Raw genomic sequence first — 115,343 nt, 5'->3', positions numbered from 1 at the left:
ACAGTGCACAGTGCTATCACTGCGTCGGTTCCGGTTTTGAGGTCTTCACCAGAGCCTGACGTCGGCGGAAGCGCAGCGACGAGGACAAGGCGCGGATTGTTGCGGAGCTCGTGACGAGCGTCTACTCGGTCGCGCGCCAGTGCGACGGCACGCATTGTCGTCGACAGCAGCTGTTTGGCTGGCGAGGTCGGTAGAGAAGTGGCCGGCGACGATGCCGAAGCAGACGAAATGCAGCTTGTGCCGGCTGTGTCGGATGCGTGATGCCGCCCTTAGCCCTGAGCGCAAAGGCGAAACGCGTCGAACCCCACACGAGGAGCTTAGCCAGCTTTCAGGCAAGCTCGCAAGCTCTAACGGGCCAACGGTCCCGCTTGAGTGCAAGCGCAGCCCATTCAGGCTGACGCGCGAGGGCACGAGCTCATCAATCTGAGTGATCGGCCAGCCTCTCTCTGAACATTCTCCCCTCGCTGCACTACTTCCAGCGAGCTTCCGTCGAGCGTGCCCCTCCAACCTCCGAAGGGCCGCGGTGAGCTCCGCTACCACGGAGGGCGCATGTTCATGGCGCCACAATCCTTGTTCCCTGCCGTGGTTGCACTGTCGGAGGCGATGCGGCTGGTCCGGCATCGATCGCGAAAGGATCCACTCGTGGACCTCGGCAAGGTCTGTTGCAACCTCCGAAACACTCACGTCATCCTTTGTGTGACGACAGTCGATATATCATGTCCGTTCGGGTTTCTGTAGCGGTCGGCGAGACTTCTGAACAAGTCACTCATCTGATCTGACCGAACAGTAAATTCCCCATAATTAGGATCAAAGAGGGTAGTCGTTCCATTCGATGTCGACGTTGCGATTGTGTGGGCGCCACCTGCGGCGAAACGCAAGCTGACCAAATAGATCGACCCATCGTCAGTGACCTCATTCACGATCTGGTCAATGCGCGAAGATGTACCAAACCTATATCGCGTCTGTTCGGCGAACGGCTCTAGGCCGGCTTCGCGTAATATCGTACTTTTTGCCTGAAGGTTGTGAGAACCTTCTGCCCTATCGCTTCGCAACAGGCTCTTGAGGTCTTCATACCGCTGCTGCCGCATTGCCGCTGAGTTGTTATCTTGAGTCCCCGGGCGCAGCGCCCTCATCCTGGATGAAGGGCTGCTGGGGAGATTGAGGAGCCACTCCGCTACCAATCCAACGCAGATTCCGTTGACATTGGCCTCGGGCAATTCAGCAGTCCTGTATTCGAACAGAGGACGGACAGGCCTCGCTGGAGAGGATGGATTTGAGCTGGAGGACAGAGAGGATGTGCTGGGGCCCGAGGTGCTTGGACTATGAATGATTGCATCTGAGGTATGTGGCTTGCTGCAGCAGAGCCCCATTTTGTCGGACAATTCCCCAGATGGCGGGCTCCCCCGTTGAGCGAAATCCGTCAATGTTTGAGCAAACTCGTAACTGTCCGCCGACCGACTCGGTTCGTCAGCTTGATTAGGGCGTGTGGATTGGCCACTAACTCGATTATACATGCCGGTTCGCCTGTTTCAGCGTACGTTTCCTTAGAGCGAGCGCGGGCTGCTTACGCTCTGCTTGCAAATGATATTGAGGCAAGCTGACGACGAGCTGACAACCAGATAAGTTGGGGAAGCTACCGCCCCCCGACCCCCCGCGCCTAATTGGTGTCTCGACCGTCTCTGCTCACGAGCCCCGCTCCAGATGCGGGGTAGTGGCCGACGAGCTCATGACTCATGACTGTCGCACAGCGACGGCAGGCCGACCTTGTGCAATTCCGGATGCAGTCAGGGTGATGGGGCGACAGCGCCTTCGTCAAACTGAATTCGACCGTCGCGTTGGCCTCGATCTCACCATCATCGCGTTATGCCGCCGGTCGGCACACACTTCTCGCTCCGAAGAGTGCGCAATTCGCGTCGTCGCCCCCCAGTGATTGCCTTGTGATCGGTCGTCGACCCGGCGAGATGTTATTGTTGCTGCCGGGCCGCGTTCAGCACGGCTCCGCGATTCCTACCGGGATCAGTGCACAGTTAGCTGCTCCTAGTTGATAGCGGCTAATCAGACTCAGCCCCCCGCACACGGCAACAGGCAATCGATCCTGACATAGACCCGCTTTTATGCCTCAGTTCGGCGGCGCCGAATCGGTGCTTCTGCAGCCGCTCGGCGTCACCTTCCGCTTCGATATTACTAATTCAGCTCATCCTGGTGTCGCGCTCATCCGCGCGAACAACATTGCCGCGTCTGAGGGCCCTAGTCCAACGATGCCTACAAAGCTCGGCGGCGGCATCGGGATATCCCGATGAGTGGGTCTCCACAGGTGAAGGCAATATCGGCTGTTATTTACATACTGCGAATGTGGCGGATGCAGTTGCATGACGCACTCCTCTTCATCCCAGAACAGGTCTTTGACAAAGCACATCTCTTCCCAGTTCGGACAGCGCCGCGGCGTCGAGACAGCGACATGCTCCCAGCCAGTACGGACAAATCCACTTATCTTTAATTCACACCCGCAAGGCCCCTGCACAAAGAACACGCCGCAAGGGCCTGATCCCGGAACCGTAGCGAACCGGCCGTGTTGCACGCGGCCGGCCTCCAGCTTCTCTATGATCCGCGCTCGCACGCCCGCTCCTTTGCCCCTCGGATGGCCTTGAACTCGACGCAGATGACGTTGTCTCGCAACTCGTCAATCAGCTCGATCCTCGGCTCAGCGCTCCTATACCACTCTTCAGTGCACCATCTGAGTAAGCCGCAGATGTCCATCATCACTCGTTCTCCTGTTATAATCTTCTAACGCTCGCATTGTGGGGCGACGAATGCTCTCAGGGGCCATTGATTGCCTGAGTATGAGCAGTAGCACGATCCGCGCAATGGCGAATCAGTCCACCGATTGCACTCCCCACTCATAATGCAACTCTGTCATCGACCTCTCATGCGAAGCATCTTACTCATCGATGCCAGCCAGTATTGGTGGCACATTGCCGAACAGAGCGCGCGAATCAGCAGCAGTAATGTCCGCCATCGCTCTCTCGCGCTTCAAGCAGCGTCAGTGCCCATTTCATGTCTCATGGCGACCTGCTTGAGCACCAGAAATTGACGTCTCTTGGCCGTCACCTCCTGTTCAATGAATTGGTCGGCATCATGGCATGCTCCCTATAGTGGCCTTTGACATCCACATTCCATGATGACGCGCAAAACCAGTGCTGGCACGAGTTGATGCTTCGCGGCGATATTACTGCTTGGTGAGATTGTACTTGATTATTTCGCGGCCTTCTCGTCGAGTCTGAACAGTGCCAACGCGTCATTTATGTGAACAGGCTTGAATTGCATGCGGCCAAATCGAGCGGGCCTGCACCAGAGCCGCGGACGCCTGGCATGAACTGTTTTCGAGCTGATAACATCCAGCGGATCGCCAGCCATCTCGGTGTCTCCTCGTAAGCTAACGGTCAGAAACAATGATTAGTCGATCTCAATGAGCGCGACCATCGGGCGATCTTCCCACGTCACTACGATCCAACTCCTAACGCATTGTTTCCGATATGGCGCTCGCGAAGCGCTCCCCCTTTCGCTGCTAACGCGGGTGTTGTCTTTCAGACGTCGACGTCGCGAACCCGACCACGGGCAGGGGCTCCGTGTCGCCAACTCGGACAAACGCGCAAAGCGGCGCCGGCACTTCTCAGTCGTGGCATGTAGATTGCTGTGGTGACGGAACGCGACCTCCGTGTACCGACGATGCGCCAGCATATCATCGGCCGGATGCTCGCCGCGCAACAAACAACGGTTCTGATACCCGTGCTTTGAAAGAGGGACTGCGAACTTATGAGTGATACGAGGCATGCAAAGCCTGGCATTTTTCCGTGGACCGGCACGGCGCGTGATGAAATGACACATTGGCGCGCACCAAAGCACCCAACGATCAAGCATTACGGCGCGGATTGTCGCTCCCTCCAGGCGCAAAGGAGGTGGAACCTGTGGCCGCTGGCCGCATTCCTGATAAATGCGCTGCTTTGGGCTGGCATCTGCTGGATCGTCGCAGCGTTCTTCTGAAATACTCTCGCGGATGGCAAAGGCGCGAGGGGCTTTTCGACGGCTCTCGCATGTCGCGGCCGAAACGTATGCGCACATCAATCGGACGTGGAGACCTCTTTCGCAGGGTTAGTTCAAGTCCACGCCTGGCGCGGCTACCTGAATATTAAGTTCCGTCCCTCCGACCGACGCAAACGAAATAGCGAGGCATGACGCAGATGTCTCGAACTGGCAAAACTGACATGCCGCCAGCTTGTCGGCCTGGATTGCAGCCGCGACGAAGTGCCAACACTGACCTGTAACAGCTCAACACTGCCACGCGCGGCCGGGATCCGGCCTTCTACGTTCAGCGCGACGCATTGACTGCAAGTCCAGGTCTAGAGTTCTGCATCCTCATGATAAGAGGATTAGCTTTCGAGAAGCTGACTAAACGAGTAGAGCTGAAGCGGCCGTGGGCAGGCGGCCTGCTCCGCCCTCGACGTACGTGTCGCGATCTGGAGCGCGGCACAGGACCGTCGGGACGCCTCGCCCTACGGTGCCGCCTCAACGTCCCGTGCAAGCGCCAATGACTTGCCTGCTGAGCGACATTTGCCTAGCCGTTGGGTGGGGTAGCGATCAACCGGCTGGGGCGTCTTTATCGAACCGCAGCGACGCTTTACAGATCTTGCTCAGGCCACGTATCGTCCTCGTTTCTGCGCGTCTGCCACACGTGGGCACGCCGAGCCAGCTTGTCATATTCCATGGCAATCTTAAGCAGCCTGTCTCTGGGTTTACCGTCAGCGAGCGCTTCCGCTTTCTTTCGCGTTGCTTCCGCACGGGCTCGCCAGTGGTCGGGCTGGTAGAGTTTACTTTTCGGATTCATGCCAAGAGCATGCAATTCGCAGATCAAAGAAATGCGACACCGGTGCTCCGTATAATCACGTAACAGCGACGCTCTGCCTCGGCTGCCGAAGCGGACGGTCGCCATGCACAGCCGGTATTCTGAAATACCAAAGTGCGCGTTGCAGCCGAGGCTTGTACGAAGAATGCACAGCCACGACATGCTCAGACGAGCGGACGCACGAAGGGGCTTGAATCGCACGTAGCGTTAGATTGTACGATCCTGGACAAGTGGGAAGCACGTCCGACAATCCAGACCGTTCCGGACACGTCATGAGAATTGCGAATGTTTCAAACATCTAAACTCACCTGGCGCGACTTAATCAGGACGATAAGATCCTCCAGGTGCATCCTTCTCCGCGCCTCGTCGGAGCTGTTCCTGTCGCGGCTGGACGAAATCGCGCGTTTCGAGATCTGCACGGCAGGCGCTCCCATCACCGTAGCCTCACCGGAACGGACGCAAGACGGAGGCTCCATCCCAGATACCCCCACCCGCCGTCCTCACAGAAGGTGGAACACAGGCGCGATTACACCAAACATAGCCTCGACGCGCGCCATCATGGTTCGCTCTGCACGATCGCATGCATCATCAACAATCGATTGAGCACACTTGGCTTTTGCCTGCTCTCTCTGCGTCGCGATAGCTGCTGGGCCCCTTCGACCTGACGTCGCAGGCGTGCACCCACCGCGCGATCACCGGAAGCTCCAAAATGATCACTTGCTCGGCCAGTTCAGCCGCCAGTGCTTCCCTTCTTCGTGGGGCTCCGCCACCACGGCAGGTCTCGTTTCTGTCGTGCCGGACAGATGACCAGCACCGTACAGTCACGACCGCAGGCACCGTACGTAAGCAGTTCCGGCCTGTTTCCCGGTTGACAGGCCATGTTGCGCTTCGCGCAGGGAACAACAATACCGCAGATCCACCGACCTGAAGGGATAGCATGACTCAAAATCAACGCACTCAGTTGGCTTCGCGCCTCAAGATCTACCACTGCGCCATCGCTCTTGCCCTCACAATGACAGCTGCAATCCCCGGACCGGTCAACGCGCGCGATCAAACGCCGACCGCAGAAGAGAAAGAGGCTTGCACTCACGACGTGTTCCGCCTTTGTAGCAACCACATACCAGATCGCTCCGCTATCATTGCCTGCCTCAGATCCAAGCAAGCGAGCCTCAGTCAGCAATGTCGCCATGTGATCTCCGTGCGAGACACTGACAAGAGAAGCAGCGAATCGAGGTGAAGGATGTGGCGGCCTGTTTCGCTTGCCGCATGCCCAGACGTGGTCCCAGCCTGACCTGCAGGACGATCACGCGAGGTCAGGTGACGAGCATGGCCGCCCACAATTGACGGACGCTCTGGTTCAATCGCGCTTGTCCGGATAGGCGAATGCACAAATTACCCTTCGATACAGTTCTGATCGCCAATAGGGGTGAGATAGCCGTACGTATCATCAAAACGTTGCACAAGCTTGGACTTCGTTCTGCAATTGCCTACCACGAGGTTGACGCGGGAAGCCCGGCCGTCTCAATGGCCGACTTGGCTATTCCGATCAGCGGCCGCACGCCGATCGCAAGCTATCTGGACATCGCGCAGATCATCGCTGCCGCCCACAAGGCGAACGCCGGCGCGCTACATCCGGGTTATGGAATGCTTTCTGAGAATGCGGAATTCGCCAGGGCAGTGATAAAGGCCGGCATTGCGTTCATCGGACCCGCTCCAGAAACTATCGAGCTAATGGGCGATAAGATCCGCGCCCGTAATTTCGTTCAGGGCAACGGCTTTCCAGTCGCACCCTGCGCCATCGAGGAAGATGATCCGGCGACATTCGTTTCGAGAGCGCGGGCTATTGGAGTTCCTTTGCTCGTGAAGCCATCAGGGGGCGGTGGCGGCAAGGGTATGCGGATTGTACGAGACTTTGCTACGTTGGAGGCGGCCATCGAGCAGGCGAGCAGTGAAGCGCGTCGCTACTTTGGAGATGGACGACTTTATGTTGAACGATATATCGAAAGCCCGCGACATATTGAAGTACAGGTGCTCGGTGACTCCTTCGGTAACCTGGTCCATCTCTTCGAGCGCGAATGTTCGGTACAGCGCCGTTTCCAGAAGATCATCGAGGAAACGCCCTCGCCAGCGCTATCACCAGAATTGCGGACCCGGATTTGCGAGACCGCCGTCGGCATCGCCCGTGCAGCGAACTATCAGAATGCAGGAACGGTCGAGTTCATTTTCAGCGGCGGAGAGTTCTACTTTCTGGAAATGAATACACGCCTTCAGGTCGAACATCCGGTGACCGAAATGATCACCGGCGTTGATCTGATCGCCGAGCAAGTCTATGCGGCAGCGGGTCGCGAACTTGCACTTTCGCAGTCCGACATTGTTTCAAATGGGCACGCAATCGAGCTCAGGCTTTGCGCGGAAGCTCCCGAACGCGGATACGTCCCGACCACAGGCAAAGTACTTCTTCTCGAGTATCCGGATGGCGTACGAATCGACAGCGGCATCATGCAAGGCCAGCACATCACGCCGGCGTTCGATCCCATGCTCGCCAAGATCATCGTGCATTCACCGAGCCGCATGGAGGCTGCTCTGAAAGCCCATCGCGCCGTTCGCGAACTGGTTCTACTTGGGTGCGAGACGAACGCGAACTTGCTCGCCCGGATTCTTTGCGACGAGGTATTTCTCGGCGGCCAGTTCCATACGGGATACCTAGAAGAAAACCCACATCTCGCAGCGGGCCACTTTGCTGCCGGAATGTCTGCGTTCCTGGCATCGGCGGCTCTCCTGACGAGACCGGTCCGCGAAGCGGCCGACGCCGTGCCCGAGCTTCACGCAGCACTCGGCAGCTGGAGAAATTGACGTGTATCACTCATTCGAGGTCGACGGCGTAGATCATGAATTGTGGCTTTCATCCAGCCAGCAAGGCTATCGACTTCATCTGCGAGACCAGGTGATTGCCCCTGTCGCGCTCACCCATCGCAGCGACAGTAGCGGCATCTTGACCATTGCGGGCGAGAATGAATCGGTCAGGTTCGCGATCGAGGGCGAACTCATTCACCTCCACATCCGCGGCAGGACGCGCATTTTGCGCTACAATGACCCGTTGCGGGCGTGCGCTTCCGGGAATAACGAGACTCACGCGCTGGTGGCCCGGGCGCCGATGCCTGGCTTTATTGTTGCGATCACAGTTTCGCCTGGTCAATCGGTCTCGGCGGGAATGGCGCTGATGATGATTGAAAGCATGAAGCTGGAAACGATCATACGCTCACCACAGGATGGCATCGTCGATCGAATTCACGTCAAGGAAGGTGAGAGCTTCGAGCACGACGCTGTGCTGGTCACGCTCTCCAAAGAAGGGCGCTGAAATGCAGCGGATCGGTTCCGTGGCGAACGTGAACTCGCAGGAATTTCGTCGCAACGACCTGCACAACAGACAACTTGCCGCCGAATTGAAGGAGCGCCAGCGCCTTGCCCGCTTCCACCGGCCCGAGCGGGACTTCGAGCGGCTGCGTCGGCAGAATAAACTGTTTGTTCGTGAGCGACTCGCGGCCTTGCTCGATCCGGAAACTCCGTTCCTAGAGCTTTCGACGCTGGCGGCTAACAAGGCATACGACGGCGAGGTGCCCGGCGCCGCCCAGGTCGTCGGCATCGGCATTGTGGCGGGGCGAGAGGTTATTGTTCACGCCGACGATGCCAGCGTGAAGAGCGGCGCATGGTATCCGCTCTCGGTCAAGAAGATCGTGCGGGCACTGGATATAGCCATCGAAAACCGTCTGCCGGTGATTCACCTGTGCGACTGCGCCGGCGGATTCCTGCCTTTGCAGGCGGAATTCTTTGCTGATCGCTACCATGCCGGTCGAATTCTCCGCAATCAATCCGTTCTCTCGAAGATGGGGGTGCCGCAGGTCGCCATCGTCATGGGCCACTGCAGCGCGGCAGGGGCCTACGTCCCGGCGCTTAGTGAATACAACATTATCGTCGAAGGTACTGGGGCGCTTTTTCTGGGCGGCCCTCCGGTCGTGAAGGCTGCCACCGGCGAACAAGTATCCGCCGAAGAACTTGGCGGCGCCCTCATGCACACCAGCGTGTCGGGCACCAGTGATTACTTCGCAAGCTCCGAGATCCATGCAATTGCGATTGCCCGCGACGTCGTTGCTCGCTTCCACCAACCGGCGAAGACTTCGATCGATCGAGTAGCCCCCGAGCCGCCCGCCTATATTGCGTCCGAACTCTACGGGATCATTCCAAAGGACACGCGAGCGCAGTTCGACATGCGAGAGATCATCGCTCGTCTGGTCGATGGCAGCCGATTTCAAGAATACCAGCCACGCTATGCGACATCACTCGTGTGCGGCTTTGCGCGGCTTCATGGATATCAAATCGGGATCCTTGCCAATAATCGCGTGCTGTTCGGCGACAGCGCGCTAAAGGGGGCTCATTTCATTCAGCTGTGCGACAAGAACCGGACGCCCCTGCTCTTCCTACAGAACGTCACGGGCTTTATGGTTGGCCGCGAATATGAACGACGCGGGATCACCAAGGACGGGGCCAAGCTGATCATGGCGGTGTCCGGAGCGTCCGTGCCGAAGTTTACGATCATTTGTAATAGCTCGCACGGCGCAGGAACTTACGCTATGTCGGGACGCGCGTTTGATCCTCGATTCGTGTTCAGCTGGCCGAATTCTCAGATATCCGCGATGGGCGCCGAGCAGGCCGCCGGAGTTCTGACCCACGTCAAGGCGAGACAATTGGCTCGGGCCGGAGGGCGCCTCTCGGACCAGGAATTGGCAGCCATTCGAGCACCGATTCTTGAAGAATATCGCGAGCGGTCAAGTGCCTATTATGCGACCTCGGAAATCTGGGACGACGGCATTCTTGATCCTGTCGATACTAGAACTGCCCTCGCAATCGCATTGAGCGCTTCGCTCAATGCGCCGATCGACGCGCCGCAGTACGGCGTATTCCGACTGTAAGACAGGACCGAACACGGGCGCCTCACCGCCTCACGCGGACGGATCAACGGGACGAGTCCATCGCTCTATGAAGGCTGTCCTGCGCACCTTCATTTGCAATCAGGTCGCGTTATTTTGGAGAGCAAGCGGACATCGGCCCCGACCTACCCAACACCGATAGCCTCGAAGCAGTTAGGGGAAGCCGCTTCAACGCTCCACGATGCCGGCGCCGGAAAGCTAAGGCTTTGAAGGATGCGGTGATCCGGCCGGAACCACGGTAAAGAGGCCGCTGCGGACGCGGCAAGCGGGCGCGAGACAGTGCCATCGGTCCTGGCGTCAAGCAACTGCCGTGTTCTAACTGGCCGACGATCTCCTCTCGACGGCACCACCGAAATGGAGAGCTTGATCCTCACGTAGCGTCAGGTTGTAGCCTCACCAAGGGTGCCCACACTCAACCGACTGCCGCTTCGAGCATCAATGAGGCCATGGCGCGTGCGGATGGGACGGGCAGTTGCATCAAGGCAACCGGTGCCAGGTCTCAACGATGCCTGGTTGAACGGAAGAGCCCTAGGTTTGGACAAGGAACGTGTAAAGTTCGATGGAAGCGCTTAAATCGATCATCGGCAAAGTTGCCACCGGCGCCACTCTGACGCGTGAGGAAACTGCGTCAGCCTTCGACAGCGTGATGTCGGGTTACGCGACTCCCTCGCAAATCGGTGGCTTCTTGATGGGGATGCGGGTCCGGGGCGAGACGGTCGAAGAAGTCACCGGCGCCGCCTCCGCGATGCGAAATAGAATGCCGCGGGTGGAGGCGGCATGCGCCCCCATCGGTATCGCTGGCACGAGCGACGCCCTTATGTATTCGGTCAACGTGTCGACGTGTGCTTCCTTCATTGTCGCCGGGGCCGGCATTCCTGTGGCCAAGCATGCCAATCGCGCTGCGTCTTCGGGTTCAAGCGCCGCGGACGTGTTGGCGCGCCTCGGCGTGAAGGTCGATCTCAAACCTGAAGCCATTGCACGTTGTGTGCAGGAAGCCGACATCGGCTTCATGTTTGCATCAGCCCATTATCCGGCGATGCAGCGCCTCGGCCAGATCCGGAGCGCACTTGGAACCCACACGATCTTTAATCTGATCGAGCCTCTGTGCAATCCGGCCAGGGTCAAGCGGCAGATCGTTGGGGTATTCTCTCCCGAATGGGTCCAGCCTCTGGCGTACGTCCTGAAGAATCTTGGTGCCGAGTCGGTATGGGTTGTTCATGGCTCGGACGGGCTCGACGAAATAACCCTCACCGGTCCAACCTTTGTTGCTGCGCTTGAGACGGGTATAATCCGCACCTTCGAAGTGACGCCGGAAGAAGCCGGGCTCGCCCGCTGCCGTAACGACGCGCTGGAGAGCAGCGATGCCGAGGCTAATGCCGTTGCGCTGCAAAATGTGCTCGATGGCGTACCAGGTCGATTTCGCGACGCCGCGCTTTTGAACGCGGCGGCGGCATTGGTCGTGGCCGGGCGGGCCTCGACCCTGCAGGAAGGCGTAGCACTTGGACAAGAATCACTTGATCGCGGCGCCGCAGCCGCTCGACTGCAGCGCCTGATCGCGGTTTCGAACGCGTGACAGCCGAGCTGGCCGATGTTCCAGTATTCCGACCAAGACTGCTGCTCACGAGCGCGAAAATATTGCAGCCGCGAATGCGCGTCACTTCTGCGGGATTTGCGGGAGCGTGCGCCGCCTGCGCTCGCCCGGACGAAAGCAATTCGCGCTGAGCACGCGGCCCGAGATCCAACTTTTTTAACGAGGAGAGGCTGTTGCACCCGGGTTGCCGAGATGAGGACCCGCGACGAAGCGCGCTGCGCGCCAAAGGAGACAATCGATGATGTCCTGGCAGAAGCTTGAAACACTCGAATCTATTGCAGTGACAGAACGCATCATTCGGAAATTTCGGGAATTGATCGATACAGATAGCTCGATCCCGCCGGAGCTGCGGGGTACGCTGCACGCGACGCTCGATGAGCATCTTCTCGAGGCAAAAAGGCGTGTTCTCCTAAGAGCGCATTAGGTGCGCCGATGCCGTCTACATGCGGAGAGACTCTGGCAGGGCATCATCCCGTCCGCACGGGGCGGCCCAGCGAGGTTCCAGCCCAGCTGGTCGGATCGCGACTACGACTCCATGTGCACTGGCGCGTCGCCGGGCCGCTCAGCGCGGTTCTCTGCTTGAAGAGGGTCCTACTGAAACAAGTGACGGCGGCAATTCTCAGTTCTGCCGCTGCAATCGCCGATCCGGCGTAACGCGGCGAGATATTGCACGTCCGTCCAGTCATGATTGTAGCTGATCCAGAGGACATCGAAGTCATACCCGGTCTCAATCTGAGCTTACTCGTCACGCAATTCCGGCACCAGGTACCTCATTACAGGCCCAACAGCAATCAAAGTCGTCTCTGGGTATGGAGAAACTAGAAGTGGGTACAACTCCAGAGGCAGATCATCAGCCACCAATTCTCTCCTGCGATTCGGGATATGCCGTCTATCCAACCGGCAGAGTTCCGTCAGGTCATGCGAAGTCTGGCGAGCGGTGTCGCCATCGTGACGACCGGAACGGCAGCCGGACGACGAGGACTGACGGTGAGTTCAGAACCCGACCAAACGACGTTTCGGGGTCGAGATCACAGCTCACGTTGCAGACCGACTGCTGCGCACGCACCGGACCTGGTGGCGTCGCGAAACTCTCTGGCGGAAGAGATTCAACGTTGCGCCAACCTACGATTACAGGGACATCGACACAGCTCACCAGAACGTCCGAGTCCAGTACGGCCTCTGCTGCAGAATCCCGTCGAAAACTACCAGCTTTGGTAGCTCAGTTATGATCGACAGGCGCGTAGCGTCCTTGCCGAAGCAAGATCGAGTCCAGAGGCATGACCGGGTCACAACGGTTGGCGCCTCTCTAGATCTTCGGGCTCGATTCTGAGTGAGTACATGGGTGATGTCATCATCTTGCAGAAGCGATGACAATCGAATTCAAAGGCGTCAGATAACTATGTCCAGCAACGGGTTCGAAATCGCCCCGATTCTCAAGGGCATTCGCCGCTGGGTCGTGATCGAATCTCCGACGGAGCGGCCGGATCAGATCAACAAACTGGCTGATGTCGTCGCAGCAGGCTATCGCGACCTGCCGGCCAGCGTCGAGCGCGTTGCGGGGCGCGACGGCTGCGGCGATCATTTGATCACCCGCTCTTCTTGGGGCAGGGCGTACCGGGCATTCTGGTGTTGAGCCATCTCGACACCGTTCATCTAAGGGGATCCATCGAACGGCTCCCATTCAAGATCGAGGGCGACAGTGCGTTCGGCCCCGGCATCTACGACATGAAGGGCGGTGCCTATCTCGCCTATCACGCATTCCGGCAAATCTGCGCCGATGACGCACGCCCGCCGCTCGGCATCACCCAGCTCTACGTCTCGGACGAAGAGATCGGCAGCCCAACCTCGCGCGCTGATCGAGGCCAAGGGCCGGAAGGCCAAATACGTGCTGGTGCTCGAGCCGGCTCGCGACGGCGGCAAGGTCGTCACCGGGCACAAGGGCGTTGCGCGCTTCGACGTATTCGTCAAGGGCGCGCCCGCGCATGCTGGCACGCACCCCGAGGACGGCCGCAGCGCGATCCGGGAACTCGGCCATGTGATCCACACGCTGGCGGCGATGTACGATCTCACACGCGGTATCACCGTCAATGTCGGCGTCGTCCGCGGCGGGACCAGGCCCAACGTGATCGCGGAACTGGCCTATGCGCAAGTCGACATGCGCGTCCCGACCATGGCCCATGCCGACGAGCTGGTGCCGAGGTTTCTCGGCATCAGCTCGCGCACCGAGGGCGTCAGCGTGAAGGTATCAGGCGAATTGAACCGCCCCCATATGAGAAGACCAGCGCCGGTGCCGCGCTTTACGCACACGCCAAAGAGCTCGCCGCCGAGCTTGGCTTCGAGCTGCTCGACGCGTTCAGCGGCGGCGGCTCCGATGGCAATTTCACCGCGCCGCATACCGCGACCCTTGACGGCCTTGGCCTCGACGGCAAGGGCACGCATACGTATTATGAGCAACTCTACATCTCGTCGATTGAACCTCGCGCGCGGCTGCTGCACCGCCTCTATCAGACGCTGCGATAATCCCGGCATCAGGCGAAGTCAGCGACCGCGACGTGCGTTGGATGACGGCCGCCGGCACATTCGCAGGATCCTTCCTCGCCCTCCTCCAAGAGCTACAGGCTACGCGCCCCCAATCAGACCGACCTGATCGAAAACTATCGGTCGGATGCCGCATTTGGCATTGCAGGGTCAGCGTCGGACAGAAGTGACTGAGCTATTCAATGACGGCGCAGCGGAGGTCAGGCACGCAATCGGCTGCAACGGTAGCGAGCACTTGGTCGCAAAGGGGCGAGCGTTTCCGACAATGGGCTCGTCGGCAGCGACCCCGATCTCAAAGGGAGACGAACTTTCTTGACGCCAACCGCAGCGCTGAAAGCGTGCGACACCAGACCGGCCGGCGGCCTTTTTTCCGGCAGCCTGAGGGCTTGCCATGTTCTCACAGGCTGCCAAAAAGAGCTTGAATCGGACGTAACGTTAAGTTGTACGGTTTTGAGGTTGGATCTTGGTCGCCGCGGGGATTGTGAAGGATTGCGAATGTCTCAGCTGGTCAGATCCACGCCCCGATGGTCGGTCATGATCCTGATCCCCGGTGGCGGGTTGGCCGGAAGGGCTATACACCGAGTCCCGATTGCGGCGCGATGGCTCGCACGCAGCTTTGAATGGTTCGGCAGTCAGGAACCGAGACTATCTGGCTGTCTTAGGCCGGGCCACCAGAGAGCCGATGAGGTCAGAATTGATCGACGTGAACCTCCATCCGAAGCCCCTACGGGGGGGCGCTGCCTCCCGAATCTGAAACAAGCCCCTCCTCTGGCGCGACACCGCGCCAAAATCAGTTCGCCGAACCGGCTTTCCGCTCTATTCAAACTACTTTCCCGTGGCTGGCGAGGCATTTCCATCGCGCAAAGGTGCGACAGACGGCGGGCCTCAGAACGGCGTCAGGCTTTCAAAGAGCCTGAGCTGCAAGTGTCGCTCCGCGTGACCAGCGCGGCATCGGAAGATATTGCTTGGCATTATGGAGCAGCAAGTTGAAAGAGCCCGACGGCGTCAAGAAGGTCCTTTTAGTCGACCATATTGAAGGCCAATGCCGTTGCATTATCGGCTTCAAAGATGGAGATGCCAGAGAGGCCTATATGTGCGGCGAGCCTGTATATCAAAGACGCGGCAAGAAACTGTCTTCGTGGTGTGCCTATCACTACGGACAGATGCACACGACCGCCGCCCAGCAGAACAGAGTGAGTGATCAATCGCCTGAGATCCCTCAAGCAATATCCATTGCTCGCAATCCATGACAACCATCAAAAACCGGATCCTACCAAGGCCGTGTGATCATAGCCTGTCCAAGGGCCAACCGAAGCATGTGATCGGGGCCTCGCCAAGCAGTTCCGGGTTGCGGCGGAAGCAACTCGCGACAAACGTACTGTGCGGGTCTGACGTCCATGAATAACGAGTTGGATCTCTGCAGCCTGATCGAGCGAAACGGTGCGTATGTCCCCGACAAAACTGCGATCCATTTCGAAGGGCAGACTCTCAGCTACGTCAGCCTCAACCGACAGACCGAGCGGATCGCTCGCCTCCAGAGCCAGCTCGCCGTCCAGAGGGGAGACCGGATCGCGATCCTCAGCTTCAGCAGGCCGAATTATCTGGGGATGCAATGGTCGATGCGGCGCGAAATCAAGCTTCGCTCAGTGCCTCACCACGGCGCAGCAAGTTCAGCATTGTTGCATCACGATCCTTGTCTGATCGCGTCCAAATGCCCGGAGGTCGCGGATGCCGCGGATTCTGATCATGAATGCCGGTACAGCTCAAATGTCGGGCGCCGCTCTGACACCAGCTCAACTTTCGCTGGCCGCCAACTCGGCATACCGTTCAGCGTGGTTCGCTCATGAGGGTGACCTGATAGTCTCCCCGGTAGTCATCCCGGCGGATCTGCTATCCTTCATTGGCGCGACGCTCGATTTCGCCGCATCAAGTCTCTGCGTGCTTGTACCTCAAGGCGGCAGCCAATCGCCGGTGCTTGATGATTGCACACTCCTGTCCAAGACTGTTGTTGAGCGAATCAACAGACATATTCGTCAGAAATCAACCTGGCGATTGTATCCCTGCTACTCTACTGAAGGCGTCGCACGCCTGGCGGCCATGCTAGGCATACCGCAGACCGGCGACGACTTCGCTCTGCAGCGAGGGCCTGATCTGTTGAACCGCAAGAGCCACTTCCGTCAATTGGCGACAAGCGTCGCACTTCCGCTGCCCAATGGATCTGTCACGACGGACTCAAACGAACTATTCAGAGCGGTCACTTCCCTCAGAACCGAGACCGGCAGCGTCATTGTAAAGCTGGACAATGGAGCCGGTGGAGTCGGAAATGTCATCTTGACCGGCGATGAAAGCGATCCACTACCTGGGGCAAGAGATACCCGGCGAATTTCATGGCCGTCGTTTGATCCTGACGCGCTTTGGTCTGAGATGACAACAGCATCGTGTAAGACGCTGGTCGTGGAATCGTACCACCTGGCCGGGTCTTTGTTCTATCTTGAGTATGAAATCGAGGATGATGGTTCAATCGTTTTCATGAACAGCGGAAACATACGTCTGCGTAAAAGCGCGGATCGATCCGAAAGAGCTCTGATCTGGACAGGACTTGAGCTTCCAAGCGACCTGGGGAACGAGCAATGGTTGACCGCCCAGGCGCATGCCTACCGATTTGTGGCGCTTGCGCGAGACCTGGGATATCGCGGAATGATCAACATTGACGCCATTTTCGCGGATGACGGACGGTTGCTGTTTAATGAAGCAAACGGCCGCTGGGGTGGCGGCTCGGTGTTACACAGCATTGCCGTCCGGCTGCTGGGCTTCGACTATTCCGGTTGCAACGTTATTTTGTCCGTAAGAAATGTTCGATCACGATCTTTCCAAACAGCGCATGATCGTTTCGTCAAGAACGGATTTCTGTTCGACCGCACACGCAAGGAGGGCGTGATCCCGCTTGCCGCCGACGAAGAGGCTGGCACGGTGGAGTGCCTTGTGATTGCGCGCGATAGGCCCGCGGCCCGCCATCTGCAGCACCTGCTACTGAGAATGGTTTGATTCAGATCCCAGCGACGATATCTTCAACCGCTCAATTCATCCGAACTTGCCCCTGCTTTGGCACGCGCTGGAAATCGGTACCTGACGATTGACGTGAATGTCTGCTTCGCCTTGCTCGAGCTCTGTCAGCCCCAATCGCGCCCCCCTTAAGCCGCTCCTGAAGTGCTGGCCGATCGGCGATAAGGTGCCCGAGGTGCAGCGGCTCGTTGTCTGGCCGCTCGCCCTGCGCCAATCGTCCAATCAGCGCTCGCGTTGCGTCTACCACATAGACTCCGCAAGCATGGCCGTTCTGCTGCCGGGCCATGCCGCCAGGTTGCAGACGGGTTCTGCAACGGTTCTGTTGCGAGACCCGGCGGAGTCATAGTGATAGGCAACCGGCGCGGTGGGCACCCGCCGATCAACCAGCAGAAGCGACCAGTGGGCGCCGCCGCCAGTAGCGGCACCATCGTTCACAGGCACGAACAGGAAGTTGGCGGTATCGTTGCCATCCTGATCGTTGACGATCTGCCGGAAGGTTTGTACGCGATCGCTCTGGCTCGGGATCAAGCGCAGCAGCTGCGCTTGCGCGGGTTGAAGGAACCGGGTTTGGGCGGCGAGATCCGGATCGCTCCTCTGCAACTCTTCTTCCATGAGCGCGTAGTCGGCCGTGATATGCTCATCGCCTAGCCATTCCGTGACACCGAGCAGCGGTGCGCTCCGCCCCTGGAGCGGGACCGGAATCTCAGCCGCGATCTGTGCGTCAGGTGGGGTGCCTATTGGGGCAAAGTGGGCATCATCGCGCAACTCCTGCGATAGCAAATTAACCAGAGCCCCCACACGGCTTTCGACATCACAGGACCGAAGCTCGAGAGAGGATGGCGTGGTCGGCAACATGCTCCAATCAAAGTTGGACGAGGTGGGCAGCGACCAGCTTGAGGTCGCCCCAATAGCCGATGCAGCTTGCTCTATCTCCTGCGGCTGATCAGGGTTGATTGACCCGGACCACGGCGGGCGGTCCTCCAACATTCCCCAAAGGACATCCGGATCGTAACTTGCGGGGAGATGCAATGGCCAGTTGACCTCTCCCTGAGGCGCGCTTTGCCGCGCAGCGGCCTCCTCGAGGTGTCTCACGGTCGAGTGCGGTGCTGCTTCGTAATCAAGTCCACTCTGTGTCTGCCATAGTGAGACACCCAGTTGATCGGCTGCAGGCTGCGCTAAAGCGCGGACTTCTGAACTGCTGATCTGGCTTAACTGCTGCTCGATCGGCCCGTCTTGCGGACCATTTTCGATCCTCCTTATTTTGGCTGGCCTCGAGTCCGCTGCGCCGTGCTCAAAAACCTCCTCGCTCCGCAGGAGGTCGCCCCAATCAAGTGCATCGATCGGTTCGTCCGCGGCCGCCCAGTCGTCGTAGTGCCAGTTCGACGGACCTGGGGACACTTCGGGACACTTCGCCTGTTGCTGATTCCAGGCTGGTTGGAGAGACGACGACATTCCGGGTACGTCCAGAGCCGCCAATAGATGCAGGTCGTCCTCTGCCATGGCAAGGTCCACAGGCGAGCTGATAGATCCCGCGGACGCGGGATGCTGCCCAGCAGCGTCAGCAGCGCGCTTGAGTTCTATGGCTCTAACGCCCGCCGGCGACTTCAGAAGATGAGCCAGTGCGGCACCGGTCTTCGCATGGCCGCCAGAGTTCTTGTAGGCCTCGACATCTTTCACCAGCGACCCGTCGGACAGGCGGGCAGCAATGCTTTCTTTGTGGTTTTGACGCAAGTAGTCGCTGAAACCGGTCAGAAAAGGCGCATAGTTCCTGGCAGTAGGCTTAGATTCTGTGGCCTTGTAATCTCTGATCAGGTCAGCATCCTCGGGATAAGGGCTGAGGACAGGTCGGCCCTTCCTCGGCGCTATGCCGGCGGCCGACCGAGAGGCCCGGCGATGAGCCAGCGCCGCAACCACTTGCTGGTCCCCGCCGCTCGCTTTGAATGCCTCCACGTCTTTGTCCAGCGACTCCGCACCGGTCCGACCAGCAATGGCTGGCTTGTTGTTTGCAAACAGCCACTGGCTCAGTTTGCGAATACAACGGCCAGTAGCCTCGGCGCTGGCCTCTTCGTACCTGGCTGCGACAAGTGCCTTTTCCAGCCCGGAAATAAGCCGAGCATCCTCGGAATGGAACGGGGTCACTACCGCTTTGACTCGGCTTGCATTCGGCGCGATTCCGTCTGCCGATTGCGCGGCCCGCAGATGATCTAGAGCGTTGGCCCATCTGACTGAATCGTTGGGGATTCACAAATCAGCGATTTGGTGATTCAAGCTAGTCGCCGGATTGGAGGCCGGCGGGCATGGCAAAACCGCTGTCGATGGATCTTCGTGAACGTGTGCTTGCCTGTATTGGAAGTGGCGTTTCAGGCTGGCGAGCGATTTGGAGTCAGTGCGGCAAGCGTAAGCCGCTGGCGAACTCGTGAGCGGGAGCAAGGTGATGCCCAGCCGAGAGCTCAAGGCGGCCATCGTAAGTCTCACCGGATTGATGCCCATCAGGGAACGATCATGACCCTGCTTGAGGCGGCGCCCGACCTCACCATCGAGGAATTGCGTGATAGCTTGAGCAAACAAGGCCTGTCCTTTGGTTATGGCACGCTCCGCCGCTTTTTCGAGCGCCACAAGATCACGCGTAAAAAAAGACCGCCCATGCCTCGGAACAGGATCGCCCGGATGTCGTGACGCGGCGTGAAGCCTGGCGCGAGAGCCAGAGTAATCTCGACCGGGATCGGCTCGTCTTCATCGATGAGACATGGGCATCGACCAACATGGCGCGAACGCATGGTCGCTGCCGACGCGGCGAGCGCCTGCGGGCCAGCGTTCCTCACGGCCACTGGAAAACGACAACCTGCGTGGCCGCTCTAACCACGCGCGGCATGATCGCGCCCTGGGTGCTCGATGGTCCTATCAACCGCGATGCCTTCGAGACCTATGTTGAAAAGGTGCTGATCCCTGAGCTTCCAGATCGAGCCATCGTCGTCATGGACAATCCCTCCAGCCACAAAGGGCCGCACATACGCGAGCTGATCGAGGCGGCTGGCGCTACGCTCCTGTATCTTCCGCCCTACAGTCCCGACCTCAACCCCTTCGAGAACGCCTTCGCCAAGCTCAAAGCCAACTTGCGAAAGGCCGCGAACGCACCGTCGGCGGCCTTTGGGATGCTGTCGGGCGCATCATCGACACCTACACGCCCGCAGAATCCACAAACTACTTCACTGCCGCAGGCTACTTGCAACCTGATCGGCTAACGCTCTAGGAAAAGGCACTGGTCGCCATCGTGACCCGACGCTCAGTCCCAACTGAGCGCTCCGCCATTCTGATATTCAATCACCCGGGTCTCGAAGAAATTCTTCTCCTTCTTTAGGTCCATCGCCTCCGACATCCACGGGAACGGGTTTTCCACCTCGCCAAAGACAGGCGCGAGCCCAATCTGGGCGCAGCGGCGATTGGCGATGAAGTGCATGTACTGCTCGCACAGCGCCGCATTCAGCCCGAGGAAGCCGCGCGGCATGGTATCGCGGCCATAGGCAGCCTCCAGCTCGGCCGCGTCACGGATCATGCCGCGAATCTCGTCCTGGAATGCTGGCGTCCATAGATGCGGATTCTCGATCTTGATCTGGTTGATCACGTCGATACCGAAGTTCAGATGGATGCTCTCGTCGCGCAGGATGTACTGATACTGCTCGGCGATGCCGACCATCTTGTTGCGGCGGCCGAGCGACAGGATCTGCGCGAAGCCGGTATAGAACCACATTCCTTCGAACACGACGTAGAAGGCGACGAGGTCACGCAGGAAGGCGCGATCATTGTCCGGCCTGCCCGTCTGGAACGACGGATCGTCCAGATGCTGGGTGTGCTTGAGCGCCCAGGCCGCCTTGTCGGTAATCGACGGCACCTCGCGATACATGTTGAACAGCTCGCCCTCATCGAGGCCAAGACTGTCGACGATGTACTGGAAGGTATGGGTGTGGACCGCCTCCTCAAACGCCTGCCGCAGCAGATACTGCCGGCACTCCGGATTAGTCAGGTGGCGATAGATCGCCAGCACGATGTTGTTGGCGACGAGTGACTCCGAAGCAGCGAAAAAGCCGAGATTGCGCTTGATCGCGCGCCGCTCGTCCTCGGTCAGGCCGTCCCGCGACTTCCATAGGGCGATGTCGGCCTGCATCGAAACTTCGGTCGGCATCCAGTGATTGTTGCAGCCGGAGAGATATTTCTCCCACGCCCATTTGTACTTCAGCGGAAGCAGCTGGTTGACGTCGGCACGGCAGTTGATCATCCGCTTCTCGTCGACCGAGACGCGGCCGCCGGCGCGGTCGATCGCCCCCAGGCCGGTCGGATCGACCGGCTCGAGCTTGAGTTGGGTCTGCGGATGCAGCGCCGCGGCGAGGCTTGAGGCGGCCAGAGCGGCCGCCGTGGTTTCGGTATCGGACCAGTCGAGCATCGTCATCTCCTCACTGGCACGCTTCACATTCGGGATCGTCGATCCGGCAAGCCTTGATGCCGTCGAGATCCGGTGCGGCTGCGGTCGGGATCATGATAGGCGCGTGCGACGCGGCCGTAGCAGCGGACACCGCGTTGAGCTTGCCGTCGGTGCCTTTCAACGTCGACTTCTCGACATGGGTGGCGCTACGCGAGCGCAAGTAATAGGTCGTCTTCAACCCGCGTCGCCAGGCTAGCCGATACAGCGTATCGAGCTTCTTGCCGGAGGGGTTGGCGATGTAGAGGTTGAGCGACTGCGACTGATCGATCCACTTCTGCCGGCGCGCGGCCGCCTCGATCAGCCAAGCGCTGTCGATCTCGAAGGCGGTCGCGTAGAGCGCCTTCAAATCATCGGGCACGCGGTCGATTTGACCGACGCTGCCGTCAAAATATTTGAGATCGGAGACCATCACCTCGTCCCACAATCCACTCGCCTTGAGATCGCGCACGAGAAACTCGTTCACGACTGTGAAGTCGCCGGACATGTTCGACTTGACGAACAGGTTCTGGTAGTTCGGCTCGATCGACTGCGAGACGCCGCAGATGTTGGAGATCGTCGCGGTCGGTGCGATCGCCATCACGTTCGAGTTGCGCATACCACCTACGGCCACCTTCTTGCGCAGGCGATCCCAGTCCAGCGTCGAGGAACGGTCGGCATCGAGGCCGCCGCGGGACTCCGCGACGAACTGGATGGAGTCGAGCGGCAGAATGCCCTTCGACCACAATGAACCCTCGAAGCTCGGATAGCGGCCGCGCTCGGCGGCGAGATCCGACGACGCCTCGACGGCGTGGTAGGAAATCGCTTCCATGCTGACATCGGCGAAGGTGACCGCCGCATCGGACGCGATCGGAATGCGCTGGACCTGGAGCGCATCTTGAAAGCCCATCAGGCCGAGGCCTACCGGGCGATGACGCATGTTGGAGCGGCGCGCCTCCGGGATCGTGTAGAAATTGATGTCGATGACGTTGTCGAGCATCCGCACGGCGGTCGTGACGGTCCGCTTCAGCTTGGCGTGATCGAGCCCGTTGGGTCCGACATGGGCGAGCATGTTAATAGACCCGAGATTGCAGACCGCGACCTCGTCTGCCGAGGTGTTCAGCGTGATCTCGGTGCAGAGGTTCGAGGAATGGATCACGCCCATGTGGCGCTGCGGCGAGCGCAGATTGCAGGGATCCTTGAAGGTGATCCAGGGATGGCCGGTCTCGAATAGCATCGTCAGCATGCGGCGCCAGAGATCGGTCGCGCGGACCGTCTTGAACACGCGCATGCCGCCGGCCTTCGCCTTTGCCTCGTAGGCCTCGTAGGCCGACTTGAACGCCTCGCCGTAGAGATCATGCAAGTCCGGCGTCTCGTCCGGCGAGAACAGTGTCCATTCGCTATCGGTGTCGACACGCTGCATGAAGAGGTCCGGCACCCAGTTGGCGGTATTCATGTCGTGGGTACGGCGACGATCGTCGCCGGTGTTCTTGCGCAGATCGAGGAATTCCTCCATGTCGACGTGCCAGGTCTCCAGATAGGCGCACACCGCGCCTTTGCGCTTGCCCCCTTGGTTGACGGCGATCGCGGTGTCGTTGGCGACCTTCAGGAACGGGATGATGCCCTGGCTTTCGCCGTTGGTGCCCTTGATATGGGCGCCGAGGCCGCGGACCGGCGTCCAGTCGTTGCCGAGGCCGCCGGAGTATTTTGCGAGCAGCGCATTGTCTTTGATCGACTTGAAGATGCTGTCGAGATCGTCGGAGACGGTGGTGAGGAAGCAGGAGGACAGCTGCGGGCGCAGCGTACCCGAATTGAACAGTGTCGGAGTCGAGGCCATGAAGTCGAACGACGACAGCAGATCGTAGAACTCGATCGCCTTGGCTTCGCGATCGATCTCGCGGACCGCCAGCCCCATCGCGACGCGCATGAAGAAGGCCTGGGGCAATTCGATGCGCTTTCCGCGCACGTGCATGAAGTAGCGGTCGTAGAGCGTCTGGAGGCCGAGGAACTGGAAGTTCAGGTCGCGCTCCGGCTTGAGCGCGGCGGCGATCCGGCCGAGGTCGAAACGGGCCAAATCAGGATCGAGCAGCTCGGCCGTGATGCCGGTCTTCACATAGGCCGGGAAATACTCGCCATAGCGGGTTGCCATATCCGCCTGCGAGGCGGACGTCGGGGCGCCATGGACATAGGACAGCACTTCGCCGCGAAGCTTGTCGAGCAACAGACGCGCGCTGACATAGGCGTAGTTCGGTTCCTGCTCGACCAGCGTGCGCGCGGCCATGATGGAGGCCAGCGCCAGCTCTTCCTGGCTGATGCCGTCGTAGAGGTTGCGGGTGGTCTCGGCCAGAACGGGGGCGGCAGACACACCATCGAGGCCGGCGCAGGCTTCACCGATGATCAGCGCGAGGCGCCTGCTATCGAGACCAACGCGCGAGCCGTCGGGGAGCGTGACATGGAGTGACGGCGCCGCGGCAGGGGTCGCCTCGGTGGCTGCCTCCTCGGCTCGCTGGCGCGCTCGCTCTTCGCGGTACAGCACATAGGCGCGCGCGACCTTGTGGTGCTCGCTGCGCATCAAGGCGAGCTCGACCTGGTCCTGCACGTCCTCGATATGGAACGTACGCCCCTCGCCGGCCCGCCGCATCAGCGCGCTGACAACTTCAACTGTGAGCTGCTCGACGCTCTCATGGACGCGGCGCGAGGCAACCGCGGTGGTGCCCTCGACCGCGAGGAACGCCTTGGTCATGGCAACCGCGATCTTGGCGGAATCGAACGGCGTGACCTTGCCGTTGCGGCGAATGATCTGCATGGCCGGCTCGCTCGAAGCGGGCGCCAGCGACTGTGGACGCAACTGGATGATGGGTGCGGAGGAAGTTTCCGCGTCGTGAAGGTTCAGTGACATCAATAGGCCCCGTGATGCGCGCGTTGTATTTGAACGGGGCTGATAGGGAAGGACGCTGCAGAAACGCCCGCAGCAAAATGCCGGACGGTGCATGCAAGCGACCGCCGGACACCCCGCCCGTGGACGTTCAGATCGTCACGGCAGGTCTCCTGGCTCGCAGGTCGTCGCTCGCATCCCGTCTTCCCGGCACGAAAGCACCAGTGACGATTGTCGGAGGCAGCTCGCTGCTGACAGTTGCGGGGGCAGCGCCGGAATTCCGCGCCTTCTGGCGCAGTTCACCGGCTTCCCTCTTAGCCACTAAATCTTGCGATCTAGCGGAACCGTGACGCCCACATGTGGTGATATTCGCGAGCGAGTGTCAACGATTCGTTTGAGCTTCCGCTCAGATTGGCTGTGGAATGCGGGAATTTCGGCGGGCGGCTTGGCAAGACCTAAGCCGTGCTGCGCCCGAGCCGCGCGAAGATCGTGCTCGTCAACGCGCCCTGCGGTTCGGTGCCGAGGAGCGTACGAAGTGCTCCTCGATGCACGGCGCAGATCGCGCCGTGCCTCCCTGACGGAAAAGTCCAAAGACGCGATGTCGTCACGCCTCGTCGTTCAAGTCGAGATCGTACGACCACGCCCGAGCGGATTGAGCAGCCGGACAATCTCGCAGACGGCAACGAGGCCGATCAGCCATGCTGCGCTGCGCAGCCCGATCCGCGCCACGATCTTAAATGTAAAGGCGCCCTGGCCACCCAGGAATGCGCTCACGCGCTGGCTCGGCCTGCCCTGGCAGACCGACGAAGCATCGTGCAACTCCAGCGCCGATTACTCCCCTAGCACATATTTGTCATTCCCGAGCTTCTGGGGCGCGCGCGTGCCCGACCAAGTGCTGAGCTCTGCCGCTTTCGAGCGAGCGAGCGCTAACGTCACCGATCCGTTTGATGACCCAAGGGCTGCAACGTCTCCAGCACGCGTTGCTGCGGGAGGACTGGCTGCGCGACGTTCGCGGCCGCACGTATTACGAGCGCATTGACAAGATGGCTCAGCTGTGGGCAACGCTCGGGATGGTCGAACCACGCCAAACGCCGCAGGCACTGCGCGACGTTGGCTTCCCGGAACAGTCCACGTGGAGACTGGCCGCGATCGCGCGAATGCCGGCTCCGAACGAAAAAAAGTTGCCTTGATTACCCGGATCGAGTCGCTGCGGGAGCGGACACCGGAGCCGACTCTGTCCCAAGCGGGCCTCGAAGCGCCGCCCGAACGGACCACGCCGCCCCGCCATCAGTTTCGTCAGGATGAGGTGTGAACGGCGTGGACGACGACCGCGTCTGGGACGTTCTCGTGGTCGGCGCGGGCCCGGCGGCGATCAGCATCGCCGGAGACCTTCCGAAATGCGGTAGCATCGAGTATTCGTGTTACCGCCTCCCTAAGGGGCTGTCCCTCAGGTAAGGATGCGCCGACTTGATGAACGGAGACTTGCATCGGCACGCCGCCACCTGCATTGGCGATCTCCGTCAACTGCTGTTCGAAAGCCGCTGCGTCTGCGGACGGGAAACCGATAAGTTCTCTTGCGGGCCCGCGCTGCCCGACTGCTGGAGCCCCCGCGAGTTGAGGTAAAGTCCATCCGGTCTCACTTTCGAAATACCAAGGACTCGGCTGATGCAGGACCATCGAGCAAAAGATCGAGCGCGATCAGGGGCATCAGAAGAGGCTCCTCTTCTGATGGACACTGCAAAGCCCCAGTTCGCGACATGCCATCCCAAATCACCTGAGCATTCGGCTGTTTTGCACTAAAGCGCGATGGCATTAAGTTCGATACCCTGAATTTCTGAGGTAGTTGGCGCATTCATCGGCGGTGAAGGCATCGAGTGCGTGGCCGATTGCGGCGCAGACCGCGTCGACGGTTCGCGCGGCAGCTTTGCGGACGAGGTGCTTGAGCTTGGCAAAGACCTGTTCGATCGGGTTCAGGTCGGGCGAGTATTTTGGTAGGAAGAAGAGCTTGGCCCCGACTGAACGGATGAGCTGGCGGACGGCTTTGCTCCTGTGACTGCCGAGATTATCCAGGACGACGATGTCGCCGGGCTGAAGGGTCGGCAGGAGAACCTTCTCGACATAGGTGCGGAAGCTCACGCCATCGATTGGCCCCTCGATGAACCATGGCGCATCGATCCGGTCGTGGCGCAGGGCCGCCAGGAAGGTCATGGTCTTCCAGCGGCCGTGGGGGACCTTTGCGTGAAGTCTGCTCCCGCGCGGCGCCCATCCCCGCAAGGGGGCCATATCGGTCCTGGTCCAGGTCTCGTCGATGAAAACCAGCCGTTCAGCTTCGACGCGTCCTTGATACTTTGCCCACTGGGCTCGCCGCCGCGCGACCTCGGCTCGATCGCGTTCGCCAGCCGCCACGCTTTTTTTTGAAGCTGAGCTTCTCGGCATGCACGAAGTCCCACACCGAGTGGTAGTCGACCTTCAGACCGCGACCGGCAAGCTCGGCAACGAGACCGCGTATAGTGAAATCGCCGTCCTTGATCCGCTGCGACAGCCAGACTGCGTGGTCTCCCGACACCGCCTTCGGCTTGTGACCGCCCATCTGGCCAGGCTCAACGCTGCCGGTCTCCTCGACCCGCTGCATCCAGCCGATGGCCGTGCTGATCGCTACCCCAAACTGCTTGGCCGCTCGATTGCGGGACATCCCACCCTCGATCGCAGCCACGACGCGCTTACGAAGATCCAGCGAATAAGGCTTGCCCATCCATGCTGGCCTCCATCCAGCCAGCATGGTGAATCAGAAACGCACTGATTTGGGAATCCCAAATCGATTCAACCAACCCCATCCCGCTTTAGGTCTGGTAGCTGTCGAGAACCTTACCGCAACGGGGCTTCCCCGCGCATCGCGAGGACACCATCGCACACGCGCCGACACGCCTCCCGGTTCGGGGCCGCGACGATGACTTGCCACAACACCCTGCGCAACCTTTGCTCGGATTACGCGTAGTGGCCTTTACAGGCAGCCACCCCACCTCATAGCCCAGCGGTAGAGCTTTCGATGATCCGGCGGTTCGCGCCGCTGCGTTTTGAACAGAAGTAGACCAGCGATCGGCGCTCGCCGGTCAGTACAGGCTTCACCTCATGCCGAAGCTTACATGTGGTCACAAGTACGGCGCCAAATGGCGGTCGGAATACCTGGTGTTCGTACCCGCTTGGATATACCACGAACTCACCCCCCTCGAAGTCTCTCGCGAGCTGCACAATCACCGCGTACTCGAAATCCGGATCGCTCGCAGCATCCAGATGGATGCCAACAAAGGAATCAGGAGGCATCCGATGCATTTGGCATCGGCGAATCACGTAATCTGATGTGGCTCCCAAGATCTTTTTTAGCGCGAAGCTGCGGTCTTTCCTTTCAAGTAGTTCCATGATCTGCCCTGGAGCTGCACCACTCACGTTGCTAGGAGCGCGGCCGGGCGGGTCTACCCTCACGCGTTTGACAAAGACATGGTGCGAGTCGCCGGCATCTCCCTCGCTCACTCGTTCTTCGGGAATCTCAGCCTGCAGCTGATCGATCTTCGCCAAGTCATCTTGGGTGAACAATATCTGAGGGCCGATCACGACCGTCCCCTTCACCAACAGCTCTATGCGGTATTTTGTCAGAGCTTCTTCTGAAAGCAGACGGGATTTATCATTCATTGCGCGCGCCATTCGAGTTCACTCCAGGGTTTGATCTTCGACGCAGGGCTCCAGGTCCTGGTGCATCGAGCGGAATGCTTGTTCCCAATGCTCGCCATCGAACTCGCTTATTCTCATGCGTTCGATGGTCCTGTTATCCAGGCATCGAATATTTACGCTGAATCCGGAGGGGTTCGACCGCGGCCTATAGAATGGCTTTACGCCACAAACCCGGCAAAAGGTGTGCCGAGCGATGTTCTTGTTGAACTGGTACGCAGTAAGGAGTTCTTCGCCGCACTCAATGGTGAGCTTATCGCCAGGTACGAGCAAGTGCAGAAATCCAGACATTTGGCAGATTGAGCAATTGCATCGAACCGCAGAGAGCTCGCGCGGCGCTCGGACGTAGAACTTGACAGAACCGCAATGACAACGACCATGATGTTCGATGTCCGAATGATCATCTCCCTCAAGTGAGACAATTCGGAGCAAATCGCGGCACCACTGTAAGCTAAGCTCATAGGCTCGATCGAATTCATCCAAAAAGCGACCGCTACGGTCAGCCGGGACAAGTTTGCCAATCAGCCGGCTTGTCATTTCGCCGTGATACTTCTCGGCGGGATCTTCTCCGCCGACATGGCTGCGGAAGTACTCAAGATCGTCAGACCGCACCTTAAAGGTTTTGACCAGAGTGGTCCATAGCGACTGGATCATATCCGCTGCATGTAGCTCAAAAGCGACCATGTAGGCGCAACGCACTAAGGGGTCTTTCGATGACAATCCGGCATAGAGAGAATGCAGGTAGCGCTTCGTCGCGGCGCTATAATTGGGCTGTATTGCTCTGCCGAGCAATCGCGAAGCATCCTTTCTAAGCAGGTTTGAGTGGAAGTTTTCAGTCACCAGAATATCGGGTAGCGCCGCCTTGCCGCCCTGGAGAATTTGGCGATAACCACCCGTCTCATCCCAACAGATGAAATTTGCGACCACGCTGGTCAGTTCAATGTCCCTCGCAAGATCTCGATTGCGATGAATTGCATCGAATATGAGATCCCTTTGCGACCCCGCCTGCAGGTATGGGAACGCCTGTGACATCGCCAGGTATTCAGGCAGCAGGCTAGCGACCTGGTCTTCGGACATCTCCGCAGCGAATGGGTGCAGGCCGAACAAGGCTCGCGCCTGCTCAGTCAAGTACTCGCAGCATATCTGCGGAGGCTGATCCGGTGTAAATCGAGGCGCTTGAGATGTCATTTGACCCCTGGCGATGAGGAGAGAACGGTCCTTAACGAGGCAACTTCATGTTCGGGCCAACTATTGGCAGCCGCGCGTTCGTTGGTTTCGATGGGCTTGTGATCGCGTTCACCATCCAGGCGAAATTCCTGGTGGCCACCGTCGCGGTAGCAGACAGCGGCATGCTCAGTCCTGCTCACGCGCATCGAAGGGATCGCGGTCATTAATTGAGTGGCGGCGATCCAGTCGGATTCCGGTCCACGAGCAGTTCGATGCCTCGAATGTTCCGCATGGCCAGCATTCGCTTGCAGATTCATGGTGAGATATTGCGCCGCGCACGCCATCGGGAGGCTAACGTCACACGCGCGAGTGGCGTGTCTGGTCGCCCGGGCGCTTCCAGCTTTCGCGATCTGTCGTGAATGGATCAAGCCCCCGCGGTTGCTGCTCCTGCCAGTTCATCGAACCACTGTGAGCTTGATACAGCATTGCAAGGACTATCCGCATCTATCTGGCTCTTGAGGCCTTGGGCCGCAAGCTGCGCGAAATGCCGGCTGCTGGCCGGCACGAGCTTCTCAAAGAGACCGCCGCTAGGTTTCGCGTTTGCGAGCGCCGCCACGCCGTCTTCTTGAACGTTTACAGCAATCACCGTGCCAACTCGTGCACTCACTCCGCAAATTCCGAACACATTGACAAAATGCTAGCGACCGAATCCTCTTTGCAAGTGTATTGAACCTGACAATCCTTGCACGGCCGTTAGAAACCAAACGGGGAAGAGCCAGCCGCCACTCACAACGGGTATAGGGCTGTTGAATTGCGGAGATTGGTCCCAAGGTGCCATATAGGTGGGCTTCGCGCCCCTGAACAGCGCAACAGCGCTTTGGGCGTTCGGGGCTAGCATAGTGATCGCGGTCGCTGACCGTATACCGTCTTCGCGCGTGACAACCACGCCGAAGCACTGGCCTCAAAGCCGTCGAACACGACCATACAGTGGGATCTGGACGCATGCGCAGCCCTTTGTCGATGCGCCTGACAATCGCGGCCAACTCCTGGCATCGATCGAGGCCATAACGTGGTCTAGGGAACATGTGGTCCCAGGTGATCGCGAGCAATCGAAGAACGCCATGGACCAAAAAACGCAGGTCGCGGGCTGAGATGCCTAGCTACATCTTGCGCGCTCACAAACGCGGGTGCCTCTTGGTGTTGGTACATCCTTGGACCGTTTCGATCTATCGTTGCCAGGACTCTCTAGATCAAGCGTCACGGACAAGTGCCGCAAGATCGGCTTCGAGCTTCGGTTGATGCTTGAAAATAGCGTCTATCAATGCCTGCGCCGGTTGCTCGGCGGCCTCAACCAGCGCCGCCTTCTCAGCCCGCGCAGAGGGAGCGAACACTCGCTTGACGACGGTCGGCGAGCCCTTGAGGCCGCATTTAGAAATGTCTTCGACACCGGCATCGTGCGCGCTCCATTTCACGATTTGGGCACGTGCGGCACGCAAGGCATCCGCCATCGCGCCGCGCCGAATCTGATTCGTTGCCTCCAGCATGGTGATGAGACAAGGCAGCCTGGTGTGCAGCACCTGGACACCACCTTCGGAGCGTCGTTCTGCTTCAATTGTATGGGCGGCAAGATCTAGGGATCTGACCTTCGCAACGTAGGTTAGCTGCAGCACGCCCAGCCGCTTTGCTATGCCGGGCCCAACCTGCGCCGTATCGCCGTCGATGGTCTGCTTTCCCGTAAAAATGAGGTTTGTCGGGCCATATTCCTTACCAATTTTTCGGATCGCTGTTGCAAGTGCATACGTTGTGGCCAGGGTGTCGGAGCCCGCAAAGCAGCGATCGGTGAGTAGGACGGCGCGATCGGCGCCATAAGTTAGCGCCTTTCGCAAGGAATCTTCCGCCGATGGCGGTCCCATTGTAAGCACGGTAATTTCGCCGCCGAACCGATCGCGCAGCTCCAGCGCGGCCTCGAGCGCGAAGAGGTCATATGGGTTGATGATAGTCGGCACTCCCTGACGCATGATTGTATTGGTCACGGGGTGCACGCGGATCTGCGCCGAGTCCGGAACCTGTTTGATGCAGACGACATTGTGCACGGTGTTGCTCCAAAAGTTGCGACAGCTGCGAAGAGGACAGCAAGTGTTGTACCATCGCCGCCCTCTTGAAATCGGCTTGCCATCACAGAGGCTTAGACGAGTGATGCGCCCTCAAGGCCGCTCTTCCTGACGAACGAATGCCGACACAGGTCGGGGCTGCGACAGCGCTATTCCGCAGGGCACGCCAGCTGAGTGACGCGAGGACAGCTTGCGACACATTACCGCCGCTAATCACGAGCGGGCGGCGGACCGGTGATGGTCAATGAGCATTGCCGCTCACTAGTCCGATCTTGATCGACGGATAGGCATGGTAGCGCTGTTAGACGCAACTGACGGTTCGCGCTTGCATGGCCCGCAGGTGACGCTCTGTATGTCATGGCGCGCAGGTCCATCTCTCACCGAACCAGGTGAGCGCCGCCTTGCGACAGCAGCCTCGCAAGCGGGCGGGGTGGTTTCGCTCGTGGCCAAGTCACCGCCGAGGGCGGACCCATTCCCTTCAGATTGCGATGAGATTGCCTATCGGAGATCGTCCTCATATAGCGATTTGGCAGTAGCAGTTCCGACCAATGTCGTCGTTCAGAACCGCTTTATCTCGATTCCATATTTTCTTAGCGCGTAGCCAATCTGGCGCGGCGTTAGTCCGAGCAGGCGCGCTGCTTTTGCCTGCACCCAGCCAGATTTTTCCATGGCCGCAATGACCCGTTCGCGATCGGCCATCTTCGCGCCACTAACGAGAACTGTGCCGGGAGGCCCCAGTGAGGCCAGTTCGCCGCCGACAGACTCCTGGGCCGGCTGGGTCGCTTGAGCTAGCGGAATGGTGGACTTTGCGGGCGCCGATGGCATGGGTGCAGGCTGGTCTGGTCTCTCGTCCGACTTGCCTTTCCACAGCATCGCAGAAAGGCACTGTCCGTGGCAGCATGCAAAGTCACTTCTCACGATCGATGATCCGGCGCACAACGTCGCTGTCCGCTCGATGCAGTTCTCGAGTTCGCGGACATTTCCCGGAAAGCCGCAGTTCATCAGTACATCGATCGCACTCGCCTCCAAGGTCAGCGTACGGCCGTTCTCGTTATTGAAATTTCTGAGGAACTCCCTGGCAAGCAGCGGAATATCACTGCGTCTTTCGCGCAGCGGTGGCAACAGTAATGGAACTACACTGATGCGGTAGTAAAGGTCCGCGCGGAACTCGCTTCTGGCGACAGCCTCTTCAAGGTTCTTGTTGGTCGCAGCTATCACTCGAACATCGACCTTAACGGTTTGGTTGCTGCCGACGCGCTCGAACTCCTGCTCTTGCAGAACGCGCAGCAACTTCGCCTGGAACGGAGCTGAGATCTCGCCGATCTCGTCAAGAAACAGCGTTCCTTTGTCAGCGAGTTCGAAGCGACCCTTGCGCGAGCTGAACGCACCGGTAAAAGCGCCTTTCTCATGACCAAATAATTCAGATTCTAGGACGGTCTCAGGAAGCGCGGCGCAATTCAGCTTAACGAACGGGCGCCTGGCGCGGGACGATGATTCGTGAATGGCCTTGGCTACGAGTTCCTTTCCGGTACCGGATTCGCCACGCAGCAGAACCGTGCTGTTAGATCTGGCTACAACCGCAATCTTCTCGAGCAGCCCGCGCAGCGCCGGACTGTCGCCAATGATCCCATGGGCGTGTAGCTTCTTGCGCTCCCGAGCGGGTTGCCTGAGCTCTAGTACTTGCTTTTGTAGCCGGTCTTTCTCCGCCATCAGTCGTTCGCGATCGCAGGCGAACAAGCGATGTAACTTCACTGTTTGTCCCACCAGGTTGGCGATCATGGCGAGCAGTCGCGCATCGTACTCGAGCCCGAGACTCGACCTATCGTCCCGAATACGGTCGATCGTCAGCGTACCCACGACCTTCGGATCAATACGAATCGGAACCCCGATGAACGACACTGGCACATCATCAGAGGCGCCGAGCACTTCCCGGTCGGCAGCGCTGAATACCGGCTCGGCGGCCACGTTCTCGACGACAAGAGGCCTGTCCGTCGCGATGATCTGCTCGATTGCCTTCCGCGGCAGTCGCATCCGGTAACGTTCGTCGCTGCCTTCGCTCCAGCCGGCGCCCACTGTAATGTCCGGCATGCCGTCGTCATCGACCAGTGAGACGATGCCGTGTCGCATCTGCACAAACGACTGCAGAAGACCAACAACGTTGGCCAACGTGACTTCGAGCCGACAAGGAGCGGTGAGCATTTTCGATATTTCGAAGATGCCAGTCAGCGCGCTCTCACGCAACGGCTCCCCCGAGAGCTTACCCTCCGGCTCAGGTTGCAAGGCAGGTCTTTCACGTGAGGAAGGTATATCCAGCATGAGGCGGGCTCCGTTCTCCTGATCATCCTCCCTGGTACCTTGTCCTGGTTGGCGAGCTTCGTTTTGCATGTCACTCTCGATCTAACGCCAAGTGTTGACGAGATGACATAGAACCGTAGTACCTTTTCATGGCACGACGGTAAACTTACGGTGTGCCTTCATTTCATTTTTTCGGATTGCGTGCGCGTCGTCAGCGGAGAACATAAGTACCGCTGCTGCAGCTCAAGTCAGCTGCGTCGCCAAGGTCGGCCGATTCACAGATGTTGCCCACCATTGATCGGCACCTCGGCCCCCGTGACATAGCTCGCCGCATCCGAGCACAGGAAGAAGATGACCTTGGCCACTTCATCCGGGGTTCCCACTCTGCGAAGAGGGATACTTGGCACGAGACGCGCTTCTGTGTCGGGCGATAACATGTCCGTCCTGATCTCGCCGGGCGCGATCGCATTCACGCGAATGCCATGCGGCGCATAATCGTGGGCCATTTCGCGCGTGAGGCTCGCAAGCGCAGCCTTAGACGTGGCATAGGCACTGCCCGCAAACGGGTGCACCCGCGAGCCCGCAATCGAAGTCACATTCACGATCGACCCTGACGCGGCTCTTAGCTCGTCAAACAAACCCTGCGCCAGCAGGATCGGGGCCACCAGATTGAGATGGAACACCCTCATCCAAGTCTCGATTGACGTCGTCAACGACGTCATCCGATCGCCAGCGGGCGTTTTCGGCGAGACACCGGCATTGTTCACTAGCGCGTGCAGAGGTGCACCGGCCAAGCGTTTCTTGACCTCAGTGATCGCGCGCGGCAGCATTCGATGATTGCTGAGGTCGACCTGGACATGATCCTCGTTTCCTGCCTCCCAGGGGCATCGCTCGCCGTCGAACGGTTGGCGCGCGCAAGAAATGATGCGCCAGCCCGCCTCGGAGAACAGCTTGGCCGTGGCATGACCAATTCCGCGCGATGCCCCGGTCAGCAACATCGCCTTCTGTTCTCCGCGATGAACACGGGCTTTATCGGCGTCAAAGGGGCAACCCAAGTGTGTCTCGGGCACCGGGCCTCTGATCAGATCGTCATTTGGCAGATCGAGACCCACGCCCGCCTCCTCTCCTGTTGCGCCGGCGCACGCGTAGCAGGGTTTGTGCCACTACGATGCACGTAAATCCGCTCCCGTTTTGCGTCCTAATGTCGCGCACGCGGAATGTCTGGCGAGTTCAAGACACGGTCCGTGTGCTTTGTGACAGCAATGGTGCATCACCTACGTAATGTCGCGAGCACACTCGCCTGCGTCAAGACAAAGCTACGAGCCGCGCTCTCTTTCCTCGCACGACTGGAAGAACGAGCGGATGGCCAGCGCCTCTCGTCGACGCAACGCTGGATCAGGATAGCGGCCGCGGCCAGTAGCGGCGTCAACTCGAAAACTGACGTTAGTAGCTTCGTACGTTAGATTCGTCCGCAACTAACGCTGTTTTCATAGCGCCCTGCTCTGCTGTGTCCAGCACTGGCACAGCGCCGGCCGGATTGATTCCGGACCAGAACCTGACGTACTGAATGTTTAGCCCAAAATAGTGGATCTTGAGAGCGCCCGTCGCCACCAACGAATGCCCGACCGCCACGACGGAACTCGCCGGCTGAGCGAAACACCTTTCGACATGTTCATCCGCGATCGACCACCGATTAGCTTCGACTTGCGGATCCGCCCGAGGCGAAAAGACGAAGGCGTATTCCACCTGTTTAACGTGGCGGCAGCACGTTAAGGTCCATTGTTGTCGACGTCGCGCTTCAGCGGAAGGCATTCGGCTGCCGCATCGTTTTCTCCGGTGGAAGTTCGCGGCAAAGCATCGCTTTGGGCAGACAATTGCCGCCCGGAAAACAACTGCCAGTATTGTTGAATGCAAAGAGCGGCAATCAGATCGATCAAGCGGGCTACGACTTTCATGAAGCCGCGAGCTCTTGTGAGGTTTCTTCAATCAGGATCAAGCGGCTCGGCTCGTTCAAATCGAATTCTATAACGCGTGGGGCAAAGAGACGCGCATAGCGCGTGAAGGCGCTCGTCGGGGGAAAACGGATCACGGTGTCGCAGCGCGCGAGGAGATACATTTCGATGAGGGCGGAAAAGCCGCCTTCGGCTCCGAGCGCGGCGTTGTGCAATGGGCCAGCCTGATGCGCCTGGAATCGTTTTGGGATCGCGAAAACATCAGGAAATAAAGTCGACACCTTCTCAAGGACGAGCGCGCTGTCCGTGCACAGGAAAGCCCTCACGGGTTTTGCGTGACGTAAACCACTGGCCTTTTCAATAGCATTACAGACCTGTCGCAAGGCGCGCTCCGGGTCGGCCCAGTAGGGAGCATGCCCCATAATATCCTCGCCGTTGCCATGCCGGACATGAATGCCGATTACGCTGTACGGCTCAAAGTGCTCCTGGTAGATAGCATCAATCCGAGCCTGAATTTCAGGTCGTGGCTTGATGCTCCGAAAGATCTCGCGTTCGGCCTCCTGATCGCAGCGCCACATCAGGCACGCATCACACACAACCGTGTTAGCGTCACTATCTTTCCGACTTTGGAACAGTTGATCGAGTTCGTCGCGCTCCCGGAAAATCTGCTCGTCCGGGCGATAGACGCAATCGATGGATGGCTTGTTCCACCATGTCGGGAAGAATGGTCCCGGAAATGAACACTGATTGATCTTGTCGTCGCAAATCACCCGCACGCCAGCAATGTCTTGAACCGGTTCGAAGAAGACTGGAAAGGCGTTGGTGGATGGCTCATCGAGATAGCAAGATCCCCGCCAATCGATCGCTAGCGTCCGTCCTGTCTGCTTTGCGAAACGCCAGGCAGCCGCCAGTGACCACAGGCAGTCGCCGAACCCCGTACGTCGCCGGGAAACCACGAACCGTTCATTCCTCGAACCGCTAAGCATCTGCATTGCCTCTTCCCGGGCTCCTGGTTGGACAAGAGACGTCGTTGCAGACATCTCACGTATCATCTTGTCCGGCGTCATGGTCTGAAATCGCGGTGCCGGCGAGCTGCGTCGGTAGAACTTCATAGCAGCGCTTTCCGTGATGGGCCGCGTTCTCTCAACACTTTCCGTCTTTCTTCAGCGGTGTTGCGTCGACGTGCCGATTTCAGTCGGATGGCCGATGACCCCTGTGCGTCGGATGGCCTGGCCTCCTCACATGCAGGCATAAGCATGGCCATGCTCTGAGCTCCGGCTATGTTTCGCTTTGCAGTTTATTGCGGCCGCAAGCCGCGCGCGGCGGATGCAGGCGGACGCCCCGCAGCTCCCACACGAGCCGCAATTCCTTCACGAGATCTTCACGCTTGCCCTGGCCCAGCACGGTTGCGTCGAGAAGCGAGCCGAGCGACGCCTCGCCCTCGATCCGCATCAAGATCTCGAAAAGCTCATAAGAGATACGCATACTGTCGCGGCCGGAATGTCCCGTGCGGATCTCGCAGACCGTTTCCTGACGATCTGGCGCCGTGTGGGAGCGAACACGATGAAGGGATGCATACGGCGGCAATGAAACGCCCAGTGCACTCCAATCCTGCAGGGATGCTGCCCGCTTCCTAACGAGGAAAGGCCCAACAACAAGTCCGTCTAGGTCAGTCGTCAAGAACGTGGTGATCGCATCTGAAACGGACTCCACGATCGGCTCCGCGTTGTTGTTAAATGACGTATTCAGAAGAACCGGGATGCCGGTTCGCCTCTTGAACGCATTAATTACATCCCAATAGGTGGGGTTTGTCTTGCGCGATACTGTCTGCAGCCGAGCAGTCCCATCAACGTGCGTGATCGCACCGAGCACGTTACGCTTGGCTTCACGCACACGAACCACGAAGTTCATGAAGGGGAGCTGCCGCCTGCCGTCCGGGAACTCAAAGAACTCGCTCGCATCCTCCTCCAGTACAGATGGCGCAAACGGACGATAGCCCTCACGCTTCTTGACCATCGCGTTGATGCGGTCTTTGTTCTCCGCAGGCCGCGGGTCCGCAAGAATGCTGCGGTTACCAAGCGCACGTGGGCCGAACTCAGACCGGCCCTGAACCCAGCCGATTACAGCGCCATTTGCCATCCAGTCCGCCGCACTGGATGCTATGTCATCACTTCGTTGAATGTCGAGGTGCCCTGACCATGCGTTGAGCTCTTGCTCAACGGCTTGCTCGTTCCCGAGATCGGGCCCCCAATAAACGTCCGGCAGTCGCTCGCGCGGCGCTGGCCTGCCCAGCTCGTTGGACATCATCAATGCAGCGCCGAGAGCGCAACCGGCGTCGTGCGCCGCGGGTTGGACAAAGATGTCGTCAAATAGCCCGGAATAAAGCAGCTTGCCGTTCAGCGTACAATTATGGGCTACACCCCCAGCCAGGCACAAGCGAGTCATGCCCGTCGCTTCGCGATAGTGGCGCAGGATGTGAAACACGATCCGCTCCAGCGCTTCCTGCAGCGAAGCGCTGACATCTCGATGCTGTTGGGTAAACGGCATTCCTTTTCGCCGAACATCGATGTTGCGGACCAGGGCCGGACCGATTCGATCCAGGTGAACGCGATAGCCACCGTTGTCCAACAACTCGTAGAACTGCGCGAAGAGTTCGCGATAGGGAGCGGGATCACCGTATGGGGCAAGCCCCATCACTTTGTACTCGTCGAACAACCCGTAGCCGAGATATCGGATCGTCTCGAGATAGAACAGCCCCAGAGAGTTACTTTCCGGGAAGCTTGCAAGTTGCGCAATTTCGGTGCCAGACCCCACCGCCAATAAGCCCGAGAGAAAATCGCCACCGCCGTCGATCGTAAAAACGAGACTTTGCTCGAACCCAGACATGGCAAACGCGCTCACGGCATGCGCCTCGTGGTGATTCACGAAGGAAAGCCGGGACGGATCGATCTCGGCGCCGAACTCCCGTGCCAGCAACTGCCGCAGCAACAGTTTGGCGTCCAACGGAACGGGCTGAGAAACAGAAAGGCGCTCGAGCATGGTATTGCAGTAGGCTTCGGTCGCGTAGAACGCGATACGGTCGATCTCACCGAGCGAAACCCCTGCGGTGGAAAGGCAGTATCGGATCGACTTGCTCGGGAACTTGTTGGAGTGCTTAACGCGATTGAGGCGCTCCTCTTCGACAGCAGCGATCACGCGGCCATCCCTCACAAGAACCGCAGCGCCATCGTGAAGAAATGTATTCGGCAGCTCCGGCGAGCTTTCATAGATTCGGTCAAGACCGCCACTAACTCCCAGGCACAACATCTCATTCTCCATTCGATGATGACGGGAAGGCCAACTGCCGTTCCATTTATCTAATCTGTACAGTCACGCTCCGTCGGCTGCGCGGGCCAGACGGCACAACCAGTATCTTTCAAAGTCCGTCTCGGCGGCTAGCACAGGCGCTCAGAAAATAACTGTGCTGGCGTCCGCACCAATCGACTGAACAGGTAGACCTGGCTCGATCGCGGCTCTCTTAAGGCCATTCAGCAACTGCTGTGACAGACCAGGTCTTCCCGAGCTACCGCAGAAAGTATCGTGACCCTGCATCGATTTGAGTTTCTCCGTTATCGCTCAACTCACGTCAACGCAGCAGGCGGCGCCGAAACAGTGCTGTCGACACGAAAAAGGGCAATACCGCGTAAACGCAAAGCGCACCGACGTGCAGGGCAATACTGTCGGCGCCGCGCTCAAGCATCGCCGAGCGAATAAGGTCGACCGAATGTGCGAGCGGCAACAAGCCGGCGAAGTGCTGAAATGAGCCGGGCAGTTGGCTCATCGGAAAGACTGCGCCACACAGAAACACCATAGGAGTGAGGACAAGTGTCTGGTAAAACACGAAGTAATCGTAACTTGGCGCAAGAGATATGACGACCATCGCCAGGCTGGCGAAGACAAGGCCAGTAAGGGCGATTGTTGGCATCGCATACAGAATGGATGGCCAGGATGCATAACCCAGCGTGGCAGCGACGATCCCGATCGCTGTTCCCGCCAGAACGGACTTACTGGCCGCCCACACCAGTTCACCCAGAACGATATCGCCAAGCGTGAGCTGAGTAGAGAGGATCGCTTCCCAGGTGCGCTTGGCATCCATGCGCGCAAAGGCTGCATACATGGTTTCAAAGGTCGCAGACGTCATGGCGCTAGTCGCGACCATGCCAGCCGCCAGAAACGCGATGTACGACGTCCCCTCAACGCGCCCCACGATCAGCCCAAGGCCAAAGCCGAGGCCAAGAAGATTGGTTATAGGATCTGCTAGGTTGCCCAGAATCGATGCAAGTGCGGCTTTCTTCCATGCCAGAAAGTTCCGACGCCATACCGCGATCCAGTTGTACGCGTTAGCGGGCATTACCGCCGCATAGCTTTCAGCCATCGCTCACTTCTCCATCTCGCGCCCGGTGAGCCGCAAAAAGACGTCTTCGAGATTCGGCGGGCGCTGCAGAATACGAAGGCCCGCTCGCCCGCGCAGTTTCACGCGTACCTGCTCCGGATATGGCGCATAGCAAAAGAGAGTCTCTCCACTCACTTCGATGTGCCGCGCATACGGCCTGATCAGCTCGCAGAGCTGATGTGGATCCCCCCCATAGATTTCAATGACGTTGCAGCCAATATGCTCATCAATCAAGGCGTCAGGCTTGCCTTCGGCGATCTTGCATCCACTCTCAAGCACGCACAGCCGATCGCACAAGCGTTCGGCCTCTTCCATGAAGTGAGTGGTCAAGAGGATCGTCTTGCCACGTGCAAGCAGAACCCGCAGGCGTTCCCAAATCAGGTGGCGTGCATGAGGATCCAGACCAGTCGTCGGCTCGTCCATCACAAGTAGATGTGGATCATTAATCAGGGCACGCGCCAGCGTCAGCCGCCGCTTCATGCCACCGGACAACTCGGAGACGCGCACGTCCGCCTTGCTTTCGAGGCGCGCAAACTCAAGCAGCGAGGGCGCGACCGCCTCGATCCTGCGAGCGCTCATGCCGAAATAGCGGCCAAACACAAGCAGGTTCTCTCGCACGGTGAACTCGAGTTCAAGGTTATCGAACTGCGGCACCACACCGATGCGCACACGCGCTAAACGAGCGCGGGAAGGCACCGGCTCATTGAGGACCGTAATCTTGCCTCCGTCCGGCGAAATCATGCCGAGGAGCATACGCGCAATCGTACTTTTGCCAGCTCCATTTGGCCCAAGCAGACCAAAGCATTCTCCGCGCGCAACCGAGAACGACAGTTCATTGACGATGACCTTGTCGCCAAATGACTTTTTCACGCCGGCAAGGTCGATCGCTACCGTGGACATGTTCATCTTAGGCTGACAGAAGTCGTTCCGCAGACGATGGCTTCTTAACGACTGTTTTGGTCCAGAGCAGGCCGTCGCACCACACATGCTCGACACGTCCCCACTGGCAGGCCGCCGCAGCATCCGGGAAGAATCCCCGTCCGTGGAGGTTGGCGCTCGTGTTGCAGAGCAGCGGAATGCCCGTGAGTTGCTCAAACTCGACGAGAAGCGCGGCGATTTTGTGCGGAGAGTTACGGGAGATTGTCTGCAGCCGCGCCGAGCCGTCAAGATGGACTACAGCGGGGACCTTGTCGCGCCATTCCGCCCGGGTCTGGTGATCGAACAGCATGTAAGGATCTGGCGTACCTGGGCTGAAGATCTCCGGCGCCCGATCCTCCAGACAGATCGGCGCCACCGGCCGGAAGTGCTCGCGACGCTTAATGTCGTTGAGATGATCTTTCATTGCCGGGGAGGTCGGGGCTGCAAGAATGCTTCTGCCGCCCAACGCGCGTGGCCCAAGCTCGGCGCGCCCGGAAAGAAAGATGATCGGCTTGTTGTCGGCGAGAATCGCCGCAAGTTCACGCAGATTGCAGGAGGCGGCCTCCCAGCCCGACGGAAGCTCGCTGTCCTGCAGGGCCGGACCACTGTAGACTGACCATTCCAATGCCCCGAAGCCATTTTGCGCCGCCATCGCACCGCAAGCGGCGCCGATTGCCGAGCCGCTGTCATTCGGAAACGGCGGCACCCAGACATCATCGAACAATCCTGTCGCACGAAGCGCGCTGTTCCACTTGATATTGAGACCGCAACCTCCGGCGACACATAGATTTCGCGCTCCCGGAAGCGACGAGTGTCGCAGCAGAACCATCGCCATTTCCTTGACGAGAAGACGTTCCACGAACACATGAAACGACGCAAGGACGTTCTCCGCTCGCTTGGCCGTCAGGCGCAATGCGCTTGCCTCGAAGAAGTCGTGCATAGCTGCAAGAGACGATTCGGCATTGTTGATATCAGCGCGGTAGCGACGAGCCTGCTCCGTGTCGGCCGCGAAGCGCTTTTCATAGAGCTCCTGAAACACTGCCACGATGCTTTCGTCGACAGAGCCAAGGGCGATGTAGGCCATCAGCTTGCCGGCGATGCCCAAATCCCAACTGGAGCGGTTCGGCTGTCTATAAGGCCCGAAGTGAAGGCCCGCGGCAGCATAGGCATGGCCAATCATCGGAAACAGGGATCCAATGAGCCGTGCCCCCCGAGGTTCGACATAATAAAGACGTGGAAAGATGCAGCCGTCCCATACCAGACAGAACGCGGGTTTTCCCGCGCTCGCGAAGGGACTGGTGCTATATGCTGACGCGACGTGGCCCGTAACGTGCGGATAGCTCTTATATGGAAACACCTTGCCTCCGAGGATCAGGCCAAAGCCGTCGACGGAATCAAGAAGGCCCTCAGCATGGCGCTCGACATATGGCGCCCCTTTAAGCTCGATCGGCACAGCTCCACTTAGCACCTGGAACTGCGACTCAATCTCCCCATCCCAGCCGTCAATGACGAACTGATCGATATCCCGCGGATCCAGGCCATGCTCCGCCAAGGCGAGCACAACTGCATCGAGATTGTCGACTGATTGATAGCGTGGACTGTTGCCGCGCTTCTCTTGCTCGGTACAAAAGACAAGCCGCCCGTCCTCGACGACAGCAATTGCCCCGTCATGTGTTAACTTGATGCCGCAGATGCGCATACGCCCCCCTGGCCTAGTGACCGACGTTTGATTGTTCTGACGAGTGACCCGGCTTCCGGAACCGGACGATCAAGCAGTCTTCGTTGACCGACTCGGTGTGGCAGTGCAGACGCTCGACCTCCGATAGGCTCTCGTTTAAGAGAGCGATCACCGTTTCGGCACCAGCAGCATGCCCCCAGTGTTGACACGTGGCATCACGTGCGGACCCGAAAATCAGCGCTCCATTTGGCGCAAGCATACTCACCAGGTTGCGGATAGCCGCATGCATCTCGACAATGTCCTTGAGGAAGTAAAGAACCTCGGCCACGACAATCAAATCGAACTGCTCAGTGGTCGAGAACCGCTGAATGTCGCAGGTCACCCACGTAATATGTGACCATTTCCTGGTCCGTAGCCGCGCTCGCTCGATCGCCTGCGGCATGACATCGACCACGGTGAGTCGTTCGCATAACGGGGCCAGCATGTCCGTGAATGCGCCGGCTGCACATCCTACTTCGAGGGCATACGCAACATCTCCGTTGCAACGCGACATCCGGAGCATTTGGGCGTATCGCTCCTGCTCGAACGAACTAGTGTCGAGGCGCCATGGATCGTCGACAGCCAACTCTCGCTCTAATAGCTGATGGTTTGCGTCCCAGGTCATGAGTCAACCACTTATTTGTAGGCAGTCGAACGATCGCGGCCGCAAACACTGTCCGTCGCCGCCAAGCTTGATGGACCGTGCGAAAACCCCGCCTTACGAATTGTACTAGGCCTCCCCCCTACACTTGCAGCACTTCGTCCAGCATTCGGGTGCAGGATGACAGACTTCTTTTCCCCTTCGGCCGGCACATTGGCGACCTTGCGCGATAGCCAATCGCTGTTGCTCAAGGTACAAAGCGCATAGGCCTTCAAAGGAAGTAAGAGAAAGATATTGATCGGTGTGTGGAGCGAGAAGCCGAGAAACCGCAGTTCGCGAGCACGAAGGGCTGCCACACTGCACCGGACCATTGTCATTGCTGCAATCGTCAATCCAGTCCACCAGGGTACAGAGCCGCCGATTACGAGCTGTGCGAGCGCAGCCAGTGATGAAAGGGCGAGAAGCAACGGGCCGAGATTTTGCCCGATAACATCTAGCGTCAGATAGCCATCGAGTTCTGGCAGCAGGCGTAATGCAAGAAACGTGTCCCGAAAGGTACTGCGCGCCCAGCGGAGTTGCTGACGCAGATATGGGCCAAGGCTGTCCGGGACGACTGTCGCTGCGATCGCGTCCGGGACGTATTCGGTTCGAAACCCCACCTTGAGCATGAGGATCGTTAGATGGCGATCCTCGCCGAAATCGCTCGGCTTCCCGCGAAAGAATTGCGTTTCGTATTGATCAAGAAGCAAGGCGAGCGCGGAACGACGATACATGGCACATGGGCCGCAGCAGCACATGACGGCACCGAAACGAGCCTGTGCCGCGCGCTCTTCGTTGCACGCCAACCAGTATTCCATATCGATCAGCCTGGTCAGCCAGTTTTCGCTGCGATTGCTCGCTATCAACTGACCCATGGCCGCACCGACTTCCGGGTCATGCATCTTTAATACAAGCTTCGTGACAACGTCAGCAGCAAGTATCGTATCCGAGTCGACGTTGAGCACCAGGTCCCCGGATGAGCTGCGTATTGCAGCGATCTGCGCCTTGCGCTTTCCAACGTTGTTTGCCAGCAAGATGATGCTGAATCTCGCATCTCTCGCATAGATTTCGTGCACTGGCGCGACAACGTCGCGATTTGCAGATCCGTCGTCGACCACATAGACTTGTAGCTTTCCGGCGTAGTCTTGACTCGCAAGCGACTCCAGACATTCGGCGAGCGTGTTTGGATCTTCGTTGAAGCATGGCACGATGACGTCTACAGAGGGAAGGACTACCTCCGATTGTCCCAGGTTGTCCTGCAGCGATGACTTAATCGTCGGCTGGGCATAAAGCGCTTGCGCGCTCTTGTAGACAGTCGAGAGCAGCGCATAAGACGAAACGGCGACAGCACTGGTTGTAGCGAGCAGGTCCATAGGGTGTCAGTTTTTTGTTTCAGTGAAGTTGAGGGAGTGGACGGATTACAAACCCGCGCCGTTGTAGGGCCGGGATCAGATATGACAGCGCCATCGTCGTCTGATCACGCAGCGTGGCATCAGCGCACAGTCTCTCCTCATCAGGAGGATATCCGTCGTGCAGGAGCACAATTGCACCCGGGCGAACGCTCGCCAGTACCGAATCCACAATTCTATCAACCCCGGGGCGGGACCAATCTCTCGGATCGACCGACCAGTGCACAGCTGTGAGACCAGCTCTCGCTGACATGGCGAGCACCTCTTGTGTCCATATGCCGTAAGGTGCTCGCATGTGCCTGGGCGAGGCCTGCGGGCAAGCCAAACGGATCGCCTCGCTCGCCGTCAGCACTTCATCGTGTACCTCCGCAGGTCCGCATCTGGATAGATCCGGATGCGTCATCGTGTGGTTCGCAACCTCATGTCCTTCCGCAATCATTCGTCGAATGAGTTCAGGTTGGTCGGCCGCGTACGTGCCAATCACGAAGAACGTCGCCGGAACCCGATGTTGCGCCAGCACATCGAGCACCTCTGGCGTGCAAAATGGATTTGGCCCATCGTCAAAGGTCAAATAGACAGGGCGACTTCCGCTCACGTCAGCGTAGTCGCAACGGACAGCAGATAGGGAGAAACGCTCTTTCACAGCTCAGCCCCGTTCCGATCGATGATCGTCCCGGCCGGCCACTCGCTTATCGAGCGCCCGACCGGGAAAACCACCACGATCACGTCTTCGATGCGGGTCGGCGACAAATTGGGATAGACCTCGGCATGCGTGGAGCGGACGCGAATGCCAGACATAAGGGTGGCGAGCCCCTGCCTTTTGACCAGTCGGGTCATATGTTTCTCAAGCGCAGGCCGAACCGTACCGAAGCCGAATGGAACCCCAAGCTCGTGCAGTATCGGATACGTCACGCGCATTGCGTGGCTGATTCCCAGCCCTTCAAGATCAGGACGCACCGCGTATAACCCCAGTTCGGCAACGAGCAGATCGACCCCACCGATCTTGATAAAGCGGCGTAGTAGCCCGACATGAGCAGCTACCCCGCGCGCGTCGTAACCGATAATGCGGACCTCAGGCCTCGCCCCGGCCCAACTTCGGTTGCCCTCAAATGGCTGCGCATTGAACGCGCCGGTCGGCCCGTAACTCTTGCGGAAGAACTCGGCGAGTTCGGCATGATCGGTGAGCTGCAATTCGCTTTCCCAGCGACGGCTCCACTGCACTTGAGCGCGTGCAGAGGGAGCTTCCGCAGTCCGGGATACGGCAATGTTCATGGCGGGCTTCCTTGCGCCAGTGGAATTAAGAGCAGAGATGGTCACGTGAACTCGCTACCCGCCAAAGCGCTGGTCAACACTGAAATGCGCTGCTATGCCCCGTCGGAGCTCGGCACCTCTGGCCTGCACCGCGCCTCGCGCCTTCGCTCGCGATGAAGCGATCGCATGGTTCGCGCTCGTCATCCGGCCAATGCCCTGAGCGCGATATGCCGGACGATGCCGACGCGGCGATTGAACTAACCAGAACTTGTCTGCACCACGGAGCTTTTTCGCCTCGGCCAGCATCGCTGTCGACGTTTTGACGTCTGACGGCATGCCATCGATGCGCGGGGCCTCATCGATGGCGCATCGGAGCGGCATCAGATCGCACTGGTTCTTATACATCTTCGACACGCCCTGAATGCGGTGGACAGGCGAGCCATTTGGAGACTCGCCCGAAATGCTTGGCATCCGCAATCTGCGCCTGCCCCTATTTCGCGACACTAGAATGAGGCTGAACGCGCTCTCAAGTGTACGCGAGTAAACCTCCAATATGGAAACGGATGGAATGCGCATACCAAGGTTTATCGGGATTCGCCGGGCGCCTCGATCGAGCGATCTTCGCACGGATAAGAAGCGAAGCGGCTCACATGTCGCGCCGATAGCCACCCTCGAAACCGATGCGGCGGGTGCTCGCACGTCCAGACGTTTCTCTCTGAGCCCGCGTGAACGACCAGCAGCCATCGTAGTATGCCCGATTACTTTTCCAAACCGATGTTTGCTATCCAACATCCCGCAGTTTGGTAAAATCGATTGTTTCGATAGAACACATCCACACGATGGATAGACTCACAACATGCGGTTCAAGGGACTTGATCTAAATCTTCTCGTTGCGCTCGATGCTCTGATGACGGAACGCAACCTCACAGCGGCGGCGCGCAAAATTAACCTGAGCCAGCCCGCTATGAGCGCTGCGATCGCGCGGCTGCGCACCTATTTCCGCGATGAGCTATTTACCATGAGAGGTCGCGAGCTCGTCCCGACACCTGGCGCGGAGGCGCTTGCAGGTCCAGTTCGCGAGGCCCTGCTGCACATCCAACTCTCGATCATATCACGGGACGCGTTCGACCCGACCCAGTCGAGCCGTCGCTTCAGAATCATTCTGTCCGATTTCATGACAATCGTCTTTTTTCGCAGAATTGTGGACCGTATGGCACAGGAAGCTCCCGCGGTGCGCTTCGAATTGCTGCCATTTTCCGATGAACCCGATGAGCTGCTCCGCCGGGGCGAGGTCGACTTTCTCATTCTGCCGGAACTGTTCATGTCGAGCGCGCACCCTAAGGCGACCCTGTTCGATGAGACCCTCGTATGCGTGGGATGCCGCGCGAACAAGCAGCTATCGCGGCAGCTCACGTCTGAGAAATACATTTCAATGGGGCACGTTGCGGCCAAGTTCGGGCGGGCGCTGAGACCAAACCTCGAAGAATGGTTTTTGCTTGAGCACGGCCTCAAGAGACGAATTGAGGTCGTCGTGCAGGGCTTTAGCCTGATTCCGCCCATATTGTTAGACACGGGCCGTATCGGCACAATGCCCTTACGACTTGCCAGACACTTCGAAAGGCGGATGCCACTGCGAATCGTCGAACCACCGCTCCCTCTGCCCACATTCACAGAGGCTGTGCAGTGGCCTGCGTTCCACAATACCGACCCGGCGAGCATTTGGATGCGGCGGATATTGCTGGAGGAAGCATCCAACATGGCATCTGAGCATCAGGAGCCTCCAACTCGCAGGCGCTGCTAGGCTCACCACAAGCCCCTCTCGGCACGTTCCCACGCTAACAATCCTTCGACGTGCTCGGCCGCTTTCGTCACTTCAACCTCTCTGGGGCGAAGCTGCAGAGACAGCGAACGGTTGGGAAGACTTGCCGAGTGGTGAGCGTCGTGGCCGCGCACGTGACTTGATGCGCTTGCACGGCAAACAGCCGACGCCCGGCACTATCGCGGCAGAACAGGCCTCCTCCGGTACAATAATGTTTGGTTTGCCCGATAAAATCGCTTGAATCGCACACTGCGTCAGGTTGTAGCTTGGCCGCCGTGACTAACGCTGCGCTACGCGGCCGTCGACTGGGTGCTTTGGCGAACTCACGGTGCTGGCGGGACACTGGGTTGATCTGCCATTAACCAACTGACCGGGTCCTGTTTCGTGGCTCGCCGGAAGCGGCGAGACCGATCAGCTTCGGGACTCCTGACGGTTTCCGGCCGGTGCTGGTCGGCCTACCGCCGTGCACTCCATTCTTGCGGTCATTCACGAGCGTCTCTTCGCGATCGCACGATGGAACCGATGTCCATTCGGGCGAGCCGGTAGGACGGCTTCAGACGCACCCGTCGCCGCTCGTTGTATGCGCCTCAATTGCGTTTGTGCCGGATGAAGACATGCGTTTCAAAGGTCTAGATCTAAATCTTCTCGTCGCGCTGGATGCTCTACTGACTGAGCGCAACCTCACCTCAGCGGCACGCAAGATCAACCTTAGTCAGCCGGCCATGAGCGCAGCCGTTGCCCGGCTGCGCTCCTATTTCCATGATGAGCTGTTTGGGATGAGGGGGCGGGAACTTGTCCCGACCTCATGCGCGGAAGGACTCGCAGCTCCCGTGCGCGAGGCTCTGACGCACATCGAGCTCTCAATTATCGCGCGGGACGTGTTCGACCCAGCTCGATCGAGCCGACGATTCAGGATCGGCCTTTCTGATTTTATGACAGTCGTATTCTTTCGAAATGTCGTGGAGCGCGTCGCGCGAGAAGCACCCGCCGTCAGCTTCGAACTGGTGGCACTCACCGATGAGCACGATGAGCTTCTCCGCCGTGGTGAAGTCGATTTTGTTATCTTGCCGGAATTATTCATGTCCGGCGCGCACCCCAGGGCGGCCCTATTCGAGGAGAGACTCGTCTGCGTAGGTTGCTGCACGAACAGCCAACTGCTACGGCGGCTTACATTTGATCGGTATATGTCGATGGGCCACGTTGCGGTTAAGCTCGGAGGTGCGCGCAAGACGCCGGTCGAGGAATCCTTACTCGATCTCGGCCTCAATCGGCGCATCGACATTCTCGTGCAGAGCTTCAGCATGATCCCGCCCCTGCTGGTAGGCACGAACCGCATAGGGACGATGCCATTGGGGTTTGTAAAACATTTTCAAAAAACGATGCCCCTTCGGATTGCCGAACTTCCGCAGCCATTCCCTGCCTTCACTGAGGCGGTCCAATGGCCCGTGCTTCACAATAGCGACCCCGAAAGCCTCTGGATGCGAGAGATATTGTTACAGGAGGCTACCCGCATGGCAACTGCTCAAGAGCCCTCCATTATATGCACTTCGGAACGAGCGGATACTGCCGGAGATTTCGCACAATCTGTCTCGCCGTTGCCGTAAGGACGTTCCGCACAATCTGCGAACCTCATATCCCAACGAATGTCTCAACGTACAAGACCTGGCTCGAACTCATGGCCGCTCTATAAAGATCGTCGCAGTGGACGGCTATCTTGACGACGTCTGTAGGTCTTTCGCCCGTTGGCATTAGGCTCGGAGTGCGAGTGGCGGCTCGGACTGTTGACCTGGTCTTAGAGACAGGGACGTACGTTGCACCGGGCCGCCGGACGCACCTGCCTCGATACAGCAGGTGGGCGCTGAGCTGTCGTCGTCAACTCTCAATCAGTAGTGGCTTCCGATGAGCGGAGACGATGCGGCTTCTTCGAAGTCGTATCTCCACGCACGGTAAGCGTGGTGGACATCGATTGACATGACCACGATCTGTTGCACTGCCGAAGCTAGCGTCGCGCACGCGTGTTGCCCTGTCGCATCACCCTGGAGTACATCGCTTCGCGCCGCGGGTCTGACTTCTTTTGGCCCTACCGCAGCCAAACGTCTTGACGACCTGCGCTGCCATGACGCAATGACACACGAGGAGCTGAACGTTGGAGCAATGCAGCGGGGTGTTCGATCCGGAAGAGCTTTCCGTCCTGGGAAGCCTTTATGATAGTGCGGTCACCGCGCTACCCCCATCGATGCGAAATCCGGAAAATCGCACAGCAATCGCCAAACTCATCCTGGAGCGTACAGCGGCTGGCGAGGCTCAACTGGCATGCCTGACGAACTTGTTGATCACCATTTCCCCTCAGGGTTGATCCCCCGCCATTCTGAGGATAGTCACCACTCTCGCGCTGGAATGGAAGACGATCCAGCTAGAGCTTTGAAATAGCTTGAATCATACGTGACGTCAGGTTGTAGGCTTTGAAATTGAACAACATGAGCAAAGCTACACCACGAAGGCGTCGATGGCGCATTGGCGAACTTGCAGAGGCGACCGGAGTAACGGTACGCACGCTGCATCATTATGAACACACGGGGCTCCTAGCAGCTTCAGAGCGTACTGACGGCGGCCACCGGATGTACGACCGCGAAAGCGTGCAACGGGTTCACCAGATTCGAGCGCTACGTGAGCTTGGCTTCTCCCTTGTCGAGATCCGTAAAGCTATGGAGGGCACGACCTCACTCACCGACCTTCTGCGCAAACATCTAGAGCGGATAGAACTTCAAGTCGCTCGAGCAACTCTGTTGCGAGATCGTTTGCGCAACATGACCATCGACAGTGAGATCCAGGTCAGTGTGGATGAGCTGCCTGCCACCCTCAATGCCATGTCGCGCGTCGAGACGCGTAGTCAGACGTCCCGATGCACCTGCAAGTTAGCTGCAGATCGCGAGGAGCGCTGGCGGCGGATCCGCGACGATCTGCGTGATTGTATGGATCGGGGCGAGCATCCTTGCGGCGAGCGGGCAAAGGCTGTCGCGATTGCAGCACGCTTGCTGATCAGCGAAATCGCCGGCGCCGATTCACGCGTTTCGATGATTCTGAAGGTGCTTGCACGATTAAGCGCCCCCCGCAGTCTGGCTGGTTGGGATCCCTGCCTCATGCAATATCTTGATCTCGCCCTAGGCGGGTTGGAGGATCAGCCCTACTGACGTCCTCAGCCGGCGGCATTGCCGATCGGCCCTGGCAATCTGTAAACGCGATGACGCTTGGTTGATCGGCGGCTCTGATGGGGGCCGACAGTTTTATGGACACAACCGGACAGATCGTCATCACCTCGCCGATCCGCGCTCCCTGACGCATTGATCGAGGCTCCCATTAAGAGGCTTGAACCGCACGTAACGTCAAATTGTAGACTCTACCGTGGTCGCGATCTGCCGATCGTAACGCAAGCTTCGCCTGGCAGGCAACCTCGACCTGAGGCACGTCTGATCACAGCTGCTGACGGGTTCACTTCAGGTGAGCATTGGGAGCTCTACAATGTTCAATGGACGCTACGCTTCTGCTGTGAGTGCAGCGCTTCTCTTCTGGGCTCTCGCTTCGGCTGCGCGCGGCTCGGAGGTCAATATCGCCGTGGTTGGCCCAATGAGCGGAAGCAGCGCCGCGTTCGGCGCGCAAATGCGCGATGGTGCGGCTGCCGCAGTCGAGGCGTTGAACGCTTCGGGCCTACTTCCCGATACCAAGGTGATATTGAGTGTCGCCGACGACGCCTGCGACCCGAAGCAAGCTGTCGCAGTCGCGAATAAGCTCACAACAGAGCGGGTCCGGTTGGTCGTTGGCCATTTTTGTTCTTCTTCGTCGATTCCCGCCTCAGACATCTACGCCGAAGCAGGCATCATTCAGGTATCACCAGGCTCGTCAAATCCTCAGCTAACAGAACGCGGCCTTGAGACCGTCTTTCGGATCTGCGGCCGCGACGACCAACAGGGCACCGTTGCCGCTGAGTACATTCACCGGAACTACCCTAACCATAAGATCGCAGTGCTCGACGACAAGAGCACCGCAGGCAAGGGTATCGCCGACGTGGTTGAGGCACAGCTTCAGAGATTCGGTGAACAGGTCATTCGGCAAAGCTATGTAGCTGGTGAAAAGGATCACAGGGCGCTGGTCTCAAGAATGAAGAAGGATCGGGTGCGCGTCGCCTATATCGGCGGCTATCATACCGAAATCGGATTGTTTGTACGCCAGGCGTCAGAAGCAAGAGCGGGACTCATCGTCATGGCGAGCGATCCGTTGATGACCTCTGAATTCTGGGCCATTACCGGCAGCGCTGGAAATGGCGCGTTGTTTACCTTCATGCCGGACCCCACCAGGAATGCCAATGCGGCCGGCGTGGTGGCCCGACTCAAAGCTTCCAACCTGTCCGCTGAAGGTTACACGCTTTACGCCTATGCAGCGGTGCAAGCATGGGCAGAGGCGGTGAACCGGACCGGTTCTTTCAACGCTGCGCGCGTCGCCAGCACACTTCGTTCACGGCCGATCGATTCCGTGATCGGCCCAGTCCGGTTCGATACAAAGGGAGACAATGCGGCTCCTGGTTTTCTGGTTTATCGCTGGCGCGACGGCCGTGTTGAAACTGTTGAGCAGAAGTGATTGGCATCAACGCCGTGTCCCCAAACCCAAAGTGAGACGGATGATGAGACGCCCTCAGGTCGTTGGAGCAGCGATACTCGCAAGCTCTCTTATACTTGCAGCTTTCGGAGCGTTTGCCGCGTTCGTTGCAGCGCTCGCAGAGCTACCCGATCTCTACCTGGAGGAGACGCTACGTCCGATGATAGACAAATAGTAGCCGTGCCGAGCTGATCTGGCTCGCAGACACAGGAACTCTGAAGCGGCTAACGATGCTTCTGGTCGAGCACATGCTCGGGTGGAGGCGCTTCGCCAGCTCCTATCAAAGTAACGGCCGGACCGGCATTTGCGCACTCGTGATCCACTCACATCGTGCAAGTTCAGATTCACGGACCCAAGAGAAACGCGCTAAGCGGTGACGAACGAGACCTCTATGAGAGCGATGGCATGAAAGCAGCCAAGACTCGCCACCTGGCCCATAATCGGAGATTGATCGAGTGAAGAGTGGCCTTCCTTCAAGACTAACGTGCGGCATTTTCGACCATTTGGATGACGACGGCCGAGATGCCGCACGACAATATGAAGATCGTCTCAGGTTGACCGAGGTCTGCGACTTCCTCGGCTTCTACGCGTATCACCTGGCCGAACACCACTGCACACCTCATGGCAGAGGGCCTTCGCCGAACCTGTTTCTATCAAGCGTCGCGCAGCGCACCCGGCGATTACGCTTTGGTCCGCTCGTCCTGTTGCTCAACCTTTATCATCCATTGCGCGCATTCGAGGAGATCTGCATGCTTGACCAATTGAGCGGCGGCAGGCTCGAGGTCGGGATAGGCCGCGGCTCCCAGCCGATTGAATGGGGCTATTTCGGGATCAGTGCAGACGCCGCACCAAGCCGTTATACGGAAGCCAGTGAAATCCTGTCTATTGCGCTGAAGGGTCATACGCTATCTTATCAGGGACACCACTTTGAGCTAAGCGAAATACCCTTAACCTTGAGGCCTCGACAACGTCCATATCCGCCGACCTGGATTGCGAGCAATCGGGCCGAGGCGGCGCAGTGGGCCGCTGCAAATGGTGCCAATCTGGCGTGCATAGGTCCCGCCTGTGTTGTCCGGAAAGTTACCGATGCCTACCGCTCCCATCGCGCCCACAATTCAACACCACACGGCCGCGAGCCATTTCTCGGGCTGGCCCGCATGGTCGTGATTGCGCAGTCTGACCGGGACGCCCATGCGGCGGCCGAAACTGCGTATCGACGATGGCTGGAGAACTTTAAGTTTCTTTACGAGCTGAATACTATTCCGACGCCGCCCGCCCTTCCGCTGACATTCGATGCAGCACTTGAGAGCGAATTGTGCGTCGTTGGAACGCCAGCTTCCGTCCGACAGATCCTTCTTCACCAGATGGAAGAGGCAGGTGCCAACTACTTGCTTTGCCAGCTTGCATTCGGAAACCTCCCGCTGGAGATTTCCCTGTACACCGCAACCGCAATCAAAGCTCAAATTCTCGACAGCTTTGGCGGATAATGCCCTGGGCGCAAAGGCGATCGTCAGCCTCAATGGCAGCGATCGAGCCGTCAATTTTCCTGACTCCGCTTCTTCTTACTTGGACACATGAAACTCTGCTTTCGAAGGTAATTCTTCGCTGTGAGCGCGATTTACGGAATGAACTTTGTCGGCATGGGCGGAACTGGTGGCGGTGCCGTCTACGTCGGGAACGGCAGGATGGTCGGGGTCGACGTCGGAAACCTTCGCTATAGTGGGACGTACATCGAGCAAGGCGGTCGCATAAAGGGGATTGTCAACCTATAAGCGCCAATCGGCGCTACGCCTGTAACCCGCGCTCAATTCCCTGACGCTCGATTGGGCCTGCCGACTTCTCAGATGGGAAGCCACAGGCGCTCATGGTTGAGGGTAGTCCGGTACACGTCATACTGGAGAAAATCGGCGATATCTGACCGCCTGGCGCTCCTATTTCGGCAACGAGCCTTGGCCTGGGGAGTGTTTGCGAACCGCTTTATCAACTCATCCGCAGCCGAACGCTCTTCGTTCGCTTCGATCTCGCGGGCCTTTTCAAAAGGCCCGCGATTGCTCAGGGTCATCCTGCATTTGCCGGAGGCGGGAACTGGTGGATAGTCGCCGTCGAGATTTCATGGCTTTCTCTTTGGCTTGCGGGGATTGAGGATTTTTGTGGGACCTTCGTGACATCTGGAGTCCAATTTAGAGGTATTCGCCAAGCGGTCACCGGCTGCGACCTTTTTGTCTTCTCAATCATGGCAGGTCAACGAATCAGCAGGCTCGCCTAAATGGCCCTTAAACTCACCGAACCAAGAAGGCCGGAACATCTAATTAACCCGCCTTCGATCTCGGCGATGAGATTACTCGCGTGCGCGATCCACGAACTGAATGCATCCCATCAACACTTTCGATTTTACCAATTTCAGCCAAATACCCCATAAGTCGATCGCCGGTTTCCGGAAAGCACTTCTCACGAATGTCGTGTGACAATGGACCCTTTTTGCTTTCAGCATAGTCGCAGGCCGATCCAAGCCTATCGTGGTGGCCTCCCCGACGACACCCCTCAATCTTTCGAATCGACGCACGTGCGGCGCAAATGCGGTCGGATGGCCAATCGCAACGTCTGGCGGGCAATGTATCGCGCTGTCGCCTCCCCCTTTGCCATCATACTACGGCCCTCCGAGAAGATTGGCTCTCACGCACACTGCTAGGCCGAGGTAAATGCGTGCGCTGCATAGAATTCCGGCAGGCCAACTGCCCTCTCCACCGGTGCGGGCTGGACTTTTCGCCCTGACCAGGCGGGCAGCGTCGACAATCCGCCGCTGTCGCGGCCTTCAAACAAAGCAGTGCGGTCAGCCATCTGACTGCGCCAAGTGCAAGACAGATATTCTCCGGCCAGCACGAGGCACTGATGTCGATCCGTGTGATGAGACCAGCCTCTCGATCTTACTGCCCACCCCCGTACGGCGTGTGATCGTGGATTCTCACGCTGCTCGCGTCCTCAGTCTTCGTCGGCGGGCGGCACCCACACCCACTTCCTACAAACTGACGCCACTCTATCTCATTCTATGCGCTGGCGCTCTTCGATCATACCCTGACGCGGATATCCCATATCCGCAATCCTTACATCACTATCGGAACGAGTGGTGGACGTGCGCGATCTGCCGGTCTTGTATCTCAGCGCGCCCAGCTTCCAGGAGCCCATCCGCACCGTCAGCCTGCCAGGCATCGCCTGTCAGCGAATGCAGAGAGAAACCGCAGACGTATATAGGGGATGTTATTTCTGGGTTGCATGCCATGAGCTGGGACATAATTTTGTGTCATGATGAGGAGACCGGACTGGACCAGCTAACGGCGCATCCTCAGAAACCGCTTCGTCCAGCGCCAAACGCTCTGTATGGATTCTGCTGGCGAGCCCTCCGGTTACGCCTGGATCGCCATGTCAGGCGCAAGCATCCCGCAGCAGTTCGGGCGGCGCTTCTCGGCTTGCCGTCATCAGCGGTGTGTCCCCGCTGGCTGGAGTCACTGCCACTGCTCGACGCGCTGGACCGGCTCGACGGACCAATCAAATGACGGCCTATCTACAACGCTGTTCGCAGTTCTCTACGCTCGATTCCGCCTTTGCGGTTCTTCGCGGCACATGCCTGCCACCCTCTCCCTTCGGCGACTGTGAGTGCGCACCTTGCCTTGTGCAGCAGCCATTCGTTTATCGCCGCATCTGCCGTCTCGCGAACGGGAAGCACGAGCACAACCGTTACTCAGCCTGCTGCCCTGCATTTAACTACTTTGGAGCACGACCGTGGAACTTGACCCTTCCAATTCACGCACAGAGAACCTCGAGGATCGCATCGACCTGCAACTCGACATCGTGGCCGCCCTCATACGCGAAGAAGGCAACGAGCTCGAAGCAATCCGACTGCTGAACGCACTCACAAACCAAATGATTACGGCGGAACTGGAGCTCGGCCAGCTCGGCGACACGAGAACCGGGGGCCGCGCCGGCGACCGGCGAACGACGCGACTGTCGCGAGACCGTGGCGTTTACTACCCCGAAGACCTCCAGGTGTTGGGACGCCTTCTCGACCAGGCAGTGGCGGCATTACCGGCAGTGCTCCGAACTCGCGCCAACCAAATGAAGATCGCCAAACTAATTCTGTCACGTGCGGCAGCGGACTGAGATTTCATTTAGATTTTTCTGCGGTTGATCTTATCGAACGTTCATCGCTGGGCTGACTGCTACGGCCGTACGCACCAGGGATCGACGACTTGGCGTTTATGGGCTCACCGTCCCGTAAGCGCGCCGGTTCCGCTGGCTTTTCCATATCACAACTGTTCGCCGCCATGCTCGAAAGCTGGAGCCCGCACCGAGAGCAGGAGGCTGCGCGGGGTCGAGCAACGGCCGGCGGACACATGTCAGAAAGCAAACAAGCAGTGGCCGGAAAACGCCACACGCTTCCAGAAACGCTTCTTAGCTAGAGACTGCGAAAGGAGCGGAACGATCCATTTTCATCGATGTTCGGCTTGAGTCGTGATTGGCATGGCGCCGATCGTCCGACTGCAGGAAGAAGAACCGCAATTATTGACCGATACCGAGCAACAAGAGCACTTCGGCAACGAACGCGCGCGAACAACGCGAGCTCGTTTCAACCGCTTCAGAATTATTCGAATGCGCCTGGCAATACGACATTCGGGGTCATCGGAACTTCAACAAACATCTATAAATTCATTGAAGCATCGAGAGCAGCTCGATGTCCGAGCGTACTGCGGCTCTGATGTCTTACTTGCTGGGACAAGCCGCAGACTCTCGGTTTGCTTTTGCGAAGGTACTTCCTTGTATCAGGACGTCGTGGAGTGTTGAGATGGATCAGTTTTTATCCGAGCAAGTGCAGATGCAAGATGCTATCGTGAGCGTCGCATTTGATAAAGCCTGGCGCTTTGTTGAGAAGGATCCGTTTCTGGCGCATAATCGCAAGACGGTCCTCCGTAGCCGGTTGTGCACTTTCCTTGAGTCTTCGATAAAGAAGGGCGAACGGAATACTTTGAATCTGGCTAACGAGGCGATACGCAGCTTGCGGGCTGAACTGGCGCCGTCGACCGAGCAATAAGGCGCTTTAACCTCTACTGCCACATGAGTTTGGCTTGTTAAGGCTCTTGGAGACCTTATGCGGCGGGAAAACAACCGGGGCAGAGCGTGGTGGAGCTGACCTTAATCCTCATGTTCAGCCCCGCTGAAGACGAGCACGTTCGCGACGACTGTCGCCTATGCAGCTCTTCTGGTGACCCCAGACCAGTCACCTGGAACCCAGAGCAAGTCGGCGACGAGACGGGACAGCCGCGCCAATATTCGCTGGCGCTAGGAAAAGCCATACTGTTTCCTCTCCTGACCTTTGTCTTTGGCTAGGCACGAGCTTGCGCAAGTTCAAGCAAGAGCCTCGTCAAGCACAGCCACATCTGCTCCTTGACATCCGTCGATCGAGGTCGAGGTAGGAACATCGTGCTACACTTGCGATAGGTCCTGAGCCTAAGCGATCCAGGCCTGTGATCGCTGATCGCCGCATCGCTCACGATTGCAAGCGGCAGCACGACCGTCCTGCCGGAAGAATGAGCTTGAGCGCACGAGAGGCGTCCTCGATCAGCGGTCTTCATTTGTCGAACTCTCTGAATAGCGAGCACGCACGGGACGTGTTGGCGCAGCCTGGCTCGCTTAGTCAGCGACAGAGGGAGCCAAACAGCTCGCAGCACTGCGTCCCGTCACAGGCCATCACGAACGAATCGTGTTCAAAGAAGCATCTGCGCGAAGCGACCAGTGTCATGGCCCCAGCATTTCGGTCGAGGCAGTGAATGGCAAGTTGCGCGCTCCACAATCTGACGCGGCGTACGATTGGACCCACTTCTTTCGAAGACATGTTGTGCGACAGTTACAGCAATTCGCGATCATATTGTTAAACGCACGGCGCCGGGGGGCATCGAAAGGAAACGACACTCGAAATGAAAAAGATTCTGATTCTGACTGCAAGCATCGGCGCACTCGGTGCGGCCGCTCCGGCATTCGGCACGGACTTGGCCGGGCAGCCCGTCAAGGTCAAGGCGCCACCGCTGCCGGTCGCAGCCCCGATTATCGACTGGTCCGGCTACTATATCGGCGTCAATGGCGGTTGGGGAACGAGCCACAATTGCTGGGATTTCAATGGCGTCACTCCTGAGGGCTGCCATAATTCGACTGGCGGGACCATTGGCGGCCAGATTGGCTATCGTTGGCACATCTTCAACATGGTCTACGGCATCGAAGGTCAGGGCAACTGGGCCGACTTCAGCGGCTCCAATGTCAGCACCGCCTTTCCGGCAAACACCGTTGGCACCACGACGGATGCGTTCGGTCTCCTCACGGGGCATATCGGCTACGCGTTCAATGCCGTCCTACTTTACGGGAAGGGTGGTGCTGCGGTGACCAGCAACACCTATCACCTCAACTCGGTCGCTTCTCGCACCGAGCTTGCCAACAGCAATGATGTGCGTTGGGGTGGGGTGCTGGGCGCCGGTGCCGAAGTCAGCCTCACGCCGAACTGGTCAGCTGGCGTCGAGTACAACCACTTGTTCATGCAACGCAGTAACATAAGCTTCCCAGCGGCTCTTGGCGCGGATCGCGTGCACCAGGATGTCGATCTCATCACGGCACGGCTCAATTACAAGTTTGGCTCGCCCTTTGCCAAATAGAGAACTCCACGCGGTTGCGTGAATCGGGAGCCTCCGACTGCGGTCGGGGCTCTTACGTCAGATGCTCCTCTCCCCCGCGGCACCCCCGCCCCAGTTCCGAAGCACCAGTTCCGAGCTCGTCTAAGTAATGGATCCAGAGGCTGGCTGGAGTGTGGCCGAGATGCCGCCAACAGACCGGGGGACCAGGTCAGTCGATCCGACAATTCATCGATCTCATGAAGTCCCACAACCTCACGCAGCGTGAGATAGCGGACTTGCTCAAGGAGCGTCGTACCTGCGAGGTCGCCGAAGGTGCCATGCTCAACATGCCAGAAGCTTACGATTTGGCTGTTAGTGCCCCGTTCTCAAAATTCAAAGAACATTGAGGCGAATAGCAATAGCGACCGCTTGAATTCGGCTGGTTGCACCCAGCTTGCGCATTGCATTCTTGACATGAAAGTTGACTGTATTGTCGCTGATTCCCAGGATCTTCCCAATTTCCCATGACGATTTCCCCTCTGCCACCCACCGCATGCAACTGATCTCTCGCTGCGATAGTGCCACTTTTCTTTCGCAACCATTATCGCAGGGACGAGCGATGTCGCCATAGGCGGTGTGAAACTGCCAGGCCAGCGCGTTGAGATGACCGATGCGGTCCTGAGGATCAGCATCGTCGAACGCGGATGCAAACGACACCACAGATATGCGCCCCAAGGGGCCAAACAACGGTACGCTCATGCCGTGCTTCAGCCCCGCCTCTCTCGCCTCGTCCAGTACGCGTCTTTCGTCCGGTTGAAGCTGATAGTAGTCGGCGAGTTGATCCCACAAAAACGGCCGCGAAAGCATCGGGGTCCGCCGGACCACCGGATCGATAGTATGGTACTTGCGCTTGAAGTATCGGTCGCACCAGTCTGGCGGCCACTTCACAGCCACACTCGGGGCTGGGTACTCCGCCAGCCGAAGTGGCTCAACGAAGTTGAGAGCGCCGTATGCGACTTCACTGAAGCCTTCCTTGGTGGCACAGCCTACAAGAAGCTCGAATAGCGCTCTGAGTGAATGAGTCTGGTTCGCGCATTCGGTGAAGCTAAAGAGGTCCATGATGGGCGCCTCAGTACGACGATCGAGCTCCCCGCCATCGTGTTCGATTGCGCTTGCTTCAGGCGGAGCCAAATTCCATTCCATGACCTGAACTCTTGGGTTTGTTCACGTGAAGTCTGAGCGCTCGCACTCTGCGTCAGAGGCCTTTCCCGAAGCGTTGCCCTGCCGCCAGCTGCGCCGGTATGATCGTCCCGTCAAACAGGCCGAGATGCCGTCACCATCCCTGGTCAGAGGCTGAACGGCACGCCGCAATCGAAGCGCCGTTGCACATACAAAGTGATCGGTCCAGCTCGCCGATGACGCACTTGCCAAATCGGAGATCATCGCGCCGTCATCCGTGTTGATGGTCTGTGCCATCGATGCGGACCCAAGGCTGAATCGCCTTTTTGATGCCGGAAGTGATGGAAGGTCCGAGGGCTGTGGCGGCTCAGCTGGCGACACGGACCAAACAATACTGGCGGCTAGAGGCCCGGCCCTGTTCAGATTGGATGGCGAGAAACCAGCGTCCGGTCCGAACGACGCTTCGCTTTGTCTCAAGGCCGAGCACGAGGAGAAACTGGCCACTGAACTCCGCGATACAGGTAAGATAGAGCACGCCGATGCGCTTGGCGGTGCCGGACTTGACCCGCGCGTTGTCGGCATCGATTCTCTGCTTGCCGACGAAGACATCATGAGCGTCATTTTTCTTCCCTATCTTGCGAATTGCTATCGCTGACCGTCGGCTGATCCTCCGTCCTATGATGGCGGCGGGGACGCGATCGATGAGCAACTCGGAACAGCCGAGGCAGAAGCCATACTCGCATGATTGCCCGGCGTCTCAGCCGGTCCGTCCGGCAGGTCCGGCGCAAACGAACCGAAGGGCCAGAAAATGGCCGCGTCAAAGGCGCAATGGATACGCGTCGTCCCGAGACCTGCTTGATGCAGAGGATACTTTGCATGCGCATCTCCAGAAGGGAGAGGACCCCGGGTCAGACCAGCAAGTGTCGTACCAACTGTATATTTTGCGGAAATCAAGTTGCAACAGAGGTTTGAAACGCGGACGGTTGGTTCCGCAGTAAGTGCATTGAAGCAATCATGACATCGGGAAGAAAGGCGACAGCGTCATTTGTGCGAGCCGCGGCACGAGGACCTAGATCAAGAAAAGTGCAGCTCCTCTCGGCAGCCGCCTCGACTCCAACCGTCAGTGCCGCAAGCGCAGCCCTCTCGCAGCCCAGTCAAGTACCAACCTTGGCAATTGATGGGGACGGCTGGCGTTTTTCTGGTATGCGTTGACAGAGATGCGCCCGCCGGCACTTGCGCTCAACATTGCTGTCGCGACTTTTCTACGTGGCTCTTCAACCGCAACAAAGCCGTACACTGGATAATTCTGCGGCCGCATCTGCTTTCATCGATGCCAAGACGCTTGCCGGTGGCTCTATTGTGCTCGGGAAAGCATTTACAGAATACTGACCGGATCGTCCTTCTTCTGTCGAGCGCCGAGCCGCCGATCGCATTTGCGAAGCTGCGCTCCGGGCGAGCGTTGTGAGGTGGTGAGCTGCATTGGAGCCGGAACGGCACGCCGCCGAACCAAGGCGCCCCGACGCACTTCGCCGGGTTGAAAGTGCGCCGGGTCCGCCCCAACATCATCAGTACATCCGTGATGATGCTTGCGGCAATGAGACAAGCAGCGTGGCGGAATTGAGGCTCATGCATTTTATACTTGAAGTTCAAAAATGTTTTCGTGAGCTGCTCCAAAGGACTTGAATCGCACGTAGCGTCACGTTGTATGATCGCGCACTTGGCGGTCATCATCTAGCTATCAACTTATTTTCCTCGACGCGCCGGCCTTGGACGGAGGCATCCGATTCGTCTCGCATCTGCGGAGAGGTGCTGCGCATACCGAAGGTAAGCTGCGAGACGCCACTCGCCTCCCCGCCAGCCATCGCTCCATGCTTTCGGGTTCTTGGATTCGCCGAAGGATGATACCGGCTGGACGACCGATCGAACCGTTCACCTGCTGGACGACGTCCGCGCCCAGCTCTCTGTTGCCGATCGCCTCAATCGTGTCCTAGGAAACGGCTGGAAGCAGCGCTTCGCGCTCGAGCTCGCGCACTTCGCCCTGGGATTGCTGCTAGCCCTGCTCAGCCTTGCGCTCCAACTCCTCGATCGTTTGGGCCATCAGTTCAACCGTTTGATCCTTCTTGAGCACACCGAAGCGCGTGGCTTCGTCAGCTTCGTGCCTGGCTTTGGCCTTGTGTCGCCGATTGAGACCTGTACGCGCTCTTCGATGCCCAGATCGAGTTCACGTTTCTTCTTCATCAAGGGGCCGGTTGCTTGCGGATTAGCACGGCCTGAGCCTGCTGCGCCTCGGGAAGCTTGGCATTGTTTGACTCCAGTTTTTTGGCGAAGCTCGGCCGCTTCGGCAGTTTGTGCCAGCAGCTCGGCCGCCCCAGCGTCTCGAGCCTCCTTCGCTTCCATGGCGACGAGCTGGCCTCGCTCGGCAGCTAACCGCTCGGCGACCTGGTCCTCGATCTGCTCGCGCTGGGTGGCCCCTTGCTCCTGGCGCAAGGCCTCGGCCTTGCGGGCAACCTCGGCATGCTTGTCCGCCAATTCTTGCTGAAAGCGCCGGCGGGTCGCCTCATTCAGGGAGCCGTAAGACAGTCGGTGAGGTGAATCTCGCGATTGCAGTTCGGGTGGGCTGATGCGCGGCGCCCGCCGCGGGTGTTTTCAGGTTCATGAGCCCTCCTGATAATCGTTCAGGAGCGGCTCGCACTCGGACTAGCGGCCGCTAAGCTGCGTTGGCAGTGACATCGAGAGCAGGACCAGATCTCAGGAGTAGTAGGCGCGTTTGACATAACGCAAAGACACAAGAGAGGGCATCGGCCAGCTTCGTGCTGTTTGAGCATGGGGAAGTTAAGCCTTGCAGTCCTCCCTCCTGAACAAGTATTGCGATGCTCGCCTGCCTTGGTACACCATCTACCCAACCGTAGCAGATTTCTCCGCGGCGGTCGGTCCAAAGACTTTTGAGACATGGTTGAGGCGGCTGCCGCGCGACGAACCCGTATCGCTCTACCTCCACGTTCCATTCTGCCGCTCGATCTGCTGGTATTGCGGATTCCCTACACGCCTCACTCGTAGCGAGCGACCGATCCGCGATTATTTAGCGGCGGTGCAGGATGAGATACGCTTGGTCGCAGAGCAAGCGCCGCCCGCTCTGCCGGTGAGCGACGTGCATTTCGGTGGCGGGACGCCGACCACCATTGCGCCGACCGATTTCCTGGCCTTGATGGAACGCCTGCGCCGCTGCTTCGCGTTCAGCAAATCAGCTACCATCGCCATAGAAATCGACCCGCGTGCGTTCACGGCCGAGATGGTTGAAACGTTACAAGCGGCCGGGGTCAGCCGCGCGAGCATCGGCGTGCAAAGCTTCGACCCCGTGGTTCAAAGGTCGGTCAACCGCGTCCAGAGCGAGGTGCAGACGGCTTCTGTCGTCGAAAGTCTTCGCCAGCATGGAATAAGCCGCATCAATTTCGATCTTCTCTTCGGACTGCCGCGTCAGACGGTGCGGTCCTGCGTGGACTCCGCGCGGACGGCTCTGGCCATGCGGCCCGACCGGCTTGCGGTTTTCGGCTATGCTCACGTCCCCTCCTATATGAAACGTCAGCGCCAGATCGATGAGACGGCGCTGCCGGACAATGTCGCCCGCGCTGAGCAAGCCGCGGCCATTGCCGATACCTTGGTCTCGGCCGGCTACCGCCAGATCGGGCTCGACCATTTCGCGCTGCCCAACGACGAGCTCGCGCTGGCGCAGAAAGTTGGTCGGCTGCGCCGCAACTCGCTGGGTTATTCGGCTGATACCTGCAAAACCGTGATCGGCTTAGGTCCGTCAGCCATCGGCCGCCTGCGTGACGGTTACGTCCAGAACGAGATCGCAACTGCTTCCTATCACCAACACATTCAGGCTGGCCGTCTGGCAACCTCAAAAGGCTACTGTCTGACCGCCGAAGATCGCCTCCGCGCCGCAATCATCGAGCGTCTGATGTGCGATTTGCAGGCCGACGTACCAGGGATTTGTGCTGCTCACGGATTTGATCCGATTCCTCTTCTCGATTCGGCCGACCGCCTGGGAATGCTTGCAGAAGACGGGATAGTGGAGATTGAAGAGGGATTCATTCGAGTCAAGCAGGAGCACCGGTTTGTCATTCGCGCCGTTGCTGCCGCGTTCGACACTTATCTCGACCGCATTCCTATTAACTAAGCCACGCATGTGAGCAGATCCCAACCTCTAAGCTCTTCGCGAGGGAGCGATCCGAGGAAGCGCCTCGGGCAGACAGGCCAGATTTCGAAGATGCAGCGGCGGTGTGATGACACGACCTTTCAGATATGATCTCAAAACTGGCGGGACTGAATAGAAGAGAGCTGATTTAAAGGAAGGCGCAGCGGGTGCCGCCGTTCAGGGCCACGGCTCGATCATGCGGAAAGTGCTCTGCGCCACCTGTCCTGGAGTGCGCTCGATGATAGTGACGGCCTCAGCGACATGCCGCTGGAGACGAGGGCGCCTGCACAAGCTTCGTGTATTTTACGGCCGGAGGCAGCTTTGCGAGGCTACGGTCCACCTCATCGAGCACAGTTGACCACGCCTGCAGCGTCTCAGACCTCAAGGCTCGGCTGTCTTCGGTCCGGCGATCACTGGCGCGCCTCCGACGGAAACAGGCCCCTGTGGTTTGGACCGCCCGAAGCGTTTCCTGGCGACGCTCGAAGCAGCCGGGGCTGGCGACAAAGGTGGCTCGGACGCAGCAGAAGGGACAGGTGTTAAACTCTGCAGCGAATCGATCCGCGAAGTCAGCATGGTGATCTGATCCAGGATCCCTTTGAGGTCATCCCGCTGGGCATTGATCCGGCTGTTGAGTACTGCGATCTCGTCGCCGGTTTTCTGCTGTGCCCAGTTTATCTCAAACAAGGCTGCCCTGTCTTCCAGTGACAGGCTCATCGTTGAGTCCCGGGCTTCCGGCTTCTCGACAAACGCTTCAAGGTTAGCCCAAAGCCAGACGCCAGCAGCACACGAGCTGACGAGGACAAGCGGGAGCACCAAAACCGGGAGAATCCGTCTTGACGGACCGCGCAAGAGCGGCCGCAAGTCTGAAGCGGCCGCTTGATCAATCAAGTCCATTGTCCCTCGCCCAAGATCCCATTTCAGTAGGCTTGTTTGTCGACGCGATAGGCTGCGATGCTCACGCGCTCCAGGAGCTGCCAGCGTCGACAATAATCAATCTTGCCGAGCCCCGATCGGCTGCCCTGCTCCTATGAAACGCTACTTCTTGAGCAACGCAACGCGACAATTTGCGCGCGTTCTCCATGATAGCGTCGCCAGCAAGCAACGGTACTCATCTTAGCCGGCGATGGCGCAGCATTTTTTTACCATTCAGAAGAACCCTGGAGATTTTCTTTCCCACGGCACGAATGCAAATCGTTCACTCATTCCTGCAGTGTGTTCGATGGAGCCCCCTTACGGCGACGAGACCACGGCAATGGTCGATTGGAATGGCAAACACTGTATCTGGTCAACTACCAATTCCGGCAGATTGTTCGAGATGACAGGGACGTGGCAAGCGTGACCAACAAACGCCGCACACGTCAAGGATTCGGATGCAAGACAGGTTTTGCCGCGCTCACGGCAGCCAGCAACTGTTCGCCGATACACGCCAAAGCTGCTCGATGGCTGATTCCTGCGCTCTCCGCGCCGATGGCGTTGGATGTTGCGGTGAGGTTGCCGCGCGGGCAACTTCAAGCCTGGCGATTGTCGCGTGTTTCGCTGACAACCACATCGCTAAAGCGCGTCGTGAATGCAAGCCTCTTGCACGGCGAGCCTTGCTTTCCGGAAGATGCCGTTTAGTTCAGAAAGCCGCCTTCGATGCGGATGCGCGACAGCGCCAGACTCGCTCCACTCACAGTGAGCAGAGCGGAGATTCGCAACGTTCGGTGGCCGGGACAGCAAGCCCCCGCGCGCTCGTCGTGAGCATTTGCCGAGCCAGCCCCTTCCTCTGGCCCTCGGCGCACCGGCGTTATGCACCAGCAGAGTTTCGGACCAGATCATCATCGCGCCGCGAGCTGAGAGGTTCAGCAAGCCTGAGTGACTCTCTTCGGATGGATCGAGTTCTGTCTCGTCGCCCTCGCCCTCGGACGCGAAAACGCCGGGAGCTCACTGTGGGCCAATCAGGCCGCAGTCCAATCTAATCATGGCCGGCAGACATGGACCCGAAGTACGCCATGCGTGATTGCCTTCTTGCGACGAGCTCGCGTCGGACATACTCGGCTGCGGCAGCACTTTCTTTCAATTTCAGACCGCGCGAAAAGCCATCTGGGCTCGTTATCGCATTTTCGCTAGCGGCTTGTCTGGTCGGCAATTCCGTCCTGGCGCAAACCGCGAGCGGACCTGATCCTCGTAACCACCCTGTGGATCAGACCGGCAAGAAAGGAAACACTTCCGATCGGGCCGCAAAGCTCCCGATCGACCTGGTTCATCGGGCAATCCGCCCTCCTGCCCCGGCGCCAGCAGCAAGTCCCGGAGTGCCTTTCGAGAGGCGCGGCAATGCGGGCAGGCGTGCTCAGACGAGACCGCAAAAGACGATCGATCCCTTCGAAAGGTACGACAAGCTGCGTGAAAAAGGGTTGTGGTTCAACATACCTGGCCCTGCGGACACGATTGATCAGGACAAGGACGGCGTTAGATCGGCGCTGGCAGATGTCGGCATCGGTTACGTCGGCTGGACACACAACAGCTTTGTAAACAACCAGCTGCCGAATGCGGCCAGAAGCACTATCGCAAACCAGCTCTATATGGGCCAAAATCCGACCTTCGCGTCGGTAAACCTCATGATCATCACCTACGATCTCAGCCGGTTTGGCATTGCCGACGGACAGATTGTCGTAGGAGCCGAGCAGCAATACTGGACGTGGGATCGCCCGGGACCAGATCGAGTGGGAATCAATACGCTCGCCTACTACCAGACTTTCTTCGACAGGACGCTAGAACTCAAGCTTGGCTACCTCAGAAACCAAAATGAGTTCACCGGCATATTGTTCGGAGGGATTACAGGATCGAACATGTCTGCTTTGTTCCAGGCAGGGATGAGCACCAATGCCGCGCCCACGCCGGCGGTCAACTTGAAGTACAATTTTGACGATCGCTTGTACAACAAGGTCTCTGTCCAGCGCTCAATCAGTCCAGATGGTCCCTATGCCCAGATAACGGAGAATCCCACCGGCTTGAACTGGAGCACGGCCAATGCAGGCATCCTTCTCGTTGAAGAAGCCGGCTACAAGAGCAAGGCTGCCGCCGGCGTATCCGACACGTGGCTGCGGGCGGGCCTTGGTTTCAACAGTAGCCGCTACACGAATTTGGCGGATTCCAAGCAACAAAGGGAGAGCGGGAATAATTTTCACTACATCGCTGCGGACAGGCAGCTCTGGCAGAGTGACGCCCTTGGGTCGCCGTCTCGCGGCATCTACGGCGGCTTCTCCGTCATGGGGGCTCCACCTGACCTCAACAGGATCAGCCGGTATTACGAGCTTCGTCTTTATGCGAAGGGAGCTTTTGATAGTCGGCCAAGTGATCTAATTGCTCTCGTTGCGACCAACACTGCCTGGAGCAAGCTTGCAGTGGATGCTGCTCTGGCTAAAGGCCAGCTTGCGCACCGCGAGACCACAGCAATCACGGGGACATACACCGCGCATCTCGCTCCGGGGATATATGCAAGCGTCGGATTGTCATACATTCATAACCCGACAATCATCACACACACGCGCCAAACGGAACACGCGCTCAATCTGTTGGTATCTACGTTGATATTCTTCTGATCATCGCAAGCGCCCTTCTGTTCCTGCTTCTCGTGACGCATGGGACCTGAGCTTCGCGATCTCTTTGAAGGGATCAGCCTGCATCTCCGCTATACGAGCCCGTCAAGTCTGATGTGACGGGACGCCAGCTGGAAGAGATTACGGAAAAGGATGTCGTTAGTTCTCCAGGGAGGATCGGGGCGGATTGTTGAGGAGAGGCTGGTCCCGAGCGCCGTCATTTCCAGGGTTGGCCATCGCGAATAACTCCCAGTACGGAACCATGGCCAGGTCAGGTTCTCGAAAGCTTGCCCGACTACAGAGACCTGTTCAGGTGATCCTGGAGGTGAGGTTAGCGTGGACCCGCAAGATTTTGACCCATTTGACGTACCAGCTTGGTCGCAGGGGCAGGACGCCGTCTCGGAAGCGCCGCAGACGAGCCCGGCCGCACGAGATCGCTTTGAGCAGCACTTGGCCGAGGCAAGGCAGGCAGATCCCGCTCCCGTCGGCGCTCGCGACCACTATCTTCATCTATCTACAGAAGACCGGGACCTTATCGACAGGGCGATTGCTCAATATGCGGCTCAGAAAAACCTGCAACCGAGCACGGTCAGTTCCTATACTCAGGCACTTCGTCGACTGGCGAATGATCTGCGCGCTCGTGGCCAAACGACTGATTTAGAGGACCACGCGTCCTTGCTTGCTCACGCAAATACTTACTTTCTGAAAGACATGGCCATGAAGACAGGCGTAAGCATTCTTCGTGCGTATCATGAACCCGACCATTTAGTTTCTCGCGGGCGATCGCGCGCGCTCCCATCAGCGAAAAACACATCTAACGATAGCCAGCAATCCCCGGCGATGGATGCACGTGCCAGGAGCAATCTCCTGGCAAGTGAAGAGGTCCTCATCAATCATGAGCATGACATCGCTCAATCGAGAGCAGCGAAGAGACCGAGGACGCTGAACGATCTGGAAGAGGTGGTGCTATACCGGCAGCCAAGCGCAAACGCCGCTTCAGGAGGAAGTAGCGGAGCAACGCGGGTCCCCTCAGCAGGCGTCCGAATCCGGGCGCAGTGGGACAGTCGGCCTCTTTATCCCGAGGATGCTCCCGCTATCCTGAGCCTTGAGGAGGCCCTCATCAAGGGCGGGATGACCGCCACCCCGGCGAAGCAATATGCAAGTTCTCTTCTTGGCTATAGCCGTTGGCTCTTCGCAAAAGGCAAACCAAGCATTGTTGCTCGGGTGGACGGCAAGTCGCTGACCGAGGGCGGTGACTTGCACGAGTTCGGCAAGAGCGACAGACTTCTTAAAGCATTAGAGCATCTGCGGACCTTTCGGTCGACGGGCGTGCCCATCGTGCGTCCGGGGCGCACTCGCGCCAAGCTGAATCCTCGCCCCCAGAAAGTGCCTCCCATCAATCCCGAAAGCGCGTTACTGACGGAACCGATACGCATCGACGGCGCCGCTGCACAGCACCGCGCGTCGCACGAAGCTAATCGGCAAGAGGAGCATCAGGCGGGGCAGGATAATCAACCCGTCCCGTCGGCTCTCCTCGAAGGACAGGTCGCGGTCGATCCAGAGCAGCTTGCTCAGGAGCAGCTTCGGCGCGTAACGGATCATCTTTATGACGAAGCCATCCCTTTGCCAGTTTCCCTCCCGTCAGAGGAGCTTCAGCAGCTGGAAAAGGAATTGCGTGACGAACTCCAAAGGCAATGGGAGGATCCCCCTGGCCCCTCGTTTTCCCTTGATCCAGAGGAGTTTACCATCGAACCAGAGCAGTTCTCTCCAGGGGAGCTTTGGCGACTGCTCGAGGATGAAGACGCACAGGAGCTTGTTGAAGAGCGAGCTGATCAACCCGCCACGTCTGCTTTCGTCGAGGAGCAAGTTGCATTCGATTCGGAGCAGCTCCCTCACGCAGATCTTCGGCGAGTACTGGATCGTCTCGATGATCAACCCGGCCCCTCGCCGGTCTCCGTCGCTCCAGAGGACCTTCAGCAACTGGAAAAGGACTTGCACGACGCGATCCACGGACTAGGGAACGATCACTTCGCCCCTTAAGAATTTAGTTTCGACCCAGAGCAGTTCCCTGCAGGGGAGCTTCGGCGGCTGCTTGATGATGAATAGGCAGAGGAGCTTTAGGACGGGCTAGATGATCAACCCGCCCCGTCCGTTTTCGTGCATCGGCACATCGCATTCGACAGTTCTCAGGAGTGAGCTTTGGCAAGTGCTGCAGGGTAGCAACCGACCACAACCCTGGCTAATTTAGTCGCCATCGCCGCAAGGCCCTCGGCATCCGCCGGTGATGAGAACGCCCGGTTAGCGCTCCGCCTTCCGCTCACGGAAAGGAGCGCGCCATAACCATCAAGCGTCGCACCCGAACAAAGCACACGAAAACACTTCAAGAGCGTTGGCCGAGGAGGCTGCTCGTTTCAAGGAAGCCGGAGCACAGCTGCCGCCCGGCAACCAGCGCGAGCTATATCTCAGGCGAGCCCGGCAGGCGGAAACAGCCTCGCGCATGAATGAGTGGTTGACCTCTCCCGGTCTGCAGCCGCCGACCGTGTTGAATCATATGCTAAGACAGGTCAAGCGGGGTCGAAGCGCCTCGGATTAGGAACCAGTGGTTAGCTGACAGGATTGGCGCTGTCGTGCGAGAGTCGTTTGACAAGTCCTTCACGGTCGTTGAGGCGAAGGGTGAGGAGGGTGGAACGCAGGTTTGGTTCGCGGTAACCAAGCCCAGCCAGGCGCTAACGCTGGTCCTACCCGCCCCGGAAGGATCGACTGCCGAAGTACTGGATGTCGAATTGACGGCTGCGCAGCAGCGAATGTTCGAAGAACTCAACCTCGAACCCGGGGACGTTCATAGGTGGACAAAGACTAAGAAAGCTTCCGCCTTTCGCTTTCAGCCCTATTCGCGGCCTTTAGCTGGTGTCCGATGTGGTCTGAGATGTCGCCGATCTCAGCCTGCAAGTCGGCTTCGGAAATACCCTGCCCTTTGGCGGCCTCGACAAGGCGCTGAGTAAGTTCGGGCACATCCTGCGAAGCGCCGGGAGTCCGATACTGCTCGACAGGGTGAATGCTATTCTCGATCCAGAAATCGACAAACTCGCGCGCCTTGCTCACCGTGCTCCCCTAAGCCAAACCATGGCTACGGTTAACGCTGGTCGGGAAACAGAGCAAGTCCTACATTAGCGGCCGCTTAGGAACTCGTGCCAACCGAGACGCGCGCTACCGTTGAAATAGAAAAAGTCTGTGCGACTCGCTGGCGAAAGTCTCACAGGCATCCCACCCGCACCGGTTGGCACTCACGCGGCGCCCCTAGAAGAGCGCGTATGCGTGCAGCGATCTTCCGCGCCTCCTTCGGCCCGAGATTGGGTTTCACGCTATCGAGAATGTCTACCATTGCCTGAGCCTCCTCGGCATCAAATGTCGCAACTTCGCGATCTGATAGACTCAGAGACTGATCGGCCGCGCGAACCTGATTGGCTGCAAGCACCGCAAGCGCTTGCGACCGCAGGGCCGCGATGTGTCGCTCGAATATATGCATCCGTTGGCCCGTACTGCGCCCATGGATTTGCGCTGTAAACTTGATGGCCAGCGCGTCCTCGAAGACTGTCGTTGGCCACCCTTGCTCCCGAGAGGTCCAAAATTCCCCAAAGGGGCCACCAAGTAGTACGTCCAGAAGTACAGCAGGGCACCTACCAGAATTGGTTGGCAAGCCTGTTCAAATCCTGGGGGGAAAAAATCTCGTGCTCGAACCCGGGCGGCCCAATAGTAGCAGTGTAGTTTACATCCCGAAGAGTGAGGTTCTTCTCCGGCTCAGACACGGTTGGCAGCACGTTGTTTAAACGCTTTCCATCCTTTAGCTCTTCCGGCGCCCATTGGTCTCCGTGCTGCCAGCTCGGAGGGCGCATAAAAGAGACAAACTCGGCAGCGGCTGCTCATTTCGCGGCGACTGTTCACCTTCCAGCATTCGTCGAAGGTCACCTGCAGGGAAATTATAGTCATCTAGATCCAAGAGTGACGACTCGTCCGATTCGCCGTCGCCAAGCAAGGAAAGAAGCTCGCCTGGAGCGAATTGCACGGGATCGAAGTTGAAGCACTCTGGGTCGACGAGCGCCTACGCCCCTGGTTCAACACGAGGCTTGGCGGTACCTCCACCAAACTGCGCATGAGGCCGTCAATTGAGTGGGGTGGCCGTCTAACAGTCGCAGACGTTTTGCTGTAGGGCCGCCCGTGAGCGACGGATTTCGAGTATCTAAGGCAACGCTTGACCGGGGGGCGGACGGACCGTCATGTCGCTGGGCGCTCGCCGCTTCTGCAGACGCACTGAGATGACGGAACCAATTCAAGCAATCCAGCGCCTTAGGCAACCATTGCCCGATTGTGGCCCGCCTTTACGTAGGCGCGCAGCTGAGCGCCATTGCGCCCAGAGATCGATAGCCCCTCAGCCCCGAGACTATTTGTCAAGCGGGCAAGATTATTCGCGTACCGCGCCCCGACTGCAGCGTCCACTTCTCCACTTGCTATCGCAGCAGCCATTGCCCGTTCAATCAAGCTCCGATCTGCACTAGACAATCGCGGATAGCACTGACAGAGATCATCCGGCAAGAAGGGATGCTGCACCTGCTGCTCGAACGCCAGCACCTACTCATGCAAGCCCGTCCTGCATGGCGGAGTGCGGCATATGAGACCAAGCTGTTAAGTTGAAGTCGTCCACCCCCTTTGGAAACGCTCAGAACCCAAAGAGTGACATCGACGAACGATCAGCAACAGGAAAGCAGTGCGGCGCGACTCGGAGCTTACCGACCAGGGGGGCTGATTAAAGTACGGTCCCTGCCGCATCCGCACTGCCGTTGAGTTTAGCGGAAATGTGACTCGGCGCCGACCGTTCTGGTGAGATAGCGCTGTCCCTGCCACATCCCGTTAACCACAACGGCTCTGTATCGGGGCTAGCTTACTGAAAGCTGACGGCGCCGCCTAGCTATCGCATCCTCCTCGGGTACGTCTTTGCGCATATCGGTCGATCCTCGGAAAAGATGGACGCTGATCAGCTACAGCTTGTGCTGGAGGATATCGATTAGGCCGTCGCGGCCCTCGAAGCAGCCGAGGATCGTGCCAATCCTAAAAATGCGAGAAGAGAGCTGCCGAGCGCAGGGCCAATCGCGGTCAGTTGCCGGACTTTGCCACGAACTCTCGTGCGTCGATCGGCTGTCGGTCGATATTGGCGGCCTGATGCGCTTCCTCGGTGGCCCGCATCACGCCGCTGGCGTCTTCAAGCGATGTGCGAACGGTGTTGCCGCGCCGCGCCAGTTAAGCATTGCGCGGCGAATGTCGTCGAGCCAAGCAGCGAACTCGGTCAGTGGGCCCGCCCAATGGCGAATCGTGCCGCTGGTATACTGGTGCTAGCGGCGGCCCAAGCTCTGAAGTCGGAAATGAGCCTCTCGTCTTGCGCGGACGGGCGGCTGCGCGAAAGTCTCCCGGCGATAATTTGCTAACGGTGTTGGCTCATGCCTTTGATGGTCGGATGTCCACGAAGTCGCGCCAATACCTCTTTGGCACTCAAATCAAGATGTCAGCTGAGCGGGCCAAGCTCGCGCGCAAGGAAGCTGACACGCTTGCCTGTGTGGCTGGAACGAGCGCATGCTAGGCTACAAGGGTCCCGCGCAGCCATCGCCGACGATCGGAGATGCGATCAATGGTGGATACCCGTATCTCGAAGTCCGATGTCTTGGCTGCGACACCAATCAAACCGTAGCGCTCGACATCATTCGCCGCCCCAAGACGACGCCGATGCATGAACTCGAACGCTACATGCGTTGCAGGGACTGTTCGCGGCTGCGGGGCTATCCGTATAAGCGAAGCATGCTCGTCGCGCTAAGACCAACAAAGATTTCAGCCAACCACCCGCCCTCGACCTGGTGGCCGGGCGAGCGCTAAGGGGCAATCGTCTTTATGTGCAATCTCTACAGTATCACCACCAATCAGGCCGCCATTCTGGGGCTGTTTCGGGTGGTCAACCGCTACGCCGGCAACCTGCCGGCAATGCCATCTGTTTTCCCAGATTACCCTGCGCCGGTCGTGCGCACCGCGGAAAACGGCGGACGCGAGCTCGCGATGACGCGCTGGGGCATGCCGCCACCACCACGTGTTGGAGGTCCGCCGGTGACGAACATTCGCAACACCTCATCGCCGCACTGGCGCGCTTGGCTCAAGCCGGAGCACCGCTGCTTGGTCCCTGCGAACAGTTTCTCAGAATATGCACCAGAGCCAAATCCGGCTACGGGCAAGAAGGACGTCGTTTGGTTCGCCCTGACTGAGGACCGGCCGCTATTTGCCTTCGCCGGCATTTGGACGACCTTCAATGGTGACCGCGGCACCAAGTCGAAGCCGATCCTGGGGCCGCACCAGGTCTATGGCTTCCTGACAACAACACCGAATGCGGTAGTCGAGGCGTTTCACCCCAAGGCTATGCCGGTCATCCTTACAATGGATGAGGAGCGGGACGTTTGGATGCGCGCACCATGGGACGAAGCAAAGGCGCTACAGCGGCCGTTGCCCGATGAGGCCCTCAAGATAGTGGCGCGTGGGGATTCGAAGGAAGATCAGGCCGCCGTATGAAGCACGTTGAGATTCGCCCGCTTGCCGATCCTGAAGCGGCTGGCCGCAAGCTGCTTGAGTTGGCAAAGAGCGTTGAGGCCGTTCAGGACGGTCTCATCTACATCGAGAAGATCAACGCGCCGTTCCTCTTTACGCTCAAGGGCAGTGCCGGCGAATTCGGTACTGGCCTGAAGTTCGCTATTGAGCGCCGTTGGCTCGAGCTGCACGAGAGCGGAACCTATGTCAGGTTCTTGAAGGCAGAGTCCGCGATTTGACGCGACCTCAAAAGAGGAAGCCCGGTGTGCCTAGGAGGCCGGGCCCATAGCCTCAGCAACGGCTGCACCGTCGTTCGGCTATCAGCCCCTTAAGTGCGAAAGAGAACGATCGTTCCTTCTGGAATTTAGAGCACTTTCCAAATTCAACTTAGGACACCTGGGCTTAAATTACGGACAGGTACCGGTGCGTAAGAACGTTCCGTGAAACGAGAACAAGCGGCCGCAGGCGCCGCCTTGTGACGGTTCCTGCAGCCGGTGCCACGACGTTCCGCACGATCGCCGGGGCACCCCAACTCGCTAGCATAGAGACCGGCCAGCGTGAACCGGCGGGCCTCTCGTCAGTGCCTTAGCTGGAGCTGCTCCAGTCCATCCTCGATCACTCGGAGGTCATCAAGCAAAGCATCCCGAGAGTCAGTCGGATTAACGCTTGATGTGGACTGTAGCTGTTCGAGCAACTGGCGCCGCAGGTCTCGCATATTCTCCAACGCTTGCCGGTTCTTCAGACGTACGTAAGCCGAGACGATCTCTTCAATGCTTGTTGCCAATGGGTAGATCCAAATGTAAAATTCTAAAACAGGTTGTATTGTAACCAATTCGAGATAATCAGCAAGCCGCCGTCACATAGACTTTGGCAACCAATCAGGCCCAGGGGGCCCTTCGGACGGGGCCGTGGGGATAAAGGTACTTACGATGCAGCTTTGATCGCGGCATGCCCGACCTCACCCCCGCCGTACCAAGGACGATGCCCAGCTGACTTCTGCGGCGAGGCAGTCACACACATTCTCGCCGCACACCGCCGGGCTGCCGCGTAGAGCCTCACTGCAGAACGTCCTTTAGCGTTGGAGCATCGGTAGAAGCCGCTGTCGATCTTGCTGACGCTGCCGCTGGTTCTCGCGCATTACTTCCAGTTCGGCCTGCGCGCTGCTGACATCCTGGTGTTGCTGTTTCAGGTCGACGATCATCGCCTCCTGCTCGACCAGCCGCCGCTCAGCTTCAACGACATTGCGCTCCAGCTGTCTCAACTCATCGAAGAGTGCGTCGTTAAACATGAACCAAGCGCGACCAAGGTCAGAAGAAGAACGGCCCCAGCACAACCCTAAATGCCGGGGCCGTCGGAGGTTGCTTGCCTTTGGGGGCAAAGCACAGCCAGCCTAGACCCGCCCGGAATTTTATTATGTCCACTTTTGCACAGAGCCGGTTTGTAAGGCCTGCGGCAGGCGTGGCGCCATCAGCCGGTGGGCCAAAGGAGTAGAAAAGTTGGCGGAGACTGCGTGGCTAGCTCTTTTCGCAACCTTGAAGTTGCCGCACTTCCTGATGATCGCAGGGACCTTGCTAGTAGTCACCGGCTCCATTGGCGTCCTCGTCAGCAGGAGGAAGGCGGAAGAGGTTGATCCCTCTCCCGACCCAACCGATCGATACTTCCCGCCCGCAGATGCCGCCCCTGCCAAAGCTCATCGGTTCCGGGGAAAGAGAAGCAGAAGCGAAGACCCGCCGGCGTGAACCGGCGGGTCTTGAGAGTGCGAGCCGAAGATATCTCTAACGGGAAGCTCTCGCGCGCGCAGCATTCAGGTCTGCTTTTACGCCTGAGATTGCTGCGTCAGCCGGCTGCCGACTTGGGGGCGGTTCATTGAGGTCTCGCGCCCATGGTGCCCCTGATCTAACTGTCGAACCGGAAATGACCCGATCAGAGCTCACGCAAGCAGAGACAAGTAGGACAGGAAGACCGACCAAAACCACCCGCATTATCGCTTGGATGCCCATGCTCGCCTAACCGAGATGCCTCCGAATCGATCCTCCAGATCATCGCCATGAAACCATTTTCCCTGGGCTGCGAAGTCGGCCTGAAACAAACGAGGCCCAGCCTCCTCCCTTCCAGCGCATGTCCCAGAAGGGGAACTATCTCTATGATTAGCCCAACGTGGACTCGCAAAGCACGCAAGCTCGTTGTCGTAAATTTGCTGATCGGCGCAGCCGCTCTGTTAGGATTGGCCGCTCACGAGCCAGTCTCAAGTGCTGCCCTCGGTAGTGAATGGCAATGCAGCAGAGCGGCATTTGTCCTAACGACGTGTCAGCACGTGGCTGCCGAAGTTGTGACGCAGAAAACGACCGCTCTCGATTAGTCGACAGCACGACCATGCGTTACGTGGCATATGCCTGTGGGGCGTCGCTCACGACCTATGAGTTGGAGTGCGGCTGCGACGATGATGCTAAAGCGTCGAGCTGTGAAATTCCTCGAAGCGCCCCCGGTGATAGAGGTCTGGAGCGGTCCTCGGCGGGTCGCAAGATTCACGGTGGATACCACAGGCGGGGCGCCGGGTACGGCGGAAGCCAACCAGCGCCGAAGAACCGGGTAGGACTTTGCTCCCTACCTGATGTCCTCCAAGCAGCGGCCGGTCCGGCCCCCCCCCCGCCCTAACTTTCCTACCATCTTGAAACCAGATCAGGCCTCTCTAAGTCTTGCGCCGGAGGGGGCTCCTCCGACCTTTGAAAGGATTGCTCGTGACCGTCGAGGATGACGATGATGACACTCGAAGAAAAGCTCGCCCGCTTGCGAACCCACCGCAATAACATTCACCGCTACCACCGGCTGCTCAAGACCCGCCTTTCCGATCTGGAGCGCGAGTACATCGAAAGCCGTCTCTCCGAGGAACGAGAGGCGCTGGTAAGCCTCGCGCGCACGCCGTTCCCCATTCCTTTCAAAATGCCACCAGCAGAGCAGCAGCCCCAGACCTTCAAGCCTGAGGTGGCTTGAGCTTGCCGGTGCGCATCAGGAGGTCGCTCCCGTGCGACAGCGGCCCATTAACGGCGTCGAGCCGGAAAGCACCGAGGATGACATTACGCGTGAGTTGCTCGGCCCGCGGGGCGTTCCGGGCGCTCCCGACCCCGCCCGCATGGTCCCGCAGGTCGAGAAGAACACGCCAACGCACATAAGGTGGAGAACCCCAAGCTCCGGCGATGAACCGGCCGCCAGAAACCGGAACCTTGTTGATCCGGTCACGGGCGGAGAGGTGGAACGGGCAGTGACCAACCACAATTCTTCCGCATGGCGGGGCGCCTTTGGTTGCGGTGAAGTGATGCAGAACGCTCAGACGTACATCAACATTGCCGCTCTAATCGCGCTCGCTGGTTGGTGTGGTCTCTGTTTCAAGATGGGCTGGTACTGATCGAACGCGCCCGGCGTAGACCACATCGGCCCCAGCCTGAGGTTTTCGGAGAAAACGAGCTGGGACCGAGCGGTCTGCCGCTGTCTGGTCGGCAAATCCAAAAAATCATCCCCTTGGAATTCAAATTTGTGAATCTGACGCAAAAGCTCCAGCCCGCGGGGGACGAGCTGGAGCCAAGTTTTGGCAATAGGTCTTGCTTCGATGGGCACGCAAGACCGATCATTGAACTGGTGGCGGGGGCGCTCGTTCCTGGGAATCGATGCCGAAACACTACGCCCCTCATCGGCCCAAGCGCCGCTCCACCTTCTTGCGGCTGCTGCCCACCTTCTTGACCGCCTTCTTCACGGCGGAAGCCGAACGGCGAGTCTTCTTCGCCTCATAGCTAACCTCCTAATCCTGTCCGCCCGCCACGCGTGCCCGGTCCTGCTTGCGGCCGCGAGCGGTCTGTTTTTTCGACTTTGCCATGCTAGCTCCTCCATGTTGGCACAACGCAACGCGGCCAAGATTTCGCAGGTTCCGATTCGCCTTCAAGCCAAAGGCTACCTAGATTTGACTCCGGTCAGTGGAGTTCTCGCGTATGGCCTCACCGTCAATCGTCCCGAACGATCGCCTCGACCGCGATATCTACCTGGTGCTGGAGGATTTTGTCGCACGTGCCGGATGCGCCTGGCGCGAGACCGCCTCAGCTGGGCGGCTGAAGCCGTTGGGTCTGCTCCGGCTTTTGGGGGGCTCTTTGGGACGGCCGGAGCAGAGAAGAAATTCGCCAAATTGCCACTTGCTCCCGGCTCGTAAATCGACCCGAAGTTCTTATCTTCGCCCCATGCGTATGGCGTACGAGCTGTGCCTGGCGACAGCCGGCAAGCAGGTCCCCGACGGACCGGATTGGATTCACGAAGTAAAGCACGACGGCTATCGTATGCTGGTCATCCGCGAGAACGAACGCGCGCGCCTCCTCTCGCGCAACGGCAGCGACTGGACCAAGCGTTATCCCTGGATCGCCGAGGCCGCGCTGAAGAACCGCCAGAAGCGTTTCGTCATAGACGGCGAGGCCGTGGTGCTCGGCGTAAATGGAATTTCCGATTTCAACGCGCTGCACTCCCGCAAAACATGAACAAGAAGTCCAGCTTTACGCCTTCGACATTCTGGTGATGGGCGGCGACGACTTGCGCGGTTTGCCTCTGCACCTCCGTAAGACAAACCTAGAGAGGCTATTGGCACGGCGGCCAGACGGGATCACGGTGGCACCGTTCGAGCGCGGCGAGATCGGTCCCGACCTTTTCCGGGCAGCCTGCCGGATGGGCCTAGAGGGCTTGGTCTCCAAACATCGCGATCGGCCGTACCGCGGCGGCCGGCAGAAGCATTGGATCAAGGTAAAGAACCGGAGCCATCCGGCGACGGACGGGAGTTATGAACTCCGTCTGACTGGGATCAGACAGAGAACTCGGGCGCTGCGCGAGTGGTGCGTCGGGCGGCCTCGGTGCATCCGCAAGCCAGCCCCGGGAAGCTCGAGATCGTGTGGCTTTGAGAACGAGGCACATGAAGAAGCTACGCACTGAGGTGGCATTAGTTCACTTGGGACGGAGCTTCTTGGCAAGTGCCTGCAGGTCGTCGGCGGCCCCTTTGGCGACCTGCCGAGCTTCCTTGGTACGATCTAGCAAAACGTCTCGAGGCGGCATTTTTGCTATCGCCTCTTCCAGCTCGACCGCGATAGCTGTGTAGCGCGCAAGCAGCCTCGCGAGCGCATTGCGCTTAAGTTCGCTTGTCGCGGCCTGCTGCATGCGCTCGCATTCTGAAATTTGCCGGCGAAGTAGCTCTAGGTGCGCTTGCATGTCCTTCATGGTCGTTCCTCTCCGGTTTACCGAAAGACAATTACCTCGGAGCACCCTTTCTTTCCGCCTAGCCGAGATACGACACGTCCTTCGCACGGGACGCAAGCTCAGCCTCAATCTTGTCGATCTCGGCTTGATTGCTCGCGATGAACGCGGCGAGCTCGTCGCGTGACATTTCCGAGGGGGACTTTTGCTGAGAGCTCATCTCCTTGCGAGTTGGTGCAATGTGCCCTGCCCGATCCAGCACCTTGATGGAAAGGTCTGCTCGGACCCGGGCATTGACACTTGAGTCCTGAAGCAAGGACTTTGCAACCCGATAGGCCAGCGGCGCCCCCAACCGCTAGGTCAAGCTGGATGGACTCCGAAATCGCAGCAGCGACTGCGGGCAACCGCATGGTCTTATACACCGATTTTGGGTGGTAGCCGGCAAGCTCCGCAGCCTCCTCGGGCCGCCTCCCTTCGTTCACGATGAGGCGCACCAGCGTCCGTTGCTGTTCAGTGAGGTCGTAGGCGGCGATTGAAGGCATCCAAATCTCTCAGTTCTCGCGCGAGGCGTTCGCTGCCGCGATGAGACGGCGCAAGTCGATATTGTATTGAGGCACGTGCGGATTCTTCACCGGCCGCTCGAGGAGGTACGCGGCCACGTTCGGATCGAACCAAGCCATATGAATGATCTCGTCCGCATTTTGCTTGTTCGAAGGCAGCATCTCAAGGAGTAGCTTGAATCGCTTGATCAAACCGCCACCTGCGAGATCCCCCTTGAAGTGTCGAACCGCCAACTGGGCCCAACCGGGAATGTTGATTTTCTCAGCGGTGTCGCTGCCCACAGTCGCTCGCTCTTCTGCCTCCTTGAAGTAGGACAAAATCTTGTGTGCCTGGCGGAGATTGTTCATCTCCTCTGGCGAGAAAGTCTTCGCGAGCAGCGTCTCGTTGTCTTTAAACTCCTTGGCACCGATACGATCCTGTAGCGCTGTCAATGCCTGTTGAGACGAGCGCTTTCTCGGCGCTGTGCCGTAAACTCTGCCGCGCGGGCGGTTAACTGGTCAGGGAGGTCAAGTAGGCCGGTCAGTGTCAAGCCATCGGACTGAAGGAAGGCGCTGAACCTGATCAGATATCGCCCACATGCTAGTGGTGCCGGAGGCATCCTGGCCGGTAGCTGTGGCCGCAGCCCTGAACCCGTCAATGGGGCCCTGGTCCGCCTAGGACGCGCGGCTGCGCTTGGCGAAATCAATGCGGGGCTCTGAAATGGCTGCGCCTGGCGGCGGGCCGCCGATCGACCTTTCGACGCGACCTGGCACAAACGCTTTCGTAACAGAGCTAGGTCCGATCCCCAAGGCTCCGAAGGCGCAGTGTGCATCCCTCGGGTGCGACCTGATCCGAAGTAGCAAGTGCCAGCGTGACTTAATGCGCGACCACACTCCACGCTTTTTGCTGTTCGACGACATCGCAGGCCTCGCTTCCAACGACGAAGTATGGCGCGTGCTGCTGGACAGTCCCTCGTACAAGTCAGGCTGAGACGATCCCGCACTTGATCCACTGAGGCGAACGCGAGGAGGGTCGACGCTGTGGCAAGTGCCCCTGAAGCGGTTGTCTCGCGAATCCCGTTGCGACGGCATCCTCATCGAACCGCCGACGTCAGAGGGCGCCGGATCGTTCCATCCCGCTCTGCGGAGCTCCATCAGAGGAACTGAGTTGCAAGTCGCTTAGCTGGTGCTCAAACCCCTCTTGACCCGTAGGCATGTTGCCGGATTGTTGTCTCACCCGCTGCTGATCTGCAGGCAGCGTACCCTGTTTAGGCTTCCGTGTTGAATGGGTCGCCTGACTCGATCGGGTTAGGCCGCGCTCCCTTGAGAGACTGTCGCTTCGAAACCTTCCGAGCCAGGCTCGGGGCCTCATGTACGGGCAGCGGAGGTTGCCGCTTGAGAAGCTGACCGAGCCAACACCGCCGACGAAATCAGGCGTGTGTTCACGCCCCACCTCTGCAATCTGCATCGATTTGGTGCATGGCCGGCGAAGCGCCGCGTGATCAAACGCCATCGCGCGAGTTGTCCGCCGAGCTTTTGGAATTGCAGCCAACTTGCATCTTCACCGACGTTCGGGATAGACGCGAACGCGCTGGCGTCCTTCGCTTTCCACCAACTCGCCCCTGTAAGGCACTCCGCGGATCTCGAAATAGGTCGGCCGCCCGGGCTGGGGCATGATGCGCTCGCCTTCCAAAACGTCCACGAGGTAAGGCGGCAGGAACCGCTCCTTATGCTCCCAGCCGCCCCGGATAAGATGGCCAAGATCGACCGCACCTTCCACGGTTTGCCTTGCGCTTACGATTGGCGGTGGGCGATGCAGTGGCCGGGATGGCCCGGCTTCGTTGATCCCAGCGGCGCGCGGGTGATGAACCAGGCGAACATCCTTGCGACCGCCCGGTCCAAATGTCGCCGAATAGCGCTCCCCATTGATCGCAAACTGACTTGGTCCGAACTGGTTTGGCAGCAGATTGATGTTGCCCAATACATCAATCAACACGTCTGAAGCCGCCTGGGAGCCGTGGCGCCAGTTGGTGCCAACGATCGCTCCAATATCCCGCAGCTCCGGAGCCGCCCCCGGCGGTCCTGCGAACGAGGAGGCGGCTGCAAATTCAGATGCCGGCGCAGAGCGCGCATCGTCACGCAAGTCGTGGGGGGTGGGTGGATCCAGATCAACGAAGGAGTCCAGACCGGCGTAGATGTTTGAAGATCGGGGCCTCACGGACGACGGTGATGCGGGTTCTTGCATCTGTTGCCCAAGCCAGGCCCAGGCTCCTTGGCTCGGAGTGGCCGGAGTAGCAGGAAGCTCGAGCGGTCGATGAGCTTGCGCAGCCCAGTGCGGCGCTGCCACTGGTGAGGCAGGTTCGTGGATTTGCTCGCCGAGCCAATCCCAGGCTCCCGCGCTCGGCGTCGCCGGCGTTGCGGGAAGCTGCTGCGACGAACCGGCCTGCCAATCGCTGGGCGGCGCTGGCATCGATATCGTGGGCCCGTGGATCTGCTCGCCAAGCCAATCCCAGGCTCCCGCGCTCGGGGTAGCTGGCGTTGCGGGAGGCTGCTGCAGTGAGTGCGGCTGTCGAGCACCCTCCCAAGAAGGCTGACCCGGATCCTCAGGAGGCCGCAAACCAAGCGCCCTGTTCGCCTCCAGGATTTGCTCGTATTGGCGAAGCTTGACCAGATCAGGGTTGATCTTGCTGTCGTCGGTTTCGCGCCTGTACTCCTCGACATCTTGGAGAAACGCGGGGGTGGAAAGTCGGCCGGCCATCGGTGGCCTATCATGCGTCTGCAGCCACTCACTCAGCCTAGACATGCGGCGAGCTTGCCTGTCGATGGTCTTTGGGTCGATCCTGTGTGTCGCGTTTTCCGCCGCCGCCCACATGCGGATGAGGGTTGCGTCCTCAGCATGAGGAGCCAGCCGGCGGACATCGGCTGCCAAGGTGTTTCCGGCACCAACTTCACGAAGCTTCTTCAGGGCCGCCTTGATGCGCCTGCCGCGGTCCTTTGCGTAAGTGTCGACGTCCTCATCGAGCTCAGCTTCCAGCTGGTGGTTTTCCACCTCCGGATTTTCCAACTGCGCGTTTTCCAGTTCCCGCTGAATTCGATCGGCAATTGACGGCCTGCCCGCCTCGCTCAGGCGCGCGCTCAAATGGCGCAGATCGGTTGCCGCATTTTTGATGGTGCCGTCGCTGAGGTTACCCGCCTTGTTTCTGAAGTCTTTAATGAGCGCCTCATCCTCCGCAGAGACCCCGCGCGTCCGGCCCGGCTGCCTGGCGTAATCAATTCGTAAATTCGTCGAAAAGACGTCAGATTGCCCCGCCTCGCGCGACGCCTTTTCGCTGCCGCTCCCGCCAAGGGCCTTGCCGATTCCCGACTTGAAGCGTGACCATAATCCGCGGCTTTTTCCGCTCTTGGCCGACGCGGCAGCCTCTGCGCCCCGAAAGCTGTAGCGTGCGCTGCTAAACAGATCGTCTCGCAAACTAGACTGCGGCACTTGCGCCGAAGCGGGAAGCTGAAAGCTGGGAATGTCTACGCTCCGGCGCGTGCCGCCTAGCGCACTCTCCCTAAAAGCGGAGTGCGGCGGCACCCGCATCGAACCGCCGAAATCGTCCCGCCGGACTGCTCGACCTCCTCCTGCGGGAGCCCGATCAGGCGAAGGTGGCTCCCTTTCATCAGACGGATCGAGATTCAAATCCTCCAGCCGCCTTTCAAAATCACCCTGCTCGCTTGGGCTGCCCGCTCGCTGCCCAGTCCGCCCCTGCAGGGCGGCGTATTCCCGCATCCAGGCTCCTGAATCGAAGAATGGGTCAACCGGATCCATTCTGCTCTCCTCACGTTTGTATAGACCCTGCAGCAATCCGTACGGCCTGGGTTACTGGCCAGGTAGCAGCTCATTCAGCAAGAATCAGATTCTCGATTGTTGTAGCCGCAACCTTTCGAAAAGCTGACGAGATCAGGATATTGCTGCGCGCGAGACCGGCCTCGCATCGGCACCCGCCTGACCACAGGACGGCGTCGCCCCAATTCTGCAGCACCTCTTCGCCGGCCCCGTGTTCGAGCCGACGAAATTCGTCCACCGATATAACAATGGATCGCCTGTCGATCGTGCGCCGAATCCAAGCATCACGGCGGAGCTCAAATAGCCGCTACCAGTCTCCACTGGATCATACGTGACGAGCATCTTGTCGTCCTTGGCATTCAACTTTAGCGCTGAGCTTGTCATCGTTCAGGCGCTCATTGATGACGGACCACCTCTTTTACTTGACGCAGACCGGAAAGCGTTCTCGTGCCTTGGAGTTCCACTTTTGCTTTGACTGCGGTTCTGAGGGACTGAATTGTCTTCGCAGGTCCGCGAGCTATTGCTCGAATGCCGTATCTGAGATCCACGTCGTCCGGGAAACGGCGGACTGCGCCGTAAACCTTCAAAAGGGAGGTTCCGCCCTTCGAAGACGAGATGCTCGCCCGAGCGCGTTCAGGCATCAAACGACCCAAACATTTTTTTCGAGAAGATGTGCAGGCCATCCCGAGTTCGCAGCACTAACGCCGAGCGCCTTTTGGGATAAGATACGTTTAAAGTTTATCCAGCGCGCAGTTCGCTTACGCGCCAAGCCAAATCGGCAATGAAGATCCGGAAGACTTCAATTCGCTCAACAATCGGGCTCAGTCTCTGACTGAGGGACCGCAAGGCTAGTCGTACAGTCTCGGGACCGAGCCGCTCGAGCGCGCGCACGACCTCACCTGCACGACGGCTTGGCCATCGTAAGCTGCCAACGCGGTGCATGCTTGAACTCCACAACTTGCTTGCCAAGATGGAGCTCGCGGAAGCACCCGAAGTCAAGTAGACCTGCCGAACAGTTGGCGGCCTCGTCAAACCGAGCTGGTTGGCTGCGGCAGCGCCTCCGGAACTGATGATTCACCGCTGCGCGCCTTGGTCTCCTCAACAACTATTCGACCGACGGAGATCTCGTCCCGAAGCGGCTTTCGACCGGACGCAGATACGCCCTCGCCTCGCGCGCGGGAATTTTCGTCGCTCGGCAAGATCCAAAGGCCTTGATCGACGGCACCGCGCTTTCCAAGGTGCAAAAGCACCTTGGCAGCGATGGGCGAGGCTTCACGATCGATTTTTACGTATCGCCGCAGAGCAATGATAAATATCTCTGCGGCGGCTTGGGAGCCTCATAGTTCGAGGCCACGCTCTGCGAGCACACGGTGCATGACCTCGCGTTTGATCTCGCCAGCGATCTCGTTTCGGACTTGGGCTCCGAGCACCCGCTCGGCATCCGGATCGCCTAGAAGACCATGCTCGGCCAGTCGCTGATCCAAGCGGGTTTGAAACTCCTCGCCCATGGCCTCGACAAGCCGGTCTTGCATCGCTTCATATTCGTCCGGAGCGATGCGCCTCAGCACCGTCTCCCAGGGTTGCCAGCGGCTGGCCATGTAGTCGGTGAACTGGCTTGCTTCCCGCTCCCGGACCAGGTTGAGCGCCTCCGTCGCATCATCCTCGCTTACGTGAGAGACCGTCAGGAAACGCATGTCAGGGGCGACGTGACTGAGCTCCAGCGGCTCGCGCAACAAATGTTGATAGGCCAGGTAGACTTCGACGTCGTCTATGTTCGGGTCGAGGCTGAGGAGCGAGTTGACCCTGTCGCGCGCGATCTCGTCCAACGCCTCCAAGCGGAAGGCGACACGGCCGCGCTGGATCAGATCGCCAAGCCGATCGTCATATACCCCGGCCTCGACGTCAGCGTTGAGGCGCGCGGTCTGCATACCATTCCAGTGCAAGGTGACACGATCCTCGCAGCTCGCGTTGGCCTCGGAAGCCTGTGTGAAAAATTGCTCGCGCAATGTCGGATTGGCGGCCGCCTGCCGTAGATCATCAGCCACTGCCTGCCGAAACTCGCCATTGCGATAATTCACGGTGCCTCGTAGCCTCTCCAGGAACTGTGCGTAGTCTTGGGCGCCTGGCTCAACCGCAAAGTGCTGCCACTCGGCCAGTGCCGCCGGATCGTCCCCCAGCCAGTGCGCGGCAGCCTCGTACAGAGGCCGCTGCTCAAGATGCGGTGCCGCGAGGTGAGCGCGGATATCGTCCGGGAATGGGTTATCGCCGAACTCGAGGTTCTCCAAATGGGGATAGCTAAAACTCCTCGATAAGAGATCCTCGGGCATGCTGGTCAGCCGGTTACCGCTGAGATTGAGCGATTGAAGCCAGCTCGGAAGGGGCTCGGGGACGTTGGTCAATTGATTGCTGCTGACATCGAATTCAATGAGACCCGATGGGAGGGACTCGGGAAGGTCGGTCAGCTGATTGCCGCTGACCGCAAGCGAGGTGAGCCTGGTCGGGAGAGCGTCCGGCAGGCTGGTTAGCCGGTTGTCGTTTGCGTTCAGGATCTCGAGCCCGGCCGGAAGGTTTGCCGGCAGACTGGTCAGGCTGTTGTCAGCGACCTCCAGCTGAGAGAGGGTCGCCGGAAGATGGTCCGGCAAACTGGTCAAGCGATTATGGCTAATGAGAAGATGCCGGAGCCCAGGTGGGAACATAGCAGGCAGTCTGCTTAGCTCGTTGTGCCTAGCGCGCAGCTCCTGCAACCTTGGCGGGAGGGCGGCGGGCAGAGCGGTCAGCGAGAGCGAGGACAAGTCCAGCGAGTGCGAGCCTGTGTTATCCGAGTTCCTGATTCTTCTGCGCCCCTGTGGCCTATTCTCGGCTTCGCCCTGCCCCTCTTCGGCAACCCAATTGTCCAGGATCTGCGCGCGCGCGGAGGCTGGGGTCCGATACCCTGTCAAGGTTTCGACCAAATTCGCGACGGCACGATTGAAGCCGCCGAGGTAGCTTTCCTGGTCCGCGTCTTCAGAAGGCGCCGAGGAAGAATCTGCACTCCGCTGTGCCTGTCCCGTGTTCATCAATTTCTCCATCGCCAGAACAAGAATACCACCGCTTCTCAAGCTCGCGAAGCAGGTGGTTGCGCAGCACAATGATCATTCGGCCGCTGGTGCACGTGCTCTGCGGCTCTCGCCCGACTTAAGTGGGTACAGCTTCACACGACCCCGACCGCGGCAAATGGATCGATACTGCTGCGAGCTTGCTGCCTTTCGTTGACCAGATAAGTCCGGTAGGGCAGTCAACGGGGTAGCGTTTTTCCGCCGTTAGCAGGCCTACCTGTCGATCAGCTGACGAGTGTCGCTGGAGAACGTCAGAGCTGCTCAGTTTGCCAACGATGAGCGAAGCAACCCAGCTCGCGAGTGAACCGGTCAAGCTTCGCAAAAACCAGCTCGACACCGACTGCCTAGGGCCTCTGAGAGGGGCGCCGTGAACCTGGCCGTTCGGACCCCCTGCAGCCCGTCGTTTCCACCTACTCGGCCGAAAGGCTCCGCTGGCCACCGTTGAGATAAAGCACCATCGCGGCTCTGGGGCTCTATACTGAGGCCGCTGCCGCCTTTGGTATCCGCAGAAACGTGCTTGCTGGAGATAACTACCCTCGGCCGAGATCGAGTCACTGTTCTAAGATCGCTGTACCGACAGTCATGCCGGCTTCGATGCCATGGTTGCCACCTTACATTGATAGTCTGTCAGCTTATCGAAAGCTAAGTGTCTTAGGTCCTGGAGCATGTCACCATGGACTGAGTCTGCTCAGTCTCGTAAGGAGGGCGAGATGGATCCTTTTGAGGCAGGACAGATTCAGCGCGGCGGTGGCATCCCTTCGGCATCTTCCGGACAAGAGCGCGGGCAAAACGAAGCGGCGGCGCAGTGGAACGCGGTCGTGACAGGCCAAGGAGCAAACTCCGGAGATTCTGCCCACACAGAGGACGATGAAGGCGAGGTGCTTGAGAATTGGGCTGCTGAACCGGAGGTAGGCCCGCTCGAGGATCGGGAAGAAGCGGTGCGCCGAGTGACTGCTATCGGTGAGGCCATTACACTGGATCTTGAATCGCTGTCCCTTACAAGCCTGCCTAGACTTCCGAGCGCTATCGTCGTGCTCGATGTACCCTTCAATCGGCTGACCACTCTGCCCGATAGCCTCCCTGCTTCGCTCCAGCGGCTTGACATTAGGGGCAATCAGCTGACAAGCCTGCCCGCGCTTCCGACCGAGCTCAGAGGCCTCGACGCGAGCTCCAACCGGCTGAGGAGCTTGCCTGAGGTCCTACCTGCTGCGCTGGAGTTTCTCGACCTCAGCCACAATCAGTTGCTAGATCTGCCCGAGGTCCTCCCTGCTTCGCTCCAGTTTCTCTACGCCAGCCACAATCAGTTGACGAATCTGCCGGAGGTCCTTCCTGCCACGCTCCAGTTTCTCGACGTCAGCGAAAACCAACTAACGCGTTTGCCGGAGGCCCTCCCTGCTTCACTGGAGTTTCTCGACGCCAGCCAAAACCAGTTGACGAGTTTGCCAGAGGACCTGCTGACGCAGTTGGGCGCTGATGGCAGGATAGTTCTGACTGAAAATCCGCTGTCCGAGCAGGTGCTGACGAACCTGGATACAGTCCTAAGCGCCGATGACTATGTCGGTCCGACCGTCCACCTTTCGCGCGATGACGAAAGTGAATTGTCCGGTGAATTGTCCGGGACAGACGATGGACAGGCCGATACTCTCATTGAAAGGGTCGCAGACTGGCTCAGGAGCAATCCACAGGAGGGCGATCGAGAGGTGCTGGCAGCTTGGCAGAGCGCTGCTGAAGAGCCGGGCGCCCGGGAATACGCGCTCTTTCTTGGCGAACTGTTCGACTCCGTGAACTCTGGGACTGAAGAATTCCGGCAGTCGGTGGCCAATGATCTGCGGCAGGCGGCGAAAACCCCGCAATTGTGCACGCGCTACTTCCAACTGGCGCTGGACGCCAACCAGAGCTGCGAGGATCGCAGAACTTTGACCTGGAACGGCATGCAGACCGCACGCCTCATCGCAGACGTCGAGAACGGCGCCTATAACAGCAAGGCCCGGCTTCCCGATCTCATCGATCTGGGGCGGGTCATGTTCCGGCTGGACGCGCTGGAGAGAATTGCGCGCGAGAAAGTTCACGCGCTAGGCGCGGGCAACAACGTCGAAGACGTCGACGCCATTGAGGTCTTTCTTGCTTATCAAAATAAGCTCCGCGAGCGGCTGGGACTGCAACACGTCGCGCCGGACATGCGCTTCTTTGAAGTCTCCGGCGTCACCGACGCTGACGTTGATAGCGCAGAGACATCCGTGCGGAACAGGGAGGCGGCGGAATTCGCCGACTATTTGGCGGTGGACTGGCAACCTTGGGACGACGTCGTGCGTCACATCGCACCCGAAGACCACGCCACGGCGCACGACCAGCTCATTGCTGCAATGGGGACGGAGTTCGACAGCCGGCTGCAGCAACAGCTCACCGACAAAGGTTTGATCGGGATCGAAGCTGACCTTGTCGAGGATGCCAAGCGAGAGTTGGGTGCTGCAGTTCGCAAAGAGATCGCCCGTGAGATCAAGGGGGCTCTCAGAGATAAGGTGCTCAATGAGCACGGCCTCACCCTATGAAGCGGCCTTTGCCGTTTAGAGCAGCCTCCGGCCCGGTCACTCCTAGGTCGTTCTCAACCCGGATCGTTGTCTCAGCTCGCCGGTGTATGCCAGGCGGGCAGCTCTGATCGTCTCGGATATTGTCGAGACCAACCTTCAGTGAAGGAAGCCCTTCTCTCTTCTGGGCCGACGAGACTCTGGACTACGAAATCCGCAACCGAGGCTGGATCGGAAGGATTGCCAATCCGGATGGGGAATCTGGGAAAGTTTGTCATGCTCGCGATCCGTCGCTCGGCTCCCAACGCTTCCTAGCGGTGCTCGCGAAGCTGCCGCTCCAGACCAATGGCTTGATCGGCATTGTGAGCGCGCTTCAGCAAGGCGCTGCGTTCATCACCTGAAGGCTTTCGCTCACCCTTGTAGGTGGAAGGCGAGCCGAGCTGATGGCGAGCTGAACGCATTCCGGCAGGTACGCTTTCTTTCGATCGAAGCCGCTGGAGCCATCAGACGCACAGTAACAGATGTCGCCTCACCAACGTTCGGAGCTGCCGCGAACGTTTTGCCGCCCCGTTTAGCTTTGACTTCGACCTGACGAAAAGCGGCAATCATCCCATTCGCAGGTGCGCCTTTTTCAAGCAAAGTGGCGCTTTGCACGAGTTGGAGTACCTATTGTCGGCAGCTGCTGATCTCAGGCCCCTATCGGGCTCTTGTGCGTCAGTCGCGCCGCCCAAGACGTCGGCGTGGAAAATACATCCGATCAAGATAAAGGGACATCACGCACTCGAGCAGAGCTTCTTCAGGAGAGTCAAAGCTTTGTCAAGCCGCCGCTACGGTGGCCAGGAATCTCTGCACTTCCAGCTTCAGACGGTTGCTAACTCAGCCAGGGACGTGGCAGCGGCAAGCACCTGCGTTGACGTGGTGCCGGTCTGGTCCGCACTTCGATTGACTTCGCCCATATCTATAGCGACCTGGGTCGCACCAATTGCCGCCTGCTGCACATTCCGAGCAATCTCCTGGTTTGCAGCGCCTTGCCAAGCACCTCCTACGATCCCGGCTGCCCTGCCAGCGCTACCATCCACCCGCTCCAACAGCGAATCGTTCGAGACTTTGCTGGGTAGGCTGGTGAGCAGGGCACTTCGTCAGCGGCGGGCAGACGCTGTGACTTGCGTTGATCCGTGAACGAGCGGCTCCGAATGCCTTTCAAATCGACAATGCCTTCTGTTTCGCTACGCAAGACGGAAGATTTTCCAAGCTTCGAAAGAAGATTCAGAAGACGTCGCTCGCCTTCGTCGTTGCGCAGATTACCGCCGAGCAGTGCCTTCGCTTGGCTTTTGAGAGTACTCACCCGGTGCCATTCAAGACCTCCATGTGCAGAACCCGACAGCAAATTTCGATTGAGTCGATCTGAAATCTCAAAGAGATGATGGTCTGAATCAACTTCGCGAGTCCTGGCATGTCAATTGCTGGGAAGTGCCCGCTACATCATGCCACTAACTAGACGCAAAGGCCGAGTCAGACCCGACTTGCCGTCCAAACCAAGTCTCTAGCATAGAAGCGGCTCTGTTAACTGCCGCTCCGCCAACGGAGCCAGGTCATGTTGATCGACACATCCGAAATCTTCGACTCCATTCGCATCAATAAGCAGGAAGCGCAGGAGCGCCAGCCCGCGGCGCTATGCGAATGGCCTGGCTGCCAGAACAAGGCTACCCATCCCGCGCCCAAGGGCCGCGACAATGCGCGGGCCTATTGGCACTTCTGCATCGACCATGTTCGCCAATACAATCAGTCCTACAATTTCTTCTCGGGAATGGACGCGGAAGCGGTGGCGCGCTACCAGAGGGACGCGCTGACCGGCCATCGTCCGACTTGGAAGATGGGCGAGAGCATCAGCGCACACAAAATGACCGGCAGCACTGCCAATTTCGAGGACGACTGGTATGCCCTCTGCACGCTCGTCGAGCTGAACGGACGCGCCAGTACCCGCCACCGCGCGAAGGCCAAGCCTGAGGCGCGCAAGATTTTCAATGTCAAGGGCAACGCGTTGCGGGTGATGGGCCTGAATGCCAATGCGACGCTCGGCGAGATCAAGGCGAAGTACAAGACGTTGGTCAAGCAGCACCATCCCGACGCCAATGGCGGCGACCGCTCCACGGAGGATCGCCTGGTCGAGATCATCAAGGCCTACCAGCACCTGAAGACTGTGGTGCGCTAGAGCTAACCCGAACATATCAGCGGGCGGCGCATCGGAAGTGGAGAACGGAACCATCCAGAGCTTTGCTCTGGCTACGCGGGCAGTTTGCCTTCCTGGCTAACGCTTTCGGCGATCATGGCGGACAATCGACACGATGACCGGTTCGTTTCGTTTCGCGCAGCGGTCAGCAAGAAGGGCCGGAAAAAGGGATGCGGCAAGATCCTGCGCACGTGGCGGCTGTATCGGCCCAGCGGTGAGTTCGTGGAGATGCCAAACGGCTCCTCCCACTCCTGACGGCTGAGTCGCTACTACCGCCGGTTCCACCTTCGAAGCTTCAACAGGAGTTGCGCACGATCGATCCCTCCGTTGTTCGAGAGGCAACACGAAAGTACAAACCCTTTCCGGGAACACTCGTTGGCTGTATGGAAAGGGCTGAAGCGACCCGTCCGGCCTATTCGCTCGGTGGCGCCGGATCAACGATCGATCACGAGAGCCCGATGGGTCGCGGGGTTCAGGGCCGGTTCTGACATAGCCAGGGGCTGTAGCGCCCGGCGCCACCCACCTATCTCCAGGGCTCTGCCGATCGCCGCGAGGCACGGCAGGCATCGTGAACTCGATCGCGCTTCACGCCGTGCATCGCGTTCATCAAGCACGGGGCTATCGCACGCAGTTGCGCGTTTCGCTGTTCGTGAGTAACCGTCTGGTGAGGCTTTCGATTACCCACAAATATGGTGCCCAGCGCGATATCGGTGGCAGCCCACGCCGCCGTGATATCCGCACTCCCCCTCATTCATCCGACGATCGCTGTCGTCTCGTCACCGTTGCTTTGCCTTCCATCGATATGGTTCACTTGGCAGCCAATCTGTGGCGCCTCCGAAGAACACGCTCAGCGACCATCTGGCAGCTTCGCGATCTGTCAGTTGATGGGAGTGAGGCTCGCGGGCTGAGGGGTTGGCCCCGACGCCGAAGGATCTGTATTCAGCATAATAGCTTGTCCTCAACGTATCGGTCTTGCCGGGTGTCCATTCGCGCCACCCTTCCGCGATCACGGGGGCATCTATCTTCGCCGCCAGGAAGACCACTGTGGCGTAGGGGCGCCAAGGGCGGCCAAGTGCGATATAGCCTGCAGCAGGGTCGGCAGTTAGCCTGCAATGATCAAAAACATAGCCACTGTCCTCATCCGGCGCTGCCTTGCTCTGAGCCGTATAGATGACCGCTTGATTTGCGATGCCGTGCAACTCACATTGCCGGAACCAGGCCTTGGCGTTGCCAAATATGAAATCGACATGCCCTTCGATGTAGCAGTTCGAGAAGTATTGTCGTGACATTCTGCCGTTTGGTCCCTTGCCGGCAAACAGCGTGTCCTGGGCACCGAGCAGGCGGACCCGCGTAACGACGTCCCTGTCTCCGGTAATGGACAGCGCTACTGCCTGCGAGGGTGGATTGGCCGGATTGAGGGCGTAGTCGTTCTGGATGGTCAGATTCTCGAGCCGGAAGTCATCGCCGGCGGCATCCAGCGTCGCCGAACGGGCGGTTTCTCCTACATTGATCGCGCCGTCGCCATACACAATGACCGTATCCTCCGGCTTCCTGCCAGTCCCTTCGATGCGAATACCGGATTTGGAGATTTTGATCTTCTCTCGATAGATGCCCGGCGCGATCCGGACACTTCCCCCTTCCGCCGGCAACGCCTCGACGGCTTGCTGCACGGAGTGATAGTCCGCATTTCCGGCATGCGACACGAATAGTGGCTCAGCGTACGCTGCCGAGATGAAGAAACATCCGGCCAGAAGCGCAGACGGCACCAAAACTCGCATGTGATCTCACTCTTCGTGGAGTTCGTGGCACGTTCGACGCAGCCGATATAAGATACCGTCGCGGGATAGCCGCCGCGCATGGTCAACACATTTCTCGCGTCGAATCAGACCCTGCACGTCACCCTCGCATTCGCGGCCCTGCAAACCATCGAACGATTTGCAACCAACTCGGGGCATGAGGCTGTCCTTCGTCAGCACCGGCCATCTTGCGCCAGATGCGGAACTCAGCACCCGAGTTCGGCACCGGGTGTAGTGCTTACCGATTACCGTCGCGGAATGCCCTGGAACATACCTCCGATCCGCGCAGCAGCGGTTCTGCAGCTCGTCCGGGCAGCGGCGGTGATATGTCAGAATGTTTTGCGGTGACGTTCGCATGTTCAACTTGCCAAGTCGCGGAATTGGCAAATCGGACATCTTCGAGTGTCACGTCAAGTGCATGCCCCTCGTCCAGGCCGCGCATCAGCAACACACCAGTGTCGCCATGCACATGACGGAGAACGATTTGCCGATAGACCGGAATCCTCGTGCCTTGTGCGCGCGGATCATATTTTGTATCGAAAGCCACCGGCCACCTGTTGCCCCGCATGCACACGTACTCATAAGTCACGCTCTCGACTACACCGCCTCGGCTGACATCGCTCTTGATCCGCAGGCCAGACGTCGTACCATCCAGCGTCAGATCACGCACCAATATGTCTCTGGCCCCGGAATTCACCTCACTGCCGATCGACATGCCATGCCCCCAGCCAAAATAATTATCAATGATCGAGATATGGCTGCTTGAGCCATTATCGCCCGCCTTGATTGCGACGTTGTCGTCACCCGTACGGATCAAGCTGTGGGTGATGGTCACATCCTGACTCGCGCCAAGATCGATGCCATCGGTGTTGCGGGCATCCGCCGGTGAATCGATCGTGAGGCCCCAAAACGTGGCACCTTCGACCCGGCTCATCGCGACATGAAAATTGGGAGCGTTGCGCAAGGTGACACCAGAGAACGTGATATCCTGCGCATGATCGATCTGGATCAAGCGCGGGGCGTTCTGGTTGCCGCCCTGGGCTTGGGCGCGGCGGGCTAGCTGCCACCAGCTTTCCGCGCCGCCGCCAATAATTGCCCCGCCCTGACCATCGATGATGCCCTCTCCGTAGACGCCGCCGCCGCGCGTTTTAGAAAAGCTGATGAATGGCCGGCAACCGTCGCCCTTTTCTGCGATGCGACCACATTGTCCTAGGCCCTTATCGTAAGCAGCAGGTTCGGGAATGGCGATCAGCGTCGCACCGCGTCCGACCCATAAGGTCACGCCCGATTTCATCTCGAGTGGACCTGAGTGAAACTCGCCGCGCCCGAGATAAACTGCAGCGCCAGCGGAGCAATGTTCAATGGCGTCCTGTAGGCTAACTGTATCGTTCTTGCCGGAAGGCACAGGGCGATCGCAGACCGTATGAGGTGCAACAGGTTCAGTGATAGTCCGGCGGTCTTGCGCCTTTGCGGCGGGGCAGACAATCATGGAGGTGAGTGTGGACAATAGGGCCCAGTTGCGAAAGCGCTTTATCATCGACCTGCTCGTGCTTTGTCGCACGCATCCTTGTCGCGTGCCTTGTCTAGTATTGAGCTCTGGCTCGATCGAGCCGTCGCGCGCGTCACTGGCCCGCGCAAGATGACATTTATAAGACGCAGCAGAGGTCTCGACGGTGCGATCGCGCCGTAGCACCTTGCCTATGCGCGAAACCGACGAAGCGTTGTGCGATCGTCTAAAGTCCAAACAGCTTCTCAGCGTTCTCACAGTGTTTAAGCGCCGACCGGTCCCGGATTTGCGGCATCTCAACTGTGCGTCAATCCGTACGCTCCGTCGCATCGACGTTCGATAAAAGACCCGCACTACAAGAACTGACAGCAGCGCCCAGGGTCACCCGACACCGGAGCTTCCGTTCAGCCTGGAAGGCGCGCCGCAAGATCTGTAGCGACACGTCGTTGGACAAACGCGGAGCCGGATCGCTTTCACCGCGGCAAGATCGAGATCGAGCGCCCGCGGGGTTAGGGACATGGACTGTTCATCGCCGCTGCCGCTAAACTTTGTCCAAGGCGATCCGCTTCGCTTCGATTGAGCCCCGAGTCCATGCCAGCCTCCCGTCCAGGGTCACTGGGTTAGTCCGTATTCGGAGAAGCTTTCGAGAAGCTGACGAGGTTACGGCCGGCACTGGAGCGCATTCGCACCGGGAAACTTTCTTCCTGGGTTCTCACGAACTTAGGTGACTGCCGTTACCTGTCCTCTTTCGGGTGTATTGTGATGATTTGCGGACATAGTCAGCAAGTTCTCGTCATCCTCCATGCAATGCCGGACGAGGCATGGTCGGCTTCCGCGGTCAGCACCACCCGTAACTCGCATGCCTTGCCCACGGCCATAGCGAACCATCGCGTCATTGAACGCGCCCCTCGCGTCCCCCTCCAGACAGGTCTACCGGCAATTTGAGCGCCCTGAAGACACCAAAACGAGCGAACTGGCTGGCTCAAGGTGGAGAGCTCTTTGACATTCGATTCAGGACATCTACGTGAGCAGCCCGCGAAACAGGGCAACTCTAGCCAAAGACGCCGGCGATACGTCCCGTATTTGGTGCTACTCTGCGCGCATCCCCTGCACCGCGATCAACCAAAAGCCGAGCCTATCGGCAGTGCCGCACCCAGTTGTCGAGTTCGCCCGCCGGGCTCGCAACACCATGCGTCTCGAGATCTTCGCCAAGTCCGTGACAAAACCTTTCGCCGTTAACGTGCGCGGCGGCAGCTTTCAGCGGTCCCATGATCGACTCGAAAACGCCACGGCAGCATCCTGGTCAACAGGATCATCGACGCTTCGCGATTGGGGCGGTCGTGCGTTACGTATCGAATTGTTTGCCGCAGAGTTGCGCTGGCGTTTATCGATCGACGATGAGACCGCTCGACGCTCAAGCCTTCGCTCCAGATCCGCCAATCCTGCCTTACATTCGGCGACAACCGATTGGGCGCGAAGCAGCTTGACCTTGAGCTCGTCCTGTTGCCTGAGTATTTTCTCAGGATCCCAATCGTCCTGCATCAGCTCATTGCCCATCTGCAAAGCACCGATTTAAGGCCGCCGCTTAGCTTCACGAACCCAGGCTCGATATCTCGCAGATGCCCGGCGCTTGAGCCACCGGCCTAAACTGACGCAAACAACGTCCTGAGGTATAACGCCTTTGCCCTGGTGTGCACCCTCTTGTTGAGGACCGCCATTCGTCCCGAGCCCTTTACAAGACGATCGGATCGGCCCGGCAAACCGGAGCGCGATCCGAGATGGCAGAGTTCGCGACGCAGGCGCACGGTTTGGAAAGCGCATCAGGAGACCTCTTCCATCGATCAAGCGGGCAGGTTCATCTGAATACCTCAACCGGATGCTGAACGAGCATCATGGTCACAAGTGGTTTCGTCACATATTCAAGCAACCGGCATGCCAATGCCGCTCGAGCGTTTTTATGAAGAAACGACGTCGGCTTTCCCGCAGCACCTCGTGGGAGGCGGTGCTGTTGGAAACAAACGACGTCTTGAACGAGACAGCTAAAGTCGCAACCATGACGGTAATAGCAGCGCTCACGATGGCAGCGGTCAATATAGAGAGAAGATTTTGCGGACGTCGGCCAGAATGCTCTCACCATTTTTGAGCGCTGCATTGTTCTGTGAGAACATGCTATCGCTGGCCATGGCGCCGATGATGCGAACACGACCGCAGCGATAAGATTGTGTCAGCGAGGGCAGAAGGATAGCTGAAGCGAGCAATCCGGGGCAGCGTGTTCATGAGGAAGACAGCAGAACAAAAGCCCGCATCGCGGCCTCATCGGCTGGCGAAATGGGTAGCTGGCCGTCAACTCACCGACGAACTCGCCGCAACTGCAACACTCGCCACCCCGATCGCGCTCGCGCAGCTCGGACAGATCGCGAATGATGGCGACGGATCTAGCCTAGAGCGGTAGCCCATCAGGCTGAATCGTTGGGGATTCCCAAATCAGCTGTTTAATGATTCAAGCTGCTTGCCGGGACCGGAGGCCGGCGCGCATAGCGAAACCACTGTCGATGGACCTACGTAAGCGTGTTCTTGGCTGTATCGAGGGTGGCGTTTCGGGCCGGCAGGCCGCGGAGCGGTTTGGTGTGAGCCCAGCGAGCGTAAGCCGGTGGCGAACACGCGAGCTGGAGCAAGGCGATGCGCTGCCAAAGGCTCAAGGCGGCGACCGCAAGTCTCACCGGATCAATGCCCATCGGGCCAAGATCATGGCTCTGCTCGAGGCCTCGCCCGATATCACTATCGAGGAACTGCGGCACAGTTTGAACAGAGAAGGCCTATCCTTTGGCTATGGCACGATCCGCCGCTTCTTCGAGCGTCACAAGATCACGCGTAAAAAAAGACGGCCCATGCCGCAGAACAGGACCGTCCGGATGTTTTGAAGAGCCGCGAAGCTTGGCGCGAGAGCCAGGACAAACTCGACCGAGATCGCCTCGTCTTCATTGATGAGACCTGGGCATCCACCAACATGGCGCGAACACACGGCCGCTGCAGGCGCGGCGAACGCCTTCGGGCCAGCATCCCTCATGGCCACTGGAAAACGACCACCTGCGTAGCCGCTCTCACCACGCACGGCATCATCGCTCCCTGGGTGCTCGACGGTCCCATCAACCGCGACGCCTTCGAGACCTATGTCGAAAAGGTGCTCGTCCCTGAGTTGCCGGAGCACGCCATTGTCATCATGGACAACCTGTCCAGCCACAAAGGCCCACGCATCCGCAAGATGATTGAGGCCGCCGGCGCTACGCTCCTCTACCTCCCGCCCTACAGCCCCGACCTCAATCCGATCGAGAACGCCTTCGCCAAGCTCAAGGCACACTTGCGAAAGGCCGCCGAACGAACCGTCGGCGGCCTTTGGGATGCAATCGGGCGCATCGTCTATACCTACACGCCCACAGAATCTAAAAACTACTTCGCTGCCGCCGGCTATTTGCAATCTGATCGGCTAACGCTCTAGATCGGCCATATCGGCACTGAGGCAATGGCGGCAGCCGCGCTTGCCGGCATGATGCTGTCGGTCGGCGTGACCTTCGCAGCCGGTGTAATCTCGGCGGTGGGTCCGCTCGCGACCCAAGCATGTGGTGCGGCGGACGGAGCTCTGGTACGGGCTCGGTGCGCATGGGGCTATGGGTTGCAATCGTTCTGTGGGCGCCGATCATGGTTTTGTCGCTGCAGGGCGAGCAAATTGTGCTTGCGCTCGGCCACGAACCAGCCATCGCGCGGCTAGCTCAACAATATCTGTTCGGGCTGGCCTGGGGCATCTTGCCGGCATTGTGGTTCCTGGCGATCCGCAATTTCATGGCGGCAGTCGGACAACATCAAGTGTCGATCGGCCACGCGATCACATCGCCGCGCGTTTATGGAGACGGCACCAACATGAGTGGTCTTTTCGGTGATTGTCGACAAACCGTCGACCGACGCTTTCGTAGTCGAATCAACGGACTAACACCCGGTATGAGGTTCCCATTCTTCACTTCTGCAGGCGAGAGGCGGGTGCTCCGGGGGATATTATACTTGCCGTACCCAGCCTGCGGAGCTACCATGAGTAGCGCCGGGAAAGAGTCGCGCCCGGTAGCAATTGGCGCGGGCGACGACCTATGCTTAGAGTTTCATTGCCGTATGTTTTTGAACTGGCAGAGCAGCTTGACGGGCTATCACGTCTCCTCGATGAGGACACGCCGCTCAATGATGTTTACATCCCTTTGGTTGTTGCATCAGGAGCGATCCAGGGTCTGGCTGGTTAGCGTTTATGCGCCCTATTTGCGCTCTTCGTATCTGCTTTCGCAGAAATTGCTGACGGCAATTAATGCGGAAACTGCCAAGACCTTGGCCGATACAATCAACCGTTGGGCGCTTTGGGGAATCCGAGACCTCGCTGGGAAGTACAAGAAAGTATTGTTCTACACCGCAACCCCTTGATCCATCCTGAAGTCGTATTAACAACAGAGGAATCGATAGCCACGCTTGGGATAGCAAGAAGCGTCATTACCGCGATGCTTGCCGTATTGCCGATCGAACCGCCAACTACGACAACGGCTACCGCTGTTTCGGCGGCTCCTTAGCTTTAGCTATCTTTCGAAACGTGGTCTCGAAAGCTTCGCCGCTTTCATCAACGCCAAGCTCACGAGCGGTTTGCATGAACCGCTCGGATTGCTCTTTGTCACTTAGCTTCGGTTTCGGCTTTGCCTTTTTTCCCTTTGGGGGAGCGGCGGCTTTTGCCATATGGCGCCTCTTGGCTAATTAGTCGTTCGATAGGTGAGTCGCTTTCCAGCGGCTCCCTTCAATGCACGCTCTGCACGGTCAGTATCGTTCACGCCAAGCGCAACACGATTGCTATAGCGGAAATCGAACTCGTTCAAATATCGGTGCAGATGGTTCTCTTTGCAATGCTGATAAGTGCCCTTCATGCCGCGCTTGAACACGGAATAGTAGCCCTCAACTGTGTTGGTTGAGATCATCTTGTCGCCCTCGCGGCGAACGTATTCGTCCTTGCTGTGAACGACAGTGTCATGGTTGAGAACATCGACTTCCGCGATGTACTTGTAGGAGTTGGCTTCATCGGTCATCAACTGAGCGTCGCGGCTCATGTTGGCCCGGAGGATAGGCTGAATATCGGCAACGCGCACGCCGTCAATGTGGAAGCTACGGGCAGAGGCGCCGCATTCTACAAGGGTGAGGACAACGTTCTTATTGGCCCATGCACTGCGGCCCTTCTTAGGAGCGCCCTCAACGCGGCCGTAGAAGGTCTCATCGACTTCCACCACGCCGCCGTTGCCGCCCATAGGGCTGGAGTCGGTCGATCGCATAGCCTCGCGAATGCGGTGCGACAGGAACCACGCAGTCTTGAGTGTGCAGCCAAGGGTGCGGTGGAGCTGGTTGCTCGAAATGCCCTTCTTGCTGGATGCCATCAGGAAGATGGCTTGCAGCCAGTGGCGCATGGGGATGTGGCTGGACTCAAAGATGGTCCCAACCTTCACGGTGAATGGCTTGCGGCACTGGTAGCACTTGTAGGCGCCGATGCGGGTGGATTTGCCACCCATCTTGGAAATGCGCTCCACGCCGCCGCAATGCGGGCAGATGGGGCCATTCGGCCACAAGCGAGCCTCAACGAAAGCATAGGCGTCTTCTTCGTTGTGGAAGTGCTTGGCGGACAGAACGGACTTCATGGCGCATCTCCGTGTTGATCCCAAACCTACAGGATCAACGTGGGTACGTAAAGTATATCGTATTTCGCTTTTTCGTAAATCTAATGATGCCGCCCGTCACGGCCGTGGATTTGGGCGTTCTTTCGAATGTCCTCAACAAGCATATCGATCTTATCGAGGTCATACAGTTTCACATGATGTTCGAACATCATTTCCTGTACGGCACCGCGAAACGACTCGTCCGTTGATGAAAAATCGCCAACGACAACGAGTTGTCTCAAATGGCCACCGGCCCTTGAAAACTGCCAAAGCCATTGCCCCTTAACCGCTCGCTCACTTGCTTGCGCCAGCGGGTCAATGCCGTCGCCATTGAGGCGCACCGGGTCAATCATATTATAGACGCCGTTCTGATACGCGTATGGGACTTCAACGGTTACCCCTTGAGGTAACCTAATCGGCTCAGGCTTCTCCAAGAATAGGTCCACGCCAGCGCGCGTAAGCTTTTCCTTTAGTTCAACCGTCACTTTTTTCCGCCGCGTGACTACTTCGTCATCTCCAACAAGCTCATTGAAAAGCTCATCAATCTCGATTCGCGGATCGCGCTCAATGAGAATGGGGTTTATCCCGGCAATACGAATTTTGTTCACGCGCGAGTTGGCGAACTGAGCCAATCGCTCGTAGTTAGCCTCTTTGAATTGACTTAGGCGCGACACAAAGTCCGTTTTCAGAAGATTGAAAAAACCGTGAGGCTGCCTTCCGAAAAGCCTCTCGACTCTTCGCAAGCCGCTACTGAAGCGAACCAACACCTCTTTCTGACTTGGCACAAAGAGCGCCACGCCAATGTTGATGTACTCCAATCTTTCGGGCGCATCACTGTACTGCAGGAGCGCGTAATAGCCCTGTCGTTCAAACATACTGCGCCTCCCTACAGTGCCAAACCTGGATCATTCAGTAGCTTTGCTGGCAGATACCCTGCCACCTTTTGTGCGCGGACAATAATGACATTCGCCCATGACGCTTTCGCGCCATCTGATATCTGCCATTCAGCGGGGATTGAAGCCACAATTTCGTTCGCCATCGCCGGAGTAACTTGGTTCAGGCGGTCAACGGCCGCCGACACGGCAGAGAACTTAATTAGGCCAGCAAATTCAGGGAAATAGCCATATATCCCTTCGTCTGCTAGCACGTATGGATCGGACAGGCTTCCTTCAAGACCGTTCTCGACAAAGGCATGCGAATGGTCGAGGGCGGTGAGCTGGAACCTTGATCCTAACCGGGTAAAGAACAGGTTATCGTAGTTGGGTGGGTAGCCCGATTCTGCTGGTGCGCAGCGATCCCCATTGCGAACCCACGTATCGAACACGACCAGCCTCGAAACGTCGTCCGGATTAGTGAGTCTGCTTAGACCGCCGGGCCCGCTAAACCCATCCACCTCCTTCGAGATGAAGGCTGGCCCCTGTTGGAACTGCCCCCCGTCAATCATTGGGATTTGCAGGTCTCCCGTGAGGTGGACTTTCGCAAACGATGGGATGGGCAGCCCTAACCAATGAGCCAGTTCCGCCGCCACCAACTCGGCGGCCAAGCTCATATGCCCAGCCGGGTTGCCCAGCCCCTTGAGAAAGCCATTGCCAGCGTCCGTCGCCACCCGCGCTATCCGCGTACTGGTTTGAAAGGTCTCTATGACCCTCCTGATCGTCGCCGGCTGCCAATGCGCGCCGCAAAATAACATCCCCGACCCCAAAATATCGGAGGTTGTAGCTCACCACTTCTGATAAGGCGAGTCGGCGGGTACGGCAAGTACAATATGCCCGCTTCGCGGCGTTGTCGCCATGGTGCCAATAGGATTATCGAAGCACGGCAAGGAGCCGCCCTACTCGTGGCGTTCGCTCTGTGGAACACAGGTGTTGTTCAGCAAAGGCCGACGGAGATCGTCGACCGAGGAAGCTCATCCGGATCGACACCGCGTTGATCCGCGCGCATTTTCTAGTCTAATGAATCTCTGGCAGGACTGGATCGAGTTCTTCCTGCTCGAGCGTCTTGGCTCCATCTTCCGCCAGGTACGCTGCCAAAACGGCGATACCGGAGTCCGGTGGACACCGAGCGGGTGCCGATTTTTTGAACGGCACTCGCCCCAAGCGCTCGGCAACTTCGACGCTCATGAGGTGGGGACGGATCGGTCGATCGACGGCGCGCTCGATGGTGTGGAAGATCCAGGTGCCGTCTGGATCGATGTCCGACCAATGAAAGATCGGCGTCTGTTCGGATACCAATCCTGCGATCGTCCGGAGCGCCTGCTGGGTGGCAAGCGAGGGGTACCCGCCGACATACATAGTCGTTCCTAATCGGCCGGGGTCCGCCTCGGCGATGTGCCGGTTGAAGCTTGCGAAGTTTTCGATCGTCAGAACGTAGGCCGGCGGCTCCCGGAAGCGGACGCGATCTGCTTCCTTGGGAGGAATTCCGAGATAGTGCGGAGATATGCTGGAAAGATCGGCTCCGTCGAGGTCGATCTTGCCCGCGATCAGCAGCGGCGGCGCGAAGCGCTCCAGTCCGATCGCTCGCAGTGCCTCGCGGGGACGGGCGCCAGGTGGAAAGTCCATTATCCCGCTCAAAAGCCGGACCACGGCACCCTCGATGCGCTCGAGTATCTTGCTGTGCCCCACCGTACGTCGCGAGAAAGTTTTGTAGTCGACGTCCAGATGCTTGTTATCGAGGATCGCTTGCGCGAGAACGAATGCGTGGCGCAGCGTGTCGACGTCGGACGAACCGAATCCGTGCCACGTCTTGCCCCGCGCCCACACCTCTGCGATTTGAGAGCCGCTGTTCTTCAGGGAGTCGTGCAGCGCCACTCCGGCTAATAGCCGCGCGGCGGCGTCCTCCGCGATGCGTGACGCCGGGGTGCGGCCGAGATGTCGGTATAAGATCTCCGCCGAGGCCAACCGCACGTGTGCCACTTGGTCTCGCTTGGCGCCGCGCCCCCAGCCAATGGACACCGCGCCGGCACTTTCGGCTTTCCTTATCTGCTTCAGAAAAGCGTCCGCCGCGACGACCGACGAGAAAGCGACAAAGTCCGGGTGGGCGATCGGACTTGCGGCCCCGGCCTCGAAGCGATCGAGCAGGTCGTTAAGCAGGCCGATCGCGTCCGTGAAACGTCGCGCCATGGCTACTCGGCGGCCAGACGGGTGGCCAGCTCATCTTCGGACATCAGGTCCGGATCGATGGCCATCAGTTCGCGCTTGGCCTTCTCTTTCAGTTCCACCACGGTGGCCCTGGACTGCTCGCCGATCCGGTCCACCTCTACGATGGTGTCCATGTGCTCGAGCACGGCGACCCGCTTCTCGAACGGCGCCGCGATCACGAACTGGAGCCCCAGGTTTTTGTAGAAGCTCATCATCTGCCGCTGGTTCTTGCCGTCCATCTTGGAGAAGGCCTCGTCGAACATGGCCAGGGCGAAACCGGCGGGCTTGCCGCCACGACGCTCCGCGCTACCGTAGACGGCAGCCAGCGAAGCGCCGATGGCAACGTAGATAGGCACCTGCTGTTCGGCGCCAGACCCGGTGCCGCGCCGCTGCTCCCAGCGGGTCGAGCGGCCGGTGGCGACATCCTCCATGTGGATCTCGAAGGTGTAGAAGTTGCGGTAGTCCTCGAACTGGGTGAAGTCCTTATCGGGATCCTCGAGCAATGCCTCGAGCGCAAGGATCGTATCCTTGTGCGGGAAGTCATCGGGCACGTCGCCCCGGAACAGCATATCGAGCGCCTCCGGAGAGGTTTTGGCGATCTCAATGATCTTCAGGATGGGCTGGAATTCCACCATCTGAGTGCGGTGGAATGAATATCGCTCGTTATGAAAGGGATGTGCGTAGAGGCTGCGGTTCAACGATTGCAGCTCCCGCTCCATCTTTCCGATCCGGGCCGTGAGCGCGTTGATGAACTCGCCGCGCAGCAGGGTAGAGGCCTTTTCCGCCGCTTCCCGCGCCTGCCGTTCGTACTGGCGCAGCTCATTGGATTCGATATCCGAGATGAGCTGTTCCATCCAGGGCTTCACCTCCCGCAGCGGCTCGCTCTCTGCGCCGACTTGCGAGCTCATCCCGAACTGGTCGAAGTAATCGTAGAGGAGCTCGCGGACCCGCCGCTCGATGCGGGCGCGCTCTGCGTCCGAGGCGTCCGCATCCTTCACCGCCCTGTCCGCGATGGCGCGGTGCTTCTCGGCGAAGCCCTTCTGGGCTGCGGCATTGAGGCGCTCGCGATACACGATCCTGCCCTTCGCGGCGGAGTAGAGCGGGAAGGTCTTGCGATAGATCGACCGGGCCACCCGCAGGTTGAGCTCGGAGCCGGGCACGTTTTCGCCCTCTCCGAGCCTCCTCTCTGCCGATCTGACCTCACCGTCATGCTCGCCGAACGCCTTCTGCTGGATCTTTCGCTCGTCGAGCCTCTTCTCCTTCAGCTTCTGCTGCGCTCGTTTCTTGTCGCGAAGTCCGCCGTCGCCCGCCCCCTCAAGCGCTTCGAGCCTCGCCTGGGCTTCGGCGATCTCGGTCTGCGCGGCTGCGAAGGCAGCGGCGCTAGCCTTCAGATCGTCACGTTCCTCGCAGATGTTCTTCAGAGCGGCAACGGCCTGCTCTGCCGCCTGGGCCTGCTTGCTCTTTTCCGTTTGGAGCCGATCCAGCTCCTCGGCCTGATCCTGCAGGGAGCGCAGGGCGTTCGCCTGGGCCGCCTTTCCAATCTTGTGCTGCGAGGCTTCGAGCCAGCGATGGGTCCTTACGAGTCCGTCGTCGTAGAGGCCGTCCTTCATGATAGCCCGGCCGGGCCTGTTGAATTGGTCGAGCGTATCCGCGAGTCGGACCGTGCCGTAGCGGCGCATGATGAAGGCCATCGCGTCCGGATCCTGGCTCCGGAAGATCGAGGGGAAAGTACCGCGCTCCGGCTTGGCCCTGAACTGTTCGAGCTTATTTAGGCTCACTAGCGATGCATGGCGAAACTCGCGGCGACCTTCCTTGAAGATTGACGTGGCGGCGCTGATATCCGCTCTGTCCACGAACACGGCTTCCCGGTCGCGGCCGAGGAGCGCCTCGGCGGCTCCTACCCACTCGGGTTCGGCGACTTCGATGATGTCGCAGAGCACGCGCGGGACCATTCCCCTCTGCCGCAGCCTGCGGCAGAGGAGTTCAGTGTCGTCGCCGAGATAGGCGCGCGCCCCTCCAGTGGCGTGCTGTCGGATCCGTTCGAGCACCTCGTCGCGCCGGCCTCGGAGCCCGGAAAGCTCCGCGATGATCGTTTGACGCGCTTCGTCGATCTTCGGCAGCCATTTCGCGCCGCTTGCCGCGAAGGACTTCTCGGCCGCGGAGAGCTCGTCGGAGACGCGCCCGATGTCGGCCTCGGCGGTGGCGGTCAGAAGACGCTCAAGCGCAGGAACGAAGTCCTCGAAACCGTCCGCGCACATCGCGCGGAGCGGCGCCAGGCGACGGATGTTCTCCATGCGAGCCTTGAAGTCCGCCGAGGCGCGGTGCGCCGCCTGCCCGGCCACATCGGCGGTCTGCTGCAGGGACTTTCTGCCGGTCTTGGCATCGTGCTCGGCGATCGCGGCCGTGAGGCGTTCGATCTCGTTATCGATGGCCTTGACGTCGTCGTCGATGAATTCGAGTTCTTTTGCTGCGGCGTCCCGGCGTGCCATCTCGGTACGCCGCTTGGTCTTGAAGTCCAGGTTTGTCGCGCGCGCCGCGAGCCAAGTCGCGCGTTTTGCGATCCACTCCTCCCTGAACTTGGTCTCGAGCACTTCTTCAAGGGTGCCGAGGACGACCCGAAGCGCCCTCAGGGCTTCGAGCCTGAGGCGCATCTTTCGGATGGTTTCGCTGATGTTGCGGTATGTCTGGATCGACTCGCGCAGCTCCTTGATGCCGATCGGGCTGTCTTCGAGGATGTAGTTCCGCACGAACTGCGTGGCCGTCTGGTTGTGGTCGAGCGTCATCGCGTTGACGATTGATTTCTGCAGGGCGCTGGCGTTCTGCTCGCCATAGGGCGAATGCGGCAGAAGGTGGCGCATGTACTCGCGGACGTAGTCGCTTGCTCGGTCGCGATGATTGACGAAGTTGCCTTCGCCGACCGCAGCGACGATCCGGGCCCGCACGTCTTCCCACTGCGCCGGGAATTGCGACTTTCCTCGCTGCTCGATGAAGTCCTTGGATCTCAGAACGGTCCCGACGGCGACGAACAGTGCCAGCACGGTCTCCCTGCTGTCGGACTTGCGCGCCTCAAGCGCCATGCCGATCGTGACCGGCGGTCGATCGCCTTCCTTGTCTTCGAACCCTAGCGCCACGTAGGTGCGCGCCTCGTCGCGCCGGCGCTGGTCTTCGCCGAGCGTCCCAAGGCAGTAATCCACGACGCTGCGCTTCGAGCCGCTGCGCGATTTTCCGCTGTCGCCGGCGACCGCGTTCAGGCGCAAGAACCGCCGGCTCCCGCCGGTGAGAACGACCTGTGCCATGTCGAGGATTGTCGATTTTCCGGACCGGTTCTCGCCCAGGACCCCGACATGTCCTGTCACGTCGATGTCGGCGACGTCGAACAGGTGCCAGTTCACCATCGTCAGGTGGCGTAGCTCCATCATGCCTCGTCTCCTGCGGGCTGCGGAGACCGCGCCTCCTCGCTACGGACGTAGCGCTCGAGCCGTTGGAGGGCATCACCGCCACTGATCAGCTTGATCATCGGGCGGATCCTGATCTCGCAGTCCTGCTGCTCGTCGTCAAAATCACCGATCTCGACCAAACTGCGTTGGGCGGCCTCGCGCAGGATGTCCCGGAAGCGGGCGGCCGAGATCGCGCCTCCGCCGCCGTGTTGCGCCATCTCGCGGTAGCGATCGAATAGGTCGTTCAAAGTGGCCACTACGACGGCCCGGTCCTCGACCGCTCCGACGTTCACCTCCTGCTGCCAGTATGCCGCCAGCACCAGGACAACAATGGTTTCGTCGAGCTTCATTCGAGGCAGCGGCACGTCCTCGTCCATGGCGATGATGCCGGCCCACTGCGCCTCCGGATCGCGATGGACGCGGTATCCGCAACTATCGAAGAAGCCGTCGACCACGTCGCGGAAGCGGCCATCCATGATCGTGTTGTAGACTGTCCCAGTCCGGGGATCTCCCGCGAACACGAACTGCCGCCGTAGCAGGAAGTGCAGCGCTTTGCGGAGGTCGGCTGCCTTTTCCGCGCCGAAGGTTCGCTCGACGTTTTCTAACTCACTGAGCATGAGCTGCCTCTGCATTCCGGAAGTGGCCGGATCGCCTAACCACGAAGTTCGCACACCGAAGCCATTCGCTGTCGTGGGGCGGCGTGTCTGGGCGCGGCTCCAGATCGAACCTGGCCGCGACCTGCGCCGGAACCTCGCCCGTCAACGCATATCGGCGGGCGCAATCGAAGGCGAGAAAGTCGTCCACGGTATCGATTTCCATGAAGCGGGCTTCCCTGGTCGCGACTGGCGGCACCTGGCGCTCGAGGAATCGTCTGACGTCCTCGGGGCGGGGCGCGATGCGAGCGATGTACTCGAGGCGGAGCTTCTTCCGCAGTTCGTACAGCGGGTCCGATGGCGGCTCGGCGAGCTCCCTTGCTTCGACGGGACGGCGTGGCTGCCTGGCCGGCGCCTGATGGTGCTCCGACCAGGGGGACCGCAGGGGCTCGATGCTCCATTCGATAGTCGCCTTGTGGTGTCTGCCATCCCGCAGTAGGGCATCCAGGCGCCGCACCAGGTCGCCGGCCCGGCCGACGAGTCCCTGCCCGCCCCGCTCCGCGTACTTAATGGTGTTGCGGACCCGGGCTTCGAGCTGCCTGCGGAAGGCCTCGATCCTATCGAACATTTCCCCGATCTGATCGAAGATGCTTTCGATGGCCAGCAGGTCGTCGGCCGCGGCCATTCGACCGTCCTCGATGTCGGCTGCCATGCTGGAAGCTGTGTACTCCTCGGCGAGGACCTGCATGGTTTCCGGGGTGTAGGAGATCCTCCGCGCGAGATCGACGATGGCGTCACGGAAGCGGTACGGATGGTTGACGGTGAGGATGGACTCGAAATCTTTCAGCAGGAGCTGGTCGACGAACTCCTCGAAAAAGGCTTCCAGCCGGGTAGCGACTGTTTTCGACTCCATGACCGTCCGTCGGACGCGCTTCAGGTCGGCGAGAATGGCCCGCAGGCTCCTAGTGAACTGGTCGGCCTGATTGCGCGCCTCGCGGACGGCGAGCGCGGCTTCGCGCTGCTTGCGGTCGGTGATCTCGGGCCTCAATTTTTCGACGGCCTCCAGGTTGAGGCGGATTTGCACGATCAAGCCACCGAATCGCTGCGAGAGATCCTTGTTGAGGCTCGCGAGCCGCTGGATCACGAGCAGCGGTCCCATAGCCATATCCACGGTAACGCGAAGCCCGTATTCCTCCTCTTCAAGCCATCCCCAGGCGAGCAGCCGGGCGTACAGTTGTCGGGCAAGACCGAGCGCCTTGTCGCCCTTCTCGGAAGCGAGCGCGACGTCGGCCTTCCGGATCCGGCGGCGACCCGCAGAGATTATTTCCGGCAGGCTGCCGAAATCATCGCCCTCGTTCCAGAGGGCGCGGTTGTCGCGCATGACGTCGTAGATGGCATGGACCACCTGCTGCGGGGTCGGAAACGACGGCGCGCCCGAAAAGAAGCGTTCATGGAGGTCGAGCAGACAGGCCGCGTACAGGTGCTTGTGATCGCGCGAGAAGGCTAAAAACGCATCGTCGTGCAAATGGCGGAAGAGGGACAATGGGAACGGCTCCTTGGGCCCGAGGTCATCCCGAGAAGTCGGCCCGAACTCATGATATGGGGGAGAATATTGTAGTTGAGAGTGGATTCGAAAGGGTACAACCGCAGGAATAGTTCTCAATATGTTCTAATGTAGTGTTCCGAATCTGTTTTGTCGAGGACCGCGCGGAGAAACTTATTGTTACCATTTCGCCAAAATGGACACAGTCGGCTTGTTACCGCTCGGCAAAATGGATAGAAAAAGCGTTGTTACCACTTCGCCAAAATGGTAACAAATGTCCATGAAGCACTTTTCAAACATCGACCAAGTCATGTTTTCCGACTTGGTTCAGAAGGCGACTGACGCGGACTTCGACGAGAACTTCCCGGAAAACGGGACCTTTCTCAAACAGAAGCGCGCCAATCGCGAGTATTACTACTACAAGGCCTATGAGCCATCCGGCCGCGACGGACCGACGAAGACGGCCCTCAAATACGTCGGACCAGCGGACGATCCGGAGATCGCCAAACGTGCCGAGACGTTTCAGCGCACGAAAATCGGCTATCGCGCGCGGCGCGAGCTGGCGGCAAAGTTGAGGCGAGCGGGCTACCCTGCTCCTCCTCACATGGAAGGCCTCGTCGTCAACGAACTCGCGCGCGCGGGACTTTTCCGGCTTCGCGCCACGCTCGTCGGTTCGATGGCCTATCAGACGTACAGCGGTGTCCTCGGCGTCAGGCTTCCCGACGAACTCGTCACGACCGAGGATATGGACATCGCAAAATTCTACGGCATCTCGATCTCGATCGACGAAAGCATGCCGGACATCGAAAGCATCTTGAAAAAGGTGGATGCGACCTTCGCGCCCTCGTTCTCGCCCGACGAAACGAAGCTATTCAGCGGATTCGCCAACGCGACCGGCTTCAAGGTCGAATTCCTTACGCCGAACCGAGGAGACGAGGACTACTCCTCCAGGCTGACACCGATGCCGTCGTTGGGGCCTTCGGTAGGTGCTCAGGTGTTGCGCTTCCTGGATTTTCTGATTCATGAACCGATCCGCTCCGTGGTTCTCCACGATGCAGGCGTACCGGTCCTTGTGCCGGCGCCGGAGCGCTACGCGGTTCACAAGTTGATCGTCGCCACCAAGCGGAATGTCTTCTTTGCCGACAAAGCGAAGAAGGACATCAACCAAGCAGGCGCACTCATTCAGGCTTTCGATGCCGTCAAGCGCAGCAGCGACCTGGGTTTCTCATGGATGGAGGCATGGGAACGCGGAGCCAGATGGCGACGCCGCCTTGGCGTCGGCGCGCTGCGTCTTTCCGACGACACTTTCGAAATGCTCTCGAAGGGCGTAGCCGAAGCGGCCAAACTCGACGGCAAGCCGGCAGAGGAGTACGGCCTTACGGGAGGCAAGGAAGGCCTTCTTGCGCGCGTCTCGATAGCAAAACCGACGGCGTCGCCGACGCCGTGATAGCCAGCTCGACATGTCGACGAGGCTCTCGCATGCCGGTACTGCTGCTGATCATAGGCGGCGTCGGCATACCGAATCAGAGTGCTTGGCATGCTGATCATTTCGCTGCCGATGCAGGCTGATCATGCCGGTGATGTTGCCGCTCACTCGGCATCATGCCCTTCGCGATCAGACTGATCGTGCCCGCCCGAACCGCCCTGTCGCGGGATGGCGCGAAAAGCCAATCTCCGCGATGATGCGGGAGAACCAGTAATCTTGAACTGCGGCGACACTTGTTTGTTCTGGAGGGTGGCGCCACGTGTCGTCGGTAAGACCATCAATCAGCGTTGCGTTCGCCTTGCGTCAGGCAGAATGCCTCGTTCTGGACGGCGCCAGGCAAGCGCTCGCCATCGGCCTTGATGATGTGGGTCGATGGCGCGCCGTCGATCGGTATGTACAGGGTGTCGCCATCCAGAGCGACGGCGAGCTTCATCTGCACACCGGCAAGCGACATCGACACGCCATTTTCGCCGACGAGGAAGGGCTTGTGGGGGAGCTCATTGAGGATGCGCTCGAGCGAGGCCTTGTCGGGGATCTCTCGCCATTTGCCAGCGATCAGCCCGGTGCCAGGTTGTCCGACGGAGAGCGCGCCGGCGGTGTCGCGGCCCATCTCGGCAAGAAGACCGATGACATCGGCCGGCGACTTGCCGAGCATATGACCCACGGTCCCCAGAGTTGCGTTCTCCGGCAGCAGATTTGCCGCCCATGGCAGAATTGACGAGGCATCGTGCGACGCCCGCGAGAGCGGCATGGTGAGCGACACAGGGAAGGCGCCGGTCAACCCGCGCCAGGATTCGGCATAGGTGAAGGCTGATGCTTCGTCTGCTGCCGTGATCCAGCCGACCTCTCGCGTCTCAAAGTAGACCGGAAGACGGTCCATGAGGCTCCTCCTCGTCGCTGTCGGGAATGTCCGGTGTCTCGGAAGTGTTCGCCCGGCGGGCTTGGGCATCCTTGAGAACATCCTCGATGCGCAGTCCGAGCACGTTTGCCACGTGCAGGCTGCGCCCGAGCTGACAGGTGCTTTTTCCGGCCTCGAGGTCGACGATGAAGCGCTTTCCTGTCCCGCTCACCATGGCCAGCTCGTCCTGCCGGAGGCCCTGGCGTTTGCGTTCTTCCAGGATGAGGCGACCGAATGCTGCAGCGAACTCGGCGGCTTGGCGGCCGACACCGGTCTCGCCAGGAGCCTCGCTTCCGCCCGAGGGGGGAGTGCCCTTTGGAGGCGTGTTCATAGCTCTCGTCCTAAAGTTACCGATCGGGAACTTTTAGTGCGATTCCGATTGAAGGAGGTGAAAAGTTACCGAGCGGGAACATTTGCTCAAAAACGAGCTTGAGCAGCCCAGAAAGTTACCGATCGGGAAACCTGCTCCCAATATCAACTGGGTTCATTGAAGAGGAGATCGACGATGACCGGCAGGGTAATCCCCTAATCCCCGTCGAGCGAAGCAGGTCCTTAGCGCCCGCTCGGCGTCGAGCGGCGCTGCGGCCTCAGAACGATCCCGGCGATCCTGTGCGGCTCGCGAACCGGCAGCGGATGGGCGATATGAGGACGATCTCGCGCGAAACCGCGTCAAAACATGAGGCTAGTTGATCGGGCGTGCCCCCGATTGCCAGCTGAACCAAATCGCGGAGCCTCCTCCTTGTCCGCGCGCGAATTCGACTTTGCACTGACAACGAGCAGCATCGACAGCGCAGCTGCGGCCAACAACTCCTTCCAATGATAGTCCACTTCGTCCTCGAGGCCGGCACAGTAATCAGACGCCTTGAAGTCGAAGCAGCAGAGGGATTATGTTAGACAAATTCCATTTTTGTTCAACAAACGGGTAAAGTTTCTATGGCAAAAAGATCGGCTAGCAAGCCCACGCCCCTCCGGGCGAAACGGAGAAGAGCTGCATCCAAGGGTGGCTCGGTACTGATACAAACCTTTAAGCGTGAGCTGGCGACCAGCGGGCTTGTCGCGAGCAAGGCACGATTTGAAGCGGTCATGCTGGCGGCGGAACGATCCGGCCTTTTGAGTGAAAAAGGCAGCCGCATCGGTGGCCGGGTGAGTCCTGCCTTGGTCCGGCAGGCCAAGCACCAGACGGGCATCGAGGCGGATACGGAGTTGATCGAGTTTGCGTTGGCGACGGTCGCACTCGAGGACAACTTCGCAGAAGCGTTCAAGAAGTCTCGGGGCAAGGTCGACCCAGCGTTAAAGCTCGGTTTCTAACGTGGCGGGATTCGACTTTGACGCGGCGCGACGTTGGGCGCGGTTCGATCCGGAAAACACGCTGGCACGGCGCAGCGACGATGACCTTCCGTTCGTCAGCGTCGGCCTGACCGCCGGACAGGGGCTACTGCTCGATACCTGCGTCTATATTGATCAAATGCAAGATCGTTCGCCTCCGATCCTGGACGACCTGATCACGCAGCGACAAGTCAATCATTCGACTGTCGCGATCCAGGAGTTGATGCACACGGTCGGCGCGCTCAATCCTTTCGACGCGCGAACCGCTTCTGTCGTCGATGTGATCGGGAAGCAGATCAAAGCGATGCCGCCGCATCGGATCTTTGCGCCGGACATAGACGTGCTGGGACGAGCCGCGCTGCTATCAGGGATCCTCTGCCGCCTCCAGGGATATGAAAAGGACGGCAAGTTGCGCGCGCTTCAGGATTGCGTGCTGTTCCTGCAGGGCCAAAAGCTCGGCCTGGTCGTCCTGACTGCGAATGTCGGGGACTATGATATTCTCCTCCAGCTGATACCAACCGGACGCGTGCTGTTCTATCGTTCGAAATGATCTCCATTAATGTTTGAGAAAGATGTTGACGACCTTCGCTTACCGACACCTCCAAGCTTTGGTTGACCGAGGGTTCAGCATGAACTTTCCAAATCAGTGGTGTCCCTGGCTGGACCGGCCCGTCGTTGACGATTTCGCATGCACGGCTGCGCCAGCCGCGATCGATGCGCACAGAACCCTCCAGCATTTGGGGTAGCAGCACCGCGGTCTCGACGGGTTCAAACAGTCTGTTGTGTTCAGCCGGATAAGCATGGACCTCCATTTCGGGACCTCATCAACAAGCTGGACAACGAACTGGTGAGATCCTTACCCAAAAACTCTCCGTCTGCGCTGAGTTGCCCGCGACAAGAAGGAACGCGGAATCACCCTTGATGCCAGCCGATCGCGTTGCAGAGGTAAGGTACGTTGCGCCGAGATTGGGCCGGAACATGGCTTGCGCAAGGAATTCAGCGAAGATCTCTGTGCGCTAATCATAGGCGAAGCCTGCGAGCTCGAAGCGATGATCATAGACGAGAAGGCTGGTCTCCTGAGGGTCCGCATCTACACGCTCGCTCCAGCGAGAAGCTGTCACCATCATGCGACCTTAAAGCATCTTGAGTTCTACAGCTCGCCGCGCCGCGATCGCGTTCTTCTTCACCTACTCGACGCCATTCTCCCTCTTCCCCTTCGTGGGCGCCCGCTACTGCGCGCAGGTGCAAGACGAAAGCCCCAGTGCTTCGCGAACGCGATGAGCTCGTCTTAAACTGAAGCGACCGGCTCACCGCGTCGTCGCGCACCACGAGCGCGCGTGGATTGTCCATCAGCACTTCCTCCGGTACGCCGCCGAATGTCCGCAACGCTACCGGCCAGTGGTCTGAACTGTTTGAGGACAATAGTAGCGCCCGAGGGGCAAGACCAGACGCAACAATTGGCCGTTTTTCTTTCAACCAGGGGCGAAGCCCGTCAGCTTCTCGCAAAAGCTTGCCGGAGTACGGTGCCGTCCTGGTCTGCGTTCGAGCGCAGACAGGAATTGCCGCCCGTCTTGCGTATTTCCCGGCCAAGAGCATCGCCAAACACAAAGTCCGCCGGGATCCGGCCCCTGTTCTGCCAACCGCTTCATGAGCTCGAGGCGTGCGCGACGTGCACTTCCCGGCTGTTCACGAGCGTACGGCTCGACGTGGCTAGCTGGCCGAAATATGTTGCCACAGCGGCACGGCGACCTGGCTG

The 115,343-nt window shown here is 59.0% G+C and carries 85 protein-coding genes, 6 pseudogenes and 1 riboswitch; of the genes and pseudogenes, 42 read left to right on the top strand and 49 right to left on the bottom strand.

Annotated features, from left to right (window positions below):
• Positions 1-680: 680 nt before the first annotated feature.
• Together ACVIIV_RS16555 and ACVIIV_RS16550 are read right to left on the bottom strand one after the other, a co-directional pair.
• The gene (locus ACVIIV_RS16555; protein ID WP_456748745.1) at positions 681-1,370 is read right to left on the bottom strand and encodes a YopT-type cysteine protease domain-containing protein; all 690 of its coding nucleotides are present in this window, start codon (positions 1,368-1,370) and stop codon (positions 681-683) included.
• Positions 1,371-2,194: 824 nt separating this feature from the next.
• Positions 2,195-2,521, bottom strand: a complete 327-nt coding sequence (locus ACVIIV_RS16550) for a DUF7694 domain-containing protein (RefSeq protein WP_456748744.1) — start codon at positions 2,519-2,521, stop codon at positions 2,195-2,197.
• A gap of 3,762 nt (positions 2,522-6,283) precedes the next feature.
• Between ACVIIV_RS16550 and ACVIIV_RS16545 the strand changes: the two genes are divergently transcribed.
• The 9 genes and pseudogenes from ACVIIV_RS16545 to ACVIIV_RS16505 all read left to right on the top strand — a co-directional run bounded on the left by ACVIIV_RS16545 (position 6,284) and on the right by ACVIIV_RS16505 (position 17,059).
• On the top strand, positions 6,284-7,753 hold the full coding sequence (locus ACVIIV_RS16545) for an acetyl-CoA carboxylase biotin carboxylase subunit (protein WP_456745103.1): 1,470 nt from the start codon (positions 6,284-6,286) through the stop codon (positions 7,751-7,753).
• Position 7,754: 1 nt separating this feature from the next.
• Entirely contained in the window at positions 7,755-8,258 is a 504-nt protein-coding gene (locus ACVIIV_RS16540; RefSeq protein WP_456745102.1) for an acetyl-CoA carboxylase biotin carboxyl carrier protein subunit, read from the top strand.
• Position 8,259: 1 nt separating this feature from the next.
• A complete protein-coding gene (locus ACVIIV_RS16535; protein ID WP_456745101.1) occupies positions 8,260-9,867 on the top strand; it encodes an acyl-CoA carboxylase subunit beta in 1,608 nt (535 codons plus the stop codon).
• Positions 9,868-10,444: 577 nt separating this feature from the next.
• Positions 10,445-11,458, top strand: coding sequence for an anthranilate phosphoribosyltransferase (gene trpD / locus ACVIIV_RS16530; RefSeq protein WP_456745100.1), 1,014 nt, complete (start codon positions 10,445-10,447; stop codon positions 11,456-11,458).
• A gap of 256 nt (positions 11,459-11,714) precedes the next feature.
• Positions 11,715-11,900, top strand: coding sequence for a hypothetical protein (locus tag ACVIIV_RS16525; RefSeq protein WP_456745099.1), 186 nt, complete (start codon positions 11,715-11,717; stop codon positions 11,898-11,900).
• 975 nt (positions 11,901-12,875) lie between these two features.
• Positions 12,876-13,996: pseudogene (locus ACVIIV_RS16520) on the top strand (M20 family metallopeptidase).
• 1,004 nt (positions 13,997-15,000) lie between these two features.
• Complete coding sequence (locus tag ACVIIV_RS16515; protein ID WP_456745098.1) at positions 15,001-15,264, top strand: hypothetical protein; 264 nt, start codon at positions 15,001-15,003, stop codon at positions 15,262-15,264.
• A 147-nt stretch (positions 15,265-15,411) separates the two neighbouring features.
• Positions 15,412-15,861 (top strand): AMP-binding protein, encoded by a 450-nt coding sequence (locus tag ACVIIV_RS16510; RefSeq protein WP_456745097.1) that lies wholly within the window; start codon positions 15,412-15,414, stop codon positions 15,859-15,861.
• Positions 15,743-17,059 carry a preATP grasp domain-containing protein gene (locus ACVIIV_RS16505; protein ID WP_456745096.1) on the top strand — a complete coding sequence of 439 codons (1,317 nt, stop codon included), beginning with the start codon at positions 15,743-15,745 and terminating at the stop codon, positions 17,057-17,059. Before ACVIIV_RS16510 ends, ACVIIV_RS16505 begins: the two co-directional genes overlap by 119 nt.
• A gap of 258 nt (positions 17,060-17,317) precedes the next feature.
• Here ACVIIV_RS16505 and ACVIIV_RS16500 read toward each other — a convergent pair whose 3' ends face one another.
• Positions 17,318-19,216 (bottom strand): Ulp1 family isopeptidase, encoded by a 1,899-nt coding sequence (locus ACVIIV_RS16500; protein ID WP_456745095.1) that lies wholly within the window; start codon positions 19,214-19,216, stop codon positions 17,318-17,320.
• 158 nt (positions 19,217-19,374) lie between these two features.
• On the opposite strand from ACVIIV_RS16500, the pseudogene ACVIIV_RS16495 reads away from it, so the two are divergent.
• Positions 19,375-20,327: pseudogene (locus tag ACVIIV_RS16495) on the top strand (IS630 family transposase).
• Between the two features lie 33 nt (positions 20,328-20,360).
• On the opposite strand, the gene ACVIIV_RS16490 reads toward ACVIIV_RS16495, so the two are convergent.
• From ACVIIV_RS16490 to ACVIIV_RS16480, 3 genes are all read right to left on the bottom strand, one after another.
• Entirely contained in the window at positions 20,361-21,515 is a 1,155-nt protein-coding gene (locus ACVIIV_RS16490) for a ribonucleotide-diphosphate reductase subunit beta (protein WP_456745094.1), read from the bottom strand.
• A 10-nt stretch (positions 21,516-21,525) separates the two neighbouring features.
• Positions 21,526-24,429: a ribonucleoside-diphosphate reductase subunit alpha gene (locus tag ACVIIV_RS16485; RefSeq protein ID WP_456745093.1), complete on the bottom strand. Its 2,904-nt coding sequence runs from the start codon at positions 24,427-24,429 to the stop codon at positions 21,526-21,528.
• Positions 24,430-24,551: 122 nt separating this feature from the next.
• A riboswitch (cobalamin riboswitch) is annotated at positions 24,552-24,769 on the bottom strand.
• Between the two features lie 254 nt (positions 24,770-25,023).
• Complete coding sequence (locus ACVIIV_RS16480; RefSeq protein WP_456748933.1) at positions 25,024-25,179, bottom strand: hypothetical protein; 156 nt, start codon at positions 25,177-25,179, stop codon at positions 25,024-25,026.
• 173 nt (positions 25,180-25,352) lie between these two features.
• On the opposite strand from ACVIIV_RS16480, the gene ACVIIV_RS16475 reads away from it, so the two are divergent.
• Complete coding sequence (locus ACVIIV_RS16475) at positions 25,353-25,595, top strand: hypothetical protein (protein ID WP_456745092.1); 243 nt, start codon at positions 25,353-25,355, stop codon at positions 25,593-25,595.
• 622 nt (positions 25,596-26,217) lie between these two features.
• Here ACVIIV_RS16475 and ACVIIV_RS16470 read toward each other — a convergent pair.
• The 3 genes from ACVIIV_RS16470 to ACVIIV_RS16460 all read right to left on the bottom strand — a co-directional run bounded on the left by ACVIIV_RS16470 (position 26,218) and on the right by ACVIIV_RS16460 (position 29,235).
• Positions 26,218-27,157, bottom strand: a protein-coding gene (locus tag ACVIIV_RS16470) for an IS630 family transposase (RefSeq protein ID WP_456745091.1) whose coding sequence is annotated in 2 segments (ribosomal slippage) — positions 26,218-26,820 and positions 26,822-27,157 — 939 coding nt in all. Because the reading frame shifts where the segments join, the coding sequence is not laid out codon by codon here.
• Positions 27,158-27,426: 269 nt separating this feature from the next.
• Positions 27,427-28,104, bottom strand: coding sequence for a 2OG-Fe(II) oxygenase (locus ACVIIV_RS16465; RefSeq protein ID WP_456745090.1), 678 nt, complete (start codon positions 28,102-28,104; stop codon positions 27,427-27,429).
• A 6-nt stretch (positions 28,105-28,110) separates the two neighbouring features.
• Positions 28,111-29,235, bottom strand: coding sequence for a GFA family protein (locus ACVIIV_RS16460; protein WP_456745089.1), 1,125 nt, complete (start codon positions 29,233-29,235; stop codon positions 28,111-28,113).
• Positions 29,236-29,363: 128 nt separating this feature from the next.
• Here ACVIIV_RS16460 and ACVIIV_RS16455 point away from each other — a divergent pair, with 128 nt between their 5' ends.
• Complete coding sequence (locus ACVIIV_RS16455) at positions 29,364-29,522, top strand: hypothetical protein (protein ID WP_456745088.1); 159 nt, start codon at positions 29,364-29,366, stop codon at positions 29,520-29,522.
• Between the two features lie 1,023 nt (positions 29,523-30,545).
• Here the strand turns inward: ACVIIV_RS16455 and ACVIIV_RS16450 are convergent.
• The 14 genes from ACVIIV_RS16450 to ACVIIV_RS16385 all read right to left on the bottom strand — a co-directional run bounded on the left by ACVIIV_RS16450 (position 30,546) and on the right by ACVIIV_RS16385 (position 46,491).
• Positions 30,546-31,388, bottom strand: a complete 843-nt coding sequence (locus ACVIIV_RS16450) for an electron transfer flavoprotein subunit beta/FixA family protein (protein ID WP_456745087.1) — start codon at positions 31,386-31,388, stop codon at positions 30,546-30,548.
• 576 nt (positions 31,389-31,964) lie between these two features.
• Positions 31,965-33,791: a nif-specific transcriptional activator NifA gene (nifA, locus tag ACVIIV_RS16445; RefSeq protein WP_456745086.1), complete on the bottom strand. Its 1,827-nt coding sequence runs from the start codon at positions 33,789-33,791 to the stop codon at positions 31,965-31,967.
• Between the two features lie 185 nt (positions 33,792-33,976).
• Positions 33,977-34,813 carry an SDR family NAD(P)-dependent oxidoreductase gene (locus ACVIIV_RS16440; RefSeq protein ID WP_456745085.1) on the bottom strand — a complete coding sequence of 279 codons (837 nt, stop codon included), beginning with the start codon at positions 34,811-34,813 and terminating at the stop codon, positions 33,977-33,979.
• Between the two features lie 657 nt (positions 34,814-35,470).
• The gene (locus ACVIIV_RS16435) at positions 35,471-35,656 is read right to left on the bottom strand and encodes a hypothetical protein (RefSeq protein WP_456745084.1); all 186 of its coding nucleotides are present in this window, start codon (positions 35,654-35,656) and stop codon (positions 35,471-35,473) included.
• A complete protein-coding gene (locus tag ACVIIV_RS16430; RefSeq protein WP_456745083.1) occupies positions 35,653-36,765 on the bottom strand; it encodes a nodulation protein NodZ in 1,113 nt (370 codons plus the stop codon). The genes ACVIIV_RS16435 and ACVIIV_RS16430 overlap by 4 nt, the downstream gene beginning before the upstream one ends.
• 166 nt (positions 36,766-36,931) lie before the next feature.
• Complete coding sequence (locus ACVIIV_RS16425; protein WP_456745082.1) at positions 36,932-38,959, bottom strand: carbamoyltransferase family protein; 2,028 nt, start codon at positions 38,957-38,959, stop codon at positions 36,932-36,934.
• Between the two features lie 319 nt (positions 38,960-39,278).
• Complete coding sequence (locus tag ACVIIV_RS16420) at positions 39,279-40,067, bottom strand: ABC transporter permease (protein WP_456745081.1); 789 nt, start codon at positions 40,065-40,067, stop codon at positions 39,279-39,281.
• 3 nt (positions 40,068-40,070) lie between these two features.
• A complete protein-coding gene (gene nodI / locus ACVIIV_RS16415) occupies positions 40,071-40,991 on the bottom strand; it encodes a nodulation factor ABC transporter ATP-binding protein NodI (protein WP_456745080.1) in 921 nt (306 codons plus the stop codon).
• A gap of 1 nt (position 40,992) precedes the next feature.
• Entirely contained in the window at positions 40,993-42,702 is a 1,710-nt protein-coding gene (gene nodU, locus ACVIIV_RS16410; protein WP_456745079.1) for a nodulation protein NodU, read from the bottom strand.
• A gap of 13 nt (positions 42,703-42,715) precedes the next feature.
• Positions 42,716-43,345 (bottom strand): nodulation methyltransferase NodS, encoded by a 630-nt coding sequence (gene nodS, locus ACVIIV_RS16405; RefSeq protein WP_456745078.1) that lies wholly within the window; start codon positions 43,343-43,345, stop codon positions 42,716-42,718.
• 11 nt (positions 43,346-43,356) lie between these two features.
• Positions 43,357-44,733, bottom strand: a complete 1,377-nt coding sequence (gene nodC, locus ACVIIV_RS16400) for a chitooligosaccharide synthase NodC (protein WP_456745077.1) — start codon at positions 44,731-44,733, stop codon at positions 43,357-43,359.
• 19 nt (positions 44,734-44,752) lie between these two features.
• On the bottom strand, positions 44,753-45,412 hold the full coding sequence (gene nodB, locus ACVIIV_RS16395; protein WP_456745076.1) for a chitooligosaccharide deacetylase NodB: 660 nt from the start codon (positions 45,410-45,412) through the stop codon (positions 44,753-44,755).
• The gene (locus ACVIIV_RS16390) at positions 45,409-46,041 is read right to left on the bottom strand and encodes a NodA family N-acyltransferase (protein WP_456745075.1); all 633 of its coding nucleotides are present in this window, start codon (positions 46,039-46,041) and stop codon (positions 45,409-45,411) included. Before ACVIIV_RS16390 ends, nodB begins: the two co-directional genes overlap by 4 nt.
• A 54-nt stretch (positions 46,042-46,095) precedes the next feature.
• Complete coding sequence (locus tag ACVIIV_RS16385) at positions 46,096-46,491, bottom strand: hypothetical protein (protein ID WP_456745074.1); 396 nt, start codon at positions 46,489-46,491, stop codon at positions 46,096-46,098.
• Positions 46,492-46,876: 385 nt separating this feature from the next.
• Here ACVIIV_RS16385 and nodD1 point away from each other — a divergent pair, with 385 nt between their 5' ends.
• From nodD1 to ACVIIV_RS16345, 8 genes are all read left to right on the top strand, one after another.
• Entirely contained in the window at positions 46,877-47,821 is a 945-nt protein-coding gene (nodD1, locus tag ACVIIV_RS16380) for a transcriptional regulator NodD1 (protein WP_456745073.1), read from the top strand.
• 632 nt (positions 47,822-48,453) lie between these two features.
• On the top strand, positions 48,454-49,443 hold the full coding sequence (gene nodD2 / locus ACVIIV_RS16375) for a transcriptional regulator NodD2 (RefSeq protein ID WP_456745072.1): 990 nt from the start codon (positions 48,454-48,456) through the stop codon (positions 49,441-49,443).
• Between the two features lie 873 nt (positions 49,444-50,316).
• Positions 50,317-51,030, top strand: a complete 714-nt coding sequence (locus ACVIIV_RS16370; RefSeq protein WP_456748743.1) for a MerR family transcriptional regulator — start codon at positions 50,317-50,319, stop codon at positions 51,028-51,030.
• Between the two features lie 328 nt (positions 51,031-51,358).
• On the top strand, positions 51,359-52,471 hold the full coding sequence (locus ACVIIV_RS16365; RefSeq protein WP_456745071.1) for a branched-chain amino acid ABC transporter substrate-binding protein: 1,113 nt from the start codon (positions 51,359-51,361) through the stop codon (positions 52,469-52,471).
• A 473-nt stretch (positions 52,472-52,944) separates the two neighbouring features.
• Positions 52,945-53,976, top strand: coding sequence for an LLM class flavin-dependent oxidoreductase (locus ACVIIV_RS16360; RefSeq protein ID WP_456745070.1), 1,032 nt, complete (start codon positions 52,945-52,947; stop codon positions 53,974-53,976).
• Between the two features lie 2,290 nt (positions 53,977-56,266).
• A complete protein-coding gene (locus ACVIIV_RS16355; RefSeq protein ID WP_456745069.1) occupies positions 56,267-56,644 on the top strand; it encodes a NolY in 378 nt (125 codons plus the stop codon).
• 682 nt (positions 56,645-57,326) lie between these two features.
• Complete coding sequence (locus tag ACVIIV_RS16350) at positions 57,327-57,572, top strand: hypothetical protein (RefSeq protein WP_456745068.1); 246 nt, start codon at positions 57,327-57,329, stop codon at positions 57,570-57,572.
• A gap of 883 nt (positions 57,573-58,455) precedes the next feature.
• Positions 58,456-59,181 (top strand): outer membrane protein, encoded by a 726-nt coding sequence (locus ACVIIV_RS16345; protein WP_456745067.1) that lies wholly within the window; start codon positions 58,456-58,458, stop codon positions 59,179-59,181.
• 351 nt (positions 59,182-59,532) lie between these two features.
• On the opposite strand, the gene ACVIIV_RS16340 is transcribed toward ACVIIV_RS16345, so the two are convergent.
• Positions 59,533-60,258: a LuxR family transcriptional regulator gene (locus ACVIIV_RS16340; RefSeq protein WP_456748742.1), complete on the bottom strand. Its 726-nt coding sequence runs from the start codon at positions 60,256-60,258 to the stop codon at positions 59,533-59,535.
• A gap of 484 nt (positions 60,259-60,742) precedes the next feature.
• Here ACVIIV_RS16340 and ACVIIV_RS16335 point away from each other — a divergent pair, with 484 nt between their 5' ends.
• Entirely contained in the window at positions 60,743-60,973 is a 231-nt protein-coding gene (locus tag ACVIIV_RS16335; RefSeq protein ID WP_456745066.1) for a hypothetical protein, read from the top strand.
• 584 nt (positions 60,974-61,557) lie between these two features.
• On the opposite strand, the gene ACVIIV_RS16330 is transcribed toward ACVIIV_RS16335, so the two are convergent.
• Both ACVIIV_RS16330 and ACVIIV_RS16325 read right to left on the bottom strand, forming a co-directional pair.
• On the bottom strand, positions 61,558-62,049 hold the full coding sequence (locus ACVIIV_RS16330; protein WP_456745065.1) for a hypothetical protein: 492 nt from the start codon (positions 62,047-62,049) through the stop codon (positions 61,558-61,560).
• Between the two features lie 366 nt (positions 62,050-62,415).
• Complete coding sequence (locus ACVIIV_RS16325) at positions 62,416-62,847, bottom strand: hypothetical protein (protein ID WP_456745064.1); 432 nt, start codon at positions 62,845-62,847, stop codon at positions 62,416-62,418.
• 310 nt (positions 62,848-63,157) lie between these two features.
• Here ACVIIV_RS16325 and hemN point away from each other — a divergent pair, with 310 nt between their 5' ends.
• Positions 63,158-64,495: an oxygen-independent coproporphyrinogen III oxidase gene (gene hemN / locus ACVIIV_RS16320; RefSeq protein WP_456745063.1), complete on the top strand. Its 1,338-nt coding sequence runs from the start codon at positions 63,158-63,160 to the stop codon at positions 64,493-64,495.
• Positions 64,496-64,894: 399 nt separating this feature from the next.
• Here hemN and ACVIIV_RS16315 read toward each other — a convergent pair whose 3' ends face one another.
• The gene (locus tag ACVIIV_RS16315; protein WP_456745062.1) at positions 64,895-65,227 is read right to left on the bottom strand and encodes a hypothetical protein; all 333 of its coding nucleotides are present in this window, start codon (positions 65,225-65,227) and stop codon (positions 64,895-64,897) included.
• Between the two features lie 621 nt (positions 65,228-65,848).
• On the opposite strand from ACVIIV_RS16315, the gene ACVIIV_RS16310 reads away from it, so the two are divergent.
• The 3 genes from ACVIIV_RS16310 (at position 65,849) to ACVIIV_RS16300 (ending at position 70,131) form a co-directional block, all read left to right on the top strand.
• On the top strand, positions 65,849-66,130 hold the full coding sequence (locus ACVIIV_RS16310; protein WP_456745061.1) for a hypothetical protein: 282 nt from the start codon (positions 65,849-65,851) through the stop codon (positions 66,128-66,130).
• A gap of 356 nt (positions 66,131-66,486) precedes the next feature.
• Positions 66,487-68,094, top strand: a complete 1,608-nt coding sequence (locus tag ACVIIV_RS16305; RefSeq protein WP_456745060.1) for a carbohydrate porin — start codon at positions 66,487-66,489, stop codon at positions 68,092-68,094.
• A 333-nt stretch (positions 68,095-68,427) separates the two neighbouring features.
• Positions 68,428-70,131 (top strand): hypothetical protein, encoded by a 1,704-nt coding sequence (locus ACVIIV_RS16300; RefSeq protein WP_456745059.1) that lies wholly within the window; start codon positions 68,428-68,430, stop codon positions 70,129-70,131.
• Positions 70,132-70,947: 816 nt separating this feature from the next.
• On the opposite strand, the gene ACVIIV_RS16295 is transcribed toward ACVIIV_RS16300, so the two are convergent.
• A complete protein-coding gene (locus tag ACVIIV_RS16295) occupies positions 70,948-71,193 on the bottom strand; it encodes a hypothetical protein (protein WP_456745058.1) in 246 nt (81 codons plus the stop codon).
• A 1,889-nt stretch (positions 71,194-73,082) separates the two neighbouring features.
• Here ACVIIV_RS16295 and ACVIIV_RS16290 point away from each other — a divergent pair.
• The 4 genes and pseudogenes from ACVIIV_RS16290 to ACVIIV_RS16275 form a co-directional block, all read left to right on the top strand.
• Positions 73,083-73,252 (top strand): annotated as a pseudogene (locus ACVIIV_RS16290) (IS66 family transposase); the annotation flags it as partial.
• A gap of 345 nt (positions 73,253-73,597) precedes the next feature.
• A pseudogene (locus ACVIIV_RS16285) lies at positions 73,598-74,010 on the top strand (hypothetical protein).
• A gap of 15 nt (positions 74,011-74,025) precedes the next feature.
• Entirely contained in the window at positions 74,026-74,691 is a 666-nt protein-coding gene (locus tag ACVIIV_RS16280; protein WP_456745057.1) for an SOS response-associated peptidase, read from the top strand.
• The gene (locus tag ACVIIV_RS16275; RefSeq protein WP_456745056.1) at positions 74,688-74,945 is read left to right on the top strand and encodes a hypothetical protein; all 258 of its coding nucleotides are present in this window, start codon (positions 74,688-74,690) and stop codon (positions 74,943-74,945) included. Before ACVIIV_RS16280 ends, ACVIIV_RS16275 begins: the two co-directional genes overlap by 4 nt.
• An 833-nt stretch (positions 74,946-75,778) precedes the next feature.
• Here the strand turns inward: ACVIIV_RS16275 and ACVIIV_RS16270 are convergent.
• Entirely contained in the window at positions 75,779-75,994 is a 216-nt protein-coding gene (locus ACVIIV_RS16270) for a hypothetical protein (RefSeq protein WP_456745055.1), read from the bottom strand.
• Positions 75,995-77,466: 1,472 nt separating this feature from the next.
• On the opposite strand from ACVIIV_RS16270, the gene ACVIIV_RS16265 reads away from it, so the two are divergent.
• Positions 77,467-77,697 (top strand): hypothetical protein, encoded by a 231-nt coding sequence (locus ACVIIV_RS16265; protein WP_456745054.1) that lies wholly within the window; start codon positions 77,467-77,469, stop codon positions 77,695-77,697.
• Between the two features lie 31 nt (positions 77,698-77,728).
• The gene (locus tag ACVIIV_RS16260; protein ID WP_456748932.1) at positions 77,729-78,109 is read left to right on the top strand and encodes a hypothetical protein; all 381 of its coding nucleotides are present in this window, start codon (positions 77,729-77,731) and stop codon (positions 78,107-78,109) included.
• A gap of 279 nt (positions 78,110-78,388) precedes the next feature.
• Here ACVIIV_RS16260 and ACVIIV_RS16255 read toward each other — a convergent pair.
• Positions 78,389-78,574: pseudogene (locus ACVIIV_RS16255) on the bottom strand (DUF3606 domain-containing protein).
• A 112-nt stretch (positions 78,575-78,686) separates the two neighbouring features.
• On the opposite strand from ACVIIV_RS16255, the gene ACVIIV_RS16250 reads away from it, so the two are divergent.
• Both ACVIIV_RS16250 and ACVIIV_RS16245 read left to right on the top strand, forming a co-directional pair.
• Entirely contained in the window at positions 78,687-79,220 is a 534-nt protein-coding gene (locus tag ACVIIV_RS16250) for an ATP-dependent DNA ligase (RefSeq protein WP_456745053.1), read from the top strand.
• On the top strand, positions 79,177-79,665 hold the full coding sequence (locus ACVIIV_RS16245) for an ATP-dependent DNA ligase (protein ID WP_456745052.1): 489 nt from the start codon (positions 79,177-79,179) through the stop codon (positions 79,663-79,665). Before ACVIIV_RS16250 ends, ACVIIV_RS16245 begins: the two co-directional genes overlap by 44 nt.
• Before the next feature lie 12 nt (positions 79,666-79,677).
• Here the strand turns inward: ACVIIV_RS16245 and ACVIIV_RS16240 are convergent, their stop codons facing one another.
• The 5 genes and pseudogenes from ACVIIV_RS16240 to ACVIIV_RS16220 form a co-directional block, all read right to left on the bottom strand.
• Entirely contained in the window at positions 79,678-79,947 is a 270-nt protein-coding gene (locus tag ACVIIV_RS16240; RefSeq protein WP_456745051.1) for a hypothetical protein, read from the bottom strand.
• A 58-nt stretch (positions 79,948-80,005) separates the two neighbouring features.
• Complete coding sequence (locus tag ACVIIV_RS16235) at positions 80,006-80,275, bottom strand: hypothetical protein (protein WP_456745050.1); 270 nt, start codon at positions 80,273-80,275, stop codon at positions 80,006-80,008.
• Positions 80,276-80,474: 199 nt separating this feature from the next.
• On the bottom strand, positions 80,475-80,915 hold the full coding sequence (locus ACVIIV_RS16230; RefSeq protein ID WP_456745049.1) for a hypothetical protein: 441 nt from the start codon (positions 80,913-80,915) through the stop codon (positions 80,475-80,477).
• Between the two features lie 1,108 nt (positions 80,916-82,023).
• A complete protein-coding gene (locus ACVIIV_RS16225) occupies positions 82,024-84,273 on the bottom strand; it encodes a hypothetical protein (RefSeq protein WP_456745048.1) in 2,250 nt (749 codons plus the stop codon).
• A gap of 776 nt (positions 84,274-85,049) precedes the next feature.
• Positions 85,050-85,553 (bottom strand): annotated as a pseudogene (locus ACVIIV_RS16220) (DUF6088 family protein).
• On the opposite strand from ACVIIV_RS16220, the gene ACVIIV_RS16215 reads away from it, so the two are divergent.
• Positions 85,503-85,634: a hypothetical protein gene (locus ACVIIV_RS16215; RefSeq protein WP_456745047.1), complete on the top strand. Its 132-nt coding sequence runs from the start codon at positions 85,503-85,505 to the stop codon at positions 85,632-85,634. The pseudogene ACVIIV_RS16220 and the gene ACVIIV_RS16215 sit on opposite strands and share 51 nt — an antisense overlap.
• On the opposite strand, the gene nopM is transcribed toward ACVIIV_RS16215, so the two are convergent.
• Positions 85,629-87,347, bottom strand: coding sequence for a T3SS effector NEL-type E3 ubiquitin ligase NopM (gene nopM / locus ACVIIV_RS16210; RefSeq protein ID WP_456745046.1), 1,719 nt, complete (start codon positions 87,345-87,347; stop codon positions 85,629-85,631). The genes ACVIIV_RS16215 and nopM overlap by 6 nt on opposite strands.
• Before the next feature lie 749 nt (positions 87,348-88,096).
• Here nopM and ACVIIV_RS16205 point away from each other — a divergent pair.
• The 3 genes from ACVIIV_RS16205 (at position 88,097) to ACVIIV_RS16195 (ending at position 92,123) form a co-directional block, all read left to right on the top strand.
• Positions 88,097-89,935, top strand: coding sequence for an NEL-type E3 ubiquitin ligase domain-containing protein (locus ACVIIV_RS16205; RefSeq protein WP_456745045.1), 1,839 nt, complete (start codon positions 88,097-88,099; stop codon positions 89,933-89,935).
• Between the two features lie 119 nt (positions 89,936-90,054).
• A complete protein-coding gene (locus ACVIIV_RS16200; RefSeq protein ID WP_456745044.1) occupies positions 90,055-90,312 on the top strand; it encodes a hypothetical protein in 258 nt (85 codons plus the stop codon).
• Between the two features lie 1,193 nt (positions 90,313-91,505).
• Positions 91,506-92,123 (top strand): J domain-containing protein, encoded by a 618-nt coding sequence (locus tag ACVIIV_RS16195; RefSeq protein ID WP_456745043.1) that lies wholly within the window; start codon positions 91,506-91,508, stop codon positions 92,121-92,123.
• 794 nt (positions 92,124-92,917) lie between these two features.
• Here ACVIIV_RS16195 and ACVIIV_RS16190 read toward each other — a convergent pair.
• The 3 genes from ACVIIV_RS16190 to ACVIIV_RS16180 form a co-directional block, all read right to left on the bottom strand.
• Positions 92,918-93,919 carry a pectinesterase family protein gene (locus tag ACVIIV_RS16190; RefSeq protein WP_456745042.1) on the bottom strand — a complete coding sequence of 334 codons (1,002 nt, stop codon included), beginning with the start codon at positions 93,917-93,919 and terminating at the stop codon, positions 92,918-92,920.
• 256 nt (positions 93,920-94,175) lie between these two features.
• On the bottom strand, positions 94,176-95,474 hold the full coding sequence (locus ACVIIV_RS16185) for a glycoside hydrolase family 28 protein (protein ID WP_456745041.1): 1,299 nt from the start codon (positions 95,472-95,474) through the stop codon (positions 94,176-94,178).
• A gap of 1,227 nt (positions 95,475-96,701) precedes the next feature.
• Positions 96,702-97,001 carry a hypothetical protein gene (locus ACVIIV_RS16180; protein WP_456745040.1) on the bottom strand — a complete coding sequence of 100 codons (300 nt, stop codon included), beginning with the start codon at positions 96,999-97,001 and terminating at the stop codon, positions 96,702-96,704.
• Between the two features lie 977 nt (positions 97,002-97,978).
• Here ACVIIV_RS16180 and ACVIIV_RS16175 point away from each other — a divergent pair.
• Both ACVIIV_RS16175 and ACVIIV_RS16170 read left to right on the top strand, forming a co-directional pair.
• Positions 97,979-98,940, top strand: a protein-coding gene (locus tag ACVIIV_RS16175; RefSeq protein ID WP_456748741.1) for an IS630 family transposase whose coding sequence is annotated in 2 segments (ribosomal slippage) — positions 97,979-98,317 and positions 98,320-98,940 — 960 coding nt in all. Because the reading frame shifts where the segments join, the coding sequence is not laid out codon by codon here.
• Positions 98,941-99,059: 119 nt separating this feature from the next.
• Entirely contained in the window at positions 99,060-99,902 is an 843-nt protein-coding gene (locus ACVIIV_RS16170) for an MATE family efflux transporter (protein WP_456745039.1), read from the top strand.
• 117 nt (positions 99,903-100,019) lie between these two features.
• Here the strand turns inward: ACVIIV_RS16170 and ACVIIV_RS16165 are convergent, their stop codons facing one another.
• The 8 genes from ACVIIV_RS16165 to ACVIIV_RS16130 all read right to left on the bottom strand — a co-directional run bounded on the left by ACVIIV_RS16165 (position 100,020) and on the right by ACVIIV_RS16130 (position 109,877).
• Positions 100,020-100,205 carry a hypothetical protein gene (locus tag ACVIIV_RS16165; protein WP_456745038.1) on the bottom strand — a complete coding sequence of 62 codons (186 nt, stop codon included), beginning with the start codon at positions 100,203-100,205 and terminating at the stop codon, positions 100,020-100,022.
• A 14-nt stretch (positions 100,206-100,219) separates the two neighbouring features.
• Positions 100,220-101,149: an IS1595 family transposase gene (locus ACVIIV_RS16160; RefSeq protein ID WP_456745037.1), complete on the bottom strand. Its 930-nt coding sequence runs from the start codon at positions 101,147-101,149 to the stop codon at positions 100,220-100,222.
• Positions 101,150-101,229: 80 nt separating this feature from the next.
• A complete protein-coding gene (locus ACVIIV_RS16155) occupies positions 101,230-102,042 on the bottom strand; it encodes a DUF3037 domain-containing protein (protein WP_456745036.1) in 813 nt (270 codons plus the stop codon).
• Positions 102,043-102,053: 11 nt separating this feature from the next.
• Positions 102,054-102,773 carry a HipA family kinase gene (locus tag ACVIIV_RS16150; RefSeq protein WP_456745035.1) on the bottom strand — a complete coding sequence of 240 codons (720 nt, stop codon included), beginning with the start codon at positions 102,771-102,773 and terminating at the stop codon, positions 102,054-102,056.
• Positions 102,774-103,116: 343 nt separating this feature from the next.
• Positions 103,117-104,286, bottom strand: a complete 1,170-nt coding sequence (locus ACVIIV_RS16145) for a Wadjet anti-phage system protein JetD domain-containing protein (protein WP_456745034.1) — start codon at positions 104,284-104,286, stop codon at positions 103,117-103,119.
• Between the two features lie 2 nt (positions 104,287-104,288).
• Complete coding sequence (locus tag ACVIIV_RS16140; RefSeq protein WP_456745033.1) at positions 104,289-107,723, bottom strand: SbcC/MukB-like Walker B domain-containing protein; 3,435 nt, start codon at positions 107,721-107,723, stop codon at positions 104,289-104,291.
• Positions 107,720-108,373, bottom strand: coding sequence for a DUF4194 domain-containing protein (locus ACVIIV_RS16135; RefSeq protein WP_456745032.1), 654 nt, complete (start codon positions 108,371-108,373; stop codon positions 107,720-107,722). The genes ACVIIV_RS16140 and ACVIIV_RS16135 overlap by 4 nt, the downstream gene beginning before the upstream one ends.
• Positions 108,348-109,877: a Wadjet anti-phage system protein JetA family protein gene (locus tag ACVIIV_RS16130; RefSeq protein ID WP_456745031.1), complete on the bottom strand. Its 1,530-nt coding sequence runs from the start codon at positions 109,875-109,877 to the stop codon at positions 108,348-108,350. The genes ACVIIV_RS16135 and ACVIIV_RS16130 overlap by 26 nt, the downstream gene beginning before the upstream one ends.
• Before the next feature lie 274 nt (positions 109,878-110,151).
• Between ACVIIV_RS16130 and ACVIIV_RS16125 the strand changes: the two genes are divergently transcribed.
• Complete coding sequence (locus tag ACVIIV_RS16125; protein WP_456745030.1) at positions 110,152-111,324, top strand: nucleotidyltransferase family protein; 1,173 nt, start codon at positions 110,152-110,154, stop codon at positions 111,322-111,324.
• Positions 111,325-111,640: 316 nt separating this feature from the next.
• Here ACVIIV_RS16125 and ACVIIV_RS16120 read toward each other — a convergent pair whose 3' ends face one another.
• Both ACVIIV_RS16120 and ACVIIV_RS16115 read right to left on the bottom strand, forming a co-directional pair.
• Positions 111,641-112,243 carry a HipA N-terminal domain-containing protein gene (locus ACVIIV_RS16120; RefSeq protein ID WP_456745029.1) on the bottom strand — a complete coding sequence of 201 codons (603 nt, stop codon included), beginning with the start codon at positions 112,241-112,243 and terminating at the stop codon, positions 111,641-111,643.
• A complete protein-coding gene (locus tag ACVIIV_RS16115; RefSeq protein WP_456745028.1) occupies positions 112,218-112,592 on the bottom strand; it encodes a helix-turn-helix domain-containing protein in 375 nt (124 codons plus the stop codon). The genes ACVIIV_RS16120 and ACVIIV_RS16115 overlap by 26 nt, the downstream gene beginning before the upstream one ends.
• A gap of 752 nt (positions 112,593-113,344) precedes the next feature.
• Between ACVIIV_RS16115 and ACVIIV_RS16110 the strand changes: the two genes are divergently transcribed.
• Both ACVIIV_RS16110 and ACVIIV_RS16105 read left to right on the top strand, forming a co-directional pair.
• Positions 113,345-113,569 carry a hypothetical protein gene (locus ACVIIV_RS16110; protein WP_126261388.1) on the top strand — a complete coding sequence of 75 codons (225 nt, stop codon included), beginning with the start codon at positions 113,345-113,347 and terminating at the stop codon, positions 113,567-113,569.
• A 1-nt stretch (position 113,570) separates the two neighbouring features.
• On the top strand, positions 113,571-114,137 hold the full coding sequence (locus ACVIIV_RS16105) for a type II toxin-antitoxin system VapC family toxin (RefSeq protein WP_456745027.1): 567 nt from the start codon (positions 113,571-113,573) through the stop codon (positions 114,135-114,137).
• Positions 114,138-115,343 lie beyond the last annotated feature (1,206 nt).

The organism is Bradyrhizobium sp. USDA 4354 (assembly GCF_054060315.1).
Note: the sequence above shows the minus strand (reverse complement) of the source record. Positions and strands in the feature narration are given on the sequence as shown.

What these genes read in the sequence shown, in the direction of transcription:
- ACVIIV_RS16555 (WP_456748745.1), bottom strand. Translation starts at nt 1,370, where the DNA reads ATGGGGCTCTGCTGCAGCAAGCCACATACCTCAGATGCAATCATTCAT.
- ACVIIV_RS16545 (WP_456745103.1), top strand. Translation starts at nt 6,284, where the DNA reads ATGCACAAATTACCCTTCGATACAGTTCTGATCGCCAATAGGGGTGAG.
- ACVIIV_RS16535 (WP_456745101.1), top strand. Translation starts at nt 8,260, where the DNA reads ATGCAGCGGATCGGTTCCGTGGCGAACGTGAACTCGCAGGAATTTCGT.
- trpD (WP_456745100.1), top strand. Translation starts at nt 10,445, where the DNA reads ATGGAAGCGCTTAAATCGATCATCGGCAAAGTTGCCACCGGCGCCACT.
- ACVIIV_RS16525 (WP_456745099.1), top strand. Translation starts at nt 11,715, where the DNA reads ATGATGTCCTGGCAGAAGCTTGAAACACTCGAATCTATTGCAGTGACA.
- ACVIIV_RS16510 (WP_456745097.1), top strand. Translation starts at nt 15,412, where the DNA reads ATGAATAACGAGTTGGATCTCTGCAGCCTGATCGAGCGAAACGGTGCG.
- ACVIIV_RS16505 (WP_456745096.1), top strand. Translation starts at nt 15,743, where the DNA reads ATGCCGCGGATTCTGATCATGAATGCCGGTACAGCTCAAATGTCGGGC.
- ACVIIV_RS16490 (WP_456745094.1), bottom strand. Translation starts at nt 21,515, where the DNA reads ATGCTCGACTGGTCCGATACCGAAACCACGGCGGCCGCTCTGGCCGCC.
- ACVIIV_RS16485 (WP_456745093.1), bottom strand. Translation starts at nt 24,429, where the DNA reads ATGTCACTGAACCTTCACGACGCGGAAACTTCCTCCGCACCCATCATC.
- ACVIIV_RS16475 (WP_456745092.1), top strand. Translation starts at nt 25,353, where the DNA reads ATGACCCAAGGGCTGCAACGTCTCCAGCACGCGTTGCTGCGGGAGGAC.
- ACVIIV_RS16465 (WP_456745090.1), bottom strand. Translation starts at nt 28,104, where the DNA reads ATGGCGCGCGCAATGAATGATAAATCCCGTCTGCTTTCAGAAGAAGCT.
- ACVIIV_RS16455 (WP_456745088.1), top strand. Translation starts at nt 29,364, where the DNA reads ATGTTCGGGCCAACTATTGGCAGCCGCGCGTTCGTTGGTTTCGATGGG.
- nifA (WP_456745086.1), bottom strand. Translation starts at nt 33,791, where the DNA reads ATGCAAAACGAAGCTCGCCAACCAGGACAAGGTACCAGGGAGGATGAT.
- ACVIIV_RS16435 (WP_456745084.1), bottom strand. Translation starts at nt 35,656, where the DNA reads ATGAAAGTCGTAGCCCGCTTGATCGATCTGATTGCCGCTCTTTGCATT.
- ACVIIV_RS16430 (WP_456745083.1), bottom strand. Translation starts at nt 36,765, where the DNA reads ATGAAGTTCTACCGACGCAGCTCGCCGGCACCGCGATTTCAGACCATG.
- ACVIIV_RS16425 (WP_456745082.1), bottom strand. Translation starts at nt 38,959, where the DNA reads ATGTTGTGCCTGGGAGTTAGTGGCGGTCTTGACCGAATCTATGAAAGC.
- ACVIIV_RS16420 (WP_456745081.1), bottom strand. Translation starts at nt 40,067, where the DNA reads ATGGCTGAAAGCTATGCGGCGGTAATGCCCGCTAACGCGTACAACTGG.
- nodI (WP_456745080.1), bottom strand. Translation starts at nt 40,991, where the DNA reads ATGAACATGTCCACGGTAGCGATCGACCTTGCCGGCGTGAAAAAGTCA.
- nodU (WP_456745079.1), bottom strand. Translation starts at nt 42,702, where the DNA reads ATGCGCATCTGCGGCATCAAGTTAACACATGACGGGGCAATTGCTGTC.
- nodS (WP_456745078.1), bottom strand. Translation starts at nt 43,345, where the DNA reads ATGACCTGGGACGCAAACCATCAGCTATTAGAGCGAGAGTTGGCTGTC.
- nodC (WP_456745077.1), bottom strand. Translation starts at nt 44,733, where the DNA reads ATGGACCTGCTCGCTACAACCAGTGCTGTCGCCGTTTCGTCTTATGCG.
- ACVIIV_RS16390 (WP_456745075.1), bottom strand. Translation starts at nt 46,041, where the DNA reads ATGAACATTGCCGTATCCCGGACTGCGGAAGCTCCCTCTGCACGCGCT.
- ACVIIV_RS16385 (WP_456745074.1), bottom strand. Translation starts at nt 46,491, where the DNA reads ATGCCAAGCATTTCGGGCGAGTCTCCAAATGGCTCGCCTGTCCACCGC.
- nodD1 (WP_456745073.1), top strand. Translation starts at nt 46,877, where the DNA reads ATGCGGTTCAAGGGACTTGATCTAAATCTTCTCGTTGCGCTCGATGCT.
- nodD2 (WP_456745072.1), top strand. Translation starts at nt 48,454, where the DNA reads ATGCGTTTCAAAGGTCTAGATCTAAATCTTCTCGTCGCGCTGGATGCT.
- ACVIIV_RS16370 (WP_456748743.1), top strand. Translation starts at nt 50,317, where the DNA reads ATGAGCAAAGCTACACCACGAAGGCGTCGATGGCGCATTGGCGAACTT.
- ACVIIV_RS16365 (WP_456745071.1), top strand. Translation starts at nt 51,359, where the DNA reads ATGTTCAATGGACGCTACGCTTCTGCTGTGAGTGCAGCGCTTCTCTTC.
- ACVIIV_RS16350 (WP_456745068.1), top strand. Translation starts at nt 57,327, where the DNA reads ATGGATCAGTTTTTATCCGAGCAAGTGCAGATGCAAGATGCTATCGTG.
- ACVIIV_RS16345 (WP_456745067.1), top strand. Translation starts at nt 58,456, where the DNA reads ATGAAAAAGATTCTGATTCTGACTGCAAGCATCGGCGCACTCGGTGCG.
- ACVIIV_RS16340 (WP_456748742.1), bottom strand. Translation starts at nt 60,258, where the DNA reads ATGGACCTCTTTAGCTTCACCGAATGCGCGAACCAGACTCATTCACTC.
- ACVIIV_RS16330 (WP_456745065.1), bottom strand. Translation starts at nt 62,049, where the DNA reads ATGATGACCGCCAAGTGCGCGATCATACAACGTGACGCTACGTGCGAT.
- ACVIIV_RS16315 (WP_456745062.1), bottom strand. Translation starts at nt 65,227, where the DNA reads ATGAGCCTGTCACTGGAAGACAGGGCAGCCTTGTTTGAGATAAACTGG.
- ACVIIV_RS16305 (WP_456745060.1), top strand. Translation starts at nt 66,487, where the DNA reads ATGGACCCGAAGTACGCCATGCGTGATTGCCTTCTTGCGACGAGCTCG.
- ACVIIV_RS16280 (WP_456745057.1), top strand. Translation starts at nt 74,026, where the DNA reads ATGTGCAATCTCTACAGTATCACCACCAATCAGGCCGCCATTCTGGGG.
- ACVIIV_RS16275 (WP_456745056.1), top strand. Translation starts at nt 74,688, where the DNA reads ATGAAGCACGTTGAGATTCGCCCGCTTGCCGATCCTGAAGCGGCTGGC.
- ACVIIV_RS16270 (WP_456745055.1), bottom strand. Translation starts at nt 75,994, where the DNA reads ATGTTTAACGACGCACTCTTCGATGAGTTGAGACAGCTGGAGCGCAAT.
- ACVIIV_RS16265 (WP_456745054.1), top strand. Translation starts at nt 77,467, where the DNA reads ATGACACTCGAAGAAAAGCTCGCCCGCTTGCGAACCCACCGCAATAAC.
- ACVIIV_RS16250 (WP_456745053.1), top strand. Translation starts at nt 78,687, where the DNA reads ATGGCCTCACCGTCAATCGTCCCGAACGATCGCCTCGACCGCGATATC.
- ACVIIV_RS16245 (WP_456745052.1), top strand. Translation starts at nt 79,177, where the DNA reads ATGGAATTTCCGATTTCAACGCGCTGCACTCCCGCAAAACATGAACAA.
- ACVIIV_RS16240 (WP_456745051.1), bottom strand. Translation starts at nt 79,947, where the DNA reads ATGAAGGACATGCAAGCGCACCTAGAGCTACTTCGCCGGCAAATTTCA.
- ACVIIV_RS16225 (WP_456745048.1), bottom strand. Translation starts at nt 84,273, where the DNA reads ATGGATCCGGTTGACCCATTCTTCGATTCAGGAGCCTGGATGCGGGAA.
- nopM (WP_456745046.1), bottom strand. Translation starts at nt 87,347, where the DNA reads ATGAACACGGGACAGGCACAGCGGAGTGCAGATTCTTCCTCGGCGCCT.
- ACVIIV_RS16205 (WP_456745045.1), top strand. Translation starts at nt 88,097, where the DNA reads ATGGATCCTTTTGAGGCAGGACAGATTCAGCGCGGCGGTGGCATCCCT.
- ACVIIV_RS16195 (WP_456745043.1), top strand. Translation starts at nt 91,506, where the DNA reads ATGTTGATCGACACATCCGAAATCTTCGACTCCATTCGCATCAATAAG.
- ACVIIV_RS16190 (WP_456745042.1), bottom strand. Translation starts at nt 93,919, where the DNA reads ATGCGAGTTTTGGTGCCGTCTGCGCTTCTGGCCGGATGTTTCTTCATC.
- ACVIIV_RS16185 (WP_456745041.1), bottom strand. Translation starts at nt 95,474, where the DNA reads ATGATAAAGCGCTTTCGCAACTGGGCCCTATTGTCCACACTCACCTCC.
- ACVIIV_RS16180 (WP_456745040.1), bottom strand. Translation starts at nt 97,001, where the DNA reads ATGGGCAATGAGCTGATGCAGGACGATTGGGATCCTGAGAAAATACTC.
- ACVIIV_RS16170 (WP_456745039.1), top strand. Translation starts at nt 99,060, where the DNA reads ATGTGGTGCGGCGGACGGAGCTCTGGTACGGGCTCGGTGCGCATGGGG.
- ACVIIV_RS16165 (WP_456745038.1), bottom strand. Translation starts at nt 100,205, where the DNA reads ATGGCAAAAGCCGCCGCTCCCCCAAAGGGAAAAAAGGCAAAGCCGAAA.
- ACVIIV_RS16160 (WP_456745037.1), bottom strand. Translation starts at nt 101,149, where the DNA reads ATGAAGTCCGTTCTGTCCGCCAAGCACTTCCACAACGAAGAAGACGCC.
- ACVIIV_RS16155 (WP_456745036.1), bottom strand. Translation starts at nt 102,042, where the DNA reads ATGTTTGAACGACAGGGCTATTACGCGCTCCTGCAGTACAGTGATGCG.
- ACVIIV_RS16145 (WP_456745034.1), bottom strand. Translation starts at nt 104,286, where the DNA reads ATGGCGCGACGTTTCACGGACGCGATCGGCCTGCTTAACGACCTGCTC.
- ACVIIV_RS16140 (WP_456745033.1), bottom strand. Translation starts at nt 107,723, where the DNA reads ATGATGGAGCTACGCCACCTGACGATGGTGAACTGGCACCTGTTCGAC.
- ACVIIV_RS16135 (WP_456745032.1), bottom strand. Translation starts at nt 108,373, where the DNA reads ATGCAGAGGCAGCTCATGCTCAGTGAGTTAGAAAACGTCGAGCGAACC.
- ACVIIV_RS16125 (WP_456745030.1), top strand. Translation starts at nt 110,152, where the DNA reads ATGTCCATGAAGCACTTTTCAAACATCGACCAAGTCATGTTTTCCGAC.
- ACVIIV_RS16120 (WP_456745029.1), bottom strand. Translation starts at nt 112,243, where the DNA reads ATGGACCGTCTTCCGGTCTACTTTGAGACGCGAGAGGTCGGCTGGATC.
- ACVIIV_RS16115 (WP_456745028.1), bottom strand. Translation starts at nt 112,592, where the DNA reads ATGAACACGCCTCCAAAGGGCACTCCCCCCTCGGGCGGAAGCGAGGCT.
- ACVIIV_RS16110 (WP_126261388.1), top strand. Translation starts at nt 113,345, where the DNA reads ATGCTGGCGGCGGAACGATCCGGCCTTTTGAGTGAAAAAGGCAGCCGC.